Origin of the sequence: Bacillus sp. CD3-5, from assembly GCF_006349665.1 — a bacterium.
GTDB classification, from domain to species: Bacteria; Bacillota; Bacilli; order Bacillales; family Bacillaceae_G; genus Bacillus_A; species Bacillus_A paranthracis.
Window position 1 is genome coordinate 115344 of record NZ_VEPX01000008.1, and the last position, 111669, is coordinate 227012.

Sequence of the window (111669 nt, forward strand, 5' to 3'; positions counted from 1 at the left end):
TTGAATACCTTGAATTAAAGACGTAAAGACACGCGTACTATGCCCTAAAGCTTGAACCATTTCTGAAGACAACTCATCAGACTGTTTCGCTTTCTCTTCTACTTCACTTGCAATAGAAGTTGTGGTATCAACAGCAGAAACAATTGCCTGAATGGACGCCGCTGATTGCTCAGCTCCAGAAGAAATCTCTGCAAGTGTTTCAGAAACACCTTGTGCTTGTTTCGTTGCTTCGCCTGTTTGTTTTCTAATTTGCTGTACTTGATTATTTGTATACGAAAATGTTGTATCAATATTTTTTACCATGCCCCTTAAGTTCCCTAGCATCATATTAAATGCAACACTTAAAGATTTAATTTCATCATCAGTCTTTGGTAATGGAACATCTTCACGAATATCTCCTTCAGCTGCTTTTCTCGCCGCCTCCTCTAACTTTCGAAGCGGTTTAATTAAAAATACCGCTGCTCCATATGCTAAAATTCCAGACCATACTACCCCTAATAACATAACGATAATATTATATGCAGTTTGACTTACATAACTTTGAAAATAATCATATATCACATAAATAAAAAATATACTTGTTGAATATGTAATTAAAGCTAAAACTGTAGTGAATAGCATAAGTTGTGTACGTAAGCCAAAGGAAAATGCCTTCCTTTCTTTTTCCATCTCTTCTTTCCCCCTTTTTATAAGTAATATAAGTACTACCTATATATTATTATCCATATTTTCATTATAGAAGGATATAGGGATTTAAAAAAATTATTATTTCCTTGAATATCAAATCCACTAAAAAAATAAAGGATTCTGACAATTTGTGACTAATAACAGAAATAAGGGGCAACATTTGTAAAATTTATTTTTGACTGGGGGTTTTGTATGATTCAGGTTCGAAATCTAGTAAAATCATTTGGCTCACTTGAAGTTTTAAAAGGAATTGATTTAGAAGTACAAGAAAAAGAAGTTGTCGTTTTAATTGGTGCCAGTGGTTCCGGTAAAAGTACATTACTTCGCTGTCTTAACTTTTTAGAAATGTACGATGAAGGTGAAATTCACTTACAAGGTGAACAAATCGATCCCAAGCACTCCAATTTAAACAAAGTCCGTGAAAATGTCGGTATGGTTTTTCAACACTTTAACCTCTTTCCCCATATGACCTCATTAGAAAACATCATAGAAGCACCTATTCATGTGAAAAAATTAGAAACAGCAAATGCAAAGGAAATCGGAAATCAGCTCCTGCAAAAAGTCGGCTTACAAGACAAAGCGGATGTAACGCCCCACCTCCTGTCAGGTGGTCAAAAACAACGCATTGCTATTGCACGAGCTCTTGCTATGAATCCTAAAATTATGCTATTTGATGAACCTACTTCAGCCTTAGACCCTGAACTTGTTGGAGAAGTATTGCAAGTTATGAAAGAACTTGCTGAAGAAGGAATGACTATGGTTATTGTTACTCATGAAATGAATTTCGCAAGAGATGTAGCTGATCGCGTCATTTTTATGGATGACGGAAAAATTGTAGAAGATGCTCCGCCAGCACAATTCTTTTCAGCTCCATCCCACGAACGAGCAAAACAATTTTTACGCAACGTTTTATAGTGTAACTTCTGTTTCAAACGAAAAGAAATACATTCATACGGTGCACAACTAATCATCTAAATACAATATTTCAATAACATACTTAAAGCCATCCGTATGATCAATATATAGGAGGGGTTTTATGAAAAGAAAACTATTAACCATTGTTGCGAGTATTACATTATGTACATCTTTCATACTAGGAGCATGTAGTAAGGAAAGCTCTACTACTTCTTCAAATGGTGAAAAAGAATTTCGTTATGCGATGAGTGGCTTATATAAGCCTTTTAACTATAAAGAAAATGACGGAAAGCTTGTCGGTTTTGATGTAGAAATAGGTGAGGCACTTGCCAAAAAAATGAACATGAAACCTACTCCTATTACAAATCCATGGGAAACGCTAATCCAAGGTCTCAAAGCGAAAAAGTATGATGTAATACTGGGCAGTATGGCCATTACAGAAGAACGCTTAAAAGCTGTTAATTTCTCCAACCCTTATTACCGTTCTGGTGCCCAAATTTTTGTGGCTAAAAAGAATGCATCTATCTCTTCTCCAGAGGATTTGAAAGGTAAGAAAGTTGGTGTTGTAAAAGCTAGTACCTTTAAAAACCTTGTTGCAAAACATACAGATCAAATTACAGAATACGATAGCGATATTACTGCACTTATGGATTTAGAGCCTGGACGTATTGATGCGGTAATCACTGATCAAATGGTTGGTTTAAGAATGATCAAAGAAGGTAAATCAAATATAAAAGAAGCTGGAAAACCATTAAATCTTGATGAAATGGGAATTGCTATTCGTAAAGATGATAAAGAAATGGTTGAGAAAGTAAATAAAGCTTTAGATGAAATTATTAAAGATGGTACGTATGAAAAGATTAGTAAAAAATGGTTTGGTCGTAATATTCTTGGTGAGGAGGAAAAAACGAAGTAAACTAGTTATTCAAAAGTTTCATCCATTACGCCCCACTTTTTATCCCGCTATTTATGGGCAGTAAAACTCCCAATTGGTGCGAGATACTAATCAGTGGGGTATTTCATTCCCTACCAAAATCCATACAATATGAGGTGACACATATGTTTGAAATTTTTATGTCTACTTATCCCACACTCTTAAAAGCTACTATTGTCACATTACAATTAACACTAACATCCCTATTACTCGGTTCACTAATTGGATTACTATTCGCTTTCTTTCGAATCTCTAACAATAAAGTTTTAAATAGTATTGCTCACGTATATATCGCCATTATTCGTGGTACACCTTTAATTGTTCAAATCGCCATTCTCTATTTTGGGATTACATCCGTTGTTGTTTTTACTCCTTTTTGGGCAGGAGCCATTGCTTTAGCAATCCATAACGGTGCATATATTACTGAAATTTTCCGCGGTTCTATCCAATCTGTCGATCGTGGACAAATGGAAGCTGCTCGCTCTCTAGGGATGCCGTATTCTTTAGCAATGCGACGTATTGTATTACCGCAAGCATTTCGTCAATCTCTTCCTCCTTTAGGAAATCAATTCATTATTGGATTAAAAGATTCTTCACTTGTTGCTTACGTAGGAATGTCCGAATTATGGGGATCAGGTTTATCTATTGCTGCAGGTAACTTCCAACAATTAGAAACATACATAATCGTTGGTTTATATTATCTCGTGCTTGTTCTCCTATTCACTTACCTTGTTAATCTTTTAGAAAAACGATTACAGCGAAAAGAAACAAACTCTATACAGACTGCCAAAAAGAAAACAAAAGAAATTTCTCTTTGAACAAACTAACAGGTTAAGGACTATTTCCTTAACCTGTTTTTGTTTCTTCTCCATACTTTTTACTCCAATAATATTTTTCTATGTATAAGAAATTCATTATATTTCTACAGTCTCCCTCTTTACACATCATAAAATTATCCATAATATAGTAAAGATGGATATGCACATCTAGACGTCTTAAATAGTATAAGGAGGTCAATATGCTGGATTTAATTTATAAAGATTGGCTGAAACAAAAATATCAAATTTATAATCTTCAGCAACTTACAAGCTACATAAACAACTTAATTAGCCTGGCTGAAACATTAGGATTCTATCAATTACAAAAGGATTTACAACAATTATCTACAACGTTAAAAGATTCTAGCTCTGTCTACGATGTAGTCGAGCATATCACAGAAATGATGCTTTCCTTTAAACAGGATGATCAATTACTTAAAATTTATATAATTGGTACTATCCCTGAGGTACTTCAAAATGCCTCCATTCAAATTTTCGACAACATAAATAATGCTGATTGTGTTGTTGTATATAAAGAAACTATCCCTTCTTATTTCATACAACAGCCTATCATTTATTTTTATGAGAACGTAGATGATGAACAAATTATGCATCACGTAGTACAAGAGGTGTTACATACAAAATTACCTTTTGAAACAATCCAGAAGAGATTACAAAAATATATGTCAGTATCTCGCCAAACCCCTCCACTATTAGTAGTAACCGCTGACGACTTATTAACAAAATTTATAAAAACTGAATACACAACTTTACTAAACGTATATCATTTCACTAGCGGAAAGCACTTTTTCACAGAAAAAATCTATGAACAGTTTCCATTCTTCATACTAATTGTGGATTGGATGATGCCACAAATGGATGGTTTAGAACTTATTAATCGATTAAAGAGATTGTTGCCTAGTCGACATTTCCGAATTTTTATGACCTCTACTAAATCAACAGCCCACCACCTGGAGGAAGCATTTAAAGCCGGTGCTGATGATTTTATTGAAAAGCCGTTTTCACCTTTAGAATTTAAGGTTCGTTTGGCGCACTTATTAGAAGGAAGGAATGAAGGCTATTGATTATAGTTACAATTGTACAATCCATAGTTATCTTTTTAATAGTTGCTATTCTTATAGCGTATATATATTTAATTTCACTAAAATTACGTAGTAGAAATTTCAAAAGAAAAAATCATAAATGGAAAGAAGAAAATAGAAAATTTCTATATGAATTTATCATGCATAATAAATGCCATGATTTCAAAATTGAACATACAGCAGATATTCACGCACTAGAATCTCTCTGCATTAAAGCTACACAGCTCGTATCCGGGATTGATGAAAAACAGCGCATTCATCATTTATTACAAGTCTATTTGTTTCCCCATTATAAAGAAAAATTAGTTCACGGCACTCATATAGAAAAACAAAATATATTAGATATTATTTCTTTCTTCAAAATAAAAAAGTTTGAAAATGAGGTAAAAGATATCTGCACTCAAACATCTGGATCTATCCAGCATCAAGCATTTACTACATTAAGTACATTAAACACAAGGCAAGCAATTTTACTTGCTACAAGAGTCCATGACGCTATTCCCAACACTATGATTGCTTTAAGTATTTCTCAAACTGAAAATTTTTCTGTCTGGGTTGAATTTTTTTATACATTGCCTAAACAATTTCAATATGAAATTTTAAATGCAATTGGTACACGTGAAGAGAATAGCTGCTATCTTTTCCTCATTCAAAACTTAATGAATGAAGATGAGGAAATTATTATTCGCTCGTTACATGCTATTTCAAAGTTAATGCCGAAAACAGAAACAAAAGAGCACATTGAACATTTATTTAAAAAGGACAGTTGGCAAATTCACCTCATGTTTATTCGTGTAATAACCCCCTTTAAAGATGAAGGATACTTCCCTTATTTAGTAGAACAAGCAGGGCATCAATCTTGGTGGGTACGTCGTGAAGTCCAACATGCAATTCAATATTATTCAAACTGGCAAGAAAAGTATATTGAAATTGCCTTACATCACCCTGATCGTTTCGCACGTGAAAGTGCATTAGAGGCTTTAGCACGAAAGGATGTGACAACATATGCATTATCTTGATATATTTTTAAAAATTTCACAATGGCTCTTCTTACTATACATGGGTGTTGCTATCTTATTCTATACAGCTATATTTCTTATTTCTGCATTCACCTTAAGAAAAAAACGGGAACGTGATGAAAATAGGGAATTACTTCATTATTTACAGTCTGGTATTACTCGACCTGTCTCTATTATTGTTCCTGCCTATAACGAAGGAGTCACTATCGTATCAAGTGTCCAATCACTTTTAACTTTAGAATACCCTGAGTTTGAGGTAATCGTCGTAAACGATGGATCAAGCGATGATACATTAGAGCAATTAAAAGATCATTTCCAGCTATACGAAATTCAGAACGTGGTTAGATTACAATTGGAAACAGAGACTATTCGAAAAATATATCGCTCATCTGTTAATAAACAAATTATCGTTGTCGATAAAGAAAACGGCGGCAAAGCAGATGCATTAAATGCAGGTATCAATATTTCCAACTATCCGTACGTTTGTTCATTAGATGCTGATTCTCTCTTAGAACGTGATGCACTTATGAAAGCTATGAAACCAATTTATGAATCTCCAGAAAAAGTTATGGTAACTGGCGGGAGTGTTCGAATTGTGAACGGTTCTTACATACAAAATGGACAAATGATTGAAAATCGTCTTCCAAAACAACCTCTTGCGCTCATGCAAATTATCGAGTATTTGCGTGGATTCTTATTTGGTCGCTTAGCATGGAGCAAGTATAATATTCTTCCTATCATTTCTGGCGCATTTGGTATTTTCGATAAAGGAGAAGTTATTCGTGTTGGAGGGTATCAACGAAAAACTGTCGGAGAAGATATGGAACTTGTCGTTCACCTCCATAAAAAAGCTTTACAAGATGGAGAAGAGAAGAAAATCATTTATAATCCAAACGCAATTTGTTGGACACAGGCTCCCGATGATTTAACAACCTTCCGCAAACAACGGAGTCGTTGGCACCGTGGTTTAGGTGAAACTTTATGGCGCCATAAGGATATTTTATTCCGTCCAAAATATAAAGCTTTCGGTATGATTGCAATGCCTTTTTATTTATTACTAGAATGGCTCGGTCCTATTATTGAAATACTTGGCTATTTACTACTACTATATCATTTACTATTCGATGAAATTTTCACAGAATATGTATTTTTACTGTTAGCTGCTACCGTACTCTACGGATCATTCCTATCCGTAGGAGTTGTTTTATTAGAAGAATGGAGTATGAAAAAGCAAAATAGTATTAAAGATTTCACACTCTTACTTCTCTGGTCGTTAACTGAATCATTATGGTATCGTCCACTGACTGTTTGGTACCGATTTTTAGGACTGTTTCAAAGTCTTTTCCGAATTAAAGGTTGGGGGAAAATGAAACGTAAATCTCTTGAAAACCAATCTTCAGAACGTTTTTGGTGGCTACGAAGAATTGCCTTTATCCTAATTATTTTAGCAATTATTTTCGGGATAGATGCAACAAAACACCGATTGCAACCAACGCTCCTAAAAAGCACTGCAGATAATATTTCATATGGTTTTAAAGCAGAGCGAAATAAGCAAACCCTTCAGCATTATACAGGGGGCAAATGGGAAGATTGGACAATTAAAGGTGTGAACCTAGGTATGGCAAAACCAGGGGCATTTCCAGGTGATGCTGCAATTACAAAAGCAGAATATAAAAAATGGTTGAAACAAATTAGCGAAATGGGTGCAAATACGATTCGTATTTATACCATTCACCCTCCTGCTTTTTACGAGGCTTTATTTGAATTTAACCAACAAGCAAAACAACCTTTATATTTCTTCCATGGTGTATGGGTTGAAGAAGAACAACTGTTAGAAACAAAAGATGCTTACAAATCAAAAAATGAACTCTTTAAAAATATTGAAAGAACAGCCGATGTAATTCATGGTAATACAACAATCGCTGCTAAAAAAGGACATGCTTACGGTGAATATAATTATGATGTGTCACAATATTTAGCTGGTTGGATTCTGGGGATTGAGTGGGATCCTGACATGGTCATCGAAACAAATAAAAAACATGCTGATAAAACTTCATTTAAGGGGAAATATTTCGAAGCGAAGAACGCCAGTCCATTTGAAATTTGGCTAGCTGAAGGAATGAATCATATCGCTCAATATTCTATTAGCAAATATGAGACCGCTCAGCCTATCGCTTTTTCCAACTGGGTTACAACAGATTTACTAGATCACCCTGCTGAACCGTTCATCGGTGAAGATGCTGTATCTATAAATCCAAATCATATCTTTGCTAATAAGAATTACCCAAGCGGGGCGTTTGCCTCTTATCACGTGTATCCTTATTACCCTGACTTCTTAAATTTCGATCCAGATAAAGCAAATTTCAAAGACCATCGAGGGCAATCCAATAGTTACGCTGCTTATTTAAAAGACTTGCATGATTCACATGAAATGCCTGTTGTTATTTCGGAATTTGGTATCCCAGGATCCCGAGGTATTTCTCATAAAAATATACATGGAAAAGACCAAGGGCATATGAATGAAGATGAACAAGGGAAACGTAATGCAGAGCTCTTCGAAGATATTATTCAGGCGAAATTGGCCGGCGGTATTGTATTCATTTGGCAAGATGAATGGTTTAAATTCTCTTGGAATACAACTAAATATGATAATACGGAAGAACGACCACATTGGAACAACGTACAAGTTCCTGAACAACATTTCGGTTTACTATCATTTGAATCCCATACTATTAATGTCGATGGTGATACGAGTGATTGGAAAACAAAAACAAAAATTGGAGATAAGAATGGTTACACGACTTTCGTAACACACGATGAGTCCTATTTATACTTATCCATTGATCGTCCAAAAGCTAGACCTCTTGAAGAGGAACCTATTACAATTGGAGTAAACATATTACCTGAACAAGGAAATAAAGAATTTAACGGCCTTTCTATGAAAGAAGGCGCTGATTTTAAAATTGATCTGCACGGTGGACAATCTAATCAAGTACTTGTTGATTCTTACTATGATGTATTCTCTTATGAATTTGGTTTCCAACGAAATCTAGTTCCTTATACAAAACCTGAAAAAAATAGCGGACAATTCTCCCCTATTTATACAGCATTAAGTTTGCCAATTACATTACCACTTACTCAGGAGCAATTGCCATTTGAAAAATTTAATGTCGGAGCATTAACTATGGGAAATAGTAATCCGACTAGTGCTGATTACAACTCACTTGCAGATTTTTCTACTCCTGCAAAAGAAACCATTGAACTTCGAATTCCTTGGATGGTATTAAATGCAAAAGCACCAAACATAAAAGAATTTATTGGTGATATTTATGCAAACGAAGAAATAGATGGTTTAACTACGAAACAAATTATTAACGCAATTGGATTTACAGTTCAAATTGGAGCTGAAAACATTACAATTGCACAAGATGGCGAATATGCTATGTATAACTATTCAAAATGGGGTGATGTCGTCGAATACACATCACGACTCAAGAAAAGTTACTACTACATGCAAAAAGTATATCAAGCTACAAAATAACAAAAAGCAAGCTACTTTTCAGTAGCTTGCTTTTTTCAAAATGTATATATATTTACTGATTTACTTTTTTAATACTCTCTTCTTCCTCTATATGTTCCTCACGATATGAAATATTATGAGGATCTAGCCCATTTCCTAAAGAACCATAGAAATGCTCTCTATGCGGATCCACTAATTCACTTCCTTGATAATACACACGTGGTGTATTCCATAGCGCTGCCAAAGCTTTTGTCATCGGCATCTCATGATAGCGTTCCGGCCACATTTCTTTAATTTTCTCTTTTACTAACGGGTAGTATTTAGAGCTCATAGCAGGGAACAAATGATGTTCTGTATGATATGAGAAATTGAAATGTAAAACGTCTACCCAACGCGGCACTGTTACTGATAAACAGTTTGCTAACGGATCATTTACTGGAACAATTGGATTTAAGCGGTGATTTGTTGCGATATATGCCATTACAATAAAGTTAGCAATTAACAATGGAATCACATATGCAAATAACCATTTTCCAGGTCCCATAATAAACAATAAACTAATCCAAACAGTCCAAGGCAAAAGAAGTTGAAGCCATACAGATTTTTGATTGGATGACTTAAACTCTTTTATAAAATGAAAGAACATTCGAGTCGAATGCAATGTAAATTGAATTGTTAGTGACAGAAAACTAAAGAATGAACGTACATGAAGAGGCATGCGATATACCCAGCTCAAAAACTTACTCTTTTTAAGCTTCTCAAGTGTAGGCCATGCATCTGGATCATTCTCTTCATGTTGTGTATGAACGTGATGCGTTGCATTATGCCACTTTCGCCAAAGTTTAGGACCTGTTGATAATGGCATAAATGCAATCGCTCCTAAGAAATCACGAAGCCATGCCTTTCTTACAACAGTTCCATGTAAAATTTCATGCCCTAAAAACCCAAGTGAAGCAAAACATAATCCAAGAACGATCGCTATTCCTAGATTAGCCCACACATTCAATTCAAATACACCAATCGATATTAACCCCGCCAATGCCACAAGTAAATAAGCCAGTCCACCAAATAAACGAGTAGGAACTGGTTTAAATGCTTTTTTCGGCAAATGTGGTGATACACGTGCTGCATACCACCCAAACGTATGAAGCTCCTTCATCCTTTTGCCCCTTTCTTATGCCGCGCCTTGCGCAACTTACATATATCAATTCTTGCTTCCAGATTGATTTTACTAGGTGATTAAAAAGCATCTATTATAAGGAAAATATACTCACTCTATCGTCACTTATTTTTCGCTTTTATTATCAATGAAAAACATTTCTCTTTTTACTCTCTATCAACCTTTCCACATGATAAATCATATCAATAGAATTTCCACATTGTCAATAACTTTTATGACCTAGTAATAAAAGTTGGTTATATTTTTATAATTATACTTTATTTCACTAAAGAAAAAACATAGATTTTATAAGGTTTCATCCATTATGCATATACGTACTTTAACATGCTATAGAATCTATCTTATTCAAGAACTCTCTGTGTAAACAACAAATACACTCATCTAAATCTAGTTTTGCACAACTCCTATTTCTTCATACCGACAACATCTAATAATTATATTAAGATAATTTCATCTTTCTTTTAAATAAAAATAGCCTCCCTCTCAAACAGCACACATGAATTTCATATCATATGGAAATATTAAAAGGAAAATTGTTCTAAATCAGGAGGTTTCCTTAATGACAAGCGATACGTTTCCACAATTCCCATCATCTTATTGGATTGAATCTACCCAAATCCCAACTTTTCCCCCTTTATCTGAAAATATAAAGACAAAAGTTGCTGTTATCGGTGCTGGTATTACAGGTATTACTACTGCCTATTTACTTGCAAAAGAAGGCATCGATGTTGTGTTAATTGATTCTGGGCTTATTTTAAACGGGACGACTGGGCATACAACAGCAAAGGTAACAGCTCAACATGATTTAATTTATGATGAATTCATAAATCATTTCGGTTTGGAAAAAGCCAGGCTTTACTATGAAGCAAATAATCATGCTCTACAATTTATTAATGAAACTGTGCAAACATATAAAATCGACTGTAATTTCTCAAATGAAGATTCATATTTATATACAACTACTGATAATGGATTAAGAAATTTATCGAAAGAATATGAAGCCTATCAAAAATTAAATATACCTTGTGACTATGTTCAATCTCTATCGATTCCAATTCCAGTACAATCTGCACTTGTCATGAAAAATCAAGCACAATTCCATCCCCTTCTTTATTTGAAAACACTTTTAGAAAAGTTTGTGGAGTTGGGCGGAAAAGTTTATGAACAAACGACTGCTATTGATGTAGAAAAGGGTGATTATCCACAAGTCATTACAAAAGGCGGACATCGCATCACTTGTGAATATATTGTCTCTTGTTCACATTTTCCTTTTTATGATGCGAATAGCTTTTTCTTTACGCGAATGTACGCAGAACGCTCTTATGCTCTTGCTATTAAAGCAAAAACAGATTATCCAGGTGGCATGTATTTAAGTATTGATGACCCAAAACGCTCCTTACGTTACACAACAAACAATGGGGAAAAATTAATTTTAATTGGCGGGGAAAGTCATAAAACAGGACAAGGAATAAACACGATGCTTCATTACGAAGCACTTTATTCTTTTGCGGAAGCAACGTTTGGAATAGATGAAGTTCCTTATAGATGGTCAGCACAAGATTTAATTACGCTAGATAAGCTCCCTTATATTGGACATATTAACGAGAGCAATCCAAATATATTTGTTGCAACTGGATATCGTAAATGGGGAATGACAACTGGAACTGCTGCCGCTCATTTACTGAAGGATTCCATTCTAAAAGTAGACAGTCCATATAAAGAACTGTATGCACCATCACGCTTCCATGCAAATCCAGATATAAAAACGTTCCTCTCCCAAAACCTTGATGTTGCGAAACATTTAATTGAAGGAAAGATTGAAACTGTATTACGTAAACCAGAAGACCTCGAAGTTGGTGAAGGATCTGTCGTACATGTTAACGGGAAACGAGCAGGTGCTTATAAGGACAAAGATGGAAAATTACATATTGTCGATACAACTTGTACACATCTCGGCTGCGAAGTTGAATGGAATAATGGAGATTGTACTTGGGACTGTCCTTGCCACGGTTCACGCTTTTCAATTGAGGGAGATGTTATTGAAGGTCCGGCAGATCAACCGTTAAAACGAGTTGATAATGAGTAAATAAATAAAGAAGTTCAACAGGATTTCTGTTGAACTTCTTTATTTGTTATAAAACCTTTTCATATAAATCCCGATACAAGAAGGAAAATATTAACACCAAATAAAATAATATACTCATCTACAAATTAAAAGGGGTGAATACTATGCAACCTTCAGCTCCACCTCATCTAGAACCTACAAAAACTATCTTTTCAAACTCTATTACAAAACTTGTTGTTTTTATTTGTTGGCTAGCCATTCTAGCTGACGGCTATGATTTAGGTATTTACGGGGCCGTCCTGCCTAAGCTACTGGAAGACAACAGCTGGGCACTATCACCAGCTCATGCTGGTACAATTGCAAGCTATGCTTTGTTTGGAATGTTTATTGGCGCTATTCTAGTTGGAACCATTACAGATCTAATCGGTCGAAAATGGACGCTTATATGCTGTTTAGCACTTTTTTCTATTACAATGGGCCTAGCTGCTATCGCTCCTTCTCCTGAATTATTTGGGATATGGCGATTTATTGGAGGGATCGGATTAGGGGGTGTTATTCCAACAGCTTCCGCACTTACTGTTGAATATTCACCAAAAAAGCGACAATCTTTTATTTACGCTCTTATGTTTACTGGCTATCCTTTAGGTATCGTGTTAGGCGCTATTTTGTCCATGTTTATGTTAGAAGACTTCGGATGGAGAATTATGTTTGGCATCGGAATGATTCCACTACTCCTCATTCCTTTCATTATTCGTTATTTACCTGAATCCATTCAATTTTTGTTATCACGTAACCGCCAAGAAGAAGTGGATAAAATTCTTAATCGTTTTCAAATTGAATTCCATGCAAAAGAGAAAACTCATCAACCCCCATCTAATATACGAAAGAAAAATGGATTTCTTACTTTATTCTCAAAAGAATACATAAAAGCAACGCTGCTTTTTTGGATCACTTATATAATGGGGATGTTTTTAATATACGGTTTAAATACTTGGTTGCCTCAGATGATGCGACAGGCAGGATATCCTCTTGGATCTAGTTTATCATTTCTACTTATGCTAAATATTACCGCCGCTATCGGTGCATTATTTGCTGGAGCAATCGCAGATCGTATAGGAGCCAAAATTGTTATTAGCATCTCCTATCTTCTGGCAGCTGTATGTATTGGACTATTAACAATTAAACCATCTGTTACAATCATTTATCTTTTAATTGGTCTTGCTGGAATTGGATCGGTCGGTATTACTCAAATATTAAATGCATATGTGACACAATACTTCCCATCCCATATCCGAGCTACTTCCTTAGGCTGGGGACTTGGACTTGGCCGAGTTGGTGCGATTGCTGGCCCTATTCTTGTCGGTATTATTATGACAATGCAATATGACTTAGTATGGAATTTTTACTTATTCTCATTTGCAGGTCTTCTCGCGGCTATATCTGTTTTCTTTATTCCTACAAAATAAAAAGAGCACAAACTTGAAGTGACCCCTAAAAGTTAGACACGGTTATTTCATTAGGCAACTTGATAAAAGTGAGTCCGGTATTGTACCGAGCTCATTTTTAATTTTGCCTTAATCCGTTTCATATTATAATAATCTATATATTTTTCTAATTCTATTTTAAAATGATCTACACTTTCAAACTCTTTTATGTAGAGGAACTCCGACTTCATAATCCCAAAGAAATTCTCTATTACTGCGTTGTCGTAACAGTTTCCTTTTCGAGACATACTCTGTACGATCCCCCTTGATTCAAGTGTACGGACGTATTGTCTCATTTGATAATGCCATCCTTGATCCGGACGATTCATTTTCTTTACTAAATCATAATACGTACTCCGTGGAATACCAGCTAGCTCCACGAGTGCCTTCACCGAATATTTATGCCTTAATTCATAGACTACTTGTGCCTTGTCTTGTTTCGTGATTTTTCCTTGTTTTGAACTAAGGCATTCAACTTTTTTAAGTACTCATTTTCCATTTCAAGCTGTTGAATACGTGCTTCAAGTGCTTCGACTGACCCTTCAGCTAAAGCTTGTTTTACTTGTTTATTTGAATCTTTTTTCATGGATGGACGCCCCTTTTTCTTAGATTGAAGGGCATCAATTCCTTGTGTTTCGAGCTGTTTTTTCCAAACAGAAATCGTTGAAGGGGCAGGAATGTTAAAGATAGCTGCCGTCTCAAATAAGGACATACCGTTTTCAATCATAAAGTTTAGTACGTCTAGTTTAAATTGTTGTGTGTAATTTGTACATCGTTTTAGAAAAGCTTCCATACCATTCTGTTTATATTGGTTTACCCAATTCAAAATAATTGTGTCACTTATACCAATCGATTTACCCATTTCTCGATAACTTTCATTTCCGTTCAAATAACGTAGAACGATTTGTATTTTTTCATCAGCTGTAAATTTAGCCATAGAAAAACTGCACCCCAATTGTTAGACTGTGTCTAACAATTGGGGTGCAGTTCAACTTACTTGTGCTCTTTTTCATATCCCGCAAACAACATATCTCGAAACAATGTATTTAAAATCTCAATATCGATCCCTAATCCCTTTTCAATTCCTTTTACATATTGCTGATAGTAATGAATTTGTTCTTCTAAAAATTGATTCAACACATCAATTTTTAATCCAACATCTAATTCAGTACCTGTCTTTTTCTTTATTAACAACTGTTCAATTTCATCTAATACGCTACGCTCCAATGATAATTCTGTAATTAATCGATCGAATTCTACAGGAGGCAAAGTTGTTTTCTCCTCTAGCCACTTACAAGCCAAAATAGGACGCAATACATAAAAGTACTTTTTTAACTTTACATTCTCACCTTGCAAAAATTCACGATAATTTTTTGAAGCCATATGTAAGTAATGATATATCGTTGCTTTCGGATCAAAGTTCTTTTCACTCATTTGCTGAAGCTGTTCTGGAAAATTAGAGTTTTTCGAATAAAAAATGGGGGATCGAATCCATTCGAGTAAAGCTGGATTTGACTTTGCAAATAGTTGTAACGCTTTTTTAATATCCCATCCACTTATATCTAAATCATCACTAATCGGATACTCAATTACATCTCGTTTATCATGAATGGATAAATACCATTCTACCGGGTGCATATAAACGAATCTAACATCATAATCACTATCTTTTGATGGAAATCCCCATGCACGACTCCCTGACTCCACAGCGAATAAAATTTTCACATCATTTTCTTTCTCAATTCGTTCTAACTCCAACTTAATTTTCTCTCTCATTTCATACCCTCTCCATTTTTTGATTATTTCCTTGGAAATTCGACAAATATATTACTAAGTTTACTACATACTAAAATAGCTGTCAGAAAATTTCCGACAGCCTGTCAAAATTCGTTATTTTTTACTTGTTCTTTTCAGTTACACTAACCGCAATTCGTTCAAACTCTTTTTGAATCTCCTCTTTGTATGCATCTACTTTTGAAAAGTCCATAGCAGCAATATAAATTCGTTCTAATTTATCACGAACTGATTTCGCTTTCGCTAAAAAAGACATCGCCTCATTCATTTTTGCTTTATATTGAATAGAGACGTCACGAATTTCCTCCGCATACTTCTCATCCGTCCCTGGTGTTACAATAAGGGCATACATATCTATAATTTCATCACCTTCACGGCTCGGAAAATATTCATGTGGTGCGGTGCTATCGAAAATCGCAAACCCTAATTCTCTTACGATCACCATATCAAGACTATTTGGATCAAACCCACAATGATATACTTCAACTTCAAATCCTTTTTCTTCTGCTGCCTTAGCTAATTTTTTGAGCATTGTTGATTTCCCAGAACCTGGGCGTCCTTTTATAAAATAACGATGTGGTAATCCTTCTGTTAAATTAGGAACAAAATCAACTGCTCCTTTCGGTGTAGCTGCTCCTAAAAACCGATGTTTCACAAGCGATTGTTTCCCAACTTTATCTGTAAATAATTTCCGAATGAGCTGCTCGGTTAGTTCGTTCGCTTTATTAAAATCAATATTACTAATATATATTTTCTCCCACTCATCATGTATAACTAATGCCTCGTTAAAACGAGCGTAAGCAGCTTGAAAAGCTTTGCTTGCTTCTGAAACAAATCGTTCAATTTCCACTTTCTGCTTTCTTAACTTATCTGAATCCCAAGCAATTCCTAAATTAATATACTCCTCGACAACTCCTGGCATTTTTGGCTCAATAACATGCGGTGATGTTCCATCAACAATTCCTACTTTTAACTTCGGTATAATGACACCATCAACCGATTTATTATCAGAAGAACAGTGTAAAAATTCAATATCATATCCCTTTTCAACCCATTCACGACCTATTACCTTAATTAAAGAAGATTTTCCCGTTCCAGGTCCACCCTTTAAAATAAATAATCTGTTTAGTCCTTTTAAATTCTCTTCATATAAATTATGAAATCCTCTAGCTGTATTTCCACCAGCATAATAATTCAATACATTTCCTGTCACTGCACTCACTCCTTCGCAGCATTCTATTTACATAAGCTACAATATGCGAGCAACTTTATTTGGGTGAATACCTATTTTGTGTTGCACAGAAAAAGGAAATGAATTACAATTTTATTATCACGAAAATTCCGAACTTTAAATTGAATATACCTTTATCAAGAGAGGCAGAGGGACCGGCCCTTTGAAGCCCAGCAACCTCAGTTTATACAAACTGAATAGGTGCTAATTCCTGCAAAATGCATTGCATTTTGAAAGATAAAACGTAACTATTGTGTGCAAAACTCATCTTTCTTGATTATGAAAGGTGAGTTTTTTATATTTCAAAATATATATTTGGAGGTATTTAAAGTGAAAGTAATTGACCTATCCCAAACATTTGAAAAAAATATGTCTCAATTTCCTGGAACACCAAAAATCAATTTAGAAGCCATTACAAGCGTTGAAGAAACAGGTTATCAAGTTACAGATTTTCATTCTGTCGTTCATGTTGGTACACATTGTGATGCTCCTGCTCATTTCATTTCAGGCGCAACGACTATTGATCAATTGCCCCTAGACCAATTTGTAGGTGAAGCTGTTCTTATCGACGTAACTCATGTACAAGAACGAAAACTACGTAAAGAAGTATTACACAATGCTGACATAAAAGAAGGTGATATTGTCATTTTCCATTCCAACCTATCTAATAAATGGAATACAGAAGCGTATGAACAAGAAGCCTTTTATCTTTCCGAAGAATTAGCTGAAGAATTAGTTCAATTAAAAGTAAAATCTGTCGGTTTAGATTTCATTTCTCCTGACGAGGTAACGACAGAAACATCGCCAATTCATCACATACTACTTGGGAATAATATTTATTTAATCGAAAACTTAACAAACTTAGATGCCATTAATGCGAAACGTTTCTTTTTCTCAGCGGCACCTTTAAAAATTAAAAATAGCGACGGTGCTTTCGCAAGAGCATTCGCTGTAATTTTTTAAACAAACTATACAAAAAAGCAAAGATCATCATTGACCTTTGCTTCTATTTCTTTTATTTAAACTAAGAAAGAATTGCTCAACGCGAGGACGTAACCAAGCTAAATAATCTTTCTCTTTCTTCTTTGTACAAGCTATTTCTTCCCCATCGACCATTCCGACAAGCTCTAGCTCTAACAGTTGCCTCGTAAATGCTAACATATTTATTTCTTCTTCCGGATACTCTTCTTTTAATTTCTCCTCAATTTCCCCTAATAAAAAACCGTCACGCATCATTGCCAATGCATCAATCCAAAGTGGCGGCATTTCATATTTTTCTCCTGTAATTGTATCTTTTACAATATAATTCTTTTGCTCTTTTCGAAATTGAATTGTGTGCAAGCATACAGTCGAATTTAATGTTAATTCCATCATACCACCTCTTTCATCATATCTGCATAGAAAAAAGGATGCGCGTGCACCCCTTCTTTTTCTAACACTACCGAACCGTTACATGAATAACAAATCTCATGTCGATATTTTCCTCCATTATAAACGAAGTATTTTATAAAAAAAACCCTTCTTGAAACATTTTATCAAATGTTTATATTTACACAACAAGAACACTTTTCTGAAAAATATTTTCTTCTAGCACATTATACTATCAGTAAAAAAATCTCCACTTTCATTCCTAGCTCTCCGCTACTTTGAATCGCAATACTTCCTTGCTACTCCTCATGATCAATACAAAAACTCTACATATTATCTCATTAAATTATAAGTATGAAATTACTTTCAGAGCAATCTGTAACCTTATAACGGGAAAAGGAAGGAGATTTCCCCTTCCTTTTTATCACAATTTATATCCACCTTACTCGATCATGTAGCAGTCCATCCGTAAAGTCATTTCCACCAACTACAAAATCATTCATATATAAATTCAAATATTCTCCGTACTTACTTTCTGTATTTAATAATAATTCCTCTACATAATAGGCACCTTGTTTAAAGTTATCGAACAGTAAACTACACAAGCCAGCATAAATGCCACATCCTACTTGGAAGTATGTCGCATTCGTTTTATATTTATGAAAAACTTGACTGCTATTCATCACGTTATACATATAGGTCTCGCTATTTTCATAAACGAGTAATACACCGACTAGATCCTCGCCCGCAATCTCTTCTTCGGCTGGATTAAATACTTTACGATTCCAATTCCATAGATCTTCTACCTTATCTAAATTCTGTCTAATTATATTTGTTGTATACTCGTTAATTCGGTAAAGAAACCCTACTTCCATGTTAAAGTTTTTCCCTAAAATTAAAACTTCCTCATGCGGCATCAAACAACCGTAAAACTCTTTCTCTCCCAACTTTACTTTATACTCTGAAGCATATACATCTTCATAAAAGTAAAGAGGACGATGATGACTCATATACATCGGATAACTCCATATCGCTTCATCTAGAAATCGCTCTACTGCCCATGAAGCATACAGTGTATGAGGCTTTATCAGTGCTGTATCATTCAAAAATGACGTATCATGTTCTACTATATAGCATGCTCTTGGCTTTTCATTCGGGCGTTCCTTCATAAGTTCAACAACCATCCATTGAACAACCCCTGGATTCATACCTGAACCTATAATTGCTTTTGTATTTTTAAATTTATCTTTTTCCTTCTCAAATCTCGTATATCTTTCCGTAAGCTGAAAGCCGATTAAACTATCGTCCTGATCTACTGCCTCGTTTTCCAAAGCTGAATTAATATAACAAATTCCAAGTTCATTACAACAGCTTAATACTCTGATCGTATCTGCCCCTGAAACATCAATCACAACGCTCGTACTACTTTCTTTTAAATGTTTTTTAAATGTCACTACATCTTGGAGATCTATTTCGGATAAAAACAATTGATCTTCCAAATTTGGAAACAACTCGTCATAATACGTCCTATCTTTTTGTTTTATATCAACCAAATAAAATGTAACATTCTTTATCACTTCATAAATCGGGTCTTTTTCATTTACTATCGCTTGATTTAAAATCGCTAAAACTGCTTTTGCTGCTCCACCAGCACTACCAAGTAATGTAATCGATAACGAATTTGGAAACTGCTCCACCAACAAAACCCCTTTAATATATTAGTTAAGCAGTTCTCCCTCAAAAAAATAAATTGAATACATCAAAAGATAGCTCGTACATATTCTTTATAATTTAGTACAAAATTTCCTCTTCAACAGTCATACTAACATATTTATATTCAATTCATTTTTCCCCTCATATTCAGATCAAGCTAAACAAATAGGCTCGACCTTTTCTTCTGCATATAAAAGAAAAAGCCAGCCCTTTCAATTAACTTACGGACAATGGACAGATTTTACATGTTGAATATTTACATACATTTTCGCATCACGCGCTTTTAATATTTCAATATGCCCTTCATCAATCTTCGCCATCTTTCCGATTTTATTATATTCCTCACCTAAATCGAACACCATAATTTTGCCAGACATTTTAATAAGTTGTTCTTCAAACGTTCGAGCTAACGTAATATTTAAGGGATTCACGGGGAGTTCATTTTTATTGAGGGCGTAAGGCACTTGATTTTCTTTATACGGAATTAACCATTTCAAGTGTTTTAAAGATATATATACAGTTTTATAAACTGGACTATAAAAAACAATATAATCGTTCATTACACTTGTAACATACCCATGTATTGGAGCATTTCCTGCTACATAAATTTCCGTAAAAATCCCTTTGGAAGTACTTAATACTTTCCTCAAAGAAATTGAAGGTGACTCTCTCTTAATTACAGAATCCACATCTGGTTTTGAGATTTCTTCATCATGTGGTCGTAAAAATTTATAATATTGTACATGGTATAAAGATATATATACGTAGTCTTGTCCATTGTAAAGAACAACGATATCATTTCCTACGTCTATTAATACACCTTTAAACCTTTTTTCACCAATTAATTTAACATATATATTTTCTCCAATACTTTTGTTTAACTCATTCATCTATATCCTCCTTCCTATGAATTTCTTCTTTCCTGTCTTTCATTTCTAAAAAAATAATCAGGGCAAAGTTCTGTTTTAATAGTAAGTAATTCCTTTTCATACTATCGAAATAAGAAATTGTTCTTCTCTTTCCCTCATAATGCCCCTCTTATTTATTAAACATTATTCATCTTCATTCTTTTTACATTTAACTACTTGACTCACACTCTTAATATGAGACTTAACTACATAAATAACTTCATCGCCATTTACTAGTGTAATGCAGCCATGGTGTACCTCACTTAACAAACCTTCCACACATTCTGGACCGCCACGATTAATTTTTACCCACTTATACTTCAAGTCTTTTAATATATCTAGAAAAGTATCCTCATCGGAGCAAAAACATGAACTATAGCAATCGCCACATTTACTTTCTTTTACTTTCTTAACTAGACTCTTCACATGCTTCAAGTGATAATATACTAATTCACCATGTGGTAATTGTAACGTTAGATAATCTTTGCCTAACGATACAAGCTCACCAACTCGACTTTCTGGTCCGTGAAGGTTTACTTTTACAGTCTCACCAACTAAACATTTAATTTGGTCACAGCATAATACCAATTTTGTATCCCCCTTTCTTATTATCTTCCTCTACTTGATTGTCTTTGTGCACGAGCACGACCTGAATTATCGCTACTTTCCTTGCTATCGTCGCTCTCATCGCTCTCTCCACAAGCTAAAGCATTATAGTTAACACTTTTAATATGCTTTATTGCAATTAATATAATTTCTTCTTTTACGATTAATGTTACGAAGTCACAAGAAACATCTTGTAAAATGCCTTCCACTTTCTCTGGACCACCGCGATTAATTTTCACCCAGCAATATTTGAAACTTTCAAGCAGTGCTTCAAAGTCTTCTGCACAGGCGCAATCTTCCCACTCGCAATCACTTGATCCACATTCTTTCGCATTTTTTGTAATACTTTTCAGATGATTAAGTTGATAGTAATAAAGCTCACCTTTTTCATTCTGCAATACGAAGTAGTCCGGACATACTGATATTATTGTTCCTTTTTGAGATTCTGGACCACCCCTGTTTACTCTTACAAAAGATCCAATTAAGTCTTTCAAAAAATCCCAATGAAATAAACTCACGAGAAAACCCCTTCCATTAATTTATAAGCTTTTGCACTGATAGTATATGTATCTGTACAGGTTACGTTCTCTATGTTTGTCCTAGCTAGAAAAAAATATGCTTTTAACATGGTAGACTACTACCTATCAAAATTTGAAGAAAGGCTAAGAACTCCTTATGCTTTTAATATCTTTAAACAAAAAAATCCCTTATGAAGATACATTTCTGCATATCTTCATAAGGGATTTCCCATAGTTTAATCTTCGTCTTTAACATCCATATCTTCTGGAATTGGTTCGTTCAATATTTCTTCCACTAATTGCTTATATTTCTCCATTTGTTCTAAATGTGTATTGAATTGTTCTTTATTTAATAAATATTGCTCTCCATCAAATAGTGCACGAATTTTCTTTTGCTGAATTAACTCTTCAATATACGACTTTGGCAAATTCAAATACTCCGCAGCTTCTTCTACTGTTATATACAACGTGTTCATTCCTTTATTATTTTTTCTTATATACTGTATCTTACTTTATTTTTGTAAACAATTGAACTACTCACCACTTAACGTCCTTATGGACTGTTTAAAGTGGGAGATTCCTAAGTACAGAAACCTAGTGGCTTCTAATTCATTAGGCTATCCCCGTAGTTCCTACGGTTAGAAGCCTTAAAGCTTCTTTTTTAAGATTGATACTTGCGTTAATATCTCTGTCGTGATGACTATTGCACGCAGGACAATCCCATTCACGTAGATTTAGATTCTTAACGTCTTTGTTTTGATACCCACAACAAGAACATAATTGGCTTGAAGCAAATGTTTTGGATACCGGAATGACTTGTTTTCCATACCATTTTGCCTTGTATTCTAGCAATGTTCTAAATTGTGACCAAGATACTTCACTAATCGCTTTTGTTAACTTATGATTTTTTAACATATTCGATACTTGTAAATCTTCTATACCGATAACATCGTGGTTTTTGATGATTTCAGTTGAGATTTTGTCCAAGTAATCTTTTCTAGCATTAGCTATATATTCATGAATTCTAGCTACCCTTACTCTTTGTTTATTCCAGCGAGAAGATCCTTTCATTCTTCTAGAAAGAACACGCTGTGCTTTTGCCAACTTCTCTTCCAATGAGCGAAAAAATTTAGGGTTTTTATAGGTTGTTCCATCTGACAAAATGGCGAAATCTTTTAATCCTACATCCATTCCAATATAAGAATGTGTTTTCGGAAGTTCTTGCACTTCTGTTTCAACTAACAATGACACAAAGTATCTACCAGAAGGGTTCCGTCTAACCGTAGCATTTAAAATACGTCCCTTTACTTCACGACTTTTGGCAAATCGAACAAGACCTAGTTTCGGCAATTTCATTTTGTTTCCCACAACAGCAATGTTTTCATTTGTTTATTTTGTGGTATAAGATTGTACGTTGTTCTTTTTAGATTTGAAACGCGGGGCACTGTTTTGTTTTTTAAAAAAGCGTGTGTAAGCATCCGCAAGGTTGCGAACAGACGCTTGAATAGCAATACTATCCACTTCTTTTAGCCAAACAAACTCCTTCTTCATGGCAGGAAGTTTGGCAGAGCATGTACCATATGTCAAACCTTTTCCTGTTTCTTTGTATGCATTATCCCATAGAGATAGGAAGTGATTGAATACAAAACGCGAACAACCAATCGTTTTATTAATCAGGATCGCTTGTGCTTTATTTGGATAGATACGAAATTTATACGCTTTATTAATCATCCTTCGTTTCACCTCCATTTCGATATATGTCTATTATATACCAAACATACATTCGATTGGTAGTGAAGTGATTATTACAAATTGTTGGGTAACACTTTACATATGTCGAACAATTAAGATGACTTCCTGTCATCTCTTGTTCGAAGCCAATTCATCTCCCACCTACTCACTGGACTACGTCCTTCACGTTCCTTGAGGAAGGAGTCTTCTTGGCTAAATTGATAAAAAAGATTTTGTAAATGCAATTTAAAAAGAAGGTGGATGCATTCCATATATTGTATAATAATATAGTAAGGATTTTTTTAAATATAGAATGGTATTACCCATTTACACAAAGGAGAGTTAACATATGGCTACTCGTCACATCATTACAATGTTAGAAAAAACATTACAGGTTGAAACAGAAAACACAATTTCGCATTTAACTACATCTTTATCTGATCGTATTCTTTCTCAAAGCGCAGCAATACATGAAAACAATTGTTACCATACAATTGGGGAATGGTACAAAAATCATTTTTTATTCCAACAAGATGATTTCCTTTGGGCTAAATACGCTTTCTATGACGCATATTGTGAAGCTATAAAGGCACAAGGACATCTTACAAAACGTGTCCGTCAAATATTAGAATCATTAGCTCGAATGCATGGAAAGCAGTACATTGCTTCTATATTAAATATGCCATTTCCTAACGAACGAGCTAAAGGAACAGCATAATGTAAGACTGTTCTGCGTCAGCAAAACATAGACTCATTGTTTTATAGGAAGATTTACAAATAAAACGTTCATTTCACATGAACTGATGAAACCGGTGTCATTATAATGATTGAAAATATAGTAAACAGGAAAACCCCCATTTACCTCTCTCGTCACTCGAAAAGAGAAGTAAATGGGGGCCCTAAACATTTTATTCGAAATTACTAACATTATCCTCGTTATCCAATTCATTTCTCCACTCTTTAAATTTTTCAATGTCACTACTAACTTGTTTAATGGCTAAACTAACTATCGCTACATCATCTATTAGCCCTAATCCTAAAATGACATCTGGAATTAAATCTATTGGTGATACAAAATATAAAATTGCGCCTACAATAGCAAGAAGTGATTTCTTCGGAATTTCCCGATATTCCCCTTTTCTCCAACAATTCATCATTTCAAATAAAACTTGAAGATTATCCCAAACATCAGTTAAAGCCCCTTTATTATTTTGAGATATTTTCATCCCTTTTTGTATTAAAGTTTGTATTTTACTTTCATCTTCTAAGTATGCACTAGCCCGATTTTGATACTTTTTATTTTCTTTTTCAAATTTTTTACTATCAAATTTCTCTTTAATATTTTTCTTATTAAACATAGATCCTACACTCCTTCATTATTTAACTTATATAATCAAAATAAAAAATTTACGACGCAATAATACAGGACATAAAACCATCCAAAAAATGTATTAATAAATAACCAAAATACTGAGTGGTTTCTTTCCCATGAAAGACACATCGCTGTTATATTTCCAATATTAAAAAACCAAGACGTTATCTTTCTAGCGTTAGTTCCTTTTATTACTACATCATTAAAATATTTGTAACTCCACTCTTTTAAACTGCACTTTATTTTTTTCACCATACTACCCAATCCCTATATTTTTTTATAGCCTACCTTTTTCTGTAATTCGTTACTATAATTTAATTATACATATATACTTATAAAAAATGGTCCACTAAAAGCAGACCAAACGGAGGAAATCTATGAAATCAGAACGTAATATTATATTAGAGATTACAAATGAACTTGGACCTCTGGCAACTAGCGCTGTCTCGTATAATCCCTTAAAGTCTATAGTCCTAGGTGCATTAAATGTGAAAGCATTAATTAAAAAGATATCTATGTTAAACAACGATATAAAAGGACAACCAACCTTAATCAGCTATTACATTGAAAACATCTGTAAAAAACTCGATGTGAAAAATACAGATATCTTTAATGCAGCTAACCTAAGTAAATCATATTTTTACCAAATAAAAAAAGGACAAAAACATCCAAGTAGAAATACGTTAATTAGCTTATGCTTCGCTTTTCAATTAAACGTTTCTGAAACTAACCTTTTTTTAAAAAAGGCGGCTATAACGATTTATATTTTAGAGATACACGAGATGCTATTATTGCCCATTGTTTAGAAAAAAAGCTTGATTTAATTACAACGAACATTGAATTAGAGGCGTTGAATTTAGAAATAATCGAATGATATTCATCTATATAAATAAAACAGAGAGACCTAAGAAGATCACTCTGTTTTATTTACTATTATTTCATCATCTGCTTGATCAATTCACGATTTCTCTTCTTAAATACTTCATTATGCGAAGAAACCATTCCGTACTCACTTGCATCTGGCTGAATAAATTGTTTCGCTTTATTTACAGCATTTCCAGCATCTTGGAATGCTCCCGCAATTAAGTGTAATTTCCCATCATGCTTTAAAATATCTCCCGCAGCATATAAGCCATCTACAGAAGACTCACTATTTGCATTCCCTGCAATATAATAATTATCTATAATTGCAACGTCTAACTCACTATTTTCTAATAACGTAATGTCACGTTCATATCCGTGGTTAATAATAACTTCATCAATAGGTAAATGTGAAACTTCACCCGTCTCGTGATTCGTTAATTCTACATATTCAATCGTTTCATGATTATCACCAGCAATTAATTTTGTAATCGATGTATTAAAGAAACACTCCGCTGAGCTGTTCAACAGTTGCTTCACTTGTGCTTCATGACCAGATAACTCTTCTTTTCTATATGTTACATATACTTTTTTCGCAATTGGTTCTAACTCGTTTGCCCAATCAATTGCAGAGTTACCTCCGCCTGAAATAATGATCGTTTTATCTTTGAAACGTTTTAACGATTTAACTGTATAATTTAAGTTCGATACTTCAAATCGCTCCGCACCTTCAATGGATAACTTTTGTGGATTCAATATACCACTTCCAGTTGCAACGATCACTGTTTTTGAAAAGTGTTCTTCTCCAGTGCTTGTTTTTAACGTAAAAATACCATCTTTATTACGAATAATCGATTCTACTTTTGTATTCAATACAACTTCTGGCTGAAATGTTAATCCTTGTTGCACAAGTTGCTCAATTAACTTTTCACCAGTAACCGGTAATAATCCGCCAATATCCCAAATCATTTTCTCCGGATAAACATGTATTTTTCCACCTAACTGTGGTTGGAATTCTATTATTTTTGTTTTCATTTCTCTGAGTCCACTATAAAAAGCTGAATAAAGCCCTGCAGGTCCTCCGCCTATCACAGTTACATCAAACAATTCTTCTCGATTCATTCGTGCTCACTCCTCAGCTATCAATCATTGATTATCATTCTCAATAAAATATAACCTGTTTCCGCAAAATTTACAATCAAAATTACTATTGACAATACACCTATATAAAATTATATTATTTAAAGAATCAATAGTGAGAATCATTATCAATTTGTTAATAATTAGTAAATTTGAGATTACATCTTCTCTCATTAATATGGTTAATACTATATTGTAGAATCTCACATTCAAGATTTTTAATAAATATTTTGCATTACCACTACTCTTTCAAACAGATTGCAGTTAAACAAATTATCGTATACACATACCATCTATGTTAAAGGAGAAAGACAATGAAAAAGTTATTTATTTCACTAACAGTTCTTTTCGTTCTTGTTATGAGTGCTTGTAGCAATGGCTCTACAGACAAAAAGAACGATGCAAAAGGTAGTAAATCAGAAACAATTACATACCAATCTGAAAATGGTAAAGTAGAAGTTCCTGCGAATCCAAAACGTGTTGTTGTTTTATCATCGTTCGCTGGTAACGTAATGTCATTAGATGTAAATCTTGTTGGGGTAGATTCATGGTCTAAACAAAACCCACGTTTTGATAGCAAACTGAAAGATGTTGCTGAAGTATCAGATGAAAATGTTGAAAAAATCGCTGAACTAAATCCAGATTTAATCATTGGTTTATCAAATATTAAAAATGTTGATAAGTTAAAGAAGATCGCTCCTACTGTAACGTACACTTACGGAAAAGTTGATTACTTAACACAGCATTTAGAAATCGGTAAGTTATTAAATAAAGAAAAAGAAGCAAAAACTTGGGTTGATGACTTCAAGAAACGTGCACAAGACGCTGGTAAAGAAATTAAAGCAAAAATCGGTGAAGATGCAACAGTTTCTGTTGTAGAAAACTTCAACAAACAGCTTTATGTATACGGCGAAAACTGGGGCCGTGGAACAGAAATTCTGTACCAAGAAATGAAATTAAAAATGCCTGAAAAAGTAAAAGAAAAAGCATTAAAAGAAGGTTACTACGCATTATCTACTGAAGTATTACCTGAATTTGCTGGTGATTACTTAATCTTAAGTAAAAACAAAGATACTGATAACTCATTCCAAGAGACAGAATCATATAAAAACATCCCAGCAGTAAAAAATAATCGCGTATACGAAGCAAACATGATGGAATTCTATTTCAATGATCCACTTACATTAGACTTCCAACTAGACTTCTTCAAGAAGAGCTTTCTTGGTAAATAATACAAACATGAGGAATTCTTAATTTAAGAATTCCTCTTCCTTTATTCTATGAACAGAAAAGATGTGAAACGAATGACAAAAGATCACGACAATCCACGTTCTATAGCTTTTACATACAAACTAATTTTGAGCATAATTGCATTCTTTCTTATTTTTATGGTAGCAATGGTATTAGGTGCTGCAGATACTTCAATAAAAGACGTATGGTCAGCACTCACTTCCTCCGCTAAAGGGGATAAAATATCTATTATTCGCGAAATACGTTTGCCCCGTGAAGTTGCCGCTATTTTTGTAGGAGCTGGACTTGCTGTTTCTGGAGCAATTATGCAAGGATTAACAAGAAATCCACTTGCCGATCCTGGATTACTCGGGCTATCTGGTGGAGCAAATGCTGCGCTTGCACTAACACTTGCTTTCAATCCTTCCATAAGCTATCTTTACTTAACATTAGCTTGCTTTATCGGTGCTGCAGTTGGCGCAATTATGGTATTTGGAATTGGTATGGTGAAAAAAGGCGGGCTCTCCCCTCTTCGAATTGTATTAGCTGGTGCTGCCGTTTCAGCATTTCTACTCGCAATTTCAGAAGGAGTCGGCATTTACTTCAAAATTTCACAAGATGTATCACTTTGGACTGCTGGAGGCGTAATCGGAACTACTTGGAGCCAATTGAAAGTTATTATTCCAGTCATTTCAATTAGTATCTTTATCGCTATCTTACTAGCAAAAAAATTGACAGTTCTTAGTTTCAGTGAAGAAGTGGCTATTGGACTAGGTCAAAAAATTATTGTTATTAAAACCATTCTATTTATCATTATTATCTTGCTTGCAGGTGCGTCTGTAGCACTTGTCGGAAATATGGCATTTATCGGTTTAATGGTACCTCACATGGTACGCCCAATTGTCGGTCCAGATTACCGATTTGTTATACCGATGTCAGCAATTGCTGGTGCTTCCTTTATGCTACTTGCAGATACAATTGGACGTACCATTAACGCTCCGTACGAAACACCAGTTGCCGCTATTGTCGCAATTGTAGGATTACCATTCTTCCTATTCATTGTACGTAAAGGAGGAAAAATGTTCTCATGATCCCATCTATTCTAAGAAAACAACGTCTTATTATACTCGCTTTACTTATACTAACCATTACAACTATTGTAATTGGAATGGGGCTCGGTTCAGCATCTTTATCTTATGAGCGACTACTCCCAACACTAATGGGACAAGGAACTTTTAAAGAGGAATTTGTTTTATACTCTTTAAGGCTACCTAGAATTATCATTACATTATTAGCTGGTATGGCTCTCGCTTTATCAGGAGCTATTCTGCAAGGAATTACCCGAAATGATTTAGCTGAACCTGGTATTCTCGGAATCAACTCTGGGGCCGGTGTTGCTGTTGCTATTTTCTTTTTATACTTTCCAATAGATGTAGGCTCATTTCTTTACTTACTACCTGTCGTTGGATTTATTGGAGCATTTCTAACAGCTGTTCTAATCTACTTGTTTTCATATAGTAAATCAACTGGACTTCAGCCGGTGCGATTAACATTAACCGGTATCGGTTTTGCATTTGCACTATCTGGAATGATGATTGTCCTTATTTCATCCGCAGATCGTATGAAAGTGGACTTTATCGCCAAATGGATTGCCGGTAACATTTGGGGAGATGACTGGATCTTCGTTTTAGCAATGCTTCCATGGTTAATCGTATTCATTCCGTTCGTTTTCTATAAAGCAAACCGATTAAACATTCTAGCATTAAACGAACCGGTCGCAATTGGCGTTGGAATTGAAATTGAAAAAGAACGCAGATACTTATTAGTGGCAGCCGTTGCGCTTGCAGCTGCTGCAGTTTCCGTAACAGGAGGAATTAGCTTTATCGGACTAATGGCTCCTCATATCGCAAAATCTTTAGTAGGTCCAAGACATCAAATTTTCATGCCTATCGCCCTTTTAATCGGCGGGTGGCTATTGCTATTAGCAGACACAATTGGACGAAATATCGTTGAACCTAACGGTATCCCAGCAGGTATTGTTGTCGCTTTAATTGGTGCTCCTTACTTTATGTATTTGTTGCTTAAGAAGGCGTAAGAAACACCCTCAAGATTTTTTCTTGAGGGTGTTTTTATTCTACTGCTGCCCATATCCTTCAAACTTCTTCGCCAAATTCTCCATCTCATCTTCCGGCAATAACTTCGGTTCTCCGACGCTTTTCGTTTGATAATAAATTTGCGCACAAAACTCAATTTCTTCTGCAACGGTAAATGCCATTTTTATGTTATTTGCACCTGCAATTAAACCGTGGTTCGCAAGTAAAACGGCACGACGATCAATCATCCCTTCGAAAGCCGCCTCTGCTAATTGCTTCGTACCAAATGTTTCATACGGTGCACAGCGAACATTAGGACCTGCGAAAGCAATTAAATACGATACTGCGGGCAGTTCCCATCCTAATGATGCAATCGTCTTTGCATAAGGAGAATGTGTATGCACAAGCGCATTTATATCTTCACGCTTTCTATAATAAATAAGATGCATATCAAGTTCGCTTGATGGTTTTCTCTCTCCCTCTACTACATCGCCATCTAAGTTTAATATAACTACATCTTCAGGCTTCGTTTCATAATAATCTAAACCACTTGGGCTAATGGCAACAAGGCCTTGCTCCCGATTGAAAATACTAATATTACCGCCTGTCCCCTTTGTTAAACCGCTAGAAATCATTTTCTTTCCATACGCTACAATTTCTTCTCTCTCTTTTTGTAATAACATATACATCCCCCTAAGTATGAAGCTTATGATGACTGACTTTGTATCTATCTACTTATTGAAATAGATTTTTTAAGTTCTCCGTAAACGGTGCTTTTACAATCCCTTTTTCTGTAATAATCGCTGTTACATTTTCATGTGGCGTGACATCAAATGCTGGATTATATACTTTACTTTCTTTCGGAGCAGAATATTGCCCAAAGCGATTAATCACTTCAGAAACATCCCTTTCCTCAATCGGAATTTCTTTTCCTGTCGGTGTTTTTAAGTCGATTGTCGGTGTTGGTGCTGCTACATAAAACGGAATGTTGTAGTATTTCGCTAAAATAGATACGCCTAATGTCCCAATTTTATTTGCTATATCACCATTTGCTGCCACACGGTCGCATCCAACGATTACCGCATCAATCTTCCCTTGTGACATGACCATAGCTGCCATATTATCTGTAATGACAGTGACGTCAATTCCCGCTCGCTGCAATTCTAATGCCGTTAACGTTGAACCTTGTAATCTAGGACGTGTCTCATCTGAATAGATTTTCAAGTCCCATCCTTTTTCTTTCGCTAAGTACATTGGAGCTGTCGCAGTACCATACTTAGTCGTCGCTAACGCACCTGCATTACAATGTGTTAATACTCCCATTCCATCATGGAATAATGTTAGTGCATGTTCTCCAATGTGACGGTTAATTTCTTCATCTTCTCTATGAATCTCTTTTGCCTCTTCTAATAATCTATCTTTCAACTGGGCGATTGATAAGTGTGCGTTCTCTGTCGCGACTGCCTCCATTCTTTCAAGTGCCCAAAATAAGTTTACCGCTGTTGGCCTTGATGTTGCCAAATATGCACATACCTTTTTGACTTCCTCTATAAAGTCTTCCATCTTATTTTGAATAACTTCCTTTGTTCCTAAATACACACCATAAGCTGCTGAAACACCAATTGCTGGCGCTCCTCTTACTTTCATTACTTGAATGGCATCCCAAACGCTTTCAGCTGTTTTAAAAGATTCATAGACAACTTCATTCGGTAATAATGTTTGATCTAATAAAACTAAAGCATCATCTTTCCACTGGATTGGTATTAATTGCTCTTCCATCATCTTCTCCCCTTACTTCGCGTAGTTCATCGACTGTTCTTTTAACGTTTCTACAAAGCTTGTGCCTGTTTTATATTGATTCGCCTGTAAAATAAATTTCTTCGCTACTTGAAGACAAATACGCTCTGCTCTAGCACGTGCTTCCTCATTCTCAATGCAAGTAATATCTTTTACTTTCGCTAGCCCAACAATACGACGAATTAACTCAAGGCCTGTTACTGCAGCTGTATCCTCTAATACAGACTGTAAATATACTTCGTTAAAGCCTTCTTCCTTCGCCATAATCTCGGTCACATGAATATCCCATGCACTTAAAAACTTCTTCTTAAACAAATCAATTACCTCTACCATTGTCGTTTGTAACCAACTCATATACGTATCTTTCTCAGCACCGGGCGGCATGGTTGCATCTGCATTCACCCAAGCAAACATTAAATTCGCCATTACATTCCCAACGTCATATCCCATTGGTCCATAAAAGGCAAACTCAGGATCGATTACCTTTGTGGAATCATTTTTTACAAAAACAGAACCAGTATGCAAATCACCGTGAATAAGCGCCTGTGCATTCGTCATAAAAGAAAACTTAAGTTTAGCTACTTCTATACGGAGCTCTTTATCACTATAAATATGTTCTCTAATCCATCCATCATTTAACGGAAATAACTCATTACGCTTATTATGATTTGTAAATGGCTCAGCGTATACGAGTTCTTCTGTAATCTCACATAACTCAGGATTTATATAATTCTTCACAAGCTCCTTCTTCTCTTTATGATTCATTACAACATCCGATGTTAATAAGAGTGTATTCACCATAAAGGTAGTTAAATCATCCGCAAGCCTCGGAAATATTTCATGATTTATAAGTGCTGTACGTAATATTGTGTGATCCGATAAATCCTCCATTACGCAACAATTCATCACACTATCAAACAAATATACCTTTGGCACAAGCCCAGGTGCTAACTCCTCCTCTAACTGCAAAACATCTGATTCTATACGAATACGATTCGTCGACAACTTAAACTCATCTGAAATCCGCGCTGTATCCCCAGCTTGCTTTACAATGACAGAAATATTCTCCTGTTCATCCCAAATACGGAATACATAATTTAAATTACCATCGCCTATTTCTTTACACTGTAACCCCTTTGCATCCTCAAACTTAGATAATTTCTCTTTCACATATACAATCACATCGTTAGCTTCCATTAAAAAATACTTTGTGAACTTAGACATGGTTTCCCCTCCACACTAATTGTAAGCGTTTTCTAAAAGCTATAAAAAATAATAGGATTAAATCTTTCATCCTATAATATATGTTCTTCTTTTTGAAATGTATATCTAGGTTTTATTATATCTTGTTAATATCTTGAGTCAACGTTTCTATATCATTGCAATATGCTTCCTAATTATATATTTGAGAGGACAAAAATTGTTCAAAAAGATTCTAGTTCATTTTATTTTATTTATCACACAATTCTTTGTAAAATAGAAATACGCAGTTCCTTTTCAAAAAGACAACTTCTAAGAAATATTTCCTTCCTAAGAATTTATACTTACATCATATCTCTAACATACACACTACTCTTTCAAGCACTCATTGAAAATTTATAAACTTAAAATTACCTTTCCATTCCCTGTTATCCTTAATTGAGAATAAATATTAATTAAATTGATATAAAGTTCGTTTATTCGCTTGACAAAATAACCACTTCTATATGATAATTAATATCGAATTAGAATTATTATAGTTAATTAAAAAATATATTTTATGAGCACACTATTTTTTGATGCTCAAAACCAACATTTAGGAGGAATTTTAATATGTTATTAATCGGCACAGAAGTAAAACCGTTTAAAGCTAACGCTTACCATAATGGAGAATTTATCCAAGTTACTGACGAAAGTTTAAAAGGAAAATGGAGTGTAGTTTGTTTCTACCCAGCTGACTTCACATTCGTTTGCCCAACTGAACTTGAAGACTTACAAAACCAATATGCAACTCTTAAAGAGTTAGGCGTTGAAGTATACTCTGTATCTACAGACACTCACTTCACTCACAAAGCATGGCATGATAGCTCAGAAACTATCGGTAAAATCGAGTACATCATGATTGGTGACCCAACTCGCACAATCACTACAAACTTCAACGTTTTAATGGAAGAAGAAGGTCTTGCTGCTCGTGGTACATTCATCATCGATCCAGACGGCGTTATCCAATCTATGGAAATCAATGCTGACGGTATCGGCCGTGACGCAAGCATTCTTGTTAACAAAATTAAAGCAGCTCAATACGTACGTAACAACCCAGGTGAAGTTTGCCCAGCTAAATGGCAAGAGGGTTCTGCTACACTTAAACCAAGCCTTGACCTTGTAGGCAAAATCTAAGGAGTTCGATCAAAATGATACTAGATGCAGATATAAAAACACAACTATCCCAATATCTTCAATTAATGGAGAACGATATTTTACTTAAAGTAAGCGCAGGAGACGATGACGTATCTAAAGATATGTTAGCTCTAGTAGACGAATTAGCTACTATGTCATCTAAGATTACAGTAGAAAAAGTTGAATTAGAGAGAACACCAAGCTTTAGCGTAAACCGCCCTGGTGAAGACACTGGTGTCGTATTCGCTGGTATTCCATTAGGACACGAATTTACTTCATTAGTGTTAGCTTTACTACAAGTAAGTGGACGCGCTCCAAAAGTTGAACAAAAATTAATCGATCAAATTAAAAACATTCAAGGCGAATATCATTTTGAATCTTATATCAGCCTAAGTTGTCATAACTGTCCTGATGTTGTACAAGCTCTTAACGTAATGAGCGTTCTTAACTCTGGTATTACACATACTATGATTGATGGCGCTGCATTCAAAGAGGAAGTAGAAAGCAAAGACATCATGGCAGTACCAACAGTTTTCCTAAACGGCGAATCTTTCGGCAGCGGTCGTATGACACTTGAAGAAATTTTAGCTAAAATGGGTAACGGTCCAGATGCATCAGAGCTTTCTGATAAAGATCCATACGATGTTCTTGTTGTTGGTGGCGGCCCTGCTGGTGCAAGTGCAGCAATTTATGCAGCACGTAAAGGAATCCGCACTGGTATCGTTGCTGAGCGCTTCGGTGGTCAAGTAATGGATACTATGGGCATTGAGAACTTCATCAGCGTAAAACGCACTGAAGGTCCTAAGCTAGTGGCAAGTCTTGAAGAGCACGTTAAAGAATACGACATCGATGTAATGAATCTACAACGTGCGAAACGTTTAGAGAAAAAAGAACTTATTGAAGTGGAACTTGAAAACGGCGCTATTCTGAAAAGTAAGAGCGTAATCGTTTCAACAGGTGCTCGCTGGCGTAATGTTGGCGTACCAGGTGAAGCTGAGTTCAAAAATAAAGGTGTAGCATACTGCCCACACTGTGACGGTCCATTATTCACTGGAAAAGACGTAGCAGTTATCGGTGGAGGTAACTCTGGTATTGAAGCAGCTATCGACTTAGCTGGTATTGTTAAGCACGTAACTGTTCTTGAATTCATGCCAGAATTAAAAGCTGATGCTGTATTACAAGAACGTCTTAACAGCTTACCAAACGTAACTGTTCTGAAAAACGTTCAAACAAAAGAAATTACTGGTACTGATAAAGTAAACGGTATTTCTTACATCGATCGTGAAACTGAAGAAGTTCATCACGTTGAATTACAAGGTGTATTCGTACAAATCGGTCTTGTTCCAAACACAGACTGGTTAGGCGAAACAGTTGAACGCGTTCGCGGTGAAATCGTAACAGACAAGCACGGCGCTACAAACGTACCAGGAGTGTTTGCTGCAGGTGACTGTACAAATAATCCGTACAAACAAATCATCATCTCTATGGGTTCAGGTGCAAACGCAGCTTTAGGTGCATTTGATTACTTAATCCGTAACTAATATAGACGTGAGTAAAAGACGCATTACCAATTAGGTAATGCGTCTTTTTTATTACAATGTATCTACGTAGTCGTCAAAATCCTTCCAACATAGTATTGTATACGGCGACCCTATATCCAATACTACTTTTACATCCTCTGCCACTACTTTGATTCTTTTTAATGTGCTGTCTCTTTTTCCGGCCGGATAAATAGCAATTTTTACAACTTCCTGTTTTCCACCCTCATAAATCTTTATTTTCAATTCTAATTGGTCTATTTCTTCTTTTGAAGGAATCTCTTTTCCTTCCCAATCACACATTTCGAACAGAGGGTATCGATCTCCATGCCATTCCTCAACAATCTCAATGACTTTAAGGATAATATAATTCCCTGATGCTAATTCATAACTAACAGCATCACCTGCTTTTAAAGAAGTATTAGCTATAAATCTCTTCGGTACTTTTTTCGCTTCTGGCTGCGGAGAATTTAACTGTTCTCTTAATTTATTTAAAACTACTTCACGTTTCTTCTGTAATTTAGGTTCTTCTTCCCAGCGAGCTAAATCTGTACCACTCTCTATTATTTGCAATGCCTCCTGCTTAACATTCTCTTGAAGTCTCCCTAACCTCCATTGTATGGAAGCAAATACTAACCAAAAGGCAATAGTTTCTTCATCATCTAATTCATTCTTGTACTCCTCAATTACAATCCTACTTGCTTCCTCATTTGAATATTCATTTGCTAACAAATCCTTATATAGTAACTTAATATCTTCAGCAATATCGTCTGATAATATTGCTACTCCCCAAGCACCCATACATTAACACTCCAATCTATACACTAAAAACCTCTCATTCCCATTCTTCTCATAAGCCCCAGGCAATCTTACTTCCCTCTTCAGCTCAAACGCAGTCTGATTTTCTAAGAAGAAAATATAGTCCTCAGAAGGATAATATAAAATAATATCCACTTCTCTCCCCGTTTCTTCTACAGAAAGTAAAATGTTATTTACTACGTTCATAAATACTTGTACAGAAAATGGGTTGAAGAAATAAAATCGGTTATCACGTGGATCAATCTCATATTCCTGCGCTAAACAGCATTCAAACCCAATTTTATCTTTACTGTTTCTTACCTTGCGTGCATAACGATCAAGATTATCCAACGCTTCTTTATAAAACTCTTCACTCATTTCAATTCCAACTGCTGAAGCACCACATTTATGATGCATATAAAAGTTTAATCGCCCTTTTCCGCACCCAAAGTCTACAATTCGGTCGCTACTTCGTATTTCATATTGATTCAATAACTCATCTAACCCGCTATACGGTGTCGGTTCATAGCGATGATAATGCATAGACTTGTTAAACCCTTTTTGCTCACCGACTGTTTTTATATGTAAAACTGCATCGTAATATTGTTCGTTCATTCGTCTTCTCCTATTAGAAAATGGTACTTATTATTATACACCATGTACTGGAGGCTCATTTTTCATCAAATTAATAGGTACGTGAAATTATATTAACGGTTTTCTTAATATATCTATCGTAACTTCAAATATATCAACGATTTTCTCAATATATCTATCATAACTCAAAATATATCAACGGTTTTTCAAATATATCGATTTGCCGACAATTCACGCCAAAAAACAGGAGCTCTCTAGCCCCTGTCTTCTAACACTTTCAATACAGTTTGTTTCAATATTTCTACCCCATCCATAATACAACTATGATCAAACCTCATATACGGATGGTGTAATCCAGGTTGTAGGTCTGCTCCTAGTCCAAGCATGACAGCTTTTAAATGTGGTCTTTTCACTGTATAGTAATGGAAATCATCGCTTCCTGTCGTATAGAGAGGCCCTGTGCATCTCTCTTCCCCATACACTTCGAGAATACCTTTACGCATAAAGCGCTCAGCTTCTTCGGAAACCTCTGCTCCTGGTGCAAGATCCATCCATTCGTATGAAGTTTTTGATCCCATCGATGCAGCTGATTCTATTACATGCTCAATCTTTTTCTTTAATTCTTCTAATAGTATATTACTCTCTGCTCTTACATCTAAACTGAAATGACCATTTCCCGGAATGATATTTAAATTATCACCACCAGCTTGGCATCTCGTCATTTTTACTGAATAAGAACTTTGCGGTGGCAGCCAAATATTTTTCAAACCGATATTAATCATGGAAATGACATCAATTGCATTCACACCTTGGTGTGGTCTTGCACCGTGTGCATCCTCCCCATGAATCATACCCTCTAAAAACCCTGCTGCTCCATGACGAATAGATGGGGCTGCTTGTTTCAAAGATAGTTCTTCAATTGGTCTTAGATGGACGCCAAATAAGAAATCGGCATCATCTACAGCACCTTTCTCCACCATCTTCAAAGCACCATTACCCTTCTCTTCTGCCGGTTGAAAAATAAATCTAACCGTACCACTTTTCCATCTCATATTTTTCAATTGTAAAATAAGCCCCATTACAATGGTCATATGAGCATCATGGCCACATGAATGGTTCGCTTTAAATTCTCCATTTACTTCTTGCCAAAGTGCATCCATATCAGCACGAATCGCAATAACTGGATTCCCGCCTCCAATCTCAGCAATTACACCTGGACAATCATCAAATGTTCTATATGAAATTCCTTCTTCTTTTAAAAAGTCAGTAATATATGCTGTCGTTTCATATTCTTTCCAACTTACTTCAGGGTTTTCGTGTAAATGCTGAAAAATCTCCGTTAAGCGCTCTTGTAGTTCTAATGTTTTCAACGTTCCAGTCTCCTTCCCACATTACAAACGATTCGGATTAATTATACTTATGAAAAACAGATGTTTTTATGAACATATTGAATTTTAAGAAAAAAGTCAATTATTTATTTTTAAATACTTAAAAAGCTTACTTCTCACCTATATTACAAACTAAACAAACAACTAGAACATTCGTTATTTTCTGTTTTTTATGTTGACGCTTACATAAACTTTTAGTTATCATAACCTAATAAACGTCTATTTTACGACAATTCTAAAAATACAAACAAACATACATAACAAGGAGGACATTTATGAAAAAAGAAATACCTTTTGGTGTAGCCATGATCCCTATTATCATTACAGTTGCAGTTATGATGGTTACAATTGTTGTATTAAAACAAAGCCCTCACGTCCCACTTATTATCGGTACAACCGTTGCTTCCATCGTCGCTTGGCGTTACGGTTACAAATGGAACGACATTGAAGAAGCAATGTATAAAGGAATTCGCCTCGCATTACCCGCTATCGTTATCATTATCCTAGTAGGTTTAACGATCGGTGCTTGGATTGGTGGTGGAATCGTCGCAACAATGATTTATTACGGTTTAAATCTATTAACTCCATCACTATTTTTAGTTTCAATTACAATTATTTGTTCTATTGTTGCATTAGCTATTGGTAGCTCTTGGTCTACAATGGGAACAATTGGTGTTGCAGGAATGGGCATTGGCCTTAGTATGGGAATCCCAGCTCCAATGGTTGCCGGTGCTATCATTTCCGGTTCTTATTTCGGCGATAAAATGTCACCGCTTTCAGACACAACAAACTTAGCCGCAGGATTAACAAATACAGATTTATTCACACATATTCGTCATATGTTATTTACTACAATTCCAGGTTTAATTATTACTCTTATCGTTTATGCGTTCTTAGGAAGAAGCTTCGGTGCTAACAATATTGATGCCAAAAGTATCGAGCAAACATTACAAGTATTGCAGCAAAACTTTGTTATCTCACCTTTCCTATTAATCATACCTGTAGTTGTTATGGTATTGGTTGCTAAAAAAGTTCCTGCCATACCAGCCATTCTCGTCGGTATTATTTTAGGATTTTTATCACAAGTCTTTATTCAAGGTGGTTCTGTCTCCGCATCTGTCGGTGCACTCCAAGCTGGATTTGTTATAGACACTGGAAACAAGCTAGTAGACGAACTATTTAACCGCGGTGGCTTAGATTCGATGATGAATACAGTCTCTATGACAATTGTCGCTATGACTTTCGGAGGAGTATTAGAACATACAGGTATTCTTCGCTCCATTGTAAATCAAATTTTAAAATTAGCGACATCAGCAAAAGGGCTTATCGCTTCTACTATCGCATCTTGCTTTGCAACAAACCTTACTTGCTCTGAACAATATATTTCAATTGTCGTCCCTTCAAGAATGTACGCAAATGCATACACGGAAAAAGGACTACATTCAAAAAACTTATCCAGAGCATTAGAAGATGGTGGAACATTAACTTCTGTCTTTGTTCCTTGGAATACGTGCGGTGTATTTATTCTCGCAACACTTGGCGTAGGTGCATTTGAATATGCCCCTTATGCTATTTTGAATTTCATTGTACCTATTATCTCAATCATTTACGGTATAACTGGTCTCACAATTACAAAACTATCAGACATTGAAAAAGCAGAACTACTAAAGAAACAAAAAGCTCAACTAGAAGCTTAAAAATAGCGGTAAATTCAGTTCATATAGTGCGCGAGGTCGCCCTTGTTGATAGGGCATTTCCTCGCCGCAAATATGAGCATACCCGTAATCAACTAATTTCTTTAACAACCTTTCTGTCGATCTTCGAGTCACTTGTAAGTACTCAGAAAGGTCAGCTGCTGTAAACTTCAATGACGGATGCGATTGACTAAATTGAATAATTTTTGACAAGTTGGCCGGACTAAGCTTCGTTTCCTTCGCTATTTTCATTAGTTCCGGATTATCATTTTTCAAACTTTGTACTCTCTGTTCTTTCGGGAACGGACCAAATAAATCTTTATCACTTGTTAGTATATAAAAACAACGATCTATTGGATTATTCTTTGCAAAACTTTGAGCAATTTTTGCATTTTGCTCCGCTTCTTTCACAGTTTTTCCGTAACCAAATCCAATAGCTATCGTTCCTTCTATACTCGCAAATAAATTATTTATTATATTTGTTTTTATAATGGATTCGATATCACCACGAGTTGTATACAAAATGCATGTCATTTCATCCACTTGTTTAAATGAACCACGTAGTTCTTTTGAAATGACATCTAGTTTTTCAAGCAAATTCGTTCGTAATTCTAAGGAAGAAATAATACAAGCACCAACAGTAGCTGAATAGCTTTTTGCTAACTCAGCTTTTATTTTTGCACCTTTTAACCCATGTATAATGGACTGTGTTGGATCAATCATTCGCTCTGAAGGAACACCTAGTTTTTGAAGCTCGTCGTAAACAGCGTGAATACTAGTTAAAGCTAAATGAGCCTCTCCAGATTGATATTTAGCTACATGAAAATCAATAACTCTATTTATTTCATCTTTACTCCACAGCATATTTTCATAATCAAACACTTGTGGACTTTCTTTTATACCGATATCATGGAACACATTTGTAATAAACGAGCGGTCTACTAAATCGATAGAAATGTTATGTGGTTGAATACTTTGATGATACATGATAGAAAGAATGGAAGATGCGACAGTTGTCTCGTCTTGCTGTAAGTACGTACTTGGAATTCGTAATTGTTCTCTTATTTCTTTTGCCATATAATAAGGTAAAGCACCTGAGAAAAAGATGACATCACAAGGCTTTAAACGCTTTAATAGTTCAGAAGATTCTGCCGGATGAAGGTAAATATATGGATCAATCTCTATTTCTTCTAGTTTATGAGCAATAGGTAAAATTGTCTCCATAAACTCTTTTGAACCGACAACTGCAATTTTTATCATCATTTCTCTAACTCCTTATCATTAATTAACGACTATTTAACGTCAACTATATCAAATGTACAAAACCATTGTAAACAGGAAGGGGTCTCTACCTAATGAAAATTACAGCTATTCATCTTTATGCAATTCGTTTACCGCTTCGCGATCCGTTTGTTATTAGTTACGGTTCTTATTCTGATATGCCTTCTATTATTGTCAAAATGGAAACAGACGAAGGCATTATCGGTTATGGTGAAGGCGTCGCTGATGATCACGTTACAGGTGAATCGTGGGAAAGTACTTTCCATACTTTAAAGCATACACTAGCTCCTGCTCTTATCGGGCAAAATCCAATGAATATCGAGAAAATACACGATATGATGGATAATACAATTTACGGTGTTCCTACTGCAAAAGCTGCAATAGATATTGCTTGTTTCGATATAATGGGTAAAAAATTAAATCAACCTGTATATCAATTAATTGGCGGACGATATCATGAGGAATTTCCTGTCACTCACGTCTTAAGTATCGCCGAACCTGAAGCCATGGCAAAAGAAGCTGCTTCCATGATTCAAAAAGGTTACCAATCTTTCAAAATGAAAGTCGGTACAAATGTAAAAGAAGATGTAAAAAGAATTGAAGCGGTACGTGAACGTGTAGGAAATGATATTGCGATTCGTGTTGATGTAAACCAAGGTTGGAAAAATAGCGCCAACACATTAACAGCACTTCGTTCATTAGGTCATTTAAACATCGACTGGATTGAACAGCCTGTCATTGCAGACGATATTGACGCAATGGCTCACATTCGTTCGAAAACAGACCTTCCGCTTATGATTGATGAAGGATTAAAAGGTTCTCGTGAAATGCGCCAAATCATTAAATTAGACGCGGCTGATAAAGTAAATATAAAACTAATGAAATGCGGTGGCATATATCCCGCTGTAAAACTCGCTCACCAAGCAGAAATGGTCGGCATCGAATGCCAAGTTGGATCCATGGTCGAATCATCCGTTGCCTCTTCCGCAGGATTCCATGTCGCTTTCTCGAAAAAAATCATTACGAGCGTCGAGCTAACAGGTCCATTAAAGTTCACGAAAGACATCGGAAACTTACATTACGACGTACCATTTATTCGCTTAAACGAACAGCCAGGACTCGGCATTGAAATAAATGAGGATATCCTGCAAGAACTCACCGTCTTTCAAGACGTTGTACGCTAAAGGAGGACTAACGCATGACAGTTCTATACGAAGGCAGATTAAAACAAAATAACGAGCTATTTCACGTTACATTACTCACAATAGAGAACATCGAACAAATCTTATCGCTACAAAACGTTGTAATTGAGACGCTAGAGGATAAAAGTCGCTTACAACCACTATCGTTAGAAGAATTTCAATACATTCTAGAAGGAAACGGCATGATGATCGGTGCTTTTATCGAAAACGAACTCATCGCATTTCGCGCCCTACTCGTCCCTCCTATCGACGATGAACATTTAGGACTTGATATCGGCTTACCAGAAAGTGAACTACACCGCGTCATCTATCAAGAAATCTCAAACGTTCACCCGAACTGCCGAGGTAATGGGATGCAAAAAATATTAGCGACAGTCATCATGGACGAATTACAAAAAGAAAACAGCAAATATGATTATGTGTGCTGCACCGTTGCACCTTTTAACATTCCAAGCTTAAAAGATAAGTTCTCACAAGGGATGGAGATTGCTGCGCTGAAGGAAAAGTATGGTGGGAGTCTGCGGTATGTTTTTGTGAAGGAATTGCGTGGGGACAAGGAAAGAGATTGGACGGAGATTAAGAGTGTTCCGATGAGTGATGCTGTTGGACAGCAGGCTTTGCTTTCGGATGGTTATCGCGGGTATGAAATGGAGAAAGTGGACGGAGATTTTGTTGTGAAGTTTGGACGATAATTGCTACGCCAGAAAAAAAGGAGATGTCTGCTGTGACATCTCCTTTTGCTTTCTCTTCATTGAACATATCGATTGCAACTTCAAATATATCAGCGATTTTTGAAATATATCGGCGCAACTCCAAATATATCAGCGATTTCCAAAATATATCGACTTACCGACAAAGATTGACAATAATCGCACCCTATACAAAGCGTAACACTAAACCGTCATCTTCCAACTAGATAACGCTAACCAATTTTCCATTTCCTTATAATCAGGCATTATTTTCCCGACAAGACGCCAAAAAGATCGATCATGATTTAAATGAACCATATGACACATTTCATGGACAACTACATAATCAATTACTCGCTGTGGTGCCATCGCTAGTTTCCAATTGAATGTTAGCTGTAAATTTGAATCGCAAGTGCCCCATGTTCGGCTACTATCTGTAATACGAATAGAACGTGGTTTTGTTTTAAAGTTACTTTGATGCGCTTTAATACTCTTCTCTACTAATGACTTACACTGCTTATAGTAAAATCGTTTTAAAGCTTGCTGTATTTTCTCATCTTTAAGATCTTTCACATAAATATGTAGCTTATCCCCTTCAAACACTGCATTGTCTTGCGTAATATTTGTATCTTGAGAAATTTGTATCGGATACGTACTTCCTAAATACAAAAAGCCTTCTCCTTGATCATAATCCTTTTCCTGTGGTCCACGCGCTCGCTCCGCCATTTCCTTACGTGTTGTCTGAATCCAATCCCACTTCTCTTCTAGCAACTGGATTAAGTATTCAACAGGGGTCCCTTTCGGCGCCTGTACTTCCACATTTCCGTAAGAATCTACCAAAAAACGCACCGATCTTTTCTTTTTATAAGTTATATGAAAATTAATTGTCTCACCTAAATATGTATGTACCATTTCATCACCTAACGTATTATTTTACATATAAAAAAGAGTAGGATACGAACACCCTACTCTACCTATTATATCATTTACCGCTTTAACGGAATCATTATCCTCTATACTTTACAGCTAATCCTTTAATGAAATTCCTTGCGTATCTATCGCCGCACTCTTTGTAATTTTTATGGCCTTTTTTTCTTAATAGAGCGCCTAGTTCTCCCTTAGTCACCGTAACGCCTACGCTATCTAATATATCAAGTACATCCTCACTCGTTAAAGATAGTGCTATTTTCATTTTCTTTAGAAGAAGGTTATTCGCACTTTCTTTGCTTTGTACAGGTGCCGGTTGCCCTGGTTTCGGATCTTGCTTACCTCTTTTTAAAGTAATAAATCCATTTAAAAATGCCTCTAACATCATCATATCGCATGTTTTTACGTACTCATCTTCTTCCACATCAGGGTTTTCAGGTTCGTGCTGAGGCGCTCTCTTTATTTTTGTAAGCATATCAACTACGTCTTCTTTCGTTACTTCCATTCCGCCAAGTTTAAAAATTTCTACCATATCTATATCTTTTATATCTAAAGCATATCTTACTCTTTTTAATATATCGTTGTTGCTCATTGCCATTGGGTTTCCTCCTGAAATGTTGATTATCATAATGCTTGTAGCATGTGTAAATGAATGTCGTCAAATTACTACTTTAACATTTTAGGAGGTGGTTTTGTAGTCTTAGGTGGATTAATGCTTGTGGAGATGATTTTAAAACAGCAACATATGCTGATTAGGCGCTTAAAATTATCCATTTAAAACCAATTGGATTATAATGATACTAGAGTTTATATGGGAGGGAATCAATAGTGAATTATCTAATTGGTTATAAAGATGCTGAACGAAATTTCGGACATGAGGACCCGATGCTAACAGAATATACATATGGAGAGTCAGGGGCTAATACCGACAAACTCCAAAAAGTACAAAAGGGAGATTTTCTATTCTTTCATAAAACAATACATAACAAGCGATATATAACCGCATATTATCTGGTCGAAGAAGTCGTGCTTGTAAAAGATATCAAACAGAATCGTTTAATCATAAATAAATATGATAATCCCCACCTAAAGAAAGAGATACAACAACTGACACCAAGTGAATGTATTGCGTTTGGAAACCCTATTCAATCTAAAGTCCTTCAAGTTCCTTTGGAAATTACGCCTGAATTATTGAGTAAATTATCTAGGCCTGCAAACCTTAATCCTAATCAATCTTTATTAAGTGCAATTTCTTCTGCTCTTCGTACTTGGAAAGAATTGAATACATCTGATATCAATTTATTACTAGATTTAATTGAGCAAAATGAGTCCAAGGGTAGACTTACTAATAGAGTTTTAACCGCTGAAGAAGTATTTCAAATCTTAGAAAGAGATATCGAGAAATTTATTATTTCTAACCCTTCAATACTTGATGTAAACTATACAATTGAAAAATCCCAACATATCTTCTCAGATGAATCACGTTTAGATTTGTTATTAAGAGATACTACTAATAACGAATTTATTGTAGTAGAAATTAAGAAAGGACCTATTGATAGAAACGCTTTAAATCAAATTAAACATTATATTAAACTATGTAAAAAAGAATTAAAATTAAATACTGTAAAAGGTATTTTAGTTGGTAGTGGGATAGCACCTTCCTTTGAGGATGATATTAATAAAGCAAAACAGGATGGGATAACCGTGCGAAATTACGGTTGGGGATTTACTATTAATTAACACACTTAAAAATGGACAAATCTAATATAGGTTTGTCCATTTTTTATACTACTCAAATATAAATATTTTTGGTACAGTTCAACAAAACTAATCTAAATAAGATTAGTTTCCATTATCTTGATAATTGAATTTAACAAAAAAGGTAGTGCCTTCCGATCCTGTTTGAATTTCTATTTTTGCATTATGACGGGTAGCAATGGCATAACATACGCCTAATCCCAATCCAGTTCCATTATCTTTGGTTGTGTAAAATGGAGTCCCCAGTTTCTCTAATACTTCAGGGCTGATACCTTTCCCTTCATCCCGCACTGCAAGCACCACACAATTTTGCCCTTCCTTATAGGTGCTAATAGTTAGAGTTTTCCCTGTACTCATCGCTTCTAAGCCATTACGGTATAGGTTCATTAATAATTGCCGTATCTCATTACGATTTAAAAGTAATACTGGAACGTCATTTGTATCGACTTGAATATATTTATTTTGATTATGCGTATCTATCTTTATTAAAGGAATAATATCGTAGATAATCGAATTTAAATCTAACATCTGTAAATCTGATTTCTTTGTATTACCTATTGAGAGAAATTCAGTAATAATAGAATTGACACGATCAAGTTCTTCAACCATTAAATTAAAGTACTTACTATGTTTCTCATAGTTGTTCTCTTCTTTTAATAACTGCAAAAATCCTCGTACTGTTGTCATTGGATTTCTAATCTCGTGGCTGATACCTGCTGCCATTTGCCCTATTAACTCTATGTTGGATAACCTTTTCAATTCCTGCTCATATTGCTTTTTTTCTGTTATGTTTTTACAAATACAACAAATACCATCATCATACGGATATGCAATAACTTCATGCCAATATTCATCAGAGGTAGAAAAAAATTCAAAATGGACTGTAGTTCGCTCTGACATTACACGATGAAGCTCCTTATATATAACTGTATCTACGCTACTTGGGAAGACCTCCCATATATTCTTACCTAATACGTCTTTTACTGTTTTTCTTTGCGGGAAATGTTGATGTTTATTTACATACATAAATTCCCATTTATTATTCAAAGTCAAGAATCCATCCGTAATACTTTCAATCACACTTGTAACTTTTTCATTAGCAGCAGCTAGTTCTCTCGTTCTTTCTTCCACCATGCTTTCAAGTTGATCCATATATAACAAGTTTGAAAACGTAGGAGCTGTGGCATCAACGATAGATTTTGCCAGTTGAATTCGGGAATCATCGTAATTATGAGTTTTTTCCTCTTTGCCAACGACGATTACCCCTAATACTTCTCCCATTGAAACCAATGGAATCATCAGTAAACCCTTACTATCTATATTTTTTGTTCGAATAATCTCTTGAATCTTGGCTTCATAGTTTTTCTCCATCCAATCTGCTTCTATCCAATCACAGCCCGAGCTTAACTTCGTTGTCTTAATCGTTGTTTTGTCTAGCGGATCTAAAAGGTGGGCAGCCATGTTTTTACTCTCTAAAATCTGTCCTAAGTAAAAAAAGCATTTATCAAAACTCTCCTGTATTGAGGAACACATTGATAAATCACGGGTAACATTTAGTAACAGCTGCTTCTCGGCAATAAGATTTTCTTTTTGGGTTAAATTTTTTGCGTTTTGAATGGCGACCGCCGCCATGTTTACATAAGCTTCAACACTTTGAATTTCTGAATCTGTTAAGTTCATTGGAACTCCATAATCAAATAAAAAAACAAGACCAAATAACTCTTGCCCAAATGAGATAGGCAGAGCTAATAAAGACTTAATTTTAAACGCATCGACTGGTCTCGAATCCGGTCGATGATCCTTTGAGGTATCAGGAATATAGATGGTTTTTTTAGTTTCAATAACTTCTTTTGCCAGTAAGTCTACTTCAGGATCAATTACCTGCGTATCGAGCGTTACGCCATTTATGGTCTCTGGTTTTCCTGCAAACCCTCTAAACGTTCCATCTTCTTCAGGTAAATAAATTCCAACAGCGTCACACCTAACAATCTCCTCTGATATCGCCATTGTTACACGCTGCAATACTTCACGTAATTCTAATTTTGTATTTATTATTTTGGTTATATTCGCGAGCCTAGAATATCTCGTCTGATCACTTAACATTTGCATAGCCTCCAATTATAGGCGTAATAAAGTGCAACTTTAATAAGTGAGGGGGGGGTGATTCATCCCCCCACTTATTATCAGCCTGAATCCAACCTAACCTCTTTGCACTAGCAGAATTTTAAGGTGGGAGTTTTACTGCCCGCAAATAGCGGGGTAAAATAAACATGCTAATATCAGTGAACATCAAGATCAACCTACCATTTTCTCCTGTATTCTTTTCTTACCCTCGTTTTATATAGAATACCTCACTTACTTATGATACGGTTCACCTTACACTAATAAAATTACTACACTCCACCCCCTCTAACTTTCAAAAGTTACACCGTTTCACTACCCTGTGTCTCACTAACACTCGCCTCAAACTTATCAAGCAATGCACGCACTTCATCAGTCGATTTCGTACTCATCAATTGATTTCTCAATTCAGCAGCTCCTGGGAAGCCTTTTACATAAATTTTGAAGAAGCGATGAAGTCCTGTGATTGAGCGTGGCAGTACTTCTGCATATTGATCTTGAAGATCAAGTTGTAGTCTTAAAAGATCTAGATGTTCTTTACTGCTATGCTCTCTTGGTTCTTTTTCGAAAGCAAACGGATTTTTAAAGATACCTCGTCCAATCATTACGCCATCAATGCCGTATTTTTCAGCAAGTTCCAGCCCAGTCTTACGGTCAGGGATGTCACCATTTATTGTTAGTAGCGTATTTGGTGCAATACGATCACGTAATTTTTTAATTTCCGGAATTAGCTCCCAGTGTGCATCTACTTGGCTCATTTCTTCTCTTGTGCGTAAATGAATAGAAAGGTTCGCAATATCTTGTTTGAAAATGTGCGTTAACCAATCTTCCCATTCGCTTAACTCTTTAAAGCCAAGTCGTGTTTTTACGCTAACAGGTAGTCCGCCTGCTTTTGCAGCTTGAATAAGTTCTGCCGCAACATCTGGACGTAGAATAAGGCCACTCCCTTTTCCTCTTGATGCTACGTTCGGTACTGGGCAACCCATGTTAATATCGATGCCTTTAAATCCTAGTTCTGCCATACCAATACTCATTTGACGGAAGTATTCGGGATTGTCTCCCCAAATATGTGCTACCATCGGTTGTTCGTCTTCTGTAAAAATTAAACGGCCACGTACACTTTTCATACCTTCTGGATGACAATAGCTATCCGAGTTTGTAAACTCTGTGAAGAATACGTCCGGACGACCAGCTTCACTTACTACGTGACGGAAAACAACATCTGTCACATCTTCCATTGGTGCAAGTACGAAAAACGGTCGTGGTAATTCACGCCAAAAATTATCTATCATTTCAAATTCAAATCCTCTCAATATGAATACAATTTCAAACTCTCAATAAACCAAAAAGCAGATGGTATAGATTTTCCTATATCAACTGCTTTTCTATTATACCAACTTAAGCCAAGCCACACACTCTACATGAGTCGTATGTGGGAACATATCAACAGGTTGTACTTCCTGCGTTTTATATCCGCCTTCTTCTAGTACTTTTAAGTCACGTGCTAATGTTGCTGGGTTACATGATACGTATACGACGCGTTTTGGTTTCATGTCGATAATTGTGTTTAGTAATGCTTCATCACAGCCTTTACGCGGTGGATCTACGACCATTGTGTCAGCGATTACGCCTTCTTTGTACCATTTTGGAATAACTACTTCTGCTTCTCCTACGCCAAATTCAGCGTTTGTCATGTTGTTTAATGCTGCGTTACGCTTTGCGTCTTCGATTGCTTCTGGGACGATTTCAACGCCGTACACTTTTTTCGCTTTTTGTGCTAGGAATAAGGAGATTGATCCAATTCCGCAATAGGCATCAATTACTGTTTCATTGCCATCTAATTTTGCATATTCTAACGTTTTATCGTATAACACTTTCGTTTGTTCTGGGTTTACTTGGTAGAATGAACGTGCTGAAATCGCAAATTTAATATCGCCGATAAAGTCATAAATATATTCTGATCCGTACAGTACTGTCGTTTTTTCTCCGAAGATTACATTTGTACGTTTCGGGTTTACGTTTTGAACAATTGATTTTACTTCTGGGAATTTCGTAGCAATTTCTTCAATGATTGCTTTTTTGTTTGGCAGTTCTGCTGTACGAGTAATGAAGACAAGCATAATCTCCCCTGTTACTTGTCCGTAACGAGCCATTACGTGACGAAGTGTTCCTTTGTTACGCTCTTCGTTGTACGCCGAAATACCGTGTTTTTCACAAATTCGTTTTACTTCTTGAATCAATGTATCGTTTTCTTCTGCTTGAATTAAACATGATTCCATATTAATAATGTCATGCGTTCCTTGACGATAGAAACCAGCTACAAGTCCGCCTTCACGTTCTCCAATTGGTACTTGTGCTTTATTACGGTATACCCACGGATTCTTCATGCCAAGTACAGGATGAACAGGAACATCGCTTAGTCCTCCAATGCGCTGCATAACGTCGCGTACTTGTTTTTCTTTCGCTTGTAATTGTCCTTCATATGTTAAATGCTGAAGCTGACAACCGCCGCATTGATTGTACACTGGGCATTCGGCATCTTTACGATATGGGCTCTCTGTATGAAGCTTCATTAAACGACCGAATGCGAAGTTTTTCTTCACTTTAATAATTTTAATTTGCGCTTCTTCACCTGGTAATCCGTTTTTAACGAAAATAGGATAGCCTTTTACTTTCGCAACACCGGCACCATCATGTGTTAAATCTTCAAATACTACATCTATAAACTCGTTTTTTTCAACTGGTGGCGTCATTTTTGTACTCATTTTCCGACCTCTCTTTTTCATAACACTGCGTTACATTTTATCATACTTATATGGTCTATTTCTATTGGAAGAAAAAAAGCTATTGACGATAGTTCTCTGTTAATGTTACGCTACTACTAATTTAATACGGACGATGTTACCTCATATATACTCGATAATATGGATCGAGAGTTTCTACCCGGCAACCTTAAATTGCTGGACTATGGGGAAAACTAATGAATATTAGACCATGTGCAAAAAGGACTCATATTGATTAGCTTTCTCTCATAGATGAAAGTGAATCCATATGGGTCTTTTTTTATTTTTATTTTTCTAAAAGGTCAGACATCTTACGTATGACATAAAACCTATTTGTGTTATTTTTAGTAATATAACGAGCGTTTTATGTACAAACTTTATACGAACTTCTGAAAGGGGCAACTACATGCAATATGTAATGAGTATTATCGGTATTCTTGTCGTTTTAGGTTTATGTTTTGCTTTGTCAAACAACAAAAGTAAAATCAACTTCCGTGCAATTGCTATTATGATTGGTTTTCAAATTTTAATCGGTTGGTTTATGTTTGGCACAAAGATTGGTCAACAAATCATTATTTTCATTAGTAAAGTTTTCAACAAACTAATTAAACTTGGTACGACAGGTGTTGATTTTCTCTTTAATGGAATTCAAAGAGACTTTGTCTTTTTCTTAAACGTACTATTAATTATCGTATTTTTCTCAGCACTACTTTCTATCTTTAGTTATTTAGGTGTTTTACCATTCATCGTTCGCGTTGTCGGCGGTGCGATTTCAAAAATTACTGGTTTACCACGCGTTGAATCGTTCCATGCGGTAAACTCTGTATTCTTCGGTTCAAGTGAAGCGTTAATCGTTATTAAAAATGATTTACAACATTTCAATAAAAACCGTATGTTTATCATTTGTTGTTCTGCAATGAGCTCAGTTTCTGCTTCTGTTACAGCATCATACGTAATGATGTTAGATGCAAAATACGTACTAGCAGCTCTTCCGCTAAACTTATTCTCAAGCTTAATCGTTTGTTCGTTATTAACACCTGTTGATACGAAAAAAGAAGACGAAGTAGTTCAGAAATTTGATCGTACTTTATTCGGAGACAGCTTTATTGGCGCAATGATTAACGGTGCGCTTGATGGTTTAAAAGTAGCTGGTATCGTTGCCGCATTAATGATCGCTTTCATCGGTGTTATGGAAGTTGTAAACTACGTAATTAGCGCAGCTTCAGGTGCAATGGGACATGCTATTACGTTACAACAAATCTTCGGTTACGTACTTGCTCCATTCGCATTCTTAATGGGGATTCCAGCTCAAGATATTATCCCAGCTGGCGGAATTATGGGTACGAAGATTGTATTAAACGAGTTTGTAGCAATCCTTGATTTAAAAGGTGTTGCAGCAACATTATCTCCACGTACAGTTGGAATCGTTACAGTATTTTTAATTAGCTTCGCAAGTATTAGCCAAATTGGCGCGATCGTTGGTACAATTCGTGCTCTTTCTGAGAAACAAGGAAGCGTCGTATCGAAATTTGGTTGGAAAATGCTATTTGCATCAACACTTGCTTCTATTTTATCTGCAACAATCGCTGGATTGTTTATTTAGTAAAAATCACCTTACTCGTTGAAGTAAGGTGATTTTTTTATCTATTGTTACTTTTCTCATTCCATCCATTTTCTTCAAATGATATGATGAACAAGGGTATACCCCCACCACTCTTATAGCGGTGGGGATTTTAATGTAAATATGTAACATACTACACAATAGAAGGTGATTTTATGAGAAAATACGCAGCAATTGCTTTATGTACATCTGCCATTCTAGCAGGTTGTAATACTAGCAATGTAAGCCAGGAACCTAAAAAAGAGAAAAAGGTTCAAGAAGTTAAGAAACAAACAGAAACTGTGCAAGAACAAGGTAAAATTTCTTATCAGCCCATTACACACGAGTCTACAAATACTACTATTCATATGACAGATATAAAAGATACTTTAACTGAAGTACAATATAAAATTTGGCGTACTGCTGATGGAAAGGAACACACTAAATCTTTTTCTTCTAAAGAAAAGGAGAAACAGTTTACACTTCTTTTTGATATAAAAGAATTTGAAGGAAAACGTGGTGAGTTCCAAATTGAAGCAATAGGCATAAAAGAAGATGGGAAAACCATTCCACTCACAAAATCTGCTATTACTTTCGAACAAAAGGTTCCCGTTCTTATGTATCATGCAATCGATGATTATCACGGACAAGGCATTAAAGATTTATTCGTCTCACCTGCTAACTTTGAAGCCCAAATGAAATATTTAAAAGACAACAGCTATACATTACTAACTTTTGAACGTTGGGGTGATATTAATAAAGTAAATAAACCTATCTTTGTTACATTTGATGACGGTATGAAAAATAATATGAATGCATTCCATGTTTTACAAAAGCTAAAAGACGATACATTTAAACCGGCGGCAACAGAATATATGATTGTTGATAACGTTGATGTAGAAGGATCACTGTCTACTTCTGAAATAAAAGAAATGGTCGATTCCGGCATTTTCTCAGTGCAATCTCATACAGCGACGCATGCAGACTTACCGAAAATTACAAACTATGAAGAGGAATTAAAAGGATCAAAAGAAAAGTTAGAAAAAATAACAGGTAAGCCCGTTATCGCAGTTGCTTATCCATTCGGTCATGTAGATGATAAAGTCGTTGCAGAAACGAAGAAATATTATCAATTTGCGACGACAACAAAACCCGGAAAATTCATTACAAAAGGTGAACCCGATGAATTGTTAAAAATGAAGCGTGTTCGCATACACCATACGACGACCGGAGAACAGTTTGCTTCTTCGATTAAATAACGATGAGGGCTCAATATATTTTGAGCTCTCTTTTTACGCTATATTTATATATATTTTTTGAATTTTCTTGTATTATATATAGTAAGAAATCTTTCAAATTAAAGGAGATTATACATATGTCATTTGAACAAACGTTAGAGAAATATGCTGCCCTTGCAGTCAATGTTGGTGTTAATATTCAACCAGGACAAACATTATCAATTAGCGCACCTCTTGAAGCTGTACAATTTGTACGCCTCGTTACAGAAAAAGCATATAAATCTGGTGCAAAACACGTATATGTGGATTGGAATGATGAGACGTTAACACGCTTAAAGTTCGATCTAGCTCCTGAAGAAGCATTCGCTGAGTTTCCATCTTGGAAAGCACACGCTCGTGAAGAATTAGCAAAAGAAGGCGCTGCATTTATGTCTATTTATGCAGAAAACCCTGATTTATTAAAAGGTGTAGAACCAACGCGTATCGCAACAGCTCATAAAGTAGCTGGTGAAGCAATGAAAGTATACCGTGATTACGTACAAGCTGATAAAGTAAGCTGGTGTGTCATTTCTGTTCCTACGAAAGAATGGGCTGCGAAAGTATTCCCTGACGTTGCACCAGAAGAACAAGAAGCAAAACTATGGGATGCTATTTTCAAAGCTACTCGTGCTGATTTAGAAAATCCTGTGGAAGCATGGAAAGAACACGATAAAACATTACATACAAAAGTTGATTACTTAAACGAAAAGCATTATAAAGCTCTTCACTATACAGGTCCTGGAACAGATTTAACGATCGAACTTCCAGAAAAACATGTATGGGCTGGTGCTGGTAGCTTAAATGAAAAGAACGTACCATTTATGGCGAACATTCCAACTGAAGAAGTGTTTACAATGCCACTTAAAACAGGTGTAAATGGCCAAGTATCTAGTACAAAACCGTTAGCATTTGCAGGTAACATTATCGATAACTTCACGTTAACATTTGAAAACGGACGTATCGTAGATTATAAAGCTGAAGTTGGAGAAGAAGCTTTAAAACATTTAGTAGAAACAGATGAAGGTTCTCACTTCTTAGGAGAAGTAGCTTTAGTACCTCATGATTCACCAATTTCAAACACAAATATTTTATTCTACAACACGCTATTTGATGAAAACGCATCTTGCCACCTTGCAATCGGAAATGCTTATGCATTTAACTTAGTTGGCGGAAAAACGATGTCTAAAGAAGAACTTGCTGAAAATGGCGCAAACGCTAGTATTACACACGAAGATTTCATGATTGGATCAGCTGAGCTTGATATCGACGGTATTACAGCCGATGGCAGACATGAGCCTATCTTTCGTAAAGGTAACTGGGCGTTTTAAGTTAACCATCATAAAAACACATTGGATTACCCAATGTGTTTTTATTTATTCGGCTTCAATTCAAATTTTATCGTTCTATTCTCATGCGTAAACTCAGGCCTATATGTATTTTCTTTCGCTGAATCAAATAGCATCACATCTTGATTTTTTCATCTGGTGCTACCTTTTTACTGGTAAAGCTATCATATTCTTTAAAATTTGTACTTTTCTTATTTTATTTCTGGTATAGAGGCTTTAGGACAATTGCAACAAATCTACAAATCTTAGACATACTGGTACTACTAGTCTAGAGAAGGTGCTTGATTGGTATGAAAAAAAGAAAATACATTCAAACAAAAGCGCTTTCTCCCTAATATTATTTTATTAACGGTAAGATGGTGTCTACGCTACAACCTCAGTTTTCGTGATTTAGCGGAAATGATGAAGAAACAAAGCTTATCTATTTCTCATATAACCATTATGCGTTTGGTTCATCAGCACGGTTCTAAGTTAGATAAGCGAATCCGATTTCACCTTAAATAAACAAATAACTCCAGGAAAATCGATGAAACATATATCAAAGTAAAAGGTCAATGGATATACCTGTATCGTGCTGTTGATTCGAAAGAGAATACAATCAAATTTCTTCTAAACAAAACAAGAGACTCGCAGGCTACAAAACACTTTTTCAAGAAATCCTTGCAGTCTTTTCGTGTTTCAAAATCTCATGTTATAATAGTCAATAAAAATCCAGCTTATCCTATAGCAATTGAACAGTTAAATAAAGAAAAAGCATACCTGGTGGTATGCGACTTGGGCAACAAAAGTACTGGAATAACATAGTAGAACAAGATTGTCGCTTTATAAAGTAGTAAATTCGTATGCTAGGATTCAAATATTTTAACACAACTACATCCATTCTTTCTGGAGTAGGAACCATACATATCATAAAAAGAACAGTTTGATTTACAGGACCAACCTGTCCAAAATCAGAAATAATTCATCCAGCAATTGTTTTGGTCTGTAGCATAAGACGCAATTCCTTTAGGAATCTATGCAATTTATTATACTTTTGCAGCAAAACCAAATCAATTTGCCACTATTTTTTTGGATTTATTTTCCTCATCATTTCGTAATAAAGACCACCCTTTAAAAATCCATGTCATAAGTAGTATACTAACTGTCATTAAACACCCTATGCCTAATAATAGTTTATTGGGTTGGATAAACTCGGCAAAAAAACCTATTGTAAAGTATACAATCATCCCCATAATCTGCAATATAGAATTTATTGCTGAAAAAACTCTACCTCGTATTTCCCTTGGGATATACTCTGCATAAAATGAACTAACCGGTGTAAGAGTGCCACTTGTAGCTACACCAGATAAGAAAAATAATCCTAATAGTATTTCAATATTATCTGTATAATATATAATTGCGTATATTATAGATTGCACCATAATTCCAAAAATTATATAATTTTTCCTTAACGTATTTCGATCAATAATACCAATTATCCAACTTCCAGTTACTATTCCAAACGCAACTGCGGAAACAAGAAAACCATAATATCTATCCCCTAATTCATTTCCAAAGATATATTTTGCTTGTAATAATAACAAAATTGGTATTGCTGAAGTTGCTATTGTTCTAATTAAACCAATTATTAATAAAAATTTCACTTTCTTATTTTTATTAATAAATCTATATCCTTCTTTAAATCTACTTTGAAAAGATGAATTTTGTTTTTGGATACTCGCTTGTTGTAAAACAATTAAAGATGTTAATACTGCAGATATTGTAAAAGTAACAGCGTCGATTACAAATATAAATCTTGGACCGTGAAATATGCTAATACATAATGTAGCAATAGATGGTCCTAGTACATCAATTAATTGTCCAGTAGTCAGACTAAGCGTTAATCCTTTATTAAACAACTTTTTCCCTGTTAAATCCGGAAAAATAGCAGATCTTGCTGGAGCAAAAATACAAGAACAAGTTTGGGACAAGAGACCAATGGCATATATCATAACAATTGAATCTGTCATAAAAAGAGTTAAGCACAGTAAAACTCTTACAACATCCACTAAAACCAATATCCTTATAGGATTAAAGCGGTCTATTATCGTTCCAGCAATCGGCCCCAAAAATATCCACGGTAAAGATTCAATAAGAAATGCCATCCCTAGTTGAATTGGAGAATTAGTTAGATGATATATTAACAGAGGCACTGCTATTAAAGTCATCTTATCTCCTAATTGCGATATAGCTTGTCCAGTAAAAAAAAGTAAATAGTTTTTATGAGACATTAAATCTTTAAACTTAGCCTTTGTTTGAACACTATTATTTTTCATTCTTATTTCTCCCTAAAGACATGTATTTTAAAATAATTATCTGTAATTTAATGCTACATGAGTAGGTTGATTCTCAATTCGTTTTAAAAAGTTTAGTGATTCCTTTGGATAAATTAATACTCCATCTAAATTTCTAAACATTCTTTCTCTTAATTTATCGGCATAATCTAATAACTTCTGTTGTCCATTTTCTGATTTCAATGCATTAGATTCTATATCATAAACCTCGCTAAGAATATACTGTAATGTTTCTTTAGTCTTTTCATAATCTATATTAATAAAGTCTGTATTAGACTCTATAGCATTATGTTGAAGTAGTAATGCCAACCACAAAGCACCTTGTTCTCCATCTGAACTCTTCTGTATCCATCCTTGAGTTGGATTGGCCCATAACCCAGCTCTGGCTGACCTAAATATCCTTTCAGCGACAATAATCTCCTGAGCTAATCTTGCTATATTTCCAAAGAGATCCTGACATATATCTAACAATAACCAAACTGTCATATCCGTTCTCATTTCCTCAATACCAGCATACTTTAATCCAAGTGGTAATTTTTGAACAGAAGAGTTAAACAATGGTATTGGCCCACTTCCATGTATTAATTCATGTAGGGTTAACCATAAGGTTAGTGCATCATCAATATCCTGTTTACTAGCATCTATAAAAGTAGGTGTAATATTATTAATTCTCATATTTGCTTTAGCAACTGGTAAAGTAAGTGTCGAAAACCTCATTTTGACTAGATTATGAAATAATATAGAACGTTTATGCTGAAATTGTTTGTTTGAGTCTTTCCAATGCCCTAAATAAAATGGTGTAAATAGTGCAATATATTTCCCATTAGAATCAGAAAAAGGTCCCGAACTAAACAATAAATCATAAAATTCTATATGACGATCATGAAAATCACATGGAAAGCCAAATAATCTATTACCTAATTCATGACATAAAGACTCTACCTTTGAAACTATTTTAGAAGAATTTGAAGTTTGTTTCGTTAAAATTATTCCATCCTTAAACTCTTTTCCTTCCATCGCACACATTGGTCCTAAATAAAAATTGATAGATTGTTCACGAGCTAAACCAAACTCTAATACTGCATTATCCCAATGATTGTATTTTAATCCTTCTTTTATAGCCTCTAATAAACGTTTACTAACTCCATGCTCTAACAATTCTTCTTCCAATTTATACATGTTATCAAACAGAAATTCATGACTTGCGGACTTTTGTAAATAAACATCAAAATTCACTAATTCTTCTAACAATGAATGATTTATATCCTTGCTTGAATCAATATACACGTCTTCTGTAGTTATTTTCATATTTTTTCTCCTTATATATTTTTCAATTTAATAGAGTATAAACATTCTTCATATAAAAACTCATCTAGAAACGCATTAGTATATTTGTATGTAGGGCATACTTTGATATCTAATTCTCTGGCAACAAAATTTATTGTCTCCTTTACATGACCTAGTTCAAAAAACAAATCTTTATAGGCCCATCCAGAACGATAACGCCACTGATACCGATCATAAATAGCAGTTATAAAAAGAGTATAATTCCCTTCAGATATATCTGTCTCAATTTCACCAATATACGACAGATAATGATTGTTTACATTATAGTGATAGAGGCCTTGAGGTAATTTACAATTTTCTCCAACGGATAAATAAAACTCGAAAGGTGTCCTTGCTCCTTTTGAGGGAACTGGTTTTAACATTACAGGTAGTACTTCTAAAAATGTTGCATTTCTCAAACGTCCTCCAGACCAAAACAACAGGTTCCCTAATTCCCATAAACTCTCTGTCCCTGTACTTGTTGCTGGATGAGGCAAATTAATAAATAAATTATGCAAATAACTTTTAGTTATATCGGGATATGAAGATTCTTGTAAAAATCTTTTCATATCTTCCGCATCTTCTTTATAAATATCAGGTTTAGAATAATCCGCATGATTTATTGAATCTTTAGCTGAAAAGTATTCAAAAAACTCCCTATTAATAAGAGAGCTTTTTTCAAATAAATTTAATATATCATTATCAAAGTACTCTACAATAACCTCTAAATTGTTAAACTCATCAAAAATGTGCCTTGCATCAGGGGCATTAATACCTAATTTAATCATATAATCAATAATTTGTTTTTGGGATTTTGTTTGATTACAAAATGTACTTACTTTTGACAATATATGCATTGATTCTTCATTCATATCTTCTATTGCTAACTGTTTGTTACTTTGAAAATTTATAATTACCCATTCCCCTGAGCTATATACAATTGAGGTTAAGGGATTTCTTATGTATAAACTCATATTTTCTCCTTTCTTATGAAAAAGGATGTGGCATATTTCCAGGTCCTAATGTAGTAGGAGAAATCCTAGGTATTTCAGGTGCCACGATCTGGATAGCACTTAAATTAAGAAAATCAGTTAATATATTTCCGCGATCTACCACAACTAATTCTTTCTCTATAACTTTCGCTTTAGCTTCTAGTGAAGTTTTAAAATCAGAATATTCTTTAAAGTCAACATGAAGAGATTGATAAATCCCCCAATTCTCTAATAGATTATTAGCGTTTTCTGAATTAAAATAATATAAAAAATGATGGTAAGGATCACTAAAATTATATTCTCTAATTTGACGGTCTAATTCCCCTACCTCTAAACCATGTATTAGCTGCACATAGGCTTCCATTAGTCCTTTGAGAAGAGATTCTTTTTTTGACCATGCCCCTCCTGCCCCACATATTAATGCAGGTCCATTATTAGTCTTGTGTTGTTTAACTAGTAAAATTATACAAGAGGTAAATCCTTTTACAGAACTATGAGGAATTATTAAGGTATTGTAACCACGATTTTCAAATAAGGTTATAAACCTCTTCGCTTCTTCTGGTAATGAAGAATTATCCCACAAAACTGGCGAAAAGCTTTGCGTTACTATCTCATATAAATCTTTTCTTTCTAAAACTTCTGACAATCCGATATTTATTGCATCTTTATAATTTGGATGAATGGCCATTCCAGTAGAGTCAGAATTGAAAATAGGATCTTTTACAGTACTTAAACTCTCTAATTGAACATATTCAATTGGAAGGTATTTTAATTGTTTTGTTAATAAATCTTCACCTTCGCACCACCAAATGTCCTTCGTGTAATTTTTAATACAATTAACAATTACATTTTCAAATTCATTCGCTTTTCCATAATGTAATCTTGTACGTGGAGGTAAACAAGCACTATACCGTTCCAAAGCTTCTGCAACTGCTTTAATATGTGATAAAGATTCATCATTATCAATTCCCCGCCCGACTAAATAAGGAAATTTTACATTTGATGGTGAATCTATTAGTGCTATATATATATACACACCATCGTCACAGTCTTCTTTTTTTATTATTTTTTTTATTGGACTCCATATACCAGATTCCATAATATCAAGTGAATATTTTTGTAATGATATTAAATGACTTGTACATTCAGGGTGAGGGAAATAAATACCTTTGTATTCTACTCCCTCATTAGAAAATGAAACTTCAAGTTCTCGATATTTATTTTTGTTACAAGGGGACGGCTCAAGAACTACATTACCCATGTTTTTATAATCCTCTACAGAAGATATCCATAATTTAATACAATCTTCACAAGGAGCTTGAATATTTTTTAGGTTAAAAGACGAATTTTCTAACAACAACTATTTAGTCCTCCCTAAGGCCACACTATATACTGTTACTTCACAATCTTCTTTTAAATGCAATGCTTGATTAATCATTGAATCATTAAATCCTCCTACAGGGACAGTAGGTATTGACAAAATTGAAGAAGTTAGACATAAATTCTGGGCAGCATGTCCAGCTTCAAGTAATAAATAACGATACCCTCGTTCCCCATATTTAGGACAAATTCTATCCATTTGTCCTACAAATAAAATGATTGCACTTGCTTTATCATAGTCAATATGTTTAGTTAGAAACCAATCTGATAAATTTTGAGGAAGTTCCACATTATCCATAATATTTATTTCATTATTTAATGGATTATATTGATAGACCCCTTTATTAAGTTCTTCTATCCCTAAGGAAATAACATACACTCTTAACGGAAATAACGCCCCAGCAGAAGGAACTGTCCTATGCTCCCCTTCATTATCAGTAAAAGTGTAACCATACGTAGACCAAAGAAGAGTGTATAATTTCTCCAAATCTAAAAGGTCATCTCCAAAATCTCTTGAAGATTTCCTTCTAGTAAGTGCTTCATGTAAAGGTGCCTCCAATAATTTAGTATTAATATCCCATTTCTTTATTTCTCCATTATCTGATGAAGATACAAAAAAGGGAGCACACGGTTCATTAAATTCGCCAAAACTAGAAACAAAATGATATGCATTTGAAGCCCACGCATATTCTTTCATTGCTTGTAACACGTTTAAATTTTGTTGATCAACCGATTGCGACGACATACAAAGGTGCCTCCTCATAACCGTTAACCTCTAACATAGAATCGGCATATTCATCACGTAATGCTGGCGTTAAAAACGTACTATAATCATACGCTGTGCCAAGGGTAAGATACTTTTGAGCTAATTCCCCAATATTTACTAATAGTGTTCTATAAGCACGAGGATGACGATATCGGTACATATATCGGCTCCATACTGCTGATATTACAAAAGCACATGCTGCATTTCTAGGGCGGTCTTGTCCGATAACCATATGAACCAATTCATCTCTAAACATACCATCCTTTATTAAAATAACAGCATGATTTTTAGGATCATAATGATAGAGTCCTGGCTCAAGACCTTCTATATTAAATGCAAAAAAATAGGTTTCTAATGCGGAAAATGCGGAATTGAGAAGTAATTCTGGCTTTTCTTCTAAATTTTTTTCTGCTTCTGTTCTTAATCTTACTGTTTCTATATTAGAGTAATGAAGAATGTTACTAAGTTCTTGCAATTCTATAATTTTCTGTTTCCATGGTCGATTAGAACGTCTTTTTAAAAGGATTTCATCAAAACTATAATTCGTTGGTAGTTTTGTTGGGTTTGGTAAATTTACAGTATTAATACCTTTAATTTCTTTCCAAAATTCAGGTAAACCTTCTTGCCTTATTAACTCCCGAAATCCCTCAGAATTAAAGTTATCAGGTTCATCATTAGTACTATCATCAAACTCTAAGTCACAACTTTTTAAGTGTAATAATAAAGCATCCAACCAACCCCTATCAATCCAATGCTGAATCCCTTGTAATTTTCCATCACCGTATTTAGAATCCACCAATAATTTGTTGGAAATTAGATTATCTAATACTTCATTAGATTCAGCATCATCTAATGAAAAAGTCTGTTGAATCACTGTAATAATTTCTTCTTTTGATATTAGATTGGTTAATTTAGTAAACAGCTTTAAATATAACGGACTCGGTAATTCAAGTGTTTTATTCTCTAAAAAAAGATCACACGTAATAGGTGATCCTAAACGAATCCGAAAAAAAGGATTAAGTTGTAAATTTCCTGTAGCAATTTTTAATACCATGATTAAGTCCTCCTTATCCTATTAATGCAAATGTCATAGTAGATTCCATTAAACCATCGATCCCCAAAAATTCATCTACTTTGCTATCATGTAAAGAATATCCTCTGTAAGAACTTCTATCTAAAGAACTTGATATAAATGCTAAATTTTGCATTAAATGCCCTAAATCATATTGCATAACTCGATAAGATCTTGATTCTCGATATCGATACATACTACGATCAAATATTGTTGAAAATACAAAACATACATTTACCTTAAAATTAGGACGTTCAGGATGCGTAATAATATGCTCTTGGACAAATTCTCTATAGTCACCCTCTTTTATCAAAGTTAGTGCATGATTTTTAACGTTATAATGATATAAACCCATATCAATACCTTCTACGTCGGAGATAATTGTATAAATTTCAGATGGATGACGGCTTCCACCAGAAGGAACCGTTTTAGCTATATGATCTCCAGTGACAGGAAGTTTCCTTTTACTCGTTTCTCCAAATGATAAATACATAAGTCGAGAAAATTCTTGGAATGAAAGAGCCCTGCTATCACGATACATCCCTACATGATCGTTAAAAATAGTAGTTAATGACTTATGTTCGAGCTTTTCATCTTTTAAAAGCTCGATGCTTGGCCCGCTAATTACTTTATAGTTATCAGGGGGATTTTCTTCGCTTAAATATTTCTTCATTGAAGCTTTATCATCTAGTCCTTTTGGATCTAAACTATAATCGTCTTTTGGAATTTTATTAGTGTGAAAATGATAGACAAACGGTTCTTTCCATCCTTTTCCCAACCAATGTTCACCATGCTCACCTGTATAGTTATGATTTTGATTTTCCTCAGTAATTAATAAACCTAATGATAACAATTCATCCAAGGAATCTTTAGCTATATTTTCCCCAACTTTATTCTCACTCGATATTAATTCTATAACTTCTCTTTCCTCTCTCCATTCATTACAAAAAGATAGTAAGGAAACAAGCGTTTCTTGATTTAACATTTCTTCTGTCCAGCGCTGTAAACTAATAGAATCATAAACCTCTAAGTTATTTAGCTTATTTAACACCATTAAACCCGAAGACTGTTTTATTTTCATGCTATAACACCCCTATATTTAGCTATTTGTTTACGTAACCAAGGATGATACACCGTTTCAGTATTTCCGCTTAAATATAATGAAACTAGATCCCTTGTTGGAACCTGTTCAGCATAAACACTATTATCTGATGCTACTCCGGTTTTATATATTTGCCCATATGGACGTGCATAGCAATATACGTGGTAATAAGGTATTTCAGCTTTATGCCATCTATCTAATACTGAAGCAGCTATTCTTAATCCAAAGTGAAAAGAATATTCTTTTAAATTTTCTAATTTAACACAATTAATTTCTTGATTATTCAAGGTAATAATCCAATTTTCCTCCAGCTCATTTGGATATATAACCGTTAATCTAAATTTTATGCCCAACTGTTTATATGTAGCTAATAAACTACCCTGTTTATCACAATTATTCTTTATCCATGGTACTAATTCGTTTAAAAGAAAATTTTGAGTATGAAATTCTAATTCTTTCGATTCCAAGTTTTCAGGATTAGGATCTTTTAATAACGGGATTTCTTTCATAGGATCAAAGGAATTTAACTGGACTTCTTCCAATAAATTTATTATTTCAGATCTTCTGCTATGTATCTTACAACTTCCAACTGAAACTATAACTACATCACCAGGTAACAAATTTGCTACTTGTTGATTTGTATTTAACTTTCTAACTTCTTCCAAAAAAAGTTCTGGTGACATAGGGAACATTATTCTATTAATCCATGAAGCATCTCCAAGATATCGTAAACCACTAAAATTTGGAGCAACAAGCTTAGGTTTTACACGTAAAACTTGTTCCAATGTTGTTGACAAGTCATTAATAGGGAAGCTTAAATGCGAGCCTGTAAAGAATTGATGGTGGTATCCTGGAAAATTACATATTAAGAAATCAATAGTCTTTACATCGTCCAGTACACTTCCGATAATTTCAGGTGTTACATTGGTATCAGCTAAATACCAACAGGTTGCATCCGCTTCTTGAAAAACAATCCCTATTTCTGGTACATTTGTGGTAGTCCCTGTTACTATAAATTTCCCCCCAGCAAACTCCACTTCTTGGCCAGCTTTTAAGATATTACGATTATTAAAACCTAGTCCCTCTAATACTAATTCGACTGTAGGATCAGCAGGGTAAAATACTACAGTTTCATTGGGTAATAAAGCTAAACTATCCACCTCTAGATGTCCTGGATGACAGTGGGTAATAATTACAGCATCAATATATGGTAAAGAGTCCACATTTATTGAACAAGCCGGACTAACCGCTGCGGTTCCCCCTTGAAAACTATTGGTAAGTATAGGATCAACTAATATATTTAATTCATTTATCTTTATTAAATAACATGCATGTCCCAAATAAGTAACTTCCATATATAAACTCCTCCTATAACAGGATTCCTATTCTTAATTTTAAATTAAGAAAGCAGCCCAAGCATTGTTAGCTTGGACTGCTTCTCTTTAAACTAACGAATACAACATTGTTCGCGTACTACTTGACCTAAAGCAGGTGCAGATTTAACAGTGAATAAAGATGCTTTTTTCTCATTTTTTGCTTTAGCTACCTCTTTAAGTGCATTTTGTTTTTCTACAGTTTTGTTCATGACATTTCCTCCTTTTTTTATGTATGAGAAGTGATTACCGATTCAGTAACCATTTCCTGACTTAAATGTAACAAGTATCAAATTCATTTTCAATTGGGATAAAATTCTATTTTTTCAAAAGAATTTCCCCCAAATCTCCTATTATAGTGATATTATTTAAAAGTATAATATTATAAATTTAATTAAACTTATTTAATGTACTAACGGAGGGCTTTTAATGAATATTGGCCAAATTATAAAACTAAACCGTATAAAAAAAGGAATAACTCAAGGGGAACTTTGTAAAGAGATTTGTTCTATAACGCATCTCAGTAAGATAGAAAGTGGCACTACTAACGTTACAAGTGATGTTATTGAATTAATTTGTAAACGTTTATCTATTTCAATAGAAGAGGAAACCCATCAATATGAATATTCGGAAGAATTGTTAGAAGAATTCTACAATTCAATCGTCTATCTTGATACCCCCACAGCTACTACATTAATAGACAAGCTTGAGGATATGGATGATTATATACAATTGACCCCATTAAAATTTAAAGTTTTACTATATAAATTAAGGTATCTTTTAATGATGAATTTAAAGAAAGAAGCAAAAGATTTGGCTGAATTCCTTGAGGAAAATCAAAAATTATTGGAAGAATCAGATTTCAATTCACTTATTTATTGCTTAGGTGTATACTATACATGGTCTGGTGATTCTGTTAAATCCTTAACTTATTTAAATAAACTGGACAATTTAATAGATAAAGATGGTGATTATTCTTATTATTTATCCTTGGCATATTACCATAATAAATCTTACATAAATTCTTATCATTATATAATAATTGCACTAGACCTTTTTAGATATAACAATAATTTCAAAAGGATTATTGACGCAGAAATGCTATTAGCACTATTGCTGAGCTCTGGTGAAAGAATCGGTATTGAACAATCTTTAGATAAATTCCAAAAGCTTCTTTTACTCTTGAGGGATATGGATGATTCAGAAAGAAAATCTAAAATATATCATAACATTGGTTATAATTACTTACTTTTAAAAGACTACCAACAAGCTGCTAACTATTATCGCATGTCTATGCAGTTAAAAGATAAGAATTCCTATATATACTTAACTTCATTATATTCTTATATACACTGTTCATTCAAACTAAAGAATCACATAGATGACTGTAATACACTAAAAAAATTTATATTAGATGGAATCATTATTTCTAAGCAAATAAAAGAAAAGAAATATTACCTTTTATTTAATATATTGCTAATGAAATATAATCAAGATGATCAATTATATGATTATATTTATGAAGAAGCATTACCCTTCTTTACAAAAAATAATTGTATAAGCGAAGCAAAAGAATATGGAAAGTTAGCTTTTAATCATTTTCAAAATAAAAAATCGTATCAAAAGTCAACTGAAATTGCTAGCAGTATTTTAAAGTGATATATATTAAATCATTTATTCCGGAGGTATTTTTTATGAAAAAATTTCTATTGGTTTTACAAACTTCGTTATTAATATTTACAGTTATTTCATCTCTAAATTACGTATCTAAAAAAACTGCAGTTACATCTATCACTACTTTTGAAAATGAACCTAATCCCCCTTCATAATTTTATATGTAACTGTCAGAGAGAATTTGTTCAAACGAGAGCCTTATCAGCCGTGACCAATCTTATTAACAGTAATATAAGTTGAGCTTTCATAACATGGTGGAAATAATGGAGAAAAAGGATTATCAATTGCTCACACAATGAACCTGAAGCCAACAAATGACTCTTGTAGAGTTGATAAAAATATATTTATATAAAATATAAACATATATAATTATATCTTGCAGTCGATTCAGAAGATTATACAATTGAGCCTTATCTAAGTCAGTCAAGAGATAAATAATCAGCCAAGCGCTTTTTCACTTCCCCTCAAAATTTATGTGATAACAGAAGATAAGAGTCCTGCCTATTCTGTAGCTACTCCAAGAGTTAAAAGAAAATCAACATATACCTAAACTAAAGCAAGTTAGATATTGCAACAATATAGTAGAATGCACAATCTTTTTATTAAAAAGATTGTGCATTCTATGTTGGACTTGAATCATTTCAAAACAGTGATTTCTATATTGAGCTATTTTAAAGCCATGTATATAATCCAAAAAGTACAGGTTTATTTACGGGACCACTATATTCAAAATCAGAAAAAATTCATTTGTCAGTTGTTTGGGCGAGTAGCATAAAATGCAATCCTGCTAGGAATACATGTACTTTATTTTTGCACCAGAACCCGTATCGATAATCTCAAATTCGTAAAATGCAAAAGGTATGTCCTTTTTACTATTATTTTTCATCGGGAAAACCATCACGTCCACTATCTTTCCTATTTTTTAAACTTTATCGTGAACATTCTCTTCCCTCCACATAAGACAACATTTCATATACCATAACAAACCCCCTTTACCTTTTCTTGTCATATTTTGTCGTAGTAATTGCTAACTGCACAAATAGAAAAAAGCTATCTTCTACAAAAGATAGCTTTCATGATGCCGATGACACTTTCAGTCCAATTACTCCTAAAACAATAAATAAAATGCAAAATGCTTGGAATAAGTTAATATGCTCTTTGAAAAAGTACACACTAATAATCGTAATAAGAAGTGTCCCGAGGCCCGACCAAATTGCATAAGCAATACTTAAGTTAATCTTCTTTACGACGATAGCAAATACGCTGAAACAAATTCCATAAAATACGAAAATAAGTACACTTGGAACGAGCTTTGTTAAACCATTCGATAATTTCATTGCAATTGTTCCAGCTACTTCAAAAATAATTGTTACAAGTAATAATAGCCAATATACCATACTAGAATCTCCTTCTCTGTTACCTTATAGAGATTCTAGTATACTACTTATAGTCCTAATGAAATATATTTAATTTCTAAATATTCCTCGATACCGAAATGACCACCTTCACGGCCAATACCGCTTTCTTTAAACCCACCGAACGGTGCTTGTGCAACTGATGGGAGGCCATCATTTAAACCGATAATACCGTACTCTAACGCTTCACTAATTTGGAATGCTTGACTAATATCTTTCGTGAAAATGTACGCTGCTAAACCATATGGCGTATTATTTGCACGCTCAATTACTTCTTCAACCGTTTTAAATTTCGCAACTGGTGCAACCGGTCCAAATGTTTCTTCATTCATACAAAGCATCGTATCATTCGCCAATCCAATTACAGTCGGTTGCATAAAGTGTCCGTCTAGCTCTGCAACCTTTTGACCACCATATAAAACTGTTCCACCTTTTTGAATAGCATCTTCAATATGTTCTTGTACTTTTGAAACTGCATTCTCGTCAATAAGTGGTCCTACAGTCGTTCCGTCACCGAAACCGTCTCCTACTTTCAACTTCCCTACTGCCTTTTGAAACTTCTCTGCGAATACTTCGTAAACTTCTTCCTGAACAAATACTCGGTTTGTACATATACACGTTTGTCCTGCGTTACGGAATTTCGAACCGATTACTGCCTCTACTGCTTTATCTAAGTCTGCATCATTCATAACAATAAACGGTGCGTGACCACCTAACTCAAGTGAAACCTTTTTCATCGTTTGTGCCGCACTAGCCATTAACTCTTTCCCAATTTCCGTTGATCCTGTAAAGGACACTTTTCGAACACGCCCATCTTCCATCCACGTATCAGCAATTGCTTTCGCACTACCTGTTACAATATTTATTACGCCTTTTGGAATGTCTGCTTCATGAGCTAATTCAGCTAATTTTAACGCAGTTAACGGCGTTTGACTTGCAGGTTTTACAACCGCTGTACATCCTGCTGCAAGCGCCGGAGCTACCTTTCTCGTAATCATAGCAGCCGGGAAGTTCCAAGGCGTAATAGCTGCCATAACGCCAACTGGTTGCTTCATGACTAAAATACGTTTATTCTGATGAGAAGCAGGAATCATTTCACCATATACGCGTTTTCCTTCTTCTGCATACCATTCAACAAAACTATTTGCATAATTCACTTCACCAAGCGCTTCTGCAAACGGCTTTCCTTGTTCTTTCGTCATGATCGCTGCAATCTCTTCTTTATTTTCCTCAATAAGTGTGAACCATTTTTTTAATTTCGCTGCACGATCTGCCGCTGTTAACTTAGACCATAATTTAAAAGCTTCATGCGCAGCATCAACAGCTTGCTTTGCCTCTGTTACCCCGCCCTTTGGTACAGTCGCAAATATTTCCTTCGTTGCTGGATTATTTACTTCGATTTGCTCTTGCAATGTAATCCACTCACCATTTATATACATCGCCTTTTTCTCTACATTTACAAACGTCGCTTTTTTATCCAATATTCTCTTCCTCCTCTATAAGTTTCTTTATTTTCCTAGTCGCAGCAGATTGACTTATTTTTAAAAACTCCGCTACCTTATAACTCGATCCATATGTTTTATATGCTTTCAAAATAATATTCCGTTCTACTTCTTCTAACATTTTATAGAGACTTTGACCGGACTGTTCAACCGTTGATTCTTGCATCGCTATTGGTAAATCTTCTATCGTAACGATATCATCGGCAGTTATAACAATTCGCTCAATCACATTTTCAATCTCTCTATTATTTCCTTCCCACGGGTAACCAACAAACATTTGTAATGTGCTAGGCGCTAATTTTACATTTCTACCATATTTCTCGTTAAAGTGTTGTAAATAATGATAAATAAGTGGCAAAATGTCTTCTGTTCTTTCCCGTAGTGGCGGGATTACAATGGGAATGACATTCAGACGATAATATAAATCTTTCCGAAATGTTCCTTGTTTCACCATCATACTTAAATCTCTATTTGTTGCCGCTACAACTCTAACGTCCACCTTTTTTAATTCTCTTCCGCCTATAGGGCGAAACGTTTTTTCTTGCAACACTTGCAAAAGCTTTGCTTGAGTTTCAAGCGGCATTTCGCCAATTTCATCTAAGAATAGCGTTCCTTTATGCGCTGATTCTAATAGTCCCTTTTTCCCTTCACGATTCGCACCTGTAAAGGATCCGCCTGAGTATCCAAAAAGCTCTGATTCAATTAAATTTGTCGGCAATGCCGCACAGTTAATTTCATAGAAACTTTCATTCTTCCGGTTACTCACTTCATGTAAATGACGCACCAATCGACTCTTTCCTACTCCTGTCTCACCTAAAACGAGAACCGTACTATCTACTACGGATACTTTCTTGATTGTCTCGACTATTTTTTGCATAGCGATACTTTTAAAAATAAGTCCTTCATGTTCATATGTTTCTCTTAATTCTTTTTTATATGTTTTTAACTGATTATCCATTTCTTCTACCTTTTGACGTAATTGATAGAGTTCTGTAAGATCACGAGAGTAACTAATTACTCTTCTTAAATTGCCCTCTTCATCAAAAACAGGCCTTGTACGAACGTGTAAATACTCTCCTGATTTTGTGGTCTGAACTAGTTCGATTGGCCTCTTTTTTTCAATTACTTCTAACGTTGCTGATGGATAAAAGATACCATCTTTCTGCAATTCTTTTACATGTTTACCTACTAACTCTTTTGCAGCCAATTGATAGTGCCTTTCACATGTACTATTTACACGTACAACGATTCCCTTTTCGTCAGTCACAAAAATTTCGTCAAACGCATATTCAAATACATCTTGTAAATCCATTAACACTCGTTCCTTTTCTGCAACCATCCTAGCCACCCCTAACTTCCAATCCATCGATTCACTTCAATACCTTTATTATAAAGTGAATTTTCTGCATTTTATATAGAGTCAGCTAGAATGTTTGCTGTTTTATTATTTAACTTTTAAACACGAGCAATATTTGCTTTCTCATAACAGACTTGCAACGATTCTTCAATGATTGTTAATCCTTCTTCCAGTTGCTCATCTGTAATCACTAATGGCATTAGCACACGAATAACATTACCGTATGTTCCTGCTGATAGTAGAAGTAAGCCACGTTTATTTGCTTCTGCGCATAAATTAGCTGTTAACGTTTTATCAGGTGCTTTCGTCTTACGATCTTGAACGAGCTCAAATGCACACATTGCTCCTAAACCACGCACATCACCGATGCAATTATATTTATTTTTCATCTCTTCGAATCGGTTCATTACGACTTTTCCTAATTCTATCGCTCTATCATTTAAATTCTCTTTTTCTATTACATCAAGTACTGCTAATGCTGCCGCACATCCTAGCGGGCTTCCTGCATACGTTCCACCAAGTTCTCCTGGTGCAGACTCATTCATAATTTCTTTGCGCCCAATAACACCACTAATCGGTACACCAGCACCTAATGATTTAGATACCGTAATTAAATCTGGAACGACATCATAATGATCAATGGCAAAATATTTTCCGGTACGACTAAATCCTGTTTGAATTTCATCCGCTACAAATAAGATGCCGTGTTCTGAACAAATATTGCGTACTGCTTGCACAAACTTCTTACTTGGAACGATAAATCCGCCTTCCCCTTGAACAGGTTCCATAACAACGGCTGCAATTGTTTCTGGTGCTACTTCTGATATGAAGAAATTCTTAAATTCTTCAATCATAAAGTCATCGTACTGCTCTTCAGTTAGTCCTTCTGGGCGACGATATTCGTATGGGAATGGCGCTTTATATACTTCCGGTGCAAATGGGCCAAATCCAAATTTATATGGTTTTACTTTACTTGTCATCGTCATTGTCATTAATGTACGTCCGTGGAAACCTTTAGAAAACGCAATAATACCAGGTCTTTTTGTATATTTACGAGCGATTTTCACCGCATTCTCAACTGCTTCTGCACCACTATTTAGAAATAGTACTTGCTTATCAAAACTTCCTGGCGCTAATGCCGCAAGTTTTTCTGCTAATTCAATATATGGCTCATACATCATGACATTAAATCCAGTATGAATGTATTGATCTACTTGTTTATGGAGTGCTTCTTTCACAGCTGGGTGACAATGTCCTACGTTAATTGTTCCAATTGCTCCCGCGAAATCAATGTACTGATTGCCATCAACATCTGTTACAAGAGCACCATTTGCAGATTGTACAAACGTTGGGATGCCGTTACTTACTCCTTTTGGTACTATATTTTGGCGGCGTTCTAATAAAGACGCTGCTTTCGGTCCAGGAATTTGTTCATTTACTTTAGCAAATTTTTTTGTGTTCATTACGTATCCCATCCTTTTCTTTACATTGTTTTCTCTTTTCATTGCAAAATGTATGCCAACATTCTTTTCAAGCATTCATCCTATATGCCTTCTATTTCAACATAAAAAATAAGTCTATAAAGACTCATTAAGAGTCTTTATAGACTTATTTTTCTTACACATTAGACTTTCCTTGTTCCCAAATGAACTCACCCGAATGAGAAATAAACTCACCAACAGATTGCACTACTAAATCAGCAAGTGGTTCTAACGTTTGACGGTCTCCCGTACCAGATAGCACTCCAATTGCATAGCAATCACCGCCATTTCTCGCTAAATATAAATCAGTTGGTGTATCTCCAACGACCGCTACTTCACACGCCTCTAAATGAAACCTTTCGCAAAACGATTCTACAATTCTTTTATCTGGTTTTTGTGCCGGAAACGTATCTGAAGCTACAACATAATCAAAATAAGACTCTAATTGATACTGTTTTAAAAATAATTCTGTCGGTGCGAAATCATCAGCTGTAACAACGCCTAAAATAAATCCTCTATCCTTTAAACCTTGTAAAACTCTCGGTAAATCCGCCGTCATTTTCATATAGGAACGATGCTCATACATAAGAGAAAATAACTTTTCACTTACCCACTCATGCATTTCCTCTTCCTTACATGACGTAATATACTTACAAAGCCCCTTTGCCACATCAAGGCTTGTTCCTGCCGCTATTGCGCTACGTGGGTGAACAAATACCCCATCCACACCGATTTCTTTCAATAAAGTCGGCTGCATTGATTGTGGCAGTTGGTATAATTTTATACATTCAGCCACAAGTTCTTCAGCCACTTTTATCCAAATTGAATGAAAATCCATTAATGTTCCATCTTTATCAAATAGTATTGCTTTTACCTTCTCCATAACACCCCACCTCTCGTTTCTTATATCCTCCAGTGTATCAATAAAATATGGATATAAAATAAACGAATTGTAAAAATACCATGAAAATCAAACTAACTTCAAATTTACAATTCTTCTATATAATAAAAAAGGATGCCTTTACAGGGCATCCTCTTGATGTTCAGGAACAAATAGTTCCAGACAATGATACATATTTTCGAATTCCATCGGTGCATCTCCACCATATTCACCATCTAAATTAATCATTAGTTTATCTGGTGAATGCACTTTAATTCGGTTCGCTTGTGTGTATAGTACTTTTGGATTGTTAATATGTTCACCACGCTGCGCTTGTGTTGCAGCTTTAATTAAGTCTGCAATCGAACCTTTTTTCAGCACTAATAAATCAAATAAGCCATCGTTAATCGATGCATATGGTGCTACCTTTTCAAAGCCACCCACTGAACGAGTATTCGTAATTAAAAACATCGTAATTTCTTCTTGTAGTAATTTTCCATCATACTCAATTTCAACGTATGTTGGATGTAGTGATGGTAGCATTTCGATACCTTTTAAATAATAAGCAAGTTGTCCTAATACAGTCTTTAGCTTACTTGGTACTTCATATGTTAATTCTGTAATACGACCGCCACCAGCGATGTTAATAAAATATGTATCGTTTGCTCTACCAAGGTCTAATGGCACAGTTTTTCCTTCACAAATAATATCCGCTGCCTCTTCAATAGAACGAGGTACACCGATTGCACGTGCAAAGTCATTTGTCGTTCCAACTGGAATAATTCCAAATTTCGGACGGAATTCATGACCAACTAGACCGTTTACGACTTCATTTAACGTGCCGTCACCACCAGCCGCAATAACAACATCAAATTTACGCTCTACAGCTTGCCTCGCCGCCACAGTTGCGTCTCCAGGACCCGTTGTCGCATGACAAGATGCTTCATATCCAGCTTGTTCTAATTTTTGTAATACTTCCGGTAAGCTCTTCTTAAATAGCTCACGCCCAGAAGTAGGATTATAAATAATTCTTGCTCGCTTCATCATTTATTAGCACAGGAAATTTCTTTATGTATCGACAAAGAACATACCGAACTTCTATTCAGTATTCCCATGCCTACCTCCTCTCATCTTCCTATCCTTCTTTTATCTCGCTCAAACAGGCAGTAAGAACCCGATTCGTGTAGCCCATCAAAAGTAAATATTCATTTCAATGGTTTTGTTTTATTTGACAAAAAATTTATGTCCATCTATTTCCTCACAACAATTTACATATAACGAATAATAATTATCTATTATTTCATGAGATGAAAAAACCTCTATTTCTAGATTTATCATTATTCCCACCTTTTTGCAACTATCATACCATAGTTGCTATACAAACATTTTTCCACTTTTGACAGTTAATCAAACGTTTGTTTAAATAATTTTCTCTCATTTAAACAAACGTTTGATTAACCTAGAAAAACACCCATGTACGGGTGTTTTTCTGCTTAATCTTTAAAAGTTACTACTATTATCGCTTATTAATCTCTTCAAGTAAGATTTTGTTAACAAGCGGTGGATTTGCTTGTCCTTTTGTAGCTTTCATAATTTGACCAACTAAGAAGCCAATTGCACGGTCTTTACCGTTTTTAAAGTCTTCGATAGATTGCTCATTATTATCAAGAATTTCTGTTACAACTTTACGAAGTGTACCCTCGTCAGAAATTTGAACAAGGCCTTTCGCTTTAACGATTTCTTCTGGGTCTCCACCTTTTTCAATTAATTCGTTAAATACTTTCTTCGCAATTTTAGAAGAAATTGTACCTTTTTCAATTAATTGAACCATTTTAGATAAACCAGCAGGCGTTAATGCAACGTCTTTTAATTCTTTTTGTTGTTTGTTTAGGTATGCAAGTACTTCACCCATTAACCAGTTTGATGTTAATTTCGCATCAGCACCGTCGGCAACAGTTGCTTCAAAGAAATCAGACATTTCTTTCGTTAATGTTAATACGTGTGCATCATAAGCTGGTAAGCCTAATTCTGCAACGTAGCGAGCTTTACGTGCATCTGGAAGTTCTGGAATAGAAGCACGAACTGCTTCTTTCCACTCATCGTCGATATAAAGTTCAACTAAGTCCGGCTCTGGGAAGTAACGGTAATCATCAGATCCTTCTTTCACACGCATTAAGATTGTTTTCTTCGTTGCTTCATCATAACGACGTGTTTCTTGTTGGATGATACCACCAGATAATAATTCTTTTTCTTGGCGAGCTTGCTCAAACTCAAGACCTTTTTGTACGTAAGTAAAAGAGTTTAAGTTTTTCAGTTCCGCTTTTGTACCGAACTTCTCTTGTCCAACTGGACGAAGGGAAATGTTCGCATCACAACGCAAGGAACCTTCTTCCATCTTACAATCAGATACGCCAGTGTATTGAATGATTGATTTTAACTTCTCTAAGTATGCATATGCTTCTTCTGGCGTACGCATATCTGGCTCAGATACGATCTCAATTAAAGGCATACCTTGACGGTTGTAGTCTACTAATGAGCCGTCAGCTGTATGCGTTGATTTACCAGCATCTTCTTCTAAATGAAGACGTGTAATACCGATACGTTTCTTTTTACCGTCTACTTCAATTTCAATCCAACCATTTTCACCAATTGGCTTATCAAACTGAGAGATTTGGTAAGCTTTCGGATTATCTGGATAGAAATAGTTTTTACGGTCAAACTTCGTTTCTGTTGCGATTTCACAGTTTAATGCCATTGCAGCTTTCATTGCAAAGTTAACTGCTTCTTTATTTAAAGTAGGAAGTACTCCTGGGTATCCTAAGTCAATTACACTTGTTTGTGTATTTGGTTCCGCTCCGAATTCTGTTGGACTCGCAGAGAAAATTTTCGAATTTGTTTTTAACTCAACGTGAACCTCTAAACCAATAATTGTTTCTAAATTCATCTATGCTCGCCTCCTTACAGACTTGCTTTTTTTGTATGATGGTCTGTTGCTTGCTCAAACGCATGTGCAACGCGGTAAATTGTCGCTTCATCGAAGTGTTTACCAATGATTTGTAAACCAAGTGGCATGTTGTTAGCACCGAATCCACATGGAACAGAAATCGCTGGAACACCTGCTAAGTTTACTGGGATTGTTAAAATGTCATTTGCATACATTGTCATTGGATCATCAACTTTTTCGCCCACTTTAAATGCTGGAGTTGGCGTTGTTGGTCCAATAATAACATCGTAGTTAGCAAATACATTTTCAAAGTCGTTTTTAATTAATGTACGTACTTGTTGTGCTTTTTTGTAATATGCATCATAGTAACCAGAGCTAAGAGCAAATGTACCAAGCATAATACGACGTTTTACTTCATCACCGAAGCCTTCGCTACGTGTGTTTTTGTAAAGATCCATTAAGTTATTCACATTATCAGAACGAACACCATAACGTACACCATCAAAGCGTGAAAGGTTAGCTGATGCTTCAGAAGAAGATAATAAGTAATACGTTGCTAGAGCGTATTTAGAGTGTGGAAGAGATACTTCCTCCCAAGTTGCGCCCATACCTTCTAATACTTTTAAAGCAGCTAGTACTGACTCACGAGCTTCTTCGCCAACACCTTCTCCTAAGTATTCTTTCGGTACAGCAATGCGTAAACCTTTAACGTCGCCTGTTAAACCAGCTAAGTAGTTTCCTACTTCAACGTTAGCAGAAGTTGCATCCATACGGTCAAGACCTGAAATAGCTTGTAATAAGTATGCATTGTCTTCTACTGTACGTGTAATCGGTCCGATTTGGTCAAGTGAAGATGCAAATGCTACTAATCCGTAACGAGATACACGTCCGTAGGTTGGTTTTAAACCTACAACGCCACAATATGCAGCTGGTTGACGGATAGAACCACCCGTATCAGAACCTAGAGAGAATAATACTTCTCCTGCTGCTACAGCTGCTGCAGAACCACCACTAGATCCACCTGGAACGTAATCTAAGTTCCATGGATTTTTCGTAGCGTAGAAACCTGAGTTTTCATTTGAAGAACCCATTGCGAACTCGTCCATATTTAATTTACCGATTGTAATTGTGTCAGCAGCTTTTAGCTTTTGCACAACTGTCGCATCATAAATTGGATCGAAGTTTGCTAACATTTTGCTTGCACAAGTCGTACGAAGACCGTTAGTTACAATGTTATCTTTAACACCGATTGGCATACCGAATAATAAACCATTATCTTCAGCACCAATTTTCGCGTCTAATTCTTTCGCTTTCGCGCGTGCGTTTTCTTCATCTAATGTAAGAAAAGCTTTTACGTTATCTTCAACATCCGCAATACGTTTGTAAGATTCTTCTACTAAATCCGTAACGGAAATTTCTTTGTTGTTTAATTTCTTATGTAACTCTGATACTGAATGATCAAATAATGACATCGAAATTCCCCTCCTCTATTCTAATACTGCTGGAACACGGATTTGATTATCTTTGTGATCCGGTGCATTTTTTAATACTTCTTCAACTGGTAAACCTTTTTCTGGTACATCTTCACGCATAACATTTTTCATAGTTAATACATGAGTTGTTGGTTTTACATCTGTTGTATCTAATTCATTTAACTGTTCTGCAAATGTAACAATTGCATCTAGTTGTTTTTGAAATTTTTCTGCTTCTTGATCAGTAATTGCAAGACGTGCTAAATGTGCTACGTGCTTTACATTCTCAACGGAAATTCTTGACACGGCTAGGCCACCTCCATAATATATCGTTCAATCTACAATACTATTGATGATACCAAATTTTCAGTACTTCAAGCAAGTCAACACACGGCACTTACAGCATTTTTACATAAAAAAAGAAAGGCAAACGCCTTTCTTTACGATTTACTCTTTATCTGACGGTTTATTTTTCGGAAATCTCTCGTTATCTTCTTCATTATCACGAATTGTTTTTTGTAATACAAAACAAGACATCGTTAAAAATAGTGTTCCAATTAAATAGTATCCTTTTACACTAAGCGTTTCATCTAGCGTATAAATCCCAATTAGCATACCTGAAAGCGCGCAAACAAATGAAGTCCATGCTAAAAACGTGAACGCTTGCGTATTACGTCTTCTCATCGTTCTCCCCCTCGTTAGCTGTACATCTATTATAGATAAGTATATTTACTATGATGAATTTTTATCCCACTTTAATGGGCAGTAAGACCCCCACCTCAAAATTCAGCGAAAGCAAAGAAGTTAGGTGGGGGATCAACTGCCCATAAAAGTCCGATTGGTTCAACTAATAATCAGTGGGGATGAAGAAAATCCCCACTGATTAAAGTTTCACTTTATGTAAATTCTAGTTTTATATTTATAAATCTTTCATAAAAGAATAATATTTCAAGGTGAATTTTCTGTCTAATCCGAAAAAACAATTGAAACCATTGACATTTATTTCAATTCTACATAAAATAAAAACAAATATTACGAACCTCGAAATATACGGGAGTGGAATTAATTGTTGCAATACGAACATTTTTTAGACTTACTGCTAGATAATGCCAAGAAACTTTTCTATCCTGAAGAATGGGTAAGCTTAGATTTAACACTTTCTAAAACTGAAGTATTTTGTTTACTTTGGATGGAGCGAAATACAGATATTACAATGACAAAAATCGCTGACCTTCTTGATATACCGATGAGTACAACGACAGGTGTTGTAAATCGTCTTGTAAAAAAGGGATATATTGAAAGATACCGTGACGAAAATGACCGACGCATTGTATTAATTCGTTTAACAGAAAACGGCGTATTGCTCGTTCAAGAAGTAAAACAAAATGCAGCCCATTATTTTAACCTAGTGACCGAAGCATTATCGGAAGAAGAAAAAGCATTTTTACTACAAATCTTCCAAAAGATTATGAATCACATTGCTACGTCACAACAAAAAACAGAAGAAAAGGTTTCAACACCTAAAATGAAAAACATTCCGATTGAATAAAACCCTAGCTGGGTTTTTATTCAATCGTTTATTTCGCCACTCGTAATATTCGATACTCGAAATAAGGGGGATATGAATGATGAGAATTATTTTGTATACAGGTAAAGGCGGCGTGGGAAAAACTAGCATTTCAGCAGCAACTGCACTTCAAAGCGCAAAACAAGGATTAAAAACTTTAGTAATGAGCACAGACCCAGCTCATAGTTTAGGAGATTCATTTGGTGTAAAACTATCTTCTGAACCATTAGAAATTCGTGAAAACCTATGGGCACAAGAAATTAATACGATTTATGAGATGGAAAAAGGCTGGGGGAAATTACAGAAATATATTACACTACTCTTCACTTCCAAAGCAGCTGATGATATTACAACAGAAGAGTTAACGATGTTTCCTGGTATGGAAGATTTAATTAGCTTACTTCGTGTACTCGATTATTATAAACAAAACACATATGATGTTATTATCATTGATTGTGCCCCAACAGGAGAAACATTAGCCATGCTCAGTTTTCCAGACATGCTCGGCTGGTGGATGGAAAAACTCTTCCCTATTAAAAGAAAAGTTTTAAAAGTTGTTCGCCCTGTAGCGCAACCACTTCTTGGCGTCCCCCTTCCAACCGATGATATTATGGACGAATTAACAAATACACTTGAACAACTTGGAGAAATGAGAGATATTTTATCAAACCGAGACGTAACAAGTATCCGCATCGTTGTAAATCCCGAAAAAATGGTTATTAAAGAGGCTCAGCGTAGCTTTACGTATTTAAATTTATACGATTATAACGTAGATGCGATTATGATTAACCGCGTCATCCCTAACACTGTCATCGATCCTTATTTTCAAGCTTGGAAAGATACTCAAAAGAAATATAAAACATTAATTCAAAATAGCTTTGATCCGCTTCCTATTTACGAAGCTCCAATGTTTGAACAAGAAGTTGTTGGCTTACCTATGTTAGAACGCGTTGGAGATGCTTTATTTAAAAAAGATTATTGTCCTACTGAAGTAAAATTTAACGGTCGCACTCAATATGTAAAAAAAGATGGCGATGAGTATATTTTCGTTCTGTCCATTCCCTTCTCTAACAAAAGTGAACTTGCATTAAATCAAAAAGGTGACGAGCTTATCATTCGTGCTGGTTCTGTTAAACGAAACATCACATTACCCAAAACGTTAACACACCTTTCTATTCAAGGAGCAAAATTCGAAGATGATGTACTAAACATTCGATTTGGAGGTGTCGTGCATGCATGAGGAATTAATAAGGAAGGTAATTCGTACAAAAATAAAAATCGGTATGCATATATTAGAAGAGTTACCTGCACCAATCCAGCAATCAGCTAAGCAAATACTAAATATTTTACAAGAGGAGCTAGCTGCTTATCCGAAAGAACAAGGGCATCGTGAAGATAATTTGAAAAGTATTATAATTGAATGAACATCTCTGGATAGAGGGCCTTTCTAGGCTTTCTATCTCTATATTGGAGTGATGTAAGTTGTTTAAAAAACATTCCACTATTATGCTTTGGATAATTCCCTTGTTATTTCTCATTCATAACCTTGAAGAATCTTTCCAAATGCCACAATATCTTGCTAATCAATTTTCAATTACTTTTATAACTAGTCAACAATTTTCCATTGCGATTTCTATATTGACTCTCTTTGTTTTACTTATCGTCTTTCTATATCAAATAAACATCTTGTCTTCTATATACTGGATTATTTTTATACAGGGGGCTATCTTCTTCAACTCTGTTCAACATATTATTTTGTTTTTTATTTATCGCTCCTATAATCCTGGCGTAATATCCGCAGTTTTCATTGTTATCTTTTCTATTTTCTTTTTTTCATCCCAAAAACACTTAATTCATAAAAATAAATTCTTAATTACACTCGCTTTCAGCTTATTTTCTTATCCTATTATAATTTGGATTACCTTACTATTCGCTAGCTACTTTCATTCATAAAAAGACCAGGAAAACTCCTGGTCCATTACTCTACTTAACAAACATTGGATTCTATGTTATACAGAATTGGAAGGTACAGAATTAGGGTTTGTTTTGTTTGTTAAGTAGATTATATGTTGAACGAACTAACAGCGGAGGGGTTCCTTCTGTTAGTCCATTAAACCCAATCATTATTTTACGATTTTTTCAAGCTCATCAAGTGAAAGATCTACTGAAATTGAACCATCATTTGTTTCTTTCTTAATTGCATCTGTTACTTCTTTTGAATGATATAATTCAATTACTTTTTTCAGTGTTGGATCATCTTTATCTTTCGTACGAGATGCGAAAATATTAATATATGGCTTCGCATTTTCATTCTTTGGATCTTCTAAGAAAATTGGATCCTTCGCTGGATCTAATCCAGCTTGACCAGCAACACCGTTATTAATAACTGATGCTGCAACATCTTTTAACACACGAGGTGTTTGCTGTGCGATAACCGGTGTAATTTTTAATTTCTTCGGATTTTCAGCAATACCACTTGGATCTCCAAATAGACCAAAGTCTTTTTTAAGCTTTAATAATCCAGCTGCATCAAGAAGTTTTAATGCACGTGCTTGGTTCGTTGGATCGTTTGGAATTGCAATTTCTGAACCATCTGGAATTTCATTTGCTTTCTTATATTTTTCAGAGTATAAACCCATTGGCGCAATTTGCGTTGTACCAACAGCTGTAATATCTAGCTTATGCTCTTTTTTAAATTGTTCTAAGAATGCAATGTGCTGGAATGAGTTTAATTCAATATCTCCATCAGCTAACGCTTTATTTGGCGTTGTGTAATCAGAGAACTCAACCAGTTTAATTTTAATTCCTTCTTTTTCAGCTTTCCTCTTCAAAATTTCCCAAGCGTCTCCATCCGTTCCAGTTACACCGACGCGAACTACTTTTTCTTTCGCCCCTGCCCCTGTGTCTCCACTTGAGCAGCCGCTTAATGCTGAAACCCCTACAATTGCTGATAATGCAAATGCTAAAATTTTCTTCATTTTCTTTTCCCCTCTTCCTTTTTATGATCTGCGTAAAAAGACTTTCGCAAAATAGTTTCCTAAGTTTTGAGCTAATTGTACGAGAATGATAAGTAAAACGACCGTTACGAACATAACTGATGTATCAAAACGTTGATAACCATATGTCATTGCTAAATCACCAAGACCGCCACCACCGACAAGCCCAGCAACTGCAGAAAATTCAATTAAACCAACTGTCATAAATGTAACACCTAAAATTAATGGTGCTAACGCTTCTGGTACAAGGATTTCAAAAACAATTCTAATTGGTGAAGCACCCATCGCTTGCGCTGCTTCAATTACCCCTTTCGGAACAGAAACAAGATTTGTTTCAACCATTCTAGCGATACCAATTGATGCAACTAACGTCATTGGAAAAATTGCTGCTGCTGTTCCAATTGTCGTTCCGATAACACTTCTTGTTAACGGGCTTAAAGCTACTAAGAAGATAATGAATGGAATCGGACGAATTGTATTAATGATGATATTAAGAATAGAAAAGACCCATTTATTTTCTAAAAAGTTTCCTTTTCTCGTTACATATAAAAGTAAACCTAGAGGTATACCAAGAATTGTAGCGAATATAAGGGTTACAATTACCATTAAGAGGGTATCTCCCGTCGCATCTAGTATGCGCGGCCAAAATATACTCCAATCAACTCGCATGAGCTTCTACCTCCTTCAGCTGCACTTGCAGTCTTAGATGTTGTAATGCTTTTTGAATTTCCCTCTGTTCACCTTGCAATTCTACAAGAAGATTTCCAAATAGCACATTTTGAAGTTCAATAATATTTCCGTACAGTACATTTACATCCACGTTATAGTTTTTTGCGATATATGATAGTACCGGCTGTCCTGTTTCCTCACCAGTAAATGTTAGGCGATAAATCTGACCACCATTTTGAATTTTTGCTAAAACACTTTCCGGTAAATGATCATTAATAACAGAACGTACAAAGTTTTGAGTCGTCGTTGTTTTTGGTTGTGTGAAAACATCAAACAGTTTTCCTTCTTCAATAACTTTTCCTTTTTCCATTACAGCTACACGGTGACAAATTTCTTTCACGACATGCATTTCATGTGTAATAAGAAGAATTGTTAAATTATATTCTCGATTTACTTTCTTTAATAAGTTTAGAATTTCTGTCGTTGTTTCTGGATCTAAAGCTGATGTTGCCTCATCACATATAAGAATATCTGGTGATGTTGCAAGTGCTCTAGCAATACCTACACGCTGCTTTTGTCCGCCTGATAGCTGCTCTGGGTAATTGTTTGCTTTATCTTCTAACCCTACAAACTTCAGCAATTCATTTACTCTTTCTTTTATTTCATTCTTTGGTACTTTTGCTAACTTTAATGGATAAGCAATATTCCCAAATACTGTTCTTGAATTAAATAAATTAAAGCTTTGAAAAATCATCCCGATTCTTTGTCTTAGCTTCCGTAATTCTTTCGTCGATAATGATGTAATCTCTTTATCATCTATTGAAATCGTTCCTGCCGTTGGTCTCTCTAACATGTTTACTAGGCGTAATAACGTACTCTTTCCAGCGCCACTAAAACCAATAATGCCAAAAATTTCGCCTTTCTCAACTGATAACGTTACATCCTCCACCGCATGAACAGATTGCCCACCTGTTTCATATACTTTACTTACATTGTTAAAAGAAATCATTTTTTCCCCTCCTATATGCTGTGAAAACTTGAAGCAGAGCTCTCGAGGTAAAATAAAAAGTGCTCTCCTTCTTATCAACCATAAAGATAAGAAGGAGAGCACTTATATGTACTCGTTCACATCTTCTCATCTTCCAAGCCTTTCATAGACTTGCTGGAGTTAGCACGGTATTAAAAAAACCCGTTGCTGAGGTATCGTAGGGCCAGTCCCTCCACCTCTCTGGATAAGAATGTATCGATTTAATTGTCGTTTAATTAATTCTCATTATAGAACTCAGAATAATAAGAGTCAATACATTTTTTAGAAAAATATTAATTATTTCTTTATTAAAATTTTCAGATGAAAAATTCAAGAAAAAATAGTAATCTTTAAAGTTATGTAAAATTATCCTCTTGCATATTTTTTAAAGGATAATCTTCTCTACTAATTGAATACCATTATTTGAATATGAAATCGGAGGAAGATAAATATATGAAAACAGCTCTTTTACTCATTGATATTCAAAATGATTATTTTCCACACGGCAAAATGGAATTACGTAATCCAGTCGAAGCAAGCGCATATGCCCGTCGGCTACTACAGCTCTTTAGAAAGAAAAACGAACCTATTTTTCATATCCAACATGTAGCAATAAAAGAGGACGCTACTTTTTTCCTACCCAATACAGAAGGTGTACATATTCATGAAAGCGTACGCCCACTTAAAGAAGAAACCGTTATACTCAAACATTATCCAAATAGTTTTCGCGAAACCGATCTTCTAGAGCAATTACAACGTTTAAATATTGAGCACCTCGTCATATGCGGGATGATGACTCATATGTGTATTGATGCTACCGTAAGGGCTGCCTTTGATTTCGGCTTGCAATGTACTGTTATACATGATGCTTGTGCGACAAAAGATCTTTCTTTTAAGAATGCTACGATACCAGCTGTTTATATTCATAATACAATTTTAGCTAGTTTAAATGGCGTATATGCAAATGTAATGAGTACAGAGGAGTTTTTAGCTACAAAAAAACACTCTCTTCAGTGAGCAAAACCGAAAAGAGTGTTTCTTGTCAAACCATAGATTTTCTTTCAAATTGTATTATACAGGAAATCCTTAAAATGAATACAAAAAAATGTGACTAATAAGTCAACTTTTCTCATTGTTTTATTTCTATTTACATGTTTATCCCGATATGAATAGGTTTTAGCTAGTTCCACTTACCAAATAGTAATATATGGTAAGTGTTTTTTAATGCAAATTAACTAATTTCTCCTATTATTTATCTGTTTGTTTTTGTTTCTTTTTCAAATACTCCGCACGCAATTTTTCAATTTGCTGCTTTTTATCAAATTTGACAGGCGTCTGTTTTTCATGAAACTTCGCGACAGCTACCTGACCTTTGTAATCCAATTGATATTTTCCCACTTTGTTCACCTACTTTTCTTATCTTGAAAGAGAATTTATTCAACCAATATAATATACCTTATTTTACTGAAGTAAACCTTATATTAGTTTTTCTACTTATATGTATCTTAATCCACATATAGAAAGTTTTTCAAAAAAAAGAGATCTTCGCAGACTGCGAAGATCTCTTCTACTATTTCTTATAAAGTTTCAGAAGTAGTTTTTGCTTGCATGTGAAGTGCTAAGTAGTCAGGGCCACCAGCTTTAGAGTCTGTACCAGACATGTTAAAGCCACCGAATGGTTGGTATCCTACGATTGCACCAGTACATCCACGGTTGAAGTATAAGTTACCTACGTGGAAGTCTTCACGTGCTTTTTCAATATGGTCACGGTTGTTAGAGATAACTGCTCCTGTTAAACCGTATTCTGTATTGTTTGCAATTGCAAGTGCATGGTCAAAGTCTTTTGCTTTACAGAATGCTACTACTGGTCCGAAGATTTCTTCTTTCATTAGGCGAGCATCTTCTGCAACGTCAGCAACGATTGTTGGTTGGATGAACCAGCCTTTAGAATCGTCTCCTTCGCCACCTGCTAAAATTCTACCTTCTTCTTTACCAATTGCAACATAGCTCATTACTTTATCGAATGCAGCTTGGTCATTAACAGGACCCATGTTTGTACCTAATACAGCTGGGTTAGCAACTGTTAATTCTTTCGTTAATTCAACAGCACGATTTAATACGTGATCGTATACATCTTCGTGGATTACTGCACGAGAACATGCAGAACATTTTTGTCCTGAGAATCCGAATGCTGATGCAACGATAGATTTAGCTGCTAATTCAAGATCTGCTTCTTTATCAACAACGATTGTATCTTTACCGCCCATTTCAGCGATAACGCGTTTTAACCAAATTTGGCCTGGGTTTACTTTCGCTGCGCGCTCATAAATACGGATACCTACATCACGAGATCCAGTGAAGCTAATGAAACGTGTACGAGGGTGATCTACTAAGTAGTCACCAACTTCAGAACCATTACCTGGTACGAAGTTTACTACGCCAGCTGGTAAGCCAGCTTCTTCTAATACTTCCATGAATTTCGCTGCTACTACAGGAGTTGTACTAGCTGGTTTTAGTAATACTGTGTTACCAGAAACTAAAGCAGCTGTTGTCATACCTGCCATAATTGCGAATGGGAAATTCCAAGGAGAAATGATAACACCTACTCCTAATGGAATGTAAGAGAAACGATTATATTCAATTGGACGGCTTTCTACTGGAATTCCGTCTTTTAATTTCAACATTTGACGACCATAATATTCCATAAAGTCGATTGCTTCTGCTGTATCAGCATCTGCCTCATTCCATGGTTTACCTGCTTCTTTTACAAGAATAGCAGAGAATTCATGTTTTCTACGACGAACGATCGCTGCAGCGCGGAATAAAATGTCTGCACGCATTTCTGGCTTTGATTTTCTCCAAGTTTGGAATGTTTCATCCGCTACTTGCATTGCTTTTTCAGCTAACTCACGGCTTGCTTTTGAAACACGACCAACAAGTTCCTCTTTATTTGCAGGGTTTACAGAAACAATTTTGTCTTCTGTAGTGATTTTTTCTCCCCCAATAATTAATGGATAGTCTTGCCCAAGATAAGATTCTACTTTCTTTAAACCTTCTTCAAACGCTAATTTGTTAGCCTCCACTGAAAAATCTGTAAATGGCTCATGTTTGTATGCTACTACCATTATTTTTAGCCTCCCCTTAGAAAAACGTTTACATTTTACAACATTATTCTACACGATAATTTAGATTTATTCAAATATTCCTAGACTTATATTTTAAAAATTAATTAATTTTTAAAATATAATAAAAAAACAGAGTTATACAAATGTATAACTCTACAAAATATGAGTATATTCCAAAACGTTTTTGCTAATCAATAAAATAGTTACTAACAAGAATAAAGTTCTTACATATCCAACACCTTTTTGAACTGCAAATTTCGATCCAAAATAAGCGCCCAAAATCATCGATAATCCCATAATAATACCGTATTCAAAATGAATTACGTCTAAAAATAAAAAAGTGATTAACGATACGATATTACTAACAAAATTCAAAAGTTTTCCAGATGCTGCCGCTTGAATAAAATCCAAACCAATTAATAAAAATGCAAAAATTAAAAAGGATCCTGTCCCTGGTCCAAAAAATCCATCGTAAAACCCTATCATTAAAATAACAAAGAAAAATATTAATGTTTTTCTTTTCGTCATCTTCTTATAGGTAGATACACTTCCCCAATCCTTTTTCGCAATAATATAAATAGCAATAAATACCAACATTACAAGCACTAACGGACGTAAAATATCTGGAGGAATAAACTTTACTACTAAAGCACCTGCTACTGCTCCTATAACAGTTAACGGGATTAACTTTCCTACAATTTTAAAATCGACCTTTCCCGATCGAATAAAGTAAATCGCACTCGTAAACGTCCCCATCGTTGCAGCTAATTTATTCGTTGCAATTGCCGAAGCTGGTGGTAAACCAACAAACATAAGTGCCGGAAGCGAAATTAATCCTCCACCACCAACAACTGAATCAATAAAAGCTGCTAAAAAACCGAATGCAATTAATAAAATAATGACTTGAAAACTTAATTCGTCCATGCGCTTTACCCCTTATCCCATTATTTATAACATTTTAAATTATAACAAAATTACCCAAGAAAAAAAGCCGTTCCATAAAGGAACGGCCCTTCTAATTAATCTAAAATTTTCACATACGGCTCATCTTGCTTCGCCTCACGTATAATAATCGCTTCTGGACGTTCTACAGATTTAATCGTTACTTGTACTTTCATATAATTCGGGAAGTATTCCATAACAAGCCCGGCTACATATTGTGTAAAGCCAATTATTTCTGCTTTCCCATTAAACTGGACAGGAATATCGAGCTTTATTTCTCTTAATTCATCGTCTCTATACATACCAGTACCGATAACAGCTGTATAGTCGCCTTGGAAATAATCGCTTAATTTTGCCTTGAAGTTTGATACTCTCGCCAGATCTTCACGTTTATTATCTGTTTTCGCTTGTTCAGATGGGAACAAATAATATTTCTCATTAATTTGTTTCCAATCCTCAACCGTTTCACTACCTTTTTCGACATTCGCATAAGAAACAAAGTTACCTGGCACGAGCGAAGACTTTGGAGCCTGACGATAAATCGCAAATGTTATCGGAACATTTTTTGCTTCAGACTTTTTTTCGTGCATAACTTTCAAGATTTCTTGCGCCATTTTTTTCCCTTCAGCTAACATTTTTTCTTGCTCAATTTTAGCCTCACGCGGATAACCATGCTCTTCCTCATAATAATGAACCGAATTCATCGCTAAGCCAACTACAATGCCTTGGAGCTCACCTTTCTCATCTTTCTCGTCTTTTTTCACATAATAATCATGCTCTAAAATATTCGAAATATATATTGGATTTTTTTTATTTTTTTCCTCTAATGATCCAGATCCTTCACCTAACGCTGGGTTTAAACCAATGTTTGGAAACTTAACTGCATCCTTTTTTAATTTGTCCTCTAGTTCTTTTTGTTCAGCAACTGTACGCTTTCTTTTAACAAGCATTTGTATAGTTTGAGCATCTAGAACATCTCCACCTTTAAAGAAATGTTCTTTCGTACTAAATGATTCTTTCGCAATACGCATTAATCCTGTTTCAAATTCATCTATATCAAGACGATTACTTACTCCTTGCACAACTAAGCCTCGTGCGTTTCCTCCCTCAAATGGAATAGTCGTCTTATAATATTCATCCGAAATAGAGTAATTCGGGACGATTGCTTGCTCTTTTGCTTTCCCCGATTTCTCAACCACTTTTTCATCTTTATCGGCACCTGCACTACACCCACTTACAAGTAGGCCAAGGCTTAATACCGCTAATGCTATTTTTTTCATGGTAAGTTTGCACCTCTTACTTATTTAGCTCTTGTAAGAACCTCTCTTCATTCCAAACCTCAACATTATGTTTCTCCGCTTGTGCTAATTTCGAACCTGCCGCTTCACCTGCAACAACTAAATCCGTGCTTTTACTAACACTTCCTGTTACTTTTCCACCTAATGCCTCAATCTTCTTCTTCGCTTCACTACGTCCCATCACTGCTAATTTCCCTGTTAAAACGACAGTTTTTCCTGCGAAGTACGACTCAACGTTTTGTAAATCAGCAATTTTCATGCCTTTATATGTCATGTTCACGCCGTATTCTTTAAATTGTTGTAATAACTCTAATACGTCTTCATTATCGAAATACGTTACTACGGATTGAGCCATTTTTTCACCAATTTCATTAATTGCTTTTAGTTCTTCTTCCGTTGCCTTCACAAGCGCATCCATCGTTTCGAAATGCTCTGCAAATGTACGTGCCGCTTTCGCTCCAACATGGCGAATACCAAGACCGAATAATAATCGCTCTAATGAGTTTTCTTTAGAATTCTCAATTGCTTGTACTAAATTCGTTGCTGATTTTTCTCCAAATCGTTCTAGCTGTAATAATTGCTCTTTCGTCAACGAATATAAATCAGCAAATGTACGAATATAATCTGCCTCAAAGAGTTGTGTAATGACACGTTCTCCAAGTCCATCAATATTCATTGCATTTCTTGAAACGAAATGGATTAACCCTTCTCGAATTTGAGCAGGACAAGTTGGATTTATACAACGAAGTGCTACCTCTTCTTCTAAACGAACTAGTTCACTCTCACATGCTGGGCAATGCGTTGGCATATGATATTCTTCTTCCTCACCAGTACGCTTATCGAAAATAACATTCACAACTTCAGGAATAATATCTCCAGCCTTCTTCACAACAACGTAGTCACCAATTCGAATATCTTTTTCACGAATTAAATCTTCGTTATGTAAAGAAGCACGACGAACGATCGTACCAGCCACTCGCACTGGCTCTAGCTCTGCAGTCGGTGTTACAACCCCTGTACGACCAACACTTAATTCAATGCCTGTTAATCTTGTTACAACTTCTTCAGCTGGGAATTTATAAGCAATTGCCCATCTTGGACTCTTTGCTGTAGTGCCTAGACTTTCTTGAAGAGCAACATCATCTACTTTTATAACGATCCCGTCAATCTCATAATCAAGATGCGGACGTTTTTCTTGCCATTCTTCTACATAAGCTATAACTTCTTCAATTGTTTCACATGTGCGTCGATTTGGATTTGTTTTGAATCCAAGTTCACCTAAGAAATCAAGCGATTCACTATGTGATAGGATTGTTTTTTCTTCTACATTCGCAAGACCGTATACAAACATAGATAAGTTACGCTTCGCTGCAATTTTCGGATCAAGTTGGCGGATTGAACCTGCTGCCGCATTACGCGGATTCGCAAATACATCTTCACCATTTTGCTCTTTTTCTTCATTTAACTTAACGAATGAACGCTTCGGCATATAAGCTTCGCCTCGTGCCTCTAACGTTACTTCTTCATTTAAACGAAGCGGGATTGCTTTAATCGTTTTTAAATTTTGGGTAATATCTTCACCTGTTACACCATCACCACGTGTTGCCCCTTGAATGAAGCGTCCTTTTTCATAATGAAGTGAAACAGCAAGTCCGTCAATTTTTAATTCGCATATATATCTTACATTCGCATCATCAATTCCTTGACGTACTCGTCGGTCAAAATCACGTAAATCTCCTTCGTTAAATGCATTTCCCAAACTTAACATCGGTGACTTGTGTGTTACTTTTTCAAATATATCAAGAACCGTTCCCCCAACGCGAACGGAGGGAGAATCTTCACTCATAAACTCTGGGTTCTCTGCTTCTAATTTTATAAGCTCCTGCATATTACGGTCATACTCCGCATCAGAAACAGAAGGATTGTCTAACACGTGATATTGATAGTTAAATGTATTTAACAAATCACGTAGTTCTTCTATACGTTTTTTTACTATCTCTTTTGACATATCCTCATTCCTTTCCTATTGTTTCGTCACAGGTGCAAATTTTGCTAACAAGCGTTTAACACCAATTGGGCTTGGGAACGCAATATCTAATTCTTTTGCATCACCTTCACCTTTTACACTTACAACTGTACCGATTCCCCATTTTTGGTGGGAAGCTTTATCGCCTACTGCCCAGCCGATTTGTTCGCCGCCTGTCGTCTTAGCTGCAGGACGCGCGAAAGCTGAGCGAGAACGTGTTGTAGTTGTAGTTGTAGTTGTCGTTTTACTGCTACTTGCCGTTCTTCCTTTTGCACCAAACGAAGTTTCACGCTTCGGCGCTGTTTCATTTAATGATTCTACTAGTTCTGTCGGGATTTCTGTAATGAATCGGGATGCGGCATTCATACTTGTTCTACCAAATAAAGTACGCATTTGTGCATTTGATAAATACAACTCTTCTTCTGCACGAGTAATACCTACATAAGCAAGACGACGCTCTTCTTGCATTTCATCTTCTTCCATTAGAGAACGAGTATGCGGGAATATTCCTTCCTCTAAACCAACAATAAAGACAACTGGGAATTCTAATCCTTTCGCTGAGTGCATCGTCATTAAAATAACTTCCTCACCAGCAGTTGGGTCTTCATCTACACGATCAATATCTGCAACAAGTGCTAAGTCTGTTAAGAATGCAACAAGGCTCTTATCTTCGCTTTGAGATTCAAATGTTTGCGTAACAGATAAAAACTCATCTAAGTTCTCTAGACGACCTTCCGCTTCTAACGTACGCTCGTTTTTCAACATGTCGCGATAGCCTGTTTTCTCAATAACTTCTTCTACCAATTCTGTAACAGATAAATACTCTTGCATATTTACCCAGTTGTGTAATAAACCTGCGAATTCTTTTACTGCCTTTGTAACCTTTGCACTTACTCCAACGTGCTCAATCTCATCGAATACAGCTGTTAATGAAATTCCATTTTGTACACCGTAATTAATAATTTTATCGATAGAAGTCGCACCAATTCCGCGCTTTGGCACGTTAATAATACGTGCGAAACTAATCTCATCATCTGGATTCCCAATTAAGCGTAAATACGCCAAAATGTCTTTAATCTCTTTACGGTCGTAGAACTTCGTACCGCCGACAATTTTGTAAGGAATATTAGATTTCAGGAAAATCTCCTCGACCATACGAGACTGCGCATTTGTACGATATAACACCGCAAAATCAGTATATTTTCGTTTTCCCATTTGAATATCGTCACGAATTTTTTTCGCAACAAAGTACGCCTCGTCCTTTTCCGTTGCAGCACGATAGTAAGAGATTTTGCTTCCAACTTCATTATCTGTCCATAATTTCTTCGGTTTACGATTCGTATTTCTTTCAATGACAGCATTCGCTGCATTTAAAATATTTTGTGATGAACGATAATTTTGTTCTAACAGAATAACTTGCGCATTCTCATAATCTTTTTCAAATGACAAAATGTTAGAAATGTCCGCACCACGCCAGCGATAAATTGACTGATCTGAGTCACCTACAACACATAAATTTTTAAAACGTGCTGCCAAATGTTTAACAAGAAGGTACTGCGCTTTGTTCGTATCTTGATACTCATCCACGTGAATATACTGGAATTTACGCTGATAAAACTCTAGTACTTCTGGAACACGTTCAAATAGTTGAATCGTCGTCATAATTAAATCATCAAAGTCTAATGAGTTATTTTTCAAAAGACGTTTTTGATATTCTGTATATACATCGCTCGTTAATTTTTCATATGGATCAGCAATTGTAATTTTCTTTGCATATTTATCCGCAGATAACAATTCATTTTTCGCATTACTAATACCAGCTAAAATAGAGCGCGGTTCAAATTTCTTCGGATCAATATTGCGCTCTTTCATAATTTTTTTGACTACAGTTAACTGATCACCTGAATCTAAAATTGTAAAGTTACGATTAATACCAATGCGATCGATATCACGTCGTAAAATACGTACACACATAGAGTGGAACGTAGAAATCCAAATATCTTCTGCTTCTGGTCCGACAAGTGTATCAATACGCTCGCGCATTTCACGAGCCGCTTTATTTGTAAAGGTAATAGCTAGTACATTCCATGGTGCTACTCCTTTTTCACCAAGTAAATACGCAATACGATGTGTTAACACACGTGTTTTACCACTGCCTGCGCCTGCCATTAATAGAAGTGGTCCGTTCGTTGTTTGTACTGCTTTTTGTTGCTGCGGATTTAAACCATTTAATAATCTATCTGTCATACTCATATATGCCTGCACCTACTCTCCTTTTACTGCTTTAACCGTTTTTAACGCTGCTTTTATATCATCATAAATAATATTTCCAACAACTACTGTATCAGCATACTGCGCCATTTCCTTCGCTTGTTCAGCATTAGAAATACCACCGCCATAATATAACTTAGCTTGTTTCAATTCTGCTTTCACATTTTTAACAAGTTCAACATCTCCATACGTACCGCTATATTCTAAATAAAATATCGGTAAACGTAATAGCTTGTCTGCTAAACGCGCGTATGCAATTACATCATCTTCTGTTACATCACACTTTGCATCTGTAAGCTGGGCTACTTTCGCTTCAGGATTTAAAACACAATATCCTTCCATAAAAATTTCGTCCCAATCCATAATATCCCCAAATTCTTTCAAAGCCTCATGATGAACGCCTGTTACCCATTCCACCTTTCGGCTATTTAAAACGCTTGGGATATAATAAAAATCGAATCCTGGTGTAATTGCTTCCACATCAGAAACCTCTAACACACAAGGAACTGCATATCTACGAATGCTAACTAGCATGTGTAGTACATTATCAATTGTCACCCCATCACTTCCGCCTACAATAACAGCATCTGTTCCAGACTCACAAATCATTTCTAAATGTTCGTCACTTAATTCCTTATTCGGATCAAGTTTAAATACATGTTTCCATCCGGAAATATCGTACATGAAAACACCCTTTCTTTTCTCAAGTTGTATATATTTCTGTTTAAAATAACAGTTTATTTTCATTAGGATTTTTTTAGTTCACCTTAAATATTTGTTTAAAGCGGAGAATTAAGCTTGAAATCCCCTGTTCCACATTTTTTAAACGCGAGGATTTAATTTTGAACTTCCTTTTATGCATTCTTTCATTATAACAAAAAAAGCTACTTACACACACGCACAATCCAACATCTTTTTCCACGTCAAATGTTGGATTACATATCCGAAAAATCAAAAGGGATACTAATAAAAGAAATAGTATTATCTATTTCAACTTTCATAAAAGGAGTGTTTTTCTAATGAAGCAAAATATCGGTACAATAAATGCCCTAATTCGAATTACACTCGGACTTGTCCTCTTCGGTTGTAGTGCAACGAAACTCGTGCGCAAACCTTGGTGCACTTGGTCTAACATTTTGCTATGGATTGGTGCAATGAAAGTTGCAGAGGGAATTGTTCGTTTCTGCCCTATTGTTGAAATGTGGAAATTCGGAAAATACATGAACATGGGGGCATTTAAAATGCCTAGCATGGATTTTGCTAAAAAGGGACATACTAAAGAAGAAGCGAATCAAACTTCCAATCACGACAAACCACAGTCAAATGGAAGTTATGACGCTTCTGACAAAGAGATTGAGTCAGCGATTGAAGATATAATCCTGGCAAAACCGCTTTGAATCATTTGTCACGATGCAAGATGCTCTCAAAGGGACTTAGCTGCTGCAGTGGGCGGTTAAGTCTTCTTTATTTTACCACGAAACAGAACGTACATTCTTATTTTAAGTATTTAAATATACATAATCAATAAAATTCAGAAAATTAGGTGTAAACCCCTTGCTTAAAATGATATAAAAGTGATATCATTTTTATATCAGGAGGCGATCATATGAAAGAAAAACAAGTATTTTACGTTAATGGTTTTCTTGGGATTATTGGAATTTTAATTTTAGCCGCTATCGGTGTATTTTTCCTTGTACAAGAAATTTTCATAGGAGCAGCATTAACTATTATTTTAGCTGCAGTTCTTGCTACAGGTATCGGGATTGTTCAGCCAAATCAAGCAAAAGTCATTACGTTTTTCGGTAATTATTTAGGAACAATTCGTCAAAACGGTTTATTTTTAACGATTCCGTTCGCGTTCCGTCAAACTGTATCGTTACGTGTTGAAAACTTTAATAGTAAAAAATTAAAAGTAAATGATGTCGACGGCAACCCAATTGAAATTGCAGCTGTTATCGTATATAAAGTTGTTGATTCTGCAAAAGCAATGTTCGGCGTCGAACATTATGATCGATTTGTAGAAATTCAAAGCGAAACGGCAATCCGCCACGTTGCAACGAAATATCCTTATGACAATTTTCAAGATGAAACTTGCATTACGTTACGTGGAAACACTGAAGAAATCTCTGAAGAATTAAAACGTGAGTTAGAAGCACGCCTTGAAATTGCTGGCGTAGAAGTATTAGAAACTCGTTTAACACATTTAGCTTACGCAACAGAAATTGCCCATGCAATGCTACAACGTCAACAAGCAAAAGCAGTATTAGCTGCTAGAAAAGAGATTGTTGAAGGTGCTGTGAAGATGGCCAAAGATTCAATCCATATGTTAGATGAAGAAGGCGTACTAGAACTCGATGACGAGCGTAAAGCAAATATGGTGAACAACTTATTAGTTGCCATCGTTTCAGACAAAGGTGCGCAACCAGTTATTAATACAGGAAGCCTATACTAAAAGGTTGTAAATCCTTATGGCTAAAAAGAAAAGCTTTCCATTACGTATTGATCCTGAATTACACGCAGTCATCGAAAAATGGGCGAATGATGAGTTTCGTAGCGTCAATGCACACATCGAATATTTACTTCGAGAAATGGCAAAGCAAAAAGGGAAATTAAAAAAGGATAAAGATGCATAAAAAATCCCGCTGAGGAATCAGCGGGATTTTTCACATATTAATTTCTCGTCATCTCATGCCCAATTGCACGATATCCTATATCACTTCGGTAAAATAGACCATCACTCTCAATTTTACCGATTTCTTTATATACTTTATCTTTTGCTTCTTGTAAACTATTCGCCTTACAAGCAACAAATAGTACACGACCACCGTTTGTCACAAAGTCACCATGTTTCATTGCTGTACCCGCATGGAAAACAATTACATCTTGCAATGCATCTAGCCCTTTAATAATTTCACCTTTTTTATATGCTTCCGGGTATCCTTTCGAAGCAAGCACAACACCAATTACCGATTCCTCTGACCATTGTAACGTTAACTCACTTTCATCTAATACAGCGTTACATACGTCCACTAAATCATTTTCTAAACGAGGTAATACAACTTCAGTTTCAGGATCGCCAAAACGTGCATTAAATTCAATTACCTTTGGACCATCATTTGTTAAAATAAGTCCCGCATATAAAATTCCTGTAAACGATCGATTTTCTTGGATCATCGCTTTAGCAGTTGGATGTAACACCGTTTCAATCGCCTCTTGAACTGCTGACTCCGAAATTTGTGGTACTGGAGAATATGCACCCATTCCGCCAGTATTTGGACCTTTATCACCATCAAAAGCTCGTTTATGATCTTGTGCAATTACCATCGGATGTACAGTTGTTCCATTCACAAATGCCATTAATGAAAATTCTTGTCCATCTAAAAACTCTTCAATAACAACTTTCTTACTCGCTTCCCCGAACTTTACATCTTGCAGCATTTCTTTCACAGCTTGTAATGCCTCTTCAAGTGTCATTGCTACCGTTACACCTTTACCAGCCGCTAAACCGTCTGCCTTAATAACAATTGGTGCACCAACCTTTTCAATGTACTTTACTGCTTCTTCATAGTCTGTAAAAGTTTCGTACGCTGCAGTTGGAATATTATATTTTTTCATAAGCTCTTTTGTAAAAGCTTTACTACCTTCAATAACAGCAGCCGCTTGATTCGGACCAAATACGCGAAGTCCCTCTTCTTTAAAACGATCAACAATTCCATTCATAAGTGGAATTTCTGGTCCAACGAAAGTTAACTCAATATGATTCTCTTTCGCAAATAAAACTAATGCATCAAAATCATTTTCATCAATATCAATTGGTGTTGCAACATCACGCATACCTTCATTACCTGGTGCTACATATACCTTTTCTACTTTTTCAGATTGTGCAAACTTCCAAGCTAAAGCATGCTCACGCCCACCGCGTCCAATTACTAAAACATTCATATTTCATCCCCCAATATTTAAATAAGTACAAACTAGAAGCTATGCTCCTAGTTTGTTTTTTCATATCAATCAAAGTTTAAAAAGGAAGGTTATCTTAACCGGACTTTTTAAACTTCCTCTATTAGTGTTTGAAATGACGTACGCCAGTGAACACCATAGCAATCCCATACGTATCCGCCACTTTAATAGAATCTTCGTCACGGATTGATCCGCCTGGTTGAATGATTGCTGTAATCCCTGCTTTTGCTGCTTCTTCCACTGTATCTGGCATTGGGAAGAAAGCATCAGATGCAAGTGCGCTACCTTGTGCTTTTTCACCAGCTTGTGTAATTGCGATTTTTGCAGAACCTACACGGTTCATCTGTCCAGCACCGACACCAATTGTCATATCATCTTTTGCTAAAACAATTGCATTTGATTTCACATGCTTTACAACTTTCCAAGCTAATTTTAAATCTTTCCATTCTTGCTCTGAAGGTTCACGTTTCGTTGGAATTGAAATTGTACTTTCATCTAATGATAACGTATCTTCCTCTTGAACGAGAAGGCCACCTTGTACAGAAGTTAATTTTTTGCTTGCGCTTGTCGCCTTTTCAATATTTACAGTTAATAAACGTAAGTTTTTCTTACTTTGTAACACTTCTAAAGCTTCTTTCGAGAAAGAAGGTGCGATAATAATCTCTAAGAAAATTTCGTGTAACTTTTCAGCTGTAGCTTTATCAATTTCACGATTCGCTGCAATAATGCCTCCAAAAATGGATACTGGATCCGCTTCATAAGCACGTGTGTATGCTTCATGAATATCCGTACCTACTCCAACACCACATGGATTCATATGTTTTACTGCTACTACTGCTGGTTCTGTAAATTCTTTCACGATACTAAGCGCTGCATCTGCATCGTTAATATTGTTATACGATAATTCTTTGCCATGTAATTGTTCTGCGTATGCAACAGAAGAAGTTGCTGCGAATGGCGCTTTATAGAAAGTTGCTTTTTGATGTGGGTTCTCGCCATAACGTAAATCTTGCTTTTTCTCAAATGTCACAGTTAATGTTTCAGGACTTTCTTCACCCATTTGCTCTGTTAAGTAGTTAGAGATTAACGCATCATATGCTGCTGTATGGCGGAATACTTTCGCTGCTAATTTACGTTTCGTTTCTTCTTTTACTTCACCGTTCTCTTTCAGTTCTGCTAATACAACATCGTAATCTACTGGATCTACAATTACCGATACAAATTTGTGATTTTTCGCAGCAGAGCGAATCATTGTTGGGCCACCAATATCAATATTTTCAATTGCATCAGCAAATGTTACATCAGGCTTAGCGATTGTTTCTTTGAATGGGTATAAGTTAACGACAACAAAATCAATTGGCTCTATACCTAACTCGTTCATTTGTGCTACATGCGTTTCATTATCGCGAACTGCTAATAGACCACCATGAATATTTGGATGTAATGTTTTCACACGACCATCCATGATTTCTGGGAAACCAGTTACTTCAGAAATACCGATTACTTGTAAGCCGTTTTCTTCTAGTAATTTTTTTGTACCGCCTGTTGATATAACTTCGATCCCTTGTTCTAGTAAACCTTTAACAAATTCTACTACTCCTGTTTTATCTGAAACACTTACTAATGCACGCTTTTTCATTTACCCTTCACCCCTGATTGTATGTTAGTTAACAGTTGGTTCTTTCGTAGATTGAACAATTTGATTCACTGTATTTACGTATAACTTATGTTCAACTTGTTGAATTTTCGTTTGTAAGCTTTCTCTCGTATCCCCTTCAGAAACAACTACTGCTTCTTGTGCAATAATTGGCCCTGTATCCATACCTGCGTCTACATAATGAATCGTTACTCCAGTTACTTTCACACCTGCTTCTAACGCTTGACCAACAGCATCTTTCCCTGGAAAACTCGGTAATAGTGATGGATGAATATTAATAATCCTTCCGCCGTAAGCTTCTAGTAAAGTTGGTCCAATTAAACGCATATATCCGGCTAAAATAACATAATCAATTTCATACTCTTCTAGCTTCTTTAATATCTCTTTTTCAAACGCTTCTTTTGACTCATATGCTTTCGCTGAAAAAGCGAAACACGGGATATGATGATAATGTGCTCGCCCAACAGCGCGTGCTTCTGGTTTATCACATACTAATAAACTAATTTCCGCATCCAATCTTTTTTCTTCTACTGCATTAACGAGAGATTGAAAGTTAGATCCGCTTCCAGAAGCAAAAACTGCTAATCTACTCATAGCGCTGTGCCTCCATTAAAAGTAACGCCAGCTCCTTGTACAGTGCGTCCAATAATACGAGCAGTTTCTCCTTGCTCTTCAAGAAGACGAACAACATCTTTTGCATCTTCTTCCTTCACCGCTACTACCATACCAATACCCATGTTAAAAATATTGAACATTTCTTTCTCTTCCAACTTGCCAACTTCTTGAAGTAAACTAAAGATCGGCTGAATTTCCCAAGATCCTAATTCAATTTCTGCACCGATTCCTTCTGGTAACATACGTGGAATATTTTCAATGAATCCGCCACCTGTAATATGTGCCATACCGTATACTTCATATTTCTTCAATAGTTCTAAAATAGGTTTGACATAAATTTTCGTTGGTTTTAATAATTCTTCACCAAGAGGTAGCTCTAAGCGTCCGTAAATGCGATCTAAAGATAGTTCTCCATCTTCTAGTAATACTTTTCGTACTAAAGAATAACCGTTACTATGAATACCGCTAGATGCTAAGCCAATTAATACGTGACCAGCTTCAATTTTTTCACCTGTTACAATTTTCTTTTTATCAACGATCCCAACTGTAAAACCAGCTAAATCGTATTCTTCTGTAGAATACATTCCTGGCATTTCAGCTGTTTCTCCACCAATTAAAGCACAGCCTGCTTGGCGACAGCCCTCTGATATACCTTTGACGATGTTTTCAATTTTACTAGGTTCAGCTTTACCACAAGCAATATAATCAAGAAAGAAAAGCGGCTCTGCTCCTTGCACAACAATATCATTTACACACATTGCAACCGCATCAATACCAATTGTGTCATGTTTATCTGCCATAAAAGCGAGCATCAATTTCGTTCCCACGCCATCTGTTCCAGATACTAATACAGGTTCTTCTAATGCAAATTTTGATAGGTCAAACATACCTCCAAAACCGCCTAAACCGCCTAGTACTTCTTTTCTCATTGTTGTTTGTACGTGTTTTTTCATGCGAGATACCGCTTCATATCCAGCTTCAATATCTACTCCTGCTTGCTTATATGCATTCGCCATCGTTATCTACACCTCGTCTTTTAATTTCTCCCTATCCTGTGCGGGCCGTTTTAAGAAAGAAGCTAGCTTCTACATCAAAAAGAAGTAGAAGCTTTTTTCTTCTTATTTTATACTTTCTAAAAGCTCTTGCTCATAATCATAAAGAGCTGTTGGATAATCTCCATTGAAGTACGCCATACATAGGCCACCGTATTTCCCTTCATATGGACGTCCAATTGCATCTACTAATCCATCTTCACTTAAAAATGTTAATGAGTCTGCACCAATCATTTCACGAATTTCTTCTACCGTATGATTTGCTGCAATTAATTCTTTTCTCGTTTGAATATCAATGCCATAGAAACATGGATATTTCAAAGGTGGTGAAGCTATTCTTACGTGAACTTCTGTCGCTCCAGCCTCGCGAAGCATACGAACAATTCGTTTACTCGTTGTTCCTCGTACGATAGAATCATCAATCATAACAACTCGTTTCCCTTCAACTACACCTCTTACTGCTGAAAGCTTCATCTTAACCCCTTGCTCTCGCAGTTCCTGAGAAGGTTGAATAAACGTACGTCCAACGTAACGATTTTTAATTAATCCTAACTCATATGGAATGCCTGTCGCCTCCGCATAACCAATTGCTGCTGAAATGCTAGAGTCTGGTACACCAGTAACAACATCAGCTTCAATAGGAGCTTCTGCCGCCAAACGTTTCCCCATGTTTTTACGTGCTGCATGGACATTAACACCAGCGATATTTGAATCTGGGCGTGCGAAGTAAATGTATTCCATACTGCAAATTGCATGTTCTACATCATTTGTAAAACGATCTACGTGAATTCCTTCATCATTAATGATAAGTAATTCACCCGGTTCTACATCACGAATGTATGTTGCACCTACTACATCAAAAGCACATGTTTCAGACGCTACAACGTAAGCATCTCCCATCTTTCCAATTGAAAGGGGACGGAATCCATTTGGATCTAGCGCAACAATCATTTCATTTCCAGTTAGTAAAAGATATGCAAACGCACCTTTCACTTTATTTAGAGCTTCTTTTACACTTTCAATTAACGAATCTTTCGTACTACGTTTAATAAGATGTAAAAGTACTTCTGTATCTGAACTTGTTTGAAAAATACTTCCCTCTGCCTCTAATTCACGGCGAAGCATTTTTGCATTAATTAAATTCCCGTTATGAGCTAATGCCATACTATGATCAGAAAAACGGAATAGTAATGGTTGAACGTTAGCCACTTCACTTCCACCAGCCGTCGCGTATCGTACGTGTCCGATTGCTGATTTTCCGTTCAATCCTTCTAGCTCTCCTCTTGAAAACACTTCTGATATTAAGCCTAACCCCTTGTGACCGACGATTTTTTCTCCATTATTTACGACAATGCCTGCGCCTTCTTGTCCACGGTGCTGTAAACTGTGCAATCCGTAGTATGAAACTTGTGCCGCATTTTCATGCCCCCAAATTCCGAAAACGCCACATTCTTCGTTTAACCCCTTTATTTCAGCAAGCATGGGATTGCCCCTTTCCAAGCCTTTCTCATTTCATCTACATTTGCTGTAAGTAACACTTCATTTTCTTCATTATGAATTGTCACTTCATTTGTATTTGTTACTTCTCCAACTTGAATTGCTTCTACCGCTTTCTCAAACGCTTCTTTATTTTCACGTTTTACAGTTATCACGAAGCGAGATTGTGATTCCGCAAATAATGCCGCTGTTGCTTCCCCGTCTAATTTCACAGTAGCACCTAAGCCGTTAGCACCAATTGCACTTTCTGAAATCGCAACTGCTAAACCACCTTCAGCAACGTCATGTGCAGATTGAACAAGGCCAGCTTGAATTGCTGCTAATACTTGTTTTTGACGTTTTAATTCTACGTCTAGATCGATACTTGGTGATTTGCCGAAAATTTTGCCGTGAAGCATTTTCTGTAATTCACTTCCACCAAACTCAGCTTTCGTCTCTCCGATAACATAAACTAAATCGCCAGCTTGCTTAAACTCTTGTGTTGTTACATGTTTTAAATCGTGTACAAGTCCAACCATCCCAACTGTCGGTGTTGGGTATACCGCTTCACCACTACGTTCGTTATACATTGATACATTTCCGCCAATAACTGGTGTTTGTAATGTGCGACAAGCTTCACTCATACCATCTACTGATTTCTCAATTTGCCAGAAGATTTCTGGTTTTTCTGGGTTACCGAAGTTTAAGCAATCTGTAATTGCAAGTGGCTCCCCGCCAGAACATACGATATTACGTGCTGCCTCTGCTACTGCAATTTTACCGCCCATTTCTGGATCTAAATAAATGTAGCGAGAGTTACAGTCTGTCGTCATTGCTAATCCTTTTTCTGTACCGCGTACACGTACAACCGCTGCATCTGAACCTGGTGTAACAACTGTGCTTGTGCGAACTTGATAATCATATTGATCATAAACCCACTCTTTACTTGCAATCGTCGGTTGTTGTAATAGAGCGAATAGCGTTTCTTTATAATTTTCTACTTTTGGTGTTTCCATTTTCATCTGCTGGAATTCAGCAAAGTATGCTGCTTCTTTTGATGGTTTATGATAAATTGGCGCTTCTTCTGCAAGGGCATCTGCTGGCACTTCAGCTACCATTTCACCTTTATGGAATAAACGAAGCATTTTGTCTTCCGTTACTTTCCCCATCGTAACGGCTGCAAGACCATACTTCTCAAATAAATCTACTATTTCTTGCTCTCTACCTTTTTTCACAACTATTAGCATACGCTCTTGTGATTCAGATAGCATCATTTCATATGGTGTCATTCCTGTTTCACGCTGTGGTACATCATCTAAGTACATTTCAATACCCATTCCTGCTTTACTTGCCATTTCTGCAGAAGATGATGTTAAACCAGCTGCCCCCATATCTTGAATTCCAACAAGTGCATCTGATTGAATAAGTTCTAAGCAAGCTTCAATAAGAAGTTTCTCCATAAATGGGTCTCCTACTTGAACTGCTGGACGCTTCGCTTCTGAGCTTTCAGATAACTCTTCAGATGCGAATGTTGCACCGTGAATACCGTCACGACCAGTTGATGCTCCTACGTACATTACTGTATTTCCAGCACCGTGCGCTTGCCCTTTTTTAATATCTTCGTGGTTAATTAAGCCTACACACATTGCATTTACAAGTGGATTTCCTTCATAACATGGATCGAACTGTACTTCGCCGCCAACAGTCGGAATACCGATACAGTTACCGTATCCTGCAATCCCTGCTACTACTTCTTCGAATAAATATTTCACACGTGGTGATTGTAATTCCCCAAATCGAAGTGAGTTTAATAGAGCTACTGGACGTGCTCCCATAGAGAATACGTCACGGATAATACCACCAACGCCTGTTGCTGCTCCTTGATATGGTTCAATAGCAGAAGGATGGTTATGGCTTTCCATTTTAAATACAACCGCTTGATTATCACCGATATCTACAATTCCAGCACCTTCCCCAGGTCCTTGCAAGACGCGCTCACCTGTTGTTGGGAATTTTCTAAGCACTGGTTTTGAATTTTTATAACTACAATGTTCTGACCACATTACAGAGAATAAACCTGTTTCTGTATAATTTGGCAGACGACCTAAAATCTTTTCAACCATGGCAAACTCTTCGTCTGTTAGCCCCATTTCCGCATATATGCGCTCTTCTTTAATTTGTGTTGGATTTGGTTCAAGCATTAACGACATATGTTTCCCTCCACTGTTTTAAGATAGATTGAAAGACTTTTAACCCTTCAGCACCGCCAAGTAGTTCATCTACAGCACGCTCTGGGTGTGGCATCATACCAAGTACATTTCCTTTTTCATTTACAATACCAGCAATATCTGAAACGCTTCCGTTCGGGTTTTCTACGTAACGAAATGCGATTTGATTATTCTCTTCTAATTGTTTAAGAGTCTCTTCATCACAATAGTAATTCCCCTCACCATGTGCAATTGGAATATTGATTACTTCATCTTTTTCATATTGTGATGTAAACATCGTTTCATTATTTTCAACACGTAACTGAACTGTTCGACACATAAATTTTAAGTTTTCATTTCTCATTAATGCTCCTGGTAATAATCCTGATTCAACAAGAATCTGGAATCCATTACATACACCTAAAATTGGCTTTCCTTGCTCAGCAGCTTTTTGTACTGCTTTCATTGCATTTGCAAAGCGAGAAATAGCACCGCAGCGTAAGTAGTCACCGTAAGAGAAACCACCTGGTAGTAGAATTGCATCATATTCATCTAAATTCTCTGTATCGTGCCAAACGTAATCTACTTCTTCGCCAAGCTCATCTTTAATTGCATGGAACATATCGACATCACAGTTCGAACCTGGAAATACTATTACGGCAAATTTCACTGTGCGACAACCTCCTCAACTTCATAACGGAAGTCTTCCATTACAACGTTTGCTAATAGTTTTTCACACATTTCCTTTACCTTGCTATCTAAGTCAGTTACCGATTTATCAATTGTTAGTTCCATGTATTTTCCAATTCGAACATCCTGTACTTCTGTGAATGAAAGGCTATGAAGTGCTCCTTTTACTGCTGTTCCTTGTGGATCTAATACGCTTTCTCTTAATGTTACATATACCTTAACTTTATACATGTGAAATTCCCCCTAAACGTTTTAAAATCTCTTCATAAGCATCTGTTAAATTTCCAAGATCACGACGGAATACGTCTTTATCAAACTTCTCATTGCTCGTTTCATCCCATAAACGGCAAGTATCTGGTGAAATTTCATCTGCTAAAATGATTTCTCCTTCATCCGTTACACCAAACTCTAATTTGAAATCTACTAATCTTACACGACAGCTTGCGAAATGATCAATCAACACTTGATTGATTTGTAGAGCCATATCTCGTAATACGCTTACTTGCTCTGGCGATGCAACGTTTAATACACGAATATGATCTTCCGTTACAAGCGGATCTCCTAAATCATCATCTTTGAAGTAAAATTCTACGATTGGTTCTGCAAGTACAGTTCCCTCTTCCATTCCTAATCGTTTTGAAAGACTTCCTGCAATTACATTTCTTGTGACAACTTCTAAAGGAATAATACTCACTTTTTTAACAAGTTGTTCTGTTTCAGATAGCTTCTCAACAAAGTGTGTTTTAATTCCTACTTCTTGTAACTTTCTGAACAATAAAGTTGTAATCTCATTGTTCAAACGACCTTTTCCTGTAATCGTCTCTTTTTTCTCCCCATTGAAAGCAGTCGCACTATCTTTGTACTCTACCCAAACCATATCTGCTGATTCTGTACGATAAATTCTTTTTGCCTTACCTTCATACAGCAATTCTAGCTTTTGCATTTCGCAAGCCCCCTGTAGTTTGAAAAATGTGAATAATTTTTTTATAAAGAATGGCACAGAATGACTCTATTCTGTGCCATATGAAATTTTACGCTTCGTTTAATCCGAGGCGTTCAAAGATTGTATCAACGTGTTGCATATGATGCTCATAGTTGAAGCATTCATTAATTTCTTCTTGTGTTAACTTGCTCGTAATACGCTCATCAGCTTCTACAAGCTCTTTAAATTGTACTTGTGTTTCCCACGCTTCCATCGCTTTAGGTTGTACGATATCGTAAGCTTCTTCACGCACCATACCTTTATCGATTAATGTAAGCATTACGCGCTGAGAATAAATTAAGCCGTATGTTCTTGTCATATTGCGTTTCATATTCTCTGGGTATACAGTTAAGTTTTTAACGATATTACCAAAGCGATTTAGCATGTAATTTAACGCGATTGTAGCATCTGGTAAAATTACGCGTTCTGCTGAAGAATGAGAAATATCACGCTCATGCCATAATGGAACATTCTCATAAGCTGTCATCATATAACCGCGGATAACACGAGCTAAACCAGTCATATTTTCAGATCCAATTGGATTACGCTTATGCGGCATTGCAGAAGAACCTTTTTGACCTTTTGCGAAAGCTTCTTCAACTTCACGTGTTTCACTCTTTTGTAAACCACGAATCTCAACTGCCATCTTTTCGATAGACGTTGCGATTAATGCAAGTGTTGACATGTAATGAGCATGGCGATCACGTTGCAATGTTTGTGTTGAAATTGGTGCTGCTTCTAATCCTAAGTTTTCACAAACATACTTTTCTACGAATGGATCGATATTTGCATATGTACCAACCGCACCAGATAATTTACCAACACGAACTGTATTAGCAGCTTGTTTGAAACGCTCTACGTTACGTTTCATTTCTTCATACCAAAGACCAAGTTTTAAACCGAATGTTGTTGGTTCTGCATGAACACCGTGTGTTCTTCCCATCATGATCGTGTATTTATGCTCTTTTGCTTTATTAGCTAAAATACTTACGAAGTTTTCTAAGTCTTTTAATATGATTTCATTCGCTTGTTTTAAGATATAAGATAACGCTGTATCTACTACGTCTGTAGATGTTAAACCGTAATGAATCCATTTACGTTCCTCGCCTAATGCTGGTGTTTCTGATACAGCACGAGTGAATGCAACTACGTCATGACGTGTCTCTTTTTCAATTTCATAAATACGATCAATATCAAATGATGCATGCTCACGAATTTTCTTAACATCTTCTTTCGGAATATCGCCAAGCTCAGCCCATGCTTCACAAGCTAAAATCTCAACTTCTAACCATGCTTTAAATTTGTTCTCTTCCGTCCAAATTGCACCCATTTCTGGGCGTGTATAACGACTAATCATCTTTTTCCCTCCAACAGTTGTTCTTGATGGTCCCAAATATGCAAACTCTTCGCTTTTTCTAGAGCGACTTCAATATTATCATTTAAAATATTAACATGCCCCATTTTTCGCTGCGCTTTTGCTTCTTCTTTTCCATACAAGTGTAAATAGCACCCGGTTAATCTATTCACTTGTCTTAGGACCCCTTCTATATGTTCGCCTAAAATGTTTACCATGACAACTGGTTTTAACAAATTTGTTTCTCCAAGAGGTAAATTACAGATTGCTCGAATATGTTGGCCGAATTGACTCGTTTCACATGCATCCTGTGTATAGTGTCCTGAATTGTGAGGTCTTGGTGCTAATTCATTAATGTAAATCTTACCATCAGCTGTAACAAACATCTCTACCGCTAGTGTTCCCACAAGTCCTAGTTCATCCGCAAGCACTTTTGCATAAGCAATAGCTTTTTGAGAAAGTTCTTCTGTAATGCGAGCCGGAACGATGGATTCATGCAAAATGTTATTTACATGAATATTTTCCGCTACCGGAAATACTTTCGTTTCACCACTTACACTACGAATGACAATAACTGATACTTCTTTTTCAAAAGGCACCCATTTCTCTAAAATACACTCTGCTGCATTCGCAAGCTCTCGCGCTGTATCAACGTCATCCTCACTTCTTAAAACAACTTGCCCTTTCCCATCATATCCGCCTGTCGTCGTTTTTAAGACGGAAGGATATGATAATTCAGCGATTGCTTCAGTAAGCTGATCTTGATTTTGAACTAATCTATACGTTGCTACTGGTAATCCTGCTTTCTCAATCGCATTCTTTTCTGTAAAACGATTTTGTGTTTTACTTAACAACTGACTGCCTTGCGGTAAGTAAGCATGTTTTTCAAGCCATTGTAAACATCTATAATCAATATTCTCAAATTCATATGTGACAACATCACTGATCTCCGCTAAATGCTGAATTGCTTTTAAATCGTCATATGATGCAACAATTTCAATATCAGCAACTTGTGCACATGGTGAGTTTTTTGTAGGATCTAAAACAGCAATTTTATATCCCATCTCCTTAGCTGCCAATGCCATCATTCTTCCTAGCTGGCCGCCTCCAATAATACCGATTGTTTTTCCAGGTAAAATGATTCTCGTCATACTAGCTCACTACCTTCGCGCACATCTTTTTCAATTGCTTCTCTTCTCAATTCTAATGCATCATATATGTCATCATGGAATGATCCAAGTATTTGTGCAGCAAGTAAACCAGCATTTGTTGAACCAGCCTTACCAATTGCAACAGTTGCAACTGGAACCCCTCCTGGCATTTGGACGATGGATAATAATGAATCTAAGCCGTTTAACGCTTTTGATTGAACTGGAACTCCGATTACAGGAAGATTCGTCTTCGCTGCAACCATTCCTGGTAAATGCGCTGCTCCACCAGCTCCAGCAATAATAACTTTCAATCCACGTTCACGAGCCGTCTCTGCATATTCAAACATATAATCCGGAGTCCGATGAGCGGATACAACTTTTTTCTCATACGGTATATTTAATTCATCTAAAATGTCACAAGCATATTTCATTGTTTCCCAGTCTGACGTGCTTCCCATTATGACTCCAACTAGTGATTTCATATTAGAATCCCCCCGATTCAAATAAAAAAAGCCTGAAATAGAACATTTTCTCTTTTACTATGAGAGAAAGCGCTCTACTCAGGCATACGTATCCCTTGTGAATAGAAAAATACCGAGTGACTTTCCCTCATAGTCTAACGAATAACGGTCGTTAGGTAGAGACTTGCAGGCCATATCCCCGCGATTATATGAGGTCTTATATATTATTCTTTCTATGGCTATATTAACAATATTTCATAAACAATGTCAACAAATAATCGAATGTTTTTTTATTACTCATCAATAACGTTCGTGTTTTAGTTATATTCAAAAGAATAATTGTAACTATATGCAAGAAGGATAAGCAATTAGAATATATATTTCTAGAGATCTACCATACACAAAACGGTTTGTATATTAATTCCGTATGCTTTTATATAAAGTGAAACTTTAATCAACCTTCAACAATCGGGCTTTTACGGGCAGTTGATCCCACACCTAGCTTCTTTGCTTCCGCTGAAATTTGAGGTGGGGGTCTTACTGCCCGTTAATGCGGAATAAAGCATATCGTTTCTATTCCTTTGTATCGCATTCATTACTGTAATGATTGAATACTTATTTTCATTCTTATATCATCCCGCTTTTCTTACTCTCATTATGTAAAATATATACTTGTAGTAAGAAATAACAGTTACCCTCAATAGCCTCATTTTCATTCTTTTCTCTCATTACGATTACTAAATTTACGGATTATGACATTTGATATATAAAAATAAACACAAAAAAACCTAAGTCGAAACGACTTAGGTTTTTGCTTGGCGACGTCCTACTCTCACAGGGACAAGGTCCCAACTACCATCGGCGCTAGAGAGCTTAACTTCCGTGTTCGGTATGGGAACGGGTGTGACCTCTCTGCCATCATCACCAAACTATTGAAGGCATATTCCTTCAAAACTAGATAACATTGCTACATATTATATGGTTAAGTCCTCGATCTATTAGTATTCGTCAGCTCCACATGTCACCATGCTTCCACCTCGAACCTATCAACCTGATCATCTTTCAGGGATCTTACTAGCTTACGCTATGGGAAATCTCATCTTGAGGGGGGCTTCATGCTTAGATGCTTTCAGCACTTATCCCTTCCGCACATAGCTACCCAGCTATGCCCTTGGCAGAACAACTGGTACACCAGCGGTGCGTCCATCCCGGTCCTCTCGTACTAAGGACAGCTCCTCTCAAATTTCCTACGCCCACGACGGATAGGGACCGAACTGTCTCACGACGTTCTGAACCCAGCTCGCGTACCGCTTTAATGGGCGAACAGCCCAACCCTTGGGACCGACTACAGCCCCAGGATGCGATGAGCCGACATCGAGGTGCCAAACCTCCCCGTCGATGTGGACTCTTGGGGGAGATAAGCCTGTTATCCCCGGGGTAGCTTTTATCCGTTGAGCGATGGCCCTTCCATGCGGAACCACCGGATCACTAAGCCCGACTTTCGTCCCTGCTCGACTTGTAGGTCTCGCAGTCAAGCTCCCTTATGCCTTTGCACTCTACGAATGATTTCCAACCATTCTGAGGGAACCTTTGGGCGCCTCCGTTACACTTTAGG

General features: G+C 35.7%; 97 protein-coding genes, 2 rRNA genes, 4 pseudogenes and 4 riboswitches (1 of these 107 cut by a window edge). Of the genes and pseudogenes, 33 read left to right on the top strand and 70 right to left on the bottom strand.

Features of this window, described 5'->3' with window-relative positions; translation table 11 throughout:
• Positions 1-669, bottom strand: the 5' portion of a protein-coding gene (locus FH036_RS16700) for a methyl-accepting chemotaxis protein (RefSeq protein WP_138322527.1). It extends 624 nt beyond the left edge of the window; 669 of the gene's 1293 nt are visible here — the first part of the coding sequence; it begins with the start codon at positions 667-669; its stop codon lies off the left edge, out of view.
• Positions 670-879: 210 nt separating this feature from the next.
• Between FH036_RS16700 and FH036_RS16705 the strand changes: the two genes are divergently transcribed.
• From FH036_RS16705 to FH036_RS16730, 6 genes are all read left to right on the top strand, one after another.
• Positions 880-1602, top strand: coding sequence for an amino acid ABC transporter ATP-binding protein (locus tag FH036_RS16705; RefSeq protein WP_000616947.1), 723 nt, complete (start codon positions 880-882; stop codon positions 1600-1602).
• A gap of 121 nt (positions 1603-1723) precedes the next feature.
• Positions 1724-2518, top strand: coding sequence for an ABC transporter substrate-binding protein (locus tag FH036_RS16710; protein WP_000823758.1), 795 nt, complete (start codon positions 1724-1726; stop codon positions 2516-2518).
• A 143-nt stretch (positions 2519-2661) separates the two neighbouring features.
• On the top strand, positions 2662-3354 hold the full coding sequence (locus FH036_RS16715) for an amino acid ABC transporter permease (protein ID WP_138322528.1): 693 nt from the start codon (positions 2662-2664) through the stop codon (positions 3352-3354).
• 200 nt (positions 3355-3554) lie between these two features.
• Entirely contained in the window at positions 3555-4439 is an 885-nt protein-coding gene (locus FH036_RS16720; RefSeq protein WP_014481563.1) for a response regulator, read from the top strand.
• On the top strand, positions 4436-5476 hold the full coding sequence (locus FH036_RS16725) for a HEAT repeat domain-containing protein (RefSeq protein WP_139896013.1): 1041 nt from the start codon (positions 4436-4438) through the stop codon (positions 5474-5476). The genes FH036_RS16720 and FH036_RS16725 overlap by 4 nt, the downstream gene beginning before the upstream one ends.
• Positions 5463-9017 carry a glycosyltransferase family 2 protein gene (locus FH036_RS16730; RefSeq protein WP_139896014.1) on the top strand — a complete coding sequence of 1185 codons (3555 nt, stop codon included), beginning with the start codon at positions 5463-5465 and terminating at the stop codon, positions 9015-9017. Before FH036_RS16725 ends, FH036_RS16730 begins: the two co-directional genes overlap by 14 nt.
• A gap of 52 nt (positions 9018-9069) precedes the next feature.
• Here FH036_RS16730 and desB read toward each other — a convergent pair whose 3' ends face one another.
• The gene (gene desB / locus FH036_RS16735; RefSeq protein WP_000661225.1) at positions 9070-10155 is read right to left on the bottom strand and encodes a Delta(10) desaturase DesB; all 1086 of its coding nucleotides are present in this window, start codon (positions 10153-10155) and stop codon (positions 9070-9072) included.
• A gap of 580 nt (positions 10156-10735) precedes the next feature.
• On the opposite strand from desB, the gene FH036_RS16740 reads away from it, so the two are divergent.
• The gene (locus FH036_RS16740) at positions 10736-12262 is read left to right on the top strand and encodes an FAD-dependent oxidoreductase (RefSeq protein ID WP_000199950.1); all 1527 of its coding nucleotides are present in this window, start codon (positions 10736-10738) and stop codon (positions 12260-12262) included.
• Between the two features lie 143 nt (positions 12263-12405).
• The gene (locus tag FH036_RS16745) at positions 12406-13707 is read left to right on the top strand and encodes an MFS transporter (protein WP_001183073.1); all 1302 of its coding nucleotides are present in this window, start codon (positions 12406-12408) and stop codon (positions 13705-13707) included.
• A gap of 50 nt (positions 13708-13757) precedes the next feature.
• Here the strand turns inward: FH036_RS16745 and FH036_RS16750 are convergent.
• From FH036_RS16750 to FH036_RS16760, 3 genes and pseudogenes are all read right to left on the bottom strand, one after another.
• Positions 13758-14662, bottom strand: a pseudogene (locus tag FH036_RS16750) (transposase).
• Between the two features lie 56 nt (positions 14663-14718).
• Positions 14719-15501 carry a nucleotidyltransferase domain-containing protein gene (locus FH036_RS16755; protein ID WP_001208295.1) on the bottom strand — a complete coding sequence of 261 codons (783 nt, stop codon included), beginning with the start codon at positions 15499-15501 and terminating at the stop codon, positions 14719-14721.
• 121 nt (positions 15502-15622) lie between these two features.
• Entirely contained in the window at positions 15623-16732 is a 1110-nt protein-coding gene (locus FH036_RS16760; RefSeq protein WP_000147496.1) for a PRK06851 family protein, read from the bottom strand.
• Between the two features lie 149 nt (positions 16733-16881).
• Positions 16882-16994: riboswitch (SAM riboswitch) on the top strand.
• A gap of 86 nt (positions 16995-17080) precedes the next feature.
• Between FH036_RS16760 and FH036_RS16765 the strand changes: the two genes are divergently transcribed.
• Positions 17081-17713: a cyclase family protein gene (locus FH036_RS16765; protein WP_076869035.1), complete on the top strand. Its 633-nt coding sequence runs from the start codon at positions 17081-17083 to the stop codon at positions 17711-17713.
• A gap of 27 nt (positions 17714-17740) precedes the next feature.
• Here FH036_RS16765 and FH036_RS16770 read toward each other — a convergent pair whose 3' ends face one another.
• From FH036_RS16770 to tnpB, 7 genes and pseudogenes are all read right to left on the bottom strand, one after another.
• Positions 17741-18121: a hypothetical protein gene (locus FH036_RS16770; RefSeq protein ID WP_000424113.1), complete on the bottom strand. Its 381-nt coding sequence runs from the start codon at positions 18119-18121 to the stop codon at positions 17741-17743.
• A gap of 428 nt (positions 18122-18549) precedes the next feature.
• Positions 18550-19815, bottom strand: coding sequence for a hypothetical protein (locus FH036_RS16775; RefSeq protein ID WP_000434741.1), 1266 nt, complete (start codon positions 19813-19815; stop codon positions 18550-18552).
• A 237-nt stretch (positions 19816-20052) separates the two neighbouring features.
• Complete coding sequence (locus FH036_RS16780; protein ID WP_001004273.1) at positions 20053-20721, bottom strand: LSm family protein; 669 nt, start codon at positions 20719-20721, stop codon at positions 20053-20055.
• Between the two features lie 162 nt (positions 20722-20883).
• Positions 20884-21327 (bottom strand): hypothetical protein, encoded by a 444-nt coding sequence (locus FH036_RS16785; protein ID WP_000242037.1) that lies wholly within the window; start codon positions 21325-21327, stop codon positions 20884-20886.
• 20 nt (positions 21328-21347) lie between these two features.
• Entirely contained in the window at positions 21348-21863 is a 516-nt protein-coding gene (locus tag FH036_RS16790; RefSeq protein WP_000051637.1) for a hypothetical protein, read from the bottom strand.
• Positions 21864-22099: 236 nt separating this feature from the next.
• Positions 22100-22339 carry a helix-turn-helix domain-containing protein gene (locus tag FH036_RS16795; protein WP_080559614.1) on the bottom strand — a complete coding sequence of 80 codons (240 nt, stop codon included), beginning with the start codon at positions 22337-22339 and terminating at the stop codon, positions 22100-22102.
• 136 nt (positions 22340-22475) lie between these two features.
• Positions 22476-23594: pseudogene (tnpB, locus tag FH036_RS16805) on the bottom strand (IS200/IS605 family element RNA-guided endonuclease TnpB).
• Between the two features lie 349 nt (positions 23595-23943).
• Here tnpB and FH036_RS16815 point away from each other — a divergent pair.
• Entirely contained in the window at positions 23944-24312 is a 369-nt protein-coding gene (locus FH036_RS16815; protein ID WP_000235479.1) for a hypothetical protein, read from the top strand.
• 190 nt (positions 24313-24502) lie between these two features.
• Here FH036_RS16815 and FH036_RS16825 read toward each other — a convergent pair whose 3' ends face one another.
• Positions 24503-24952: a YkvA family protein gene (locus FH036_RS16825; protein ID WP_000482304.1), complete on the bottom strand. Its 450-nt coding sequence runs from the start codon at positions 24950-24952 to the stop codon at positions 24503-24505.
• 391 nt (positions 24953-25343) lie between these two features.
• Between FH036_RS16825 and FH036_RS16830 the strand changes: the two genes are divergently transcribed.
• Positions 25344-25772, top strand: a complete 429-nt coding sequence (locus tag FH036_RS16830; protein WP_139896015.1) for a hypothetical protein — start codon at positions 25344-25346, stop codon at positions 25770-25772.
• A gap of 127 nt (positions 25773-25899) precedes the next feature.
• Here the strand turns inward: FH036_RS16830 and FH036_RS16835 are convergent, their stop codons facing one another.
• The gene (locus tag FH036_RS16835) at positions 25900-26949 is read right to left on the bottom strand and encodes an NAD(P)/FAD-dependent oxidoreductase (protein WP_139896016.1); all 1050 of its coding nucleotides are present in this window, start codon (positions 26947-26949) and stop codon (positions 25900-25902) included.
• A gap of 332 nt (positions 26950-27281) precedes the next feature.
• Here FH036_RS16835 and FH036_RS16845 point away from each other — a divergent pair, with 332 nt between their 5' ends.
• From FH036_RS16845 to FH036_RS16855, 3 genes are read left to right on the top strand one after another with little or no spacing between them, the layout of a single operon-like run.
• Positions 27282-28199, top strand: a complete 918-nt coding sequence (locus FH036_RS16845) for an iron-hydroxamate ABC transporter substrate-binding protein (protein WP_044790831.1) — start codon at positions 27282-27284, stop codon at positions 28197-28199.
• Positions 28200-28247: 48 nt separating this feature from the next.
• Positions 28248-29288, top strand: a complete 1041-nt coding sequence (locus tag FH036_RS16850) for a FecCD family ABC transporter permease (protein WP_044790832.1) — start codon at positions 28248-28250, stop codon at positions 29286-29288.
• Positions 29285-30292: a FecCD family ABC transporter permease gene (locus tag FH036_RS16855; protein ID WP_000613094.1), complete on the top strand. Its 1008-nt coding sequence runs from the start codon at positions 29285-29287 to the stop codon at positions 30290-30292. Before FH036_RS16850 ends, FH036_RS16855 begins: the two co-directional genes overlap by 4 nt.
• A 39-nt stretch (positions 30293-30331) precedes the next feature.
• On the opposite strand, the gene FH036_RS16860 is transcribed toward FH036_RS16855, so the two are convergent.
• The 3 genes from FH036_RS16860 to mtnK are packed head-to-tail and all read right to left on the bottom strand — an operon-like array spanning position 30332 to position 33311.
• Positions 30332-30973: an L-fuculose-phosphate aldolase gene (locus FH036_RS16860; RefSeq protein ID WP_000926547.1), complete on the bottom strand. Its 642-nt coding sequence runs from the start codon at positions 30971-30973 to the stop codon at positions 30332-30334.
• A 52-nt stretch (positions 30974-31025) separates the two neighbouring features.
• Entirely contained in the window at positions 31026-32069 is a 1044-nt protein-coding gene (mtnA, locus tag FH036_RS16865) for an S-methyl-5-thioribose-1-phosphate isomerase (protein WP_138322532.1), read from the bottom strand.
• Positions 32070-32081: 12 nt separating this feature from the next.
• Entirely contained in the window at positions 32082-33311 is a 1230-nt protein-coding gene (mtnK, locus tag FH036_RS16870; protein WP_138322533.1) for an S-methyl-5-thioribose kinase, read from the bottom strand.
• Between the two features lie 588 nt (positions 33312-33899).
• Here mtnK and ahpC point away from each other — a divergent pair.
• Both ahpC and ahpF read left to right on the top strand, forming a co-directional pair.
• Complete coding sequence (ahpC, locus tag FH036_RS16875; RefSeq protein WP_000924422.1) at positions 33900-34463, top strand: alkyl hydroperoxide reductase subunit C; 564 nt, start codon at positions 33900-33902, stop codon at positions 34461-34463.
• A gap of 14 nt (positions 34464-34477) precedes the next feature.
• The gene (ahpF, locus tag FH036_RS16880; protein ID WP_000599492.1) at positions 34478-36004 is read left to right on the top strand and encodes an alkyl hydroperoxide reductase subunit F; all 1527 of its coding nucleotides are present in this window, start codon (positions 34478-34480) and stop codon (positions 36002-36004) included.
• A 51-nt stretch (positions 36005-36055) separates the two neighbouring features.
• On the opposite strand, the gene FH036_RS16885 is transcribed toward ahpF, so the two are convergent.
• The 3 genes from FH036_RS16885 to FH036_RS16895 form a co-directional block, all read right to left on the bottom strand.
• On the bottom strand, positions 36056-36802 hold the full coding sequence (locus FH036_RS16885) for a hypothetical protein (RefSeq protein WP_139896018.1): 747 nt from the start codon (positions 36800-36802) through the stop codon (positions 36056-36058).
• 3 nt (positions 36803-36805) lie between these two features.
• Positions 36806-37414: an SAM-dependent methyltransferase gene (locus FH036_RS16890; RefSeq protein ID WP_001005640.1), complete on the bottom strand. Its 609-nt coding sequence runs from the start codon at positions 37412-37414 to the stop codon at positions 36806-36808.
• Between the two features lie 233 nt (positions 37415-37647).
• Positions 37648-38763: a M20 peptidase aminoacylase family protein gene (locus tag FH036_RS16895; protein WP_000853516.1), complete on the bottom strand. Its 1116-nt coding sequence runs from the start codon at positions 38761-38763 to the stop codon at positions 37648-37650.
• A gap of 293 nt (positions 38764-39056) precedes the next feature.
• Between FH036_RS16895 and nhaC the strand changes: the two genes are divergently transcribed.
• A complete protein-coding gene (gene nhaC / locus FH036_RS16900) occupies positions 39057-40478 on the top strand; it encodes a Na+/H+ antiporter NhaC (protein WP_000711543.1) in 1422 nt (473 codons plus the stop codon).
• On the opposite strand, the gene FH036_RS16905 is transcribed toward nhaC, so the two are convergent.
• A complete protein-coding gene (locus FH036_RS16905; protein ID WP_000972829.1) occupies positions 40467-41738 on the bottom strand; it encodes a hypothetical protein in 1272 nt (423 codons plus the stop codon). The genes nhaC and FH036_RS16905 overlap by 12 nt on opposite strands.
• A 92-nt stretch (positions 41739-41830) precedes the next feature.
• On the opposite strand from FH036_RS16905, the gene FH036_RS16910 reads away from it, so the two are divergent.
• Both FH036_RS16910 and FH036_RS16915 read left to right on the top strand, forming a co-directional pair.
• A complete protein-coding gene (locus FH036_RS16910; RefSeq protein WP_138322535.1) occupies positions 41831-42940 on the top strand; it encodes a mandelate racemase/muconate lactonizing enzyme family protein in 1110 nt (369 codons plus the stop codon).
• 14 nt (positions 42941-42954) lie between these two features.
• A complete protein-coding gene (locus FH036_RS16915) occupies positions 42955-43650 on the top strand; it encodes a GNAT family N-acetyltransferase (RefSeq protein WP_138322536.1) in 696 nt (231 codons plus the stop codon).
• 201 nt (positions 43651-43851) lie between these two features.
• Here FH036_RS16915 and FH036_RS16925 read toward each other — a convergent pair whose 3' ends face one another.
• Complete coding sequence (locus FH036_RS16925) at positions 43852-44559, bottom strand: M48 family metallopeptidase (protein WP_070805118.1); 708 nt, start codon at positions 44557-44559, stop codon at positions 43852-43854.
• A 94-nt stretch (positions 44560-44653) separates the two neighbouring features.
• Complete coding sequence (locus tag FH036_RS16930; protein WP_001251709.1) at positions 44654-45172, bottom strand: YehS family protein; 519 nt, start codon at positions 45170-45172, stop codon at positions 44654-44656.
• Between the two features lie 230 nt (positions 45173-45402).
• Between FH036_RS16930 and FH036_RS16935 the strand changes: the two genes are divergently transcribed.
• Positions 45403-46314, top strand: coding sequence for an endonuclease NucS domain-containing protein (locus FH036_RS16935; RefSeq protein ID WP_070805117.1), 912 nt, complete (start codon positions 45403-45405; stop codon positions 46312-46314).
• A gap of 102 nt (positions 46315-46416) precedes the next feature.
• Here the strand turns inward: FH036_RS16935 and FH036_RS16940 are convergent, their stop codons facing one another.
• The 3 genes from FH036_RS16940 to rlmD all read right to left on the bottom strand — a co-directional run bounded on the left by FH036_RS16940 (position 46417) and on the right by rlmD (position 51218).
• Entirely contained in the window at positions 46417-48435 is a 2019-nt protein-coding gene (locus tag FH036_RS16940; protein ID WP_138322538.1) for a GAF domain-containing sensor histidine kinase, read from the bottom strand.
• Between the two features lie 320 nt (positions 48436-48755).
• Positions 48756-49745, bottom strand: coding sequence for a tRNA dihydrouridine synthase (locus FH036_RS16950; protein WP_044790840.1), 990 nt, complete (start codon positions 49743-49745; stop codon positions 48756-48758).
• A gap of 96 nt (positions 49746-49841) precedes the next feature.
• Positions 49842-51218, bottom strand: a complete 1377-nt coding sequence (gene rlmD / locus FH036_RS16955) for a 23S rRNA (uracil(1939)-C(5))-methyltransferase RlmD (RefSeq protein ID WP_139896019.1) — start codon at positions 51216-51218, stop codon at positions 49842-49844.
• Positions 51219-51339: 121 nt separating this feature from the next.
• A riboswitch (purine riboswitch) is annotated at positions 51340-51441 on the top strand.
• A gap of 201 nt (positions 51442-51642) precedes the next feature.
• Here rlmD and FH036_RS16960 point away from each other — a divergent pair.
• The 3 genes from FH036_RS16960 (at position 51643) to FH036_RS16970 (ending at position 55441) form a co-directional block, all read left to right on the top strand.
• Positions 51643-52839 (top strand): NupC/NupG family nucleoside CNT transporter, encoded by a 1197-nt coding sequence (locus FH036_RS16960; RefSeq protein ID WP_001200502.1) that lies wholly within the window; start codon positions 51643-51645, stop codon positions 52837-52839.
• 173 nt (positions 52840-53012) lie between these two features.
• Entirely contained in the window at positions 53013-54095 is a 1083-nt protein-coding gene (locus FH036_RS16965) for a polysaccharide deacetylase family protein (RefSeq protein ID WP_001233742.1), read from the top strand.
• A gap of 116 nt (positions 54096-54211) precedes the next feature.
• Positions 54212-55441, top strand: coding sequence for an aminopeptidase (locus FH036_RS16970; protein WP_000007360.1), 1230 nt, complete (start codon positions 54212-54214; stop codon positions 55439-55441).
• A 41-nt stretch (positions 55442-55482) separates the two neighbouring features.
• Here FH036_RS16970 and FH036_RS27740 read toward each other — a convergent pair.
• Positions 55483-55655, bottom strand: a pseudogene (locus FH036_RS27740) (DUF4352 domain-containing protein); the annotation flags it as partial.
• A 140-nt stretch (positions 55656-55795) separates the two neighbouring features.
• Here FH036_RS27740 and FH036_RS16975 point away from each other — a divergent pair.
• Positions 55796-56419: pseudogene (locus FH036_RS16975) on the top strand (IS6 family transposase).
• Between the two features lie 89 nt (positions 56420-56508).
• Here FH036_RS16975 and FH036_RS16980 read toward each other — a convergent pair.
• The 9 genes from FH036_RS16980 to FH036_RS27170 form a co-directional block, all read right to left on the bottom strand.
• Positions 56509-57774: an MFS transporter gene (locus tag FH036_RS16980; RefSeq protein ID WP_000794852.1), complete on the bottom strand. Its 1266-nt coding sequence runs from the start codon at positions 57772-57774 to the stop codon at positions 56509-56511.
• 36 nt (positions 57775-57810) lie between these two features.
• Positions 57811-59100, bottom strand: a complete 1290-nt coding sequence (locus tag FH036_RS16985) for a hypothetical protein (RefSeq protein WP_000705618.1) — start codon at positions 59098-59100, stop codon at positions 57811-57813.
• Between the two features lie 11 nt (positions 59101-59111).
• Complete coding sequence (locus FH036_RS16990; RefSeq protein WP_014481552.1) at positions 59112-60092, bottom strand: SagB/ThcOx family dehydrogenase; 981 nt, start codon at positions 60090-60092, stop codon at positions 59112-59114.
• Positions 60093-60105: 13 nt separating this feature from the next.
• Positions 60106-61470 (bottom strand): YcaO-like family protein, encoded by a 1365-nt coding sequence (locus FH036_RS16995; RefSeq protein WP_139896020.1) that lies wholly within the window; start codon positions 61468-61470, stop codon positions 60106-60108.
• Positions 61471-62235 carry a SagB/ThcOx family dehydrogenase gene (locus FH036_RS17000; protein WP_000098406.1) on the bottom strand — a complete coding sequence of 255 codons (765 nt, stop codon included), beginning with the start codon at positions 62233-62235 and terminating at the stop codon, positions 61471-61473.
• The gene (locus FH036_RS17005) at positions 62216-63310 is read right to left on the bottom strand and encodes a SagB/ThcOx family dehydrogenase (protein WP_000243160.1); all 1095 of its coding nucleotides are present in this window, start codon (positions 63308-63310) and stop codon (positions 62216-62218) included. Before FH036_RS17005 ends, FH036_RS17000 begins: the two co-directional genes overlap by 20 nt.
• A 13-nt stretch (positions 63311-63323) precedes the next feature.
• Positions 63324-64409: a SagB/ThcOx family dehydrogenase gene (locus FH036_RS17010; RefSeq protein WP_000695082.1), complete on the bottom strand. Its 1086-nt coding sequence runs from the start codon at positions 64407-64409 to the stop codon at positions 63324-63326.
• Complete coding sequence (locus FH036_RS17015) at positions 64406-65785, bottom strand: MBL fold metallo-hydrolase (RefSeq protein WP_014481551.1); 1380 nt, start codon at positions 65783-65785, stop codon at positions 64406-64408. The genes FH036_RS17010 and FH036_RS17015 overlap by 4 nt, the downstream gene beginning before the upstream one ends.
• A gap of 92 nt (positions 65786-65877) precedes the next feature.
• On the bottom strand, positions 65878-66015 hold the full coding sequence (locus FH036_RS27170) for a hypothetical protein (RefSeq protein WP_014481550.1): 138 nt from the start codon (positions 66013-66015) through the stop codon (positions 65878-65880).
• 217 nt (positions 66016-66232) lie between these two features.
• Between FH036_RS27170 and FH036_RS17020 the strand changes: the two genes are divergently transcribed.
• Complete coding sequence (locus FH036_RS17020) at positions 66233-67462, top strand: helix-turn-helix domain-containing protein (RefSeq protein ID WP_001020656.1); 1230 nt, start codon at positions 66233-66235, stop codon at positions 67460-67462.
• A gap of 1088 nt (positions 67463-68550) precedes the next feature.
• On the opposite strand, the gene FH036_RS17030 is transcribed toward FH036_RS17020, so the two are convergent.
• The 10 genes from FH036_RS17030 to FH036_RS17075 all read right to left on the bottom strand — a co-directional run bounded on the left by FH036_RS17030 (position 68551) and on the right by FH036_RS17075 (position 79212).
• Positions 68551-68874: a DMT family transporter gene (locus tag FH036_RS17030; protein ID WP_002115657.1), complete on the bottom strand. Its 324-nt coding sequence runs from the start codon at positions 68872-68874 to the stop codon at positions 68551-68553.
• Positions 68875-68921: 47 nt separating this feature from the next.
• Positions 68922-70373 (bottom strand): NADP-dependent succinate-semialdehyde dehydrogenase, encoded by a 1452-nt coding sequence (gabD, locus tag FH036_RS17035; protein ID WP_070805114.1) that lies wholly within the window; start codon positions 70371-70373, stop codon positions 68922-68924.
• A complete protein-coding gene (locus FH036_RS17040; protein WP_000225165.1) occupies positions 70366-71733 on the bottom strand; it encodes a sigma-54 interaction domain-containing protein in 1368 nt (455 codons plus the stop codon). Before FH036_RS17040 ends, gabD begins: the two co-directional genes overlap by 8 nt.
• A 116-nt stretch (positions 71734-71849) precedes the next feature.
• Positions 71850-73214 (bottom strand): 4-aminobutyrate--2-oxoglutarate transaminase, encoded by a 1365-nt coding sequence (gabT, locus tag FH036_RS17045; protein ID WP_180358383.1) that lies wholly within the window; start codon positions 73212-73214, stop codon positions 71850-71852.
• Positions 73215-73368: 154 nt separating this feature from the next.
• A complete protein-coding gene (locus FH036_RS17050) occupies positions 73369-74115 on the bottom strand; it encodes an HAD family hydrolase (RefSeq protein ID WP_139896022.1) in 747 nt (248 codons plus the stop codon).
• Positions 74116-74253: 138 nt separating this feature from the next.
• Positions 74254-75159, bottom strand: coding sequence for a diacylglycerol kinase (locus tag FH036_RS17055; protein ID WP_000977677.1), 906 nt, complete (start codon positions 75157-75159; stop codon positions 74254-74256).
• A gap of 469 nt (positions 75160-75628) precedes the next feature.
• Positions 75629-77056 (bottom strand): Asp-tRNA(Asn)/Glu-tRNA(Gln) amidotransferase subunit GatB, encoded by a 1428-nt coding sequence (gatB, locus tag FH036_RS17060; RefSeq protein ID WP_001047674.1) that lies wholly within the window; start codon positions 77054-77056, stop codon positions 75629-75631.
• A gap of 14 nt (positions 77057-77070) precedes the next feature.
• The gene (gatA, locus tag FH036_RS17065; protein WP_000051445.1) at positions 77071-78528 is read right to left on the bottom strand and encodes an Asp-tRNA(Asn)/Glu-tRNA(Gln) amidotransferase subunit GatA; all 1458 of its coding nucleotides are present in this window, start codon (positions 78526-78528) and stop codon (positions 77071-77073) included.
• 15 nt (positions 78529-78543) lie between these two features.
• Positions 78544-78834 (bottom strand): Asp-tRNA(Asn)/Glu-tRNA(Gln) amidotransferase subunit GatC, encoded by a 291-nt coding sequence (gene gatC, locus FH036_RS17070; protein WP_000086999.1) that lies wholly within the window; start codon positions 78832-78834, stop codon positions 78544-78546.
• Between the two features lie 141 nt (positions 78835-78975).
• The gene (locus tag FH036_RS17075) at positions 78976-79212 is read right to left on the bottom strand and encodes a YiaA/YiaB family inner membrane protein (RefSeq protein ID WP_001254394.1); all 237 of its coding nucleotides are present in this window, start codon (positions 79210-79212) and stop codon (positions 78976-78978) included.
• A gap of 382 nt (positions 79213-79594) precedes the next feature.
• Between FH036_RS17075 and FH036_RS17080 the strand changes: the two genes are divergently transcribed.
• The 4 genes from FH036_RS17080 (at position 79595) to FH036_RS17095 (ending at position 82048) form a co-directional block, all read left to right on the top strand.
• A complete protein-coding gene (locus tag FH036_RS17080; RefSeq protein ID WP_044821657.1) occupies positions 79595-80077 on the top strand; it encodes a MarR family winged helix-turn-helix transcriptional regulator in 483 nt (160 codons plus the stop codon).
• 76 nt (positions 80078-80153) lie between these two features.
• Entirely contained in the window at positions 80154-81335 is a 1182-nt protein-coding gene (locus tag FH036_RS17085; RefSeq protein WP_000984536.1) for an ArsA family ATPase, read from the top strand.
• Complete coding sequence (locus tag FH036_RS17090; RefSeq protein ID WP_000544083.1) at positions 81328-81519, top strand: DUF3926 domain-containing protein; 192 nt, start codon at positions 81328-81330, stop codon at positions 81517-81519. The genes FH036_RS17085 and FH036_RS17090 overlap by 8 nt, the downstream gene beginning before the upstream one ends.
• Positions 81520-81577: 58 nt before the next feature.
• Positions 81578-82048, top strand: a complete 471-nt coding sequence (locus FH036_RS17095) for an HXXEE domain-containing protein (protein WP_138322540.1) — start codon at positions 81578-81580, stop codon at positions 82046-82048.
• A gap of 170 nt (positions 82049-82218) precedes the next feature.
• On the opposite strand, the gene FH036_RS17100 is transcribed toward FH036_RS17095, so the two are convergent.
• From FH036_RS17100 to FH036_RS17110, 3 genes are read right to left on the bottom strand one after another with little or no spacing between them, the layout of a single operon-like run.
• Positions 82219-83073 (bottom strand): MetQ/NlpA family ABC transporter substrate-binding protein, encoded by an 855-nt coding sequence (locus tag FH036_RS17100; RefSeq protein WP_139896023.1) that lies wholly within the window; start codon positions 83071-83073, stop codon positions 82219-82221.
• Positions 83074-83094: 21 nt separating this feature from the next.
• On the bottom strand, positions 83095-83760 hold the full coding sequence (locus tag FH036_RS17105; RefSeq protein WP_001261859.1) for a methionine ABC transporter permease: 666 nt from the start codon (positions 83758-83760) through the stop codon (positions 83095-83097).
• Positions 83750-84769 (bottom strand): methionine ABC transporter ATP-binding protein, encoded by a 1020-nt coding sequence (locus FH036_RS17110; RefSeq protein WP_044790894.1) that lies wholly within the window; start codon positions 84767-84769, stop codon positions 83750-83752. Before FH036_RS17110 ends, FH036_RS17105 begins: the two co-directional genes overlap by 11 nt.
• Positions 84770-84892: 123 nt before the next feature.
• A riboswitch (SAM riboswitch) is annotated at positions 84893-84999 on the bottom strand.
• Positions 85000-85240: 241 nt separating this feature from the next.
• Here FH036_RS17110 and FH036_RS17115 point away from each other — a divergent pair.
• Positions 85241-85804, top strand: a complete 564-nt coding sequence (locus tag FH036_RS17115) for a cysteine hydrolase family protein (RefSeq protein WP_000844889.1) — start codon at positions 85241-85243, stop codon at positions 85802-85804.
• 231 nt (positions 85805-86035) lie between these two features.
• On the opposite strand, the gene FH036_RS27455 is transcribed toward FH036_RS17115, so the two are convergent.
• The 7 genes from FH036_RS27455 to pcrB all read right to left on the bottom strand — a co-directional run bounded on the left by FH036_RS27455 (position 86036) and on the right by pcrB (position 95133).
• Positions 86036-86170, bottom strand: a complete 135-nt coding sequence (locus tag FH036_RS27455; protein ID WP_254915810.1) for a hypothetical protein — start codon at positions 86168-86170, stop codon at positions 86036-86038.
• 194 nt (positions 86171-86364) lie between these two features.
• The gene (pruA, locus tag FH036_RS17120; protein WP_000259550.1) at positions 86365-87912 is read right to left on the bottom strand and encodes an L-glutamate gamma-semialdehyde dehydrogenase; all 1548 of its coding nucleotides are present in this window, start codon (positions 87910-87912) and stop codon (positions 86365-86367) included.
• A gap of 153 nt (positions 87913-88065) precedes the next feature.
• On the bottom strand, positions 88066-88836 hold the full coding sequence (locus FH036_RS17125) for a TSUP family transporter (protein ID WP_000343968.1): 771 nt from the start codon (positions 88834-88836) through the stop codon (positions 88066-88068).
• 95 nt (positions 88837-88931) lie between these two features.
• The gene (locus FH036_RS17130) at positions 88932-90134 is read right to left on the bottom strand and encodes a CamS family sex pheromone protein (protein ID WP_000717042.1); all 1203 of its coding nucleotides are present in this window, start codon (positions 90132-90134) and stop codon (positions 88932-88934) included.
• 16 nt (positions 90135-90150) lie between these two features.
• Positions 90151-92160 carry an NAD-dependent DNA ligase LigA gene (gene ligA / locus FH036_RS17135; RefSeq protein ID WP_139896024.1) on the bottom strand — a complete coding sequence of 670 codons (2010 nt, stop codon included), beginning with the start codon at positions 92158-92160 and terminating at the stop codon, positions 90151-90153.
• Positions 92161-92175: 15 nt separating this feature from the next.
• Positions 92176-94431, bottom strand: coding sequence for a DNA helicase PcrA (pcrA, locus tag FH036_RS17140; RefSeq protein WP_139896025.1), 2256 nt, complete (start codon positions 94429-94431; stop codon positions 92176-92178).
• 12 nt (positions 94432-94443) lie between these two features.
• Complete coding sequence (gene pcrB / locus FH036_RS17145; protein WP_000272090.1) at positions 94444-95133, bottom strand: heptaprenylglyceryl phosphate synthase; 690 nt, start codon at positions 95131-95133, stop codon at positions 94444-94446.
• Between the two features lie 335 nt (positions 95134-95468).
• Here pcrB and FH036_RS17155 point away from each other — a divergent pair, with 335 nt between their 5' ends.
• From FH036_RS17155 to FH036_RS17165, 3 genes are all read left to right on the top strand, one after another.
• Entirely contained in the window at positions 95469-95846 is a 378-nt protein-coding gene (locus FH036_RS17155; protein WP_000812349.1) for a YgaP family membrane protein, read from the top strand.
• Positions 95847-96055: 209 nt separating this feature from the next.
• Positions 96056-96901 (top strand): SPFH domain-containing protein, encoded by an 846-nt coding sequence (locus tag FH036_RS17160; RefSeq protein ID WP_000660683.1) that lies wholly within the window; start codon positions 96056-96058, stop codon positions 96899-96901.
• Positions 96902-96917: 16 nt separating this feature from the next.
• The gene (locus FH036_RS17165; protein WP_001085171.1) at positions 96918-97082 is read left to right on the top strand and encodes a type II toxin-antitoxin system antitoxin; all 165 of its coding nucleotides are present in this window, start codon (positions 96918-96920) and stop codon (positions 97080-97082) included.
• A 37-nt stretch (positions 97083-97119) separates the two neighbouring features.
• On the opposite strand, the gene purD is transcribed toward FH036_RS17165, so the two are convergent.
• From purD to FH036_RS17235, 14 genes are all read right to left on the bottom strand, one after another.
• Positions 97120-98391 carry a phosphoribosylamine--glycine ligase gene (gene purD, locus FH036_RS17170; protein WP_001101940.1) on the bottom strand — a complete coding sequence of 424 codons (1272 nt, stop codon included), beginning with the start codon at positions 98389-98391 and terminating at the stop codon, positions 97120-97122.
• A 121-nt stretch (positions 98392-98512) separates the two neighbouring features.
• On the bottom strand, positions 98513-100048 hold the full coding sequence (gene purH / locus FH036_RS17175) for a bifunctional phosphoribosylaminoimidazolecarboxamide formyltransferase/IMP cyclohydrolase (protein ID WP_000745404.1): 1536 nt from the start codon (positions 100046-100048) through the stop codon (positions 98513-98515).
• A gap of 24 nt (positions 100049-100072) precedes the next feature.
• A complete protein-coding gene (purN, locus tag FH036_RS17180; protein ID WP_000088582.1) occupies positions 100073-100660 on the bottom strand; it encodes a phosphoribosylglycinamide formyltransferase in 588 nt (195 codons plus the stop codon).
• Positions 100657-101697 carry a phosphoribosylformylglycinamidine cyclo-ligase gene (purM, locus tag FH036_RS17185; RefSeq protein ID WP_001262432.1) on the bottom strand — a complete coding sequence of 347 codons (1041 nt, stop codon included), beginning with the start codon at positions 101695-101697 and terminating at the stop codon, positions 100657-100659. The genes purN and purM overlap by 4 nt, the downstream gene beginning before the upstream one ends.
• Positions 101698-101799: 102 nt before the next feature.
• The gene (purF, locus tag FH036_RS17190) at positions 101800-103215 is read right to left on the bottom strand and encodes an amidophosphoribosyltransferase (protein ID WP_000879024.1); all 1416 of its coding nucleotides are present in this window, start codon (positions 103213-103215) and stop codon (positions 101800-101802) included.
• Positions 103200-105419, bottom strand: coding sequence for a phosphoribosylformylglycinamidine synthase II (gene purL / locus FH036_RS17195; RefSeq protein ID WP_000055576.1), 2220 nt, complete (start codon positions 105417-105419; stop codon positions 103200-103202). Before purL ends, purF begins: the two co-directional genes overlap by 16 nt.
• Positions 105403-106086, bottom strand: a complete 684-nt coding sequence (purQ, locus tag FH036_RS17200; protein WP_000666779.1) for a phosphoribosylformylglycinamidine synthase subunit PurQ — start codon at positions 106084-106086, stop codon at positions 105403-105405. Before purQ ends, purL begins: the two co-directional genes overlap by 17 nt.
• Positions 106083-106337 (bottom strand): phosphoribosylformylglycinamidine synthase subunit PurS, encoded by a 255-nt coding sequence (gene purS / locus FH036_RS17205; RefSeq protein ID WP_000278826.1) that lies wholly within the window; start codon positions 106335-106337, stop codon positions 106083-106085. Before purS ends, purQ begins: the two co-directional genes overlap by 4 nt.
• Complete coding sequence (gene purC / locus FH036_RS17210; protein ID WP_001170542.1) at positions 106330-107049, bottom strand: phosphoribosylaminoimidazolesuccinocarboxamide synthase; 720 nt, start codon at positions 107047-107049, stop codon at positions 106330-106332. Before purC ends, purS begins: the two co-directional genes overlap by 8 nt.
• Before the next feature lie 88 nt (positions 107050-107137).
• A complete protein-coding gene (gene purB / locus FH036_RS17215; protein WP_000625677.1) occupies positions 107138-108445 on the bottom strand; it encodes an adenylosuccinate lyase in 1308 nt (435 codons plus the stop codon).
• A complete protein-coding gene (gene purK, locus FH036_RS17220) occupies positions 108442-109593 on the bottom strand; it encodes a 5-(carboxyamino)imidazole ribonucleotide synthase (protein WP_000196794.1) in 1152 nt (383 codons plus the stop codon). Before purK ends, purB begins: the two co-directional genes overlap by 4 nt.
• Positions 109590-110075 (bottom strand): 5-(carboxyamino)imidazole ribonucleotide mutase, encoded by a 486-nt coding sequence (gene purE / locus FH036_RS17225; RefSeq protein ID WP_000839371.1) that lies wholly within the window; start codon positions 110073-110075, stop codon positions 109590-109592. The genes purK and purE overlap by 4 nt, the downstream gene beginning before the upstream one ends.
• Positions 110076-110185: 110 nt before the next feature.
• A riboswitch (purine riboswitch) is annotated at positions 110186-110287 on the bottom strand.
• 580 nt (positions 110288-110867) lie between these two features.
• Positions 110868-110983, bottom strand: a 5S ribosomal RNA gene (gene rrf, locus FH036_RS17230).
• A 49-nt stretch (positions 110984-111032) separates the two neighbouring features.
• Positions 111033-111669: ribosomal RNA gene (locus FH036_RS17235) — 23S ribosomal RNA — on the bottom strand; the annotation flags it as partial.

Coding starts and splice junctions, on each gene's coding strand:
- FH036_RS16705 (WP_000616947.1), top strand. CDS start 880: ATGATTCAGGTTCGAAATCTAGTAAAATCATTTGGCTCACTTGAAGTT.
- FH036_RS16710 (WP_000823758.1), top strand. CDS start 1,724: ATGAAAAGAAAACTATTAACCATTGTTGCGAGTATTACATTATGTACA.
- FH036_RS16715 (WP_138322528.1), top strand. CDS start 2,662: ATGTTTGAAATTTTTATGTCTACTTATCCCACACTCTTAAAAGCTACT.
- FH036_RS16720 (WP_014481563.1), top strand. CDS start 3,555: ATGCTGGATTTAATTTATAAAGATTGGCTGAAACAAAAATATCAAATT.
- FH036_RS16730 (WP_139896014.1), top strand. CDS start 5,463: ATGCATTATCTTGATATATTTTTAAAAATTTCACAATGGCTCTTCTTA.
- desB (WP_000661225.1), bottom strand. CDS start 10,155: ATGAAGGAGCTTCATACGTTTGGGTGGTATGCAGCACGTGTATCACCA.
- FH036_RS16740 (WP_000199950.1), top strand. CDS start 10,736: ATGACAAGCGATACGTTTCCACAATTCCCATCATCTTATTGGATTGAA.
- FH036_RS16745 (WP_001183073.1), top strand. CDS start 12,406: ATGCAACCTTCAGCTCCACCTCATCTAGAACCTACAAAAACTATCTTT.
- FH036_RS16755 (WP_001208295.1), bottom strand. CDS start 15,501: ATGAGAGAGAAAATTAAGTTGGAGTTAGAACGAATTGAGAAAGAAAAT.
- FH036_RS16770 (WP_000424113.1), bottom strand. CDS start 18,121: ATGGAATTAACATTAAATTCGACTGTATGCTTGCACACAATTCAATTT.
- FH036_RS16780 (WP_001004273.1), bottom strand. CDS start 20,721: ATGAATGAGTTAAACAAAAGTATTGGAGAAAATATATATGTTAAATTA.
- FH036_RS16795 (WP_080559614.1), bottom strand. CDS start 22,339: ATGAACACGTTGTATATAACAGTAGAAGAAGCTGCGGAGTATTTGAAT.
- FH036_RS16815 (WP_000235479.1), top strand. CDS start 23,944: ATGGCTACTCGTCACATCATTACAATGTTAGAAAAAACATTACAGGTT.
- FH036_RS16825 (WP_000482304.1), bottom strand. CDS start 24,952: ATGTTTAATAAGAAAAATATTAAAGAGAAATTTGATAGTAAAAAATTT.
- FH036_RS16830 (WP_139896015.1), top strand. CDS start 25,344: ATGAAATCAGAACGTAATATTATATTAGAGATTACAAATGAACTTGGA.
- FH036_RS16835 (WP_139896016.1), bottom strand. CDS start 26,949: ATGAATCGAGAAGAATTGTTTGATGTAACTGTGATAGGCGGAGGACCT.
- FH036_RS16845 (WP_044790831.1), top strand. CDS start 27,282: ATGAAAAAGTTATTTATTTCACTAACAGTTCTTTTCGTTCTTGTTATG.
- FH036_RS16850 (WP_044790832.1), top strand. CDS start 28,248: ATGAACAGAAAAGATGTGAAACGAATGACAAAAGATCACGACAATCCA.
- FH036_RS16855 (WP_000613094.1), top strand. CDS start 29,285: ATGATCCCATCTATTCTAAGAAAACAACGTCTTATTATACTCGCTTTA.
- FH036_RS16860 (WP_000926547.1), bottom strand. CDS start 30,973: ATGTTATTACAAAAAGAGAGAGAAGAAATTGTAGCGTATGGAAAGAAA.
- mtnA (WP_138322532.1), bottom strand. CDS start 32,069: ATGGAAGAGCAATTAATACCAATCCAGTGGAAAGATGATGCTTTAGTT.
- mtnK (WP_138322533.1), bottom strand. CDS start 33,311: ATGTCTAAGTTCACAAAGTATTTTTTAATGGAAGCTAACGATGTGATT.
- ahpC (WP_000924422.1), top strand. CDS start 33,900: ATGTTATTAATCGGCACAGAAGTAAAACCGTTTAAAGCTAACGCTTAC.
- ahpF (WP_000599492.1), top strand. CDS start 34,478: ATGATACTAGATGCAGATATAAAAACACAACTATCCCAATATCTTCAA.
- FH036_RS16885 (WP_139896018.1), bottom strand. CDS start 36,802: ATGGGTGCTTGGGGAGTAGCAATATTATCAGACGATATTGCTGAAGAT.
- FH036_RS16890 (WP_001005640.1), bottom strand. CDS start 37,414: ATGAACGAACAATATTACGATGCAGTTTTACATATAAAAACAGTCGGT.
- nhaC (WP_000711543.1), top strand. CDS start 39,057: ATGAAAAAAGAAATACCTTTTGGTGTAGCCATGATCCCTATTATCATT.
- FH036_RS16905 (WP_000972829.1), bottom strand. CDS start 41,738: ATGATGATAAAAATTGCAGTTGTCGGTTCAAAAGAGTTTATGGAGACA.
- FH036_RS16910 (WP_138322535.1), top strand. CDS start 41,831: ATGAAAATTACAGCTATTCATCTTTATGCAATTCGTTTACCGCTTCGC.
- FH036_RS16915 (WP_138322536.1), top strand. CDS start 42,955: ATGACAGTTCTATACGAAGGCAGATTAAAACAAAATAACGAGCTATTT.
- FH036_RS16925 (WP_070805118.1), bottom strand. CDS start 44,559: ATGGTACATACATATTTAGGTGAGACAATTAATTTTCATATAACTTAT.
- FH036_RS16930 (WP_001251709.1), bottom strand. CDS start 45,172: ATGGCAATGAGCAACAACGATATATTAAAAAGAGTAAGATATGCTTTA.
- FH036_RS16940 (WP_138322538.1), bottom strand. CDS start 48,435: ATGTTAAGTGATCAGACGAGATATTCTAGGCTCGCGAATATAACCAAA.
- FH036_RS16950 (WP_044790840.1), bottom strand. CDS start 49,745: ATGATAGATAATTTTTGGCGTGAATTACCACGACCGTTTTTCGTACTT.
- rlmD (WP_139896019.1), bottom strand. CDS start 51,218: ATGAGTACAAAAATGACGCCACCAGTTGAAAAAAACGAGTTTATAGAT.
- FH036_RS16960 (WP_001200502.1), top strand. CDS start 51,643: ATGCAATATGTAATGAGTATTATCGGTATTCTTGTCGTTTTAGGTTTA.
- FH036_RS16965 (WP_001233742.1), top strand. CDS start 53,013: ATGAGAAAATACGCAGCAATTGCTTTATGTACATCTGCCATTCTAGCA.
- FH036_RS16970 (WP_000007360.1), top strand. CDS start 54,212: ATGTCATTTGAACAAACGTTAGAGAAATATGCTGCCCTTGCAGTCAAT.
- FH036_RS16980 (WP_000794852.1), bottom strand. CDS start 57,774: ATGAAAAATAATAGTGTTCAAACAAAGGCTAAGTTTAAAGATTTAATG.
- FH036_RS16985 (WP_000705618.1), bottom strand. CDS start 59,100: ATGAAAATAACTACAGAAGACGTGTATATTGATTCAAGCAAGGATATA.
- FH036_RS16990 (WP_014481552.1), bottom strand. CDS start 60,092: ATGAGTTTATACATAAGAAATCCCTTAACCTCAATTGTATATAGCTCA.
- FH036_RS17000 (WP_000098406.1), bottom strand. CDS start 62,235: ATGTCGTCGCAATCGGTTGATCAACAAAATTTAAACGTGTTACAAGCA.
- FH036_RS17005 (WP_000243160.1), bottom strand. CDS start 63,310: ATGGTATTAAAAATTGCTACAGGAAATTTACAACTTAATCCTTTTTTT.
- FH036_RS17010 (WP_000695082.1), bottom strand. CDS start 64,409: ATGAAAATAAAACAGTCTTCGGGTTTAATGGTGTTAAATAAGCTAAAT.
- FH036_RS17015 (WP_014481551.1), bottom strand. CDS start 65,785: ATGGAAGTTACTTATTTGGGACATGCATGTTATTTAATAAAGATAAAT.
- FH036_RS27170 (WP_014481550.1), bottom strand. CDS start 66,015: ATGAACAAAACTGTAGAAAAACAAAATGCACTTAAAGAGGTAGCTAAA.
- FH036_RS17020 (WP_001020656.1), top strand. CDS start 66,233: ATGAATATTGGCCAAATTATAAAACTAAACCGTATAAAAAAAGGAATA.
- FH036_RS17030 (WP_002115657.1), bottom strand. CDS start 68,874: ATGGTATATTGGCTATTATTACTTGTAACAATTATTTTTGAAGTAGCT.
- FH036_RS17040 (WP_000225165.1), bottom strand. CDS start 71,733: ATGGTTGCAGAAAAGGAACGAGTGTTAATGGATTTACAAGATGTATTT.
- gabT (WP_180358383.1), bottom strand. CDS start 73,214: ATGAACACAAAAAAATTTGCTAAAGTAAATGAACAAATTCCTGGACCG.
- FH036_RS17050 (WP_139896022.1), bottom strand. CDS start 74,115: ATGGAGAAGGTAAAAGCAATACTATTTGATAAAGATGGAACATTAATG.
- FH036_RS17055 (WP_000977677.1), bottom strand. CDS start 75,159: ATGATGAAGCGAGCAAGAATTATTTATAATCCTACTTCTGGGCGTGAG.
- gatB (WP_001047674.1), bottom strand. CDS start 77,056: ATGAATTTAGAAACAATTATTGGTTTAGAGGTTCACGTTGAGTTAAAA.
- gatA (WP_000051445.1), bottom strand. CDS start 78,528: ATGTCATTATTTGATCATTCAGTATCAGAGTTACATAAGAAATTAAAC.
- FH036_RS17075 (WP_001254394.1), bottom strand. CDS start 79,212: ATGAGAAGACGTAATACGCAAGCGTTCACGTTTTTAGCATGGACTTCA.
- FH036_RS17085 (WP_000984536.1), top strand. CDS start 80,154: ATGATGAGAATTATTTTGTATACAGGTAAAGGCGGCGTGGGAAAAACT.
- FH036_RS17090 (WP_000544083.1), top strand. CDS start 81,328: ATGCATGAGGAATTAATAAGGAAGGTAATTCGTACAAAAATAAAAATC.
- FH036_RS17100 (WP_139896023.1), bottom strand. CDS start 83,073: ATGAAGAAAATTTTAGCATTTGCATTATCAGCAATTGTAGGGGTTTCA.
- FH036_RS17105 (WP_001261859.1), bottom strand. CDS start 83,760: ATGCGAGTTGATTGGAGTATATTTTGGCCGCGCATACTAGATGCGACG.
- FH036_RS17110 (WP_044790894.1), bottom strand. CDS start 84,769: ATGATTTCTTTTAACAATGTAAGTAAAGTATATGAAACAGGTGGGCAA.
- FH036_RS17115 (WP_000844889.1), top strand. CDS start 85,241: ATGAAAACAGCTCTTTTACTCATTGATATTCAAAATGATTATTTTCCA.
- pruA (WP_000259550.1), bottom strand. CDS start 87,912: ATGGTAGTAGCATACAAACATGAGCCATTTACAGATTTTTCAGTGGAG.
- FH036_RS17125 (WP_000343968.1), bottom strand. CDS start 88,836: ATGGACGAATTAAGTTTTCAAGTCATTATTTTATTAATTGCATTCGGT.
- FH036_RS17130 (WP_000717042.1), bottom strand. CDS start 90,134: ATGAAAAAAATAGCATTAGCGGTATTAAGCCTTGGCCTACTTGTAAGT.
- ligA (WP_139896024.1), bottom strand. CDS start 92,160: ATGTCAAAAGAGATAGTAAAAAAACGTATAGAAGAACTACGTGATTTG.
- pcrA (WP_139896025.1), bottom strand. CDS start 94,431: ATGAGTATGACAGATAGATTATTAAATGGTTTAAATCCGCAGCAACAA.
- pcrB (WP_000272090.1), bottom strand. CDS start 95,133: ATGTACGATATTTCCGGATGGAAACATGTATTTAAACTTGATCCGAAT.
- FH036_RS17155 (WP_000812349.1), top strand. CDS start 95,469: ATGAAGCAAAATATCGGTACAATAAATGCCCTAATTCGAATTACACTC.
- FH036_RS17160 (WP_000660683.1), top strand. CDS start 96,056: ATGAAAGAAAAACAAGTATTTTACGTTAATGGTTTTCTTGGGATTATT.
- FH036_RS17165 (WP_001085171.1), top strand. CDS start 96,918: ATGGCTAAAAAGAAAAGCTTTCCATTACGTATTGATCCTGAATTACAC.
- purD (WP_001101940.1), bottom strand. CDS start 98,391: ATGAATGTTTTAGTAATTGGACGCGGTGGGCGTGAGCATGCTTTAGCT.
- purH (WP_000745404.1), bottom strand. CDS start 100,048: ATGAAAAAGCGTGCATTAGTAAGTGTTTCAGATAAAACAGGAGTAGTA.
- purN (WP_000088582.1), bottom strand. CDS start 100,660: ATGAGTAGATTAGCAGTTTTTGCTTCTGGAAGCGGATCTAACTTTCAA.
- purM (WP_001262432.1), bottom strand. CDS start 101,697: ATGGCGAATGCATATAAGCAAGCAGGAGTAGATATTGAAGCTGGATAT.
- purF (WP_000879024.1), bottom strand. CDS start 103,215: ATGCTTGCTGAAATAAAGGGGTTAAACGAAGAATGTGGCGTTTTCGGA.
- purL (WP_000055576.1), bottom strand. CDS start 105,419: ATGTCGTTAATGCTTGAACCAAATCCAACACAAATTAAAGAAGAGCGC.
- purS (WP_000278826.1), bottom strand. CDS start 106,337: ATGTATAAAGTTAAGGTATATGTAACATTAAGAGAAAGCGTATTAGAT.
- purC (WP_001170542.1), bottom strand. CDS start 107,049: ATGCAAAAGCTAGAATTGCTGTATGAAGGTAAGGCAAAAAGAATTTAT.
- purB (WP_000625677.1), bottom strand. CDS start 108,445: ATGATTAGTCGTTATACACGCCCAGAAATGGGTGCAATTTGGACGGAA.
- purK (WP_000196794.1), bottom strand. CDS start 109,593: ATGACGAGAATCATTTTACCTGGAAAAACAATCGGTATTATTGGAGGC.
- purE (WP_000839371.1), bottom strand. CDS start 110,075: ATGAAATCACTAGTTGGAGTCATAATGGGAAGCACGTCAGACTGGGAA.